114 protein-coding genes, 1 tRNA gene and 1 pseudogene (1 of these 116 running past the window's edge) are annotated in these 110,513 nt (G+C 58.2%); 68 read left to right on the top strand and 48 right to left on the bottom strand.

The window, feature by feature from the left end:
- On the bottom strand, window positions 1-321 hold the 5' portion of the coding sequence (locus tag ACTG3X_RS06445) for a Fur family transcriptional regulator (RefSeq protein WP_439110419.1). The gene continues 93 nt to the left of window position 1, outside the view; 321 of the gene's 414 nt are visible here — the first part of the coding sequence; its start codon is at window positions 319-321; the stop codon falls past the left edge of the window.
- Window positions 322-400: 79 nt separating this feature from the next.
- Window positions 401-1,243, bottom strand: a complete 843-nt coding sequence (locus tag ACTG3X_RS06440) for a PhzF family phenazine biosynthesis protein (RefSeq protein WP_439110418.1) — start codon at window positions 1,241-1,243, stop codon at window positions 401-403.
- A 44-nt stretch (window positions 1,244-1,287) separates the two neighbouring features.
- Here ACTG3X_RS06440 and ACTG3X_RS06435 point away from each other — a divergent pair, with 44 nt between their 5' ends.
- Window positions 1,288-2,244: a DMT family transporter gene (locus tag ACTG3X_RS06435; protein ID WP_439110417.1), complete on the top strand. Its 957-nt coding sequence runs from the start codon at window positions 1,288-1,290 to the stop codon at window positions 2,242-2,244.
- On the opposite strand, the gene ACTG3X_RS06430 is transcribed toward ACTG3X_RS06435, so the two are convergent.
- The 4 genes from ACTG3X_RS06430 to mazG form a co-directional block, all read right to left on the bottom strand.
- Window positions 2,241-2,687 carry a GNAT family N-acetyltransferase gene (locus ACTG3X_RS06430; RefSeq protein WP_439110416.1) on the bottom strand — a complete coding sequence of 149 codons (447 nt, stop codon included), beginning with the start codon at window positions 2,685-2,687 and terminating at the stop codon, window positions 2,241-2,243. The genes ACTG3X_RS06435 and ACTG3X_RS06430 overlap by 4 nt on opposite strands.
- Window positions 2,684-3,625 carry a nucleoside hydrolase gene (locus ACTG3X_RS06425; RefSeq protein WP_439110415.1) on the bottom strand — a complete coding sequence of 314 codons (942 nt, stop codon included), beginning with the start codon at window positions 3,623-3,625 and terminating at the stop codon, window positions 2,684-2,686. Before ACTG3X_RS06425 ends, ACTG3X_RS06430 begins: the two co-directional genes overlap by 4 nt.
- 169 nt (window positions 3,626-3,794) lie before the next feature.
- Entirely contained in the window at window positions 3,795-4,805 is a 1,011-nt protein-coding gene (locus ACTG3X_RS06420) for a Fe(3+) ABC transporter substrate-binding protein (protein ID WP_439110414.1), read from the bottom strand.
- Between the two features lie 77 nt (window positions 4,806-4,882).
- Entirely contained in the window at window positions 4,883-5,704 is an 822-nt protein-coding gene (mazG, locus tag ACTG3X_RS06415) for a nucleoside triphosphate pyrophosphohydrolase (protein WP_439110413.1), read from the bottom strand.
- A 62-nt stretch (window positions 5,705-5,766) separates the two neighbouring features.
- Between mazG and ACTG3X_RS06410 the strand changes: the two genes are divergently transcribed.
- From ACTG3X_RS06410 to ACTG3X_RS06395, 4 genes are all read left to right on the top strand, one after another.
- Window positions 5,767-6,945, top strand: coding sequence for a M20 aminoacylase family protein (locus ACTG3X_RS06410; RefSeq protein WP_439110412.1), 1,179 nt, complete (start codon window positions 5,767-5,769; stop codon window positions 6,943-6,945).
- A complete protein-coding gene (locus ACTG3X_RS06405; protein WP_439110411.1) occupies window positions 6,936-8,099 on the top strand; it encodes a M20 aminoacylase family protein in 1,164 nt (387 codons plus the stop codon). The genes ACTG3X_RS06410 and ACTG3X_RS06405 overlap by 10 nt, the downstream gene beginning before the upstream one ends.
- 86 nt (window positions 8,100-8,185) lie before the next feature.
- Complete coding sequence (speB, locus tag ACTG3X_RS06400; RefSeq protein WP_439110410.1) at window positions 8,186-9,154, top strand: agmatinase; 969 nt, start codon at window positions 8,186-8,188, stop codon at window positions 9,152-9,154.
- Between the two features lie 49 nt (window positions 9,155-9,203).
- Window positions 9,204-9,605 (top strand): DUF1499 domain-containing protein, encoded by a 402-nt coding sequence (locus ACTG3X_RS06395; protein WP_439110409.1) that lies wholly within the window; start codon window positions 9,204-9,206, stop codon window positions 9,603-9,605.
- Here ACTG3X_RS06395 and ACTG3X_RS06390 read toward each other — a convergent pair.
- Window positions 9,552-9,830, bottom strand: a complete 279-nt coding sequence (locus tag ACTG3X_RS06390; RefSeq protein WP_439110408.1) for a hypothetical protein — start codon at window positions 9,828-9,830, stop codon at window positions 9,552-9,554. The two genes, ACTG3X_RS06395 and ACTG3X_RS06390, sit on opposite strands and share 54 nt — an antisense overlap.
- Before the next feature lie 62 nt (window positions 9,831-9,892).
- On the opposite strand from ACTG3X_RS06390, the gene prfA reads away from it, so the two are divergent.
- The 3 genes from prfA (at window position 9,893) to ACTG3X_RS06375 (ending at window position 12,622) form a co-directional block, all read left to right on the top strand.
- The gene (gene prfA, locus ACTG3X_RS06385) at window positions 9,893-10,945 is read left to right on the top strand and encodes a peptide chain release factor 1 (protein ID WP_439110487.1); all 1,053 of its coding nucleotides are present in this window, start codon (window positions 9,893-9,895) and stop codon (window positions 10,943-10,945) included.
- The gene (gene prmC / locus ACTG3X_RS06380) at window positions 10,942-11,790 is read left to right on the top strand and encodes a peptide chain release factor N(5)-glutamine methyltransferase (protein ID WP_439110407.1); all 849 of its coding nucleotides are present in this window, start codon (window positions 10,942-10,944) and stop codon (window positions 11,788-11,790) included. The genes prfA and prmC overlap by 4 nt, the downstream gene beginning before the upstream one ends.
- Before the next feature lie 190 nt (window positions 11,791-11,980).
- On the top strand, window positions 11,981-12,622 hold the full coding sequence (locus ACTG3X_RS06375; RefSeq protein WP_439110406.1) for a DUF4167 domain-containing protein: 642 nt from the start codon (window positions 11,981-11,983) through the stop codon (window positions 12,620-12,622).
- Window positions 12,623-12,656: 34 nt separating this feature from the next.
- Here the strand turns inward: ACTG3X_RS06375 and rsmA are convergent, their stop codons facing one another.
- From rsmA to lptF, 6 genes are read right to left on the bottom strand one after another with little or no spacing between them, the layout of a single operon-like run.
- Complete coding sequence (gene rsmA / locus ACTG3X_RS06370; protein WP_439110405.1) at window positions 12,657-13,499, bottom strand: 16S rRNA (adenine(1518)-N(6)/adenine(1519)-N(6))-dimethyltransferase RsmA; 843 nt, start codon at window positions 13,497-13,499, stop codon at window positions 12,657-12,659.
- A complete protein-coding gene (gene pdxA / locus ACTG3X_RS06365; RefSeq protein ID WP_439110404.1) occupies window positions 13,496-14,464 on the bottom strand; it encodes a 4-hydroxythreonine-4-phosphate dehydrogenase PdxA in 969 nt (322 codons plus the stop codon). The genes rsmA and pdxA overlap by 4 nt, the downstream gene beginning before the upstream one ends.
- On the bottom strand, window positions 14,454-15,686 hold the full coding sequence (locus tag ACTG3X_RS06360) for a peptidylprolyl isomerase (protein ID WP_439110403.1): 1,233 nt from the start codon (window positions 15,684-15,686) through the stop codon (window positions 14,454-14,456). The genes pdxA and ACTG3X_RS06360 overlap by 11 nt, the downstream gene beginning before the upstream one ends.
- Window positions 15,687-15,691: 5 nt before the next feature.
- Window positions 15,692-17,842, bottom strand: coding sequence for an LPS-assembly protein LptD (locus tag ACTG3X_RS06355; RefSeq protein WP_439110402.1), 2,151 nt, complete (start codon window positions 17,840-17,842; stop codon window positions 15,692-15,694).
- On the bottom strand, window positions 17,839-18,936 hold the full coding sequence (lptG, locus tag ACTG3X_RS06350; protein WP_439110401.1) for an LPS export ABC transporter permease LptG: 1,098 nt from the start codon (window positions 18,934-18,936) through the stop codon (window positions 17,839-17,841). Before lptG ends, ACTG3X_RS06355 begins: the two co-directional genes overlap by 4 nt.
- Window positions 18,933-20,069: an LPS export ABC transporter permease LptF gene (gene lptF, locus ACTG3X_RS06345; RefSeq protein WP_439110400.1), complete on the bottom strand. Its 1,137-nt coding sequence runs from the start codon at window positions 20,067-20,069 to the stop codon at window positions 18,933-18,935. The genes lptG and lptF overlap by 4 nt, the downstream gene beginning before the upstream one ends.
- A gap of 181 nt (window positions 20,070-20,250) precedes the next feature.
- On the opposite strand from lptF, the gene ACTG3X_RS06340 reads away from it, so the two are divergent.
- Window positions 20,251-21,720 (top strand): leucyl aminopeptidase, encoded by a 1,470-nt coding sequence (locus ACTG3X_RS06340; protein ID WP_439110399.1) that lies wholly within the window; start codon window positions 20,251-20,253, stop codon window positions 21,718-21,720.
- 3 nt (window positions 21,721-21,723) lie between these two features.
- Window positions 21,724-22,203, top strand: a complete 480-nt coding sequence (locus tag ACTG3X_RS06335; RefSeq protein ID WP_439110398.1) for a DNA polymerase III subunit chi — start codon at window positions 21,724-21,726, stop codon at window positions 22,201-22,203.
- Here ACTG3X_RS06335 and ACTG3X_RS06330 read toward each other — a convergent pair.
- On the bottom strand, window positions 22,200-23,063 hold the full coding sequence (locus ACTG3X_RS06330) for a LysR family transcriptional regulator (protein ID WP_439110397.1): 864 nt from the start codon (window positions 23,061-23,063) through the stop codon (window positions 22,200-22,202). The genes ACTG3X_RS06335 and ACTG3X_RS06330 overlap by 4 nt on opposite strands.
- 114 nt (window positions 23,064-23,177) lie before the next feature.
- Here ACTG3X_RS06330 and glyA point away from each other — a divergent pair, with 114 nt between their 5' ends.
- A complete protein-coding gene (glyA, locus tag ACTG3X_RS06325) occupies window positions 23,178-24,497 on the top strand; it encodes a serine hydroxymethyltransferase (RefSeq protein ID WP_439110396.1) in 1,320 nt (439 codons plus the stop codon).
- Between the two features lie 85 nt (window positions 24,498-24,582).
- Here glyA and ACTG3X_RS06320 read toward each other — a convergent pair whose 3' ends face one another.
- The 11 genes from ACTG3X_RS06320 to ACTG3X_RS06270 all read right to left on the bottom strand — a co-directional run bounded on the left by ACTG3X_RS06320 (window position 24,583) and on the right by ACTG3X_RS06270 (window position 34,185).
- Window positions 24,583-25,884, bottom strand: a complete 1,302-nt coding sequence (locus tag ACTG3X_RS06320) for an NAD(P)/FAD-dependent oxidoreductase (protein WP_439110395.1) — start codon at window positions 25,882-25,884, stop codon at window positions 24,583-24,585.
- On the bottom strand, window positions 25,881-27,242 hold the full coding sequence (locus ACTG3X_RS06315; protein ID WP_439110394.1) for a glutamine synthetase family protein: 1,362 nt from the start codon (window positions 27,240-27,242) through the stop codon (window positions 25,881-25,883). Before ACTG3X_RS06315 ends, ACTG3X_RS06320 begins: the two co-directional genes overlap by 4 nt.
- Entirely contained in the window at window positions 27,239-27,928 is a 690-nt protein-coding gene (locus tag ACTG3X_RS06310; RefSeq protein WP_439110393.1) for a type 1 glutamine amidotransferase, read from the bottom strand. The genes ACTG3X_RS06315 and ACTG3X_RS06310 overlap by 4 nt, the downstream gene beginning before the upstream one ends.
- 60 nt (window positions 27,929-27,988) lie before the next feature.
- Complete coding sequence (locus tag ACTG3X_RS06305; RefSeq protein ID WP_439110392.1) at window positions 27,989-29,302, bottom strand: glutamine synthetase family protein; 1,314 nt, start codon at window positions 29,300-29,302, stop codon at window positions 27,989-27,991.
- A gap of 78 nt (window positions 29,303-29,380) precedes the next feature.
- Window positions 29,381-30,121, bottom strand: a complete 741-nt coding sequence (locus ACTG3X_RS06300; protein WP_439110391.1) for a phosphate/phosphite/phosphonate ABC transporter substrate-binding protein — start codon at window positions 30,119-30,121, stop codon at window positions 29,381-29,383.
- On the bottom strand, window positions 30,118-30,555 hold the full coding sequence (locus ACTG3X_RS06295; RefSeq protein WP_439110390.1) for a TerB family tellurite resistance protein: 438 nt from the start codon (window positions 30,553-30,555) through the stop codon (window positions 30,118-30,120). The genes ACTG3X_RS06300 and ACTG3X_RS06295 overlap by 4 nt, the downstream gene beginning before the upstream one ends.
- Window positions 30,552-30,998 (bottom strand): TerB family tellurite resistance protein, encoded by a 447-nt coding sequence (locus ACTG3X_RS06290; RefSeq protein ID WP_439110389.1) that lies wholly within the window; start codon window positions 30,996-30,998, stop codon window positions 30,552-30,554. The genes ACTG3X_RS06295 and ACTG3X_RS06290 overlap by 4 nt, the downstream gene beginning before the upstream one ends.
- Complete coding sequence (locus ACTG3X_RS06285) at window positions 30,999-31,292, bottom strand: DUF1330 domain-containing protein (protein WP_439110388.1); 294 nt, start codon at window positions 31,290-31,292, stop codon at window positions 30,999-31,001.
- 68 nt (window positions 31,293-31,360) lie between these two features.
- Window positions 31,361-33,004: a CTP synthase gene (locus ACTG3X_RS06280; RefSeq protein WP_439110387.1), complete on the bottom strand. Its 1,644-nt coding sequence runs from the start codon at window positions 33,002-33,004 to the stop codon at window positions 31,361-31,363.
- Window positions 33,005-33,173: 169 nt separating this feature from the next.
- Window positions 33,174-33,524, bottom strand: coding sequence for a preprotein translocase subunit SecG (secG, locus tag ACTG3X_RS06275; RefSeq protein WP_439110386.1), 351 nt, complete (start codon window positions 33,522-33,524; stop codon window positions 33,174-33,176).
- A gap of 265 nt (window positions 33,525-33,789) precedes the next feature.
- On the bottom strand, window positions 33,790-34,185 hold the full coding sequence (locus tag ACTG3X_RS06270) for a DUF6524 family protein (RefSeq protein ID WP_439110385.1): 396 nt from the start codon (window positions 34,183-34,185) through the stop codon (window positions 33,790-33,792).
- A gap of 131 nt (window positions 34,186-34,316) precedes the next feature.
- Between ACTG3X_RS06270 and ACTG3X_RS06265 the strand changes: the two genes are divergently transcribed.
- The 25 genes from ACTG3X_RS06265 to cysE all read left to right on the top strand — a co-directional run bounded on the left by ACTG3X_RS06265 (window position 34,317) and on the right by cysE (window position 54,833).
- Window positions 34,317-34,667 (top strand): DUF6614 family protein, encoded by a 351-nt coding sequence (locus ACTG3X_RS06265; RefSeq protein ID WP_439110384.1) that lies wholly within the window; start codon window positions 34,317-34,319, stop codon window positions 34,665-34,667.
- 97 nt (window positions 34,668-34,764) lie between these two features.
- Window positions 34,765-36,060, top strand: coding sequence for an adenylosuccinate synthase (locus ACTG3X_RS06260; protein ID WP_439110383.1), 1,296 nt, complete (start codon window positions 34,765-34,767; stop codon window positions 36,058-36,060).
- A 4-nt stretch (window positions 36,061-36,064) separates the two neighbouring features.
- Complete coding sequence (locus tag ACTG3X_RS06255) at window positions 36,065-36,325, top strand: DUF2842 domain-containing protein (protein WP_439110486.1); 261 nt, start codon at window positions 36,065-36,067, stop codon at window positions 36,323-36,325.
- A gap of 257 nt (window positions 36,326-36,582) precedes the next feature.
- Window positions 36,583-37,668, top strand: coding sequence for an ABC transporter ATP-binding protein (locus ACTG3X_RS06250; RefSeq protein ID WP_439110382.1), 1,086 nt, complete (start codon window positions 36,583-36,585; stop codon window positions 37,666-37,668).
- Window positions 37,665-38,417 carry a precorrin-6A/cobalt-precorrin-6A reductase gene (locus ACTG3X_RS06245; RefSeq protein WP_439110381.1) on the top strand — a complete coding sequence of 251 codons (753 nt, stop codon included), beginning with the start codon at window positions 37,665-37,667 and terminating at the stop codon, window positions 38,415-38,417. The genes ACTG3X_RS06250 and ACTG3X_RS06245 overlap by 4 nt, the downstream gene beginning before the upstream one ends.
- The gene (locus ACTG3X_RS06240; protein WP_439110380.1) at window positions 38,410-39,039 is read left to right on the top strand and encodes a DNA-3-methyladenine glycosylase family protein; all 630 of its coding nucleotides are present in this window, start codon (window positions 38,410-38,412) and stop codon (window positions 39,037-39,039) included. Before ACTG3X_RS06245 ends, ACTG3X_RS06240 begins: the two co-directional genes overlap by 8 nt.
- Entirely contained in the window at window positions 39,036-39,701 is a 666-nt protein-coding gene (locus ACTG3X_RS06235) for an alpha/beta hydrolase (protein ID WP_439110379.1), read from the top strand. Before ACTG3X_RS06240 ends, ACTG3X_RS06235 begins: the two co-directional genes overlap by 4 nt.
- A gap of 171 nt (window positions 39,702-39,872) precedes the next feature.
- A complete protein-coding gene (locus tag ACTG3X_RS06230; RefSeq protein ID WP_439110378.1) occupies window positions 39,873-40,238 on the top strand; it encodes a hypothetical protein in 366 nt (121 codons plus the stop codon).
- Window positions 40,239-40,248: 10 nt separating this feature from the next.
- Window positions 40,249-41,508, top strand: coding sequence for a DNA-packaging protein (locus ACTG3X_RS06225; protein WP_439110485.1), 1,260 nt, complete (start codon window positions 40,249-40,251; stop codon window positions 41,506-41,508).
- A gap of 111 nt (window positions 41,509-41,619) precedes the next feature.
- Window positions 41,620-42,804: a phage portal protein gene (locus ACTG3X_RS06220; protein WP_439110377.1), complete on the top strand. Its 1,185-nt coding sequence runs from the start codon at window positions 41,620-41,622 to the stop codon at window positions 42,802-42,804.
- Window positions 42,797-43,099, top strand: coding sequence for a hypothetical protein (locus ACTG3X_RS06215; protein WP_439110376.1), 303 nt, complete (start codon window positions 42,797-42,799; stop codon window positions 43,097-43,099). Before ACTG3X_RS06220 ends, ACTG3X_RS06215 begins: the two co-directional genes overlap by 8 nt.
- A gap of 19 nt (window positions 43,100-43,118) precedes the next feature.
- The gene (locus tag ACTG3X_RS06210; RefSeq protein ID WP_439110375.1) at window positions 43,119-43,673 is read left to right on the top strand and encodes an HK97 family phage prohead protease; all 555 of its coding nucleotides are present in this window, start codon (window positions 43,119-43,121) and stop codon (window positions 43,671-43,673) included.
- Between the two features lie 36 nt (window positions 43,674-43,709).
- Complete coding sequence (locus ACTG3X_RS06205) at window positions 43,710-44,891, top strand: phage major capsid protein (RefSeq protein ID WP_439110374.1); 1,182 nt, start codon at window positions 43,710-43,712, stop codon at window positions 44,889-44,891.
- Window positions 44,892-45,023: 132 nt separating this feature from the next.
- A complete protein-coding gene (locus tag ACTG3X_RS06200) occupies window positions 45,024-45,623 on the top strand; it encodes a head-tail connector protein (protein WP_439110373.1) in 600 nt (199 codons plus the stop codon).
- Complete coding sequence (locus tag ACTG3X_RS06195; RefSeq protein ID WP_439110372.1) at window positions 45,620-45,958, top strand: head-tail adaptor protein; 339 nt, start codon at window positions 45,620-45,622, stop codon at window positions 45,956-45,958. The genes ACTG3X_RS06200 and ACTG3X_RS06195 overlap by 4 nt, the downstream gene beginning before the upstream one ends.
- Complete coding sequence (locus ACTG3X_RS06190) at window positions 45,955-46,368, top strand: DUF3168 domain-containing protein (protein WP_439110371.1); 414 nt, start codon at window positions 45,955-45,957, stop codon at window positions 46,366-46,368. Before ACTG3X_RS06195 ends, ACTG3X_RS06190 begins: the two co-directional genes overlap by 4 nt.
- Before the next feature lie 26 nt (window positions 46,369-46,394).
- Window positions 46,395-46,814 (top strand): phage major tail protein, TP901-1 family, encoded by a 420-nt coding sequence (locus ACTG3X_RS06185; RefSeq protein WP_439110370.1) that lies wholly within the window; start codon window positions 46,395-46,397, stop codon window positions 46,812-46,814.
- Window positions 46,814-47,146, top strand: a complete 333-nt coding sequence (locus ACTG3X_RS06180) for a gene transfer agent family protein (RefSeq protein ID WP_439110369.1) — start codon at window positions 46,814-46,816, stop codon at window positions 47,144-47,146. The genes ACTG3X_RS06185 and ACTG3X_RS06180 overlap by 1 nt, the downstream gene beginning before the upstream one ends.
- Window positions 47,136-47,333: a rcc01693 family protein gene (locus ACTG3X_RS06175; protein WP_439110368.1), complete on the top strand. Its 198-nt coding sequence runs from the start codon at window positions 47,136-47,138 to the stop codon at window positions 47,331-47,333. The genes ACTG3X_RS06180 and ACTG3X_RS06175 overlap by 11 nt, the downstream gene beginning before the upstream one ends.
- Window positions 47,330-47,989 carry a phage tail tape measure protein gene (locus ACTG3X_RS06170; protein ID WP_439110367.1) on the top strand — a complete coding sequence of 220 codons (660 nt, stop codon included), beginning with the start codon at window positions 47,330-47,332 and terminating at the stop codon, window positions 47,987-47,989. The genes ACTG3X_RS06175 and ACTG3X_RS06170 overlap by 4 nt, the downstream gene beginning before the upstream one ends.
- Window positions 47,990-47,999: 10 nt before the next feature.
- Window positions 48,000-48,632 (top strand): phage distal tail protein, Rcc01695 family, encoded by a 633-nt coding sequence (locus ACTG3X_RS06165; protein ID WP_439110366.1) that lies wholly within the window; start codon window positions 48,000-48,002, stop codon window positions 48,630-48,632.
- Entirely contained in the window at window positions 48,632-49,522 is an 891-nt protein-coding gene (locus ACTG3X_RS06160) for a DUF2163 domain-containing protein (RefSeq protein ID WP_439110365.1), read from the top strand. The genes ACTG3X_RS06165 and ACTG3X_RS06160 overlap by 1 nt, the downstream gene beginning before the upstream one ends.
- Window positions 49,519-49,965: an NlpC/P60 family protein gene (locus tag ACTG3X_RS06155; RefSeq protein WP_439110364.1), complete on the top strand. Its 447-nt coding sequence runs from the start codon at window positions 49,519-49,521 to the stop codon at window positions 49,963-49,965. Before ACTG3X_RS06160 ends, ACTG3X_RS06155 begins: the two co-directional genes overlap by 4 nt.
- Window positions 49,965-53,879 carry a baseplate multidomain protein megatron gene (locus ACTG3X_RS06150; protein ID WP_439110363.1) on the top strand — a complete coding sequence of 1,305 codons (3,915 nt, stop codon included), beginning with the start codon at window positions 49,965-49,967 and terminating at the stop codon, window positions 53,877-53,879. The genes ACTG3X_RS06155 and ACTG3X_RS06150 overlap by 1 nt, the downstream gene beginning before the upstream one ends.
- 138 nt (window positions 53,880-54,017) lie before the next feature.
- The gene (gene cysE / locus ACTG3X_RS06145; protein ID WP_439110362.1) at window positions 54,018-54,833 is read left to right on the top strand and encodes a serine O-acetyltransferase; all 816 of its coding nucleotides are present in this window, start codon (window positions 54,018-54,020) and stop codon (window positions 54,831-54,833) included.
- A gap of 103 nt (window positions 54,834-54,936) precedes the next feature.
- Here the strand turns inward: cysE and ACTG3X_RS06140 are convergent, their stop codons facing one another.
- The 3 genes from ACTG3X_RS06140 to ACTG3X_RS06130 form a co-directional block, all read right to left on the bottom strand.
- Window positions 54,937-55,785, bottom strand: a complete 849-nt coding sequence (locus tag ACTG3X_RS06140) for an alpha/beta fold hydrolase (RefSeq protein ID WP_439110361.1) — start codon at window positions 55,783-55,785, stop codon at window positions 54,937-54,939.
- 70 nt (window positions 55,786-55,855) lie between these two features.
- The gene (locus ACTG3X_RS06135; protein ID WP_439110360.1) at window positions 55,856-56,269 is read right to left on the bottom strand and encodes a hypothetical protein; all 414 of its coding nucleotides are present in this window, start codon (window positions 56,267-56,269) and stop codon (window positions 55,856-55,858) included.
- A gap of 24 nt (window positions 56,270-56,293) precedes the next feature.
- Window positions 56,294-57,673: a M20/M25/M40 family metallo-hydrolase gene (locus tag ACTG3X_RS06130; protein ID WP_439110359.1), complete on the bottom strand. Its 1,380-nt coding sequence runs from the start codon at window positions 57,671-57,673 to the stop codon at window positions 56,294-56,296.
- Between the two features lie 242 nt (window positions 57,674-57,915).
- Here ACTG3X_RS06130 and hemA point away from each other — a divergent pair, with 242 nt between their 5' ends.
- The 3 genes from hemA to ispG all read left to right on the top strand — a co-directional run bounded on the left by hemA (window position 57,916) and on the right by ispG (window position 62,008).
- Window positions 57,916-59,139: a 5-aminolevulinate synthase gene (hemA, locus tag ACTG3X_RS06125; protein ID WP_439110358.1), complete on the top strand. Its 1,224-nt coding sequence runs from the start codon at window positions 57,916-57,918 to the stop codon at window positions 59,137-59,139.
- A 110-nt stretch (window positions 59,140-59,249) separates the two neighbouring features.
- Window positions 59,250-60,812, top strand: a complete 1,563-nt coding sequence (locus ACTG3X_RS06120) for a helix-turn-helix domain-containing protein (protein ID WP_439110357.1) — start codon at window positions 59,250-59,252, stop codon at window positions 60,810-60,812.
- Window positions 60,813-60,883: 71 nt separating this feature from the next.
- Window positions 60,884-62,008, top strand: a complete 1,125-nt coding sequence (ispG, locus tag ACTG3X_RS06115) for a flavodoxin-dependent (E)-4-hydroxy-3-methylbut-2-enyl-diphosphate synthase (RefSeq protein ID WP_439110356.1) — start codon at window positions 60,884-60,886, stop codon at window positions 62,006-62,008.
- Here the strand turns inward: ispG and ACTG3X_RS06110 are convergent.
- From ACTG3X_RS06110 to ACTG3X_RS06100, 3 genes are read right to left on the bottom strand one after another with little or no spacing between them, the layout of a single operon-like run.
- Window positions 62,005-62,475 (bottom strand): disulfide bond formation protein DsbA, encoded by a 471-nt coding sequence (locus ACTG3X_RS06110; protein WP_439110355.1) that lies wholly within the window; start codon window positions 62,473-62,475, stop codon window positions 62,005-62,007. The two genes, ispG and ACTG3X_RS06110, sit on opposite strands and share 4 nt — an antisense overlap.
- Complete coding sequence (locus ACTG3X_RS06105; protein WP_439110354.1) at window positions 62,472-63,218, bottom strand: DsbA family protein; 747 nt, start codon at window positions 63,216-63,218, stop codon at window positions 62,472-62,474. The genes ACTG3X_RS06110 and ACTG3X_RS06105 overlap by 4 nt, the downstream gene beginning before the upstream one ends.
- A gap of 2 nt (window positions 63,219-63,220) precedes the next feature.
- Window positions 63,221-64,549, bottom strand: coding sequence for a M48 family metalloprotease (locus ACTG3X_RS06100; RefSeq protein ID WP_439110353.1), 1,329 nt, complete (start codon window positions 64,547-64,549; stop codon window positions 63,221-63,223).
- 54 nt (window positions 64,550-64,603) lie between these two features.
- On the opposite strand from ACTG3X_RS06100, the gene ACTG3X_RS06095 reads away from it, so the two are divergent.
- The 6 genes from ACTG3X_RS06095 to ACTG3X_RS06070 all read left to right on the top strand — a co-directional run bounded on the left by ACTG3X_RS06095 (window position 64,604) and on the right by ACTG3X_RS06070 (window position 73,333).
- The gene (locus ACTG3X_RS06095; RefSeq protein WP_439110352.1) at window positions 64,604-65,743 is read left to right on the top strand and encodes a pyridoxal phosphate-dependent aminotransferase; all 1,140 of its coding nucleotides are present in this window, start codon (window positions 64,604-64,606) and stop codon (window positions 65,741-65,743) included.
- A gap of 55 nt (window positions 65,744-65,798) precedes the next feature.
- Entirely contained in the window at window positions 65,799-67,007 is a 1,209-nt protein-coding gene (locus ACTG3X_RS06090; protein ID WP_439110351.1) for an N-acetylmuramoyl-L-alanine amidase, read from the top strand.
- Between the two features lie 118 nt (window positions 67,008-67,125).
- Window positions 67,126-69,642 (top strand): penicillin-binding protein 1A, encoded by a 2,517-nt coding sequence (locus tag ACTG3X_RS06085; RefSeq protein ID WP_439110350.1) that lies wholly within the window; start codon window positions 67,126-67,128, stop codon window positions 69,640-69,642.
- A gap of 62 nt (window positions 69,643-69,704) precedes the next feature.
- Window positions 69,705-70,832 carry a peptide chain release factor 2 gene (prfB, locus tag ACTG3X_RS06080; protein WP_439110349.1) on the top strand — a complete coding sequence of 376 codons (1,128 nt, stop codon included), beginning with the start codon at window positions 69,705-69,707 and terminating at the stop codon, window positions 70,830-70,832.
- A gap of 169 nt (window positions 70,833-71,001) precedes the next feature.
- A complete protein-coding gene (locus ACTG3X_RS06075; protein WP_439110348.1) occupies window positions 71,002-72,414 on the top strand; it encodes an amidase in 1,413 nt (470 codons plus the stop codon).
- A 145-nt stretch (window positions 72,415-72,559) separates the two neighbouring features.
- Entirely contained in the window at window positions 72,560-73,333 is a 774-nt protein-coding gene (locus ACTG3X_RS06070) for a DUF2189 domain-containing protein (RefSeq protein WP_439110347.1), read from the top strand.
- Here ACTG3X_RS06070 and ACTG3X_RS06065 read toward each other — a convergent pair.
- Window positions 73,330-74,151, bottom strand: a complete 822-nt coding sequence (locus ACTG3X_RS06065) for a helix-turn-helix domain-containing protein (protein ID WP_439110346.1) — start codon at window positions 74,149-74,151, stop codon at window positions 73,330-73,332. The genes ACTG3X_RS06070 and ACTG3X_RS06065 overlap by 4 nt on opposite strands.
- A gap of 240 nt (window positions 74,152-74,391) precedes the next feature.
- Between ACTG3X_RS06065 and ACTG3X_RS06060 the strand changes: the two genes are divergently transcribed.
- Window positions 74,392-74,724, top strand: a complete 333-nt coding sequence (locus tag ACTG3X_RS06060; RefSeq protein ID WP_439110345.1) for a hypothetical protein — start codon at window positions 74,392-74,394, stop codon at window positions 74,722-74,724.
- A 22-nt stretch (window positions 74,725-74,746) separates the two neighbouring features.
- Here the strand turns inward: ACTG3X_RS06060 and ilvN are convergent, their stop codons facing one another.
- The 3 genes from ilvN to ACTG3X_RS06045 form a co-directional block, all read right to left on the bottom strand.
- On the bottom strand, window positions 74,747-75,316 hold the full coding sequence (gene ilvN / locus ACTG3X_RS06055) for an acetolactate synthase small subunit (RefSeq protein ID WP_439110344.1): 570 nt from the start codon (window positions 75,314-75,316) through the stop codon (window positions 74,747-74,749).
- Between the two features lie 33 nt (window positions 75,317-75,349).
- Entirely contained in the window at window positions 75,350-77,104 is a 1,755-nt protein-coding gene (locus ACTG3X_RS06050; RefSeq protein ID WP_439110343.1) for an acetolactate synthase 3 large subunit, read from the bottom strand.
- 380 nt (window positions 77,105-77,484) lie between these two features.
- A complete protein-coding gene (locus ACTG3X_RS06045; RefSeq protein ID WP_439110342.1) occupies window positions 77,485-78,312 on the bottom strand; it encodes an arginyltransferase in 828 nt (275 codons plus the stop codon).
- Window positions 78,313-78,417: 105 nt separating this feature from the next.
- Between ACTG3X_RS06045 and rarD the strand changes: the two genes are divergently transcribed.
- Complete coding sequence (rarD, locus tag ACTG3X_RS06040; RefSeq protein ID WP_439110341.1) at window positions 78,418-79,326, top strand: EamA family transporter RarD; 909 nt, start codon at window positions 78,418-78,420, stop codon at window positions 79,324-79,326.
- On the opposite strand, the gene ACTG3X_RS06035 is transcribed toward rarD, so the two are convergent.
- A complete protein-coding gene (locus ACTG3X_RS06035; RefSeq protein ID WP_439110340.1) occupies window positions 79,287-79,838 on the bottom strand; it encodes a TIGR00730 family Rossman fold protein in 552 nt (183 codons plus the stop codon). The two genes, rarD and ACTG3X_RS06035, sit on opposite strands and share 40 nt — an antisense overlap.
- A gap of 98 nt (window positions 79,839-79,936) precedes the next feature.
- On the opposite strand from ACTG3X_RS06035, the gene ACTG3X_RS06030 reads away from it, so the two are divergent.
- The 5 genes from ACTG3X_RS06030 to der all read left to right on the top strand — a co-directional run bounded on the left by ACTG3X_RS06030 (window position 79,937) and on the right by der (window position 86,690).
- On the top strand, window positions 79,937-80,965 hold the full coding sequence (locus tag ACTG3X_RS06030; RefSeq protein WP_439110339.1) for a LysM peptidoglycan-binding domain-containing protein: 1,029 nt from the start codon (window positions 79,937-79,939) through the stop codon (window positions 80,963-80,965).
- 79 nt (window positions 80,966-81,044) lie between these two features.
- Window positions 81,045-82,844, top strand: coding sequence for an ABCB family ABC transporter ATP-binding protein/permease (locus tag ACTG3X_RS06025; RefSeq protein ID WP_439110338.1), 1,800 nt, complete (start codon window positions 81,045-81,047; stop codon window positions 82,842-82,844).
- Window positions 82,845-83,115: 271 nt separating this feature from the next.
- Window positions 83,116-83,787: a tetratricopeptide repeat protein gene (locus ACTG3X_RS06020; protein ID WP_439110337.1), complete on the top strand. Its 672-nt coding sequence runs from the start codon at window positions 83,116-83,118 to the stop codon at window positions 83,785-83,787.
- 81 nt (window positions 83,788-83,868) lie between these two features.
- A complete protein-coding gene (locus ACTG3X_RS06015) occupies window positions 83,869-85,188 on the top strand; it encodes an outer membrane protein assembly factor BamB family protein (RefSeq protein WP_439110336.1) in 1,320 nt (439 codons plus the stop codon).
- 47 nt (window positions 85,189-85,235) lie between these two features.
- Entirely contained in the window at window positions 85,236-86,690 is a 1,455-nt protein-coding gene (der, locus tag ACTG3X_RS06010; protein ID WP_439110335.1) for a ribosome biogenesis GTPase Der, read from the top strand.
- Here der and ACTG3X_RS06005 read toward each other — a convergent pair.
- Both ACTG3X_RS06005 and serS read right to left on the bottom strand, forming a co-directional pair.
- Window positions 86,687-87,391 carry a hypothetical protein gene (locus ACTG3X_RS06005; protein ID WP_439110334.1) on the bottom strand — a complete coding sequence of 235 codons (705 nt, stop codon included), beginning with the start codon at window positions 87,389-87,391 and terminating at the stop codon, window positions 86,687-86,689. The two genes, der and ACTG3X_RS06005, sit on opposite strands and share 4 nt — an antisense overlap.
- A gap of 10 nt (window positions 87,392-87,401) precedes the next feature.
- Entirely contained in the window at window positions 87,402-88,694 is a 1,293-nt protein-coding gene (gene serS / locus ACTG3X_RS06000) for a serine--tRNA ligase (RefSeq protein WP_439110333.1), read from the bottom strand.
- Between the two features lie 185 nt (window positions 88,695-88,879).
- Between serS and yajC the strand changes: the two genes are divergently transcribed.
- The 10 genes from yajC to ACTG3X_RS05950 all read left to right on the top strand — a co-directional run bounded on the left by yajC (window position 88,880) and on the right by ACTG3X_RS05950 (window position 95,707).
- On the top strand, window positions 88,880-89,158 hold the full coding sequence (gene yajC / locus ACTG3X_RS05995) for a preprotein translocase subunit YajC (RefSeq protein WP_439110332.1): 279 nt from the start codon (window positions 88,880-88,882) through the stop codon (window positions 89,156-89,158).
- A gap of 37 nt (window positions 89,159-89,195) precedes the next feature.
- A complete protein-coding gene (secD, locus tag ACTG3X_RS05990; protein WP_439110331.1) occupies window positions 89,196-90,857 on the top strand; it encodes a protein translocase subunit SecD in 1,662 nt (553 codons plus the stop codon).
- A gap of 3 nt (window positions 90,858-90,860) precedes the next feature.
- On the top strand, window positions 90,861-91,829 hold the full coding sequence (gene secF / locus ACTG3X_RS05985; RefSeq protein ID WP_439110330.1) for a protein translocase subunit SecF: 969 nt from the start codon (window positions 90,861-90,863) through the stop codon (window positions 91,827-91,829).
- Window positions 91,810-92,577, top strand: a complete 768-nt coding sequence (locus ACTG3X_RS05980; protein ID WP_439110329.1) for a sulfite exporter TauE/SafE family protein — start codon at window positions 91,810-91,812, stop codon at window positions 92,575-92,577. Before secF ends, ACTG3X_RS05980 begins: the two co-directional genes overlap by 20 nt.
- Window positions 92,578-92,931, top strand: a complete 354-nt coding sequence (locus ACTG3X_RS05975; protein WP_439110328.1) for an Mth938-like domain-containing protein — start codon at window positions 92,578-92,580, stop codon at window positions 92,929-92,931. It abuts the gene before it with no gap.
- 10 nt (window positions 92,932-92,941) lie between these two features.
- Window positions 92,942-93,559 carry a heme ABC exporter ATP-binding protein CcmA gene (gene ccmA, locus ACTG3X_RS05970; protein WP_439110327.1) on the top strand — a complete coding sequence of 206 codons (618 nt, stop codon included), beginning with the start codon at window positions 92,942-92,944 and terminating at the stop codon, window positions 93,557-93,559.
- A complete protein-coding gene (gene ccmB / locus ACTG3X_RS05965) occupies window positions 93,556-94,212 on the top strand; it encodes a heme exporter protein CcmB (protein ID WP_439110326.1) in 657 nt (218 codons plus the stop codon). Before ccmA ends, ccmB begins: the two co-directional genes overlap by 4 nt.
- Window positions 94,213-94,282: 70 nt before the next feature.
- Entirely contained in the window at window positions 94,283-95,014 is a 732-nt protein-coding gene (locus ACTG3X_RS05960; RefSeq protein ID WP_439110325.1) for a heme ABC transporter permease, read from the top strand.
- Entirely contained in the window at window positions 95,014-95,169 is a 156-nt protein-coding gene (ccmD, locus tag ACTG3X_RS05955; protein WP_439110324.1) for a heme exporter protein CcmD, read from the top strand. The genes ACTG3X_RS05960 and ccmD overlap by 1 nt, the downstream gene beginning before the upstream one ends.
- A complete protein-coding gene (locus ACTG3X_RS05950; RefSeq protein ID WP_439110323.1) occupies window positions 95,162-95,707 on the top strand; it encodes a DsbE family thiol:disulfide interchange protein in 546 nt (181 codons plus the stop codon). The genes ccmD and ACTG3X_RS05950 overlap by 8 nt, the downstream gene beginning before the upstream one ends.
- On the opposite strand, the gene ACTG3X_RS05945 is transcribed toward ACTG3X_RS05950, so the two are convergent.
- Complete coding sequence (locus ACTG3X_RS05945) at window positions 95,708-96,922, bottom strand: bifunctional alpha/beta hydrolase/OsmC family protein (RefSeq protein WP_439110322.1); 1,215 nt, start codon at window positions 96,920-96,922, stop codon at window positions 95,708-95,710. It lies immediately after the preceding gene.
- A 224-nt stretch (window positions 96,923-97,146) separates the two neighbouring features.
- Here ACTG3X_RS05945 and ACTG3X_RS05940 point away from each other — a divergent pair, with 224 nt between their 5' ends.
- Window positions 97,147-97,977, top strand: a complete 831-nt coding sequence (locus ACTG3X_RS05940) for a bifunctional allantoicase/(S)-ureidoglycine aminohydrolase (protein ID WP_439110321.1) — start codon at window positions 97,147-97,149, stop codon at window positions 97,975-97,977.
- Window positions 97,978-98,053: 76 nt separating this feature from the next.
- On the opposite strand, the gene ACTG3X_RS05935 is transcribed toward ACTG3X_RS05940, so the two are convergent.
- The 3 genes from ACTG3X_RS05935 to puuE are packed head-to-tail and all read right to left on the bottom strand — an operon-like array spanning window position 98,054 to window position 101,439.
- The gene (locus tag ACTG3X_RS05935) at window positions 98,054-99,484 is read right to left on the bottom strand and encodes a uracil-xanthine permease family protein (RefSeq protein ID WP_439110320.1); all 1,431 of its coding nucleotides are present in this window, start codon (window positions 99,482-99,484) and stop codon (window positions 98,054-98,056) included.
- A gap of 51 nt (window positions 99,485-99,535) precedes the next feature.
- Window positions 99,536-100,027 carry an ureidoglycolate lyase gene (locus ACTG3X_RS05930; RefSeq protein WP_439110319.1) on the bottom strand — a complete coding sequence of 164 codons (492 nt, stop codon included), beginning with the start codon at window positions 100,025-100,027 and terminating at the stop codon, window positions 99,536-99,538.
- Window positions 100,024-101,439, bottom strand: a complete 1,416-nt coding sequence (puuE, locus tag ACTG3X_RS05925) for an allantoinase PuuE (RefSeq protein ID WP_439110318.1) — start codon at window positions 101,437-101,439, stop codon at window positions 100,024-100,026. Before puuE ends, ACTG3X_RS05930 begins: the two co-directional genes overlap by 4 nt.
- Window positions 101,440-101,583: 144 nt before the next feature.
- Here puuE and uraH point away from each other — a divergent pair, with 144 nt between their 5' ends.
- Entirely contained in the window at window positions 101,584-101,937 is a 354-nt protein-coding gene (uraH, locus tag ACTG3X_RS05920; protein ID WP_439110317.1) for a hydroxyisourate hydrolase, read from the top strand.
- On the opposite strand, the gene ACTG3X_RS05915 is transcribed toward uraH, so the two are convergent.
- The gene (locus ACTG3X_RS05915) at window positions 101,934-102,839 is read right to left on the bottom strand and encodes a LysR family transcriptional regulator (protein ID WP_439110316.1); all 906 of its coding nucleotides are present in this window, start codon (window positions 102,837-102,839) and stop codon (window positions 101,934-101,936) included. The two genes, uraH and ACTG3X_RS05915, sit on opposite strands and share 4 nt — an antisense overlap.
- A 99-nt stretch (window positions 102,840-102,938) precedes the next feature.
- Here ACTG3X_RS05915 and ACTG3X_RS05910 point away from each other — a divergent pair, with 99 nt between their 5' ends.
- Both ACTG3X_RS05910 and ACTG3X_RS05905 read left to right on the top strand, forming a co-directional pair.
- Window positions 102,939-104,198: a urate hydroxylase PuuD gene (locus ACTG3X_RS05910; RefSeq protein ID WP_439110315.1), complete on the top strand. Its 1,260-nt coding sequence runs from the start codon at window positions 102,939-102,941 to the stop codon at window positions 104,196-104,198.
- A 138-nt stretch (window positions 104,199-104,336) separates the two neighbouring features.
- Window positions 104,337-105,032: a heme-dependent oxidative N-demethylase family protein gene (locus ACTG3X_RS05905; protein ID WP_439110484.1), complete on the top strand. Its 696-nt coding sequence runs from the start codon at window positions 104,337-104,339 to the stop codon at window positions 105,030-105,032.
- Here ACTG3X_RS05905 and ACTG3X_RS05900 read toward each other — a convergent pair.
- The 3 genes from ACTG3X_RS05900 to ACTG3X_RS05890 all read right to left on the bottom strand — a co-directional run bounded on the left by ACTG3X_RS05900 (window position 105,007) and on the right by ACTG3X_RS05890 (window position 107,687).
- Window positions 105,007-105,801 (bottom strand): lytic murein transglycosylase, encoded by a 795-nt coding sequence (locus ACTG3X_RS05900; RefSeq protein WP_439110314.1) that lies wholly within the window; start codon window positions 105,799-105,801, stop codon window positions 105,007-105,009. The two genes, ACTG3X_RS05905 and ACTG3X_RS05900, sit on opposite strands and share 26 nt — an antisense overlap.
- 107 nt (window positions 105,802-105,908) lie before the next feature.
- Window positions 105,909-107,315: a type I glutamate--ammonia ligase gene (gene glnA, locus ACTG3X_RS05895; protein WP_439110313.1), complete on the bottom strand. Its 1,407-nt coding sequence runs from the start codon at window positions 107,313-107,315 to the stop codon at window positions 105,909-105,911.
- A 33-nt stretch (window positions 107,316-107,348) separates the two neighbouring features.
- A complete protein-coding gene (locus ACTG3X_RS05890; RefSeq protein ID WP_439110312.1) occupies window positions 107,349-107,687 on the bottom strand; it encodes a P-II family nitrogen regulator in 339 nt (112 codons plus the stop codon).
- Window positions 107,688-107,868: 181 nt separating this feature from the next.
- On the opposite strand from ACTG3X_RS05890, the gene ACTG3X_RS05885 reads away from it, so the two are divergent.
- The gene (locus ACTG3X_RS05885) at window positions 107,869-108,789 is read left to right on the top strand and encodes an NAD(P)H-hydrate dehydratase (RefSeq protein WP_439110311.1); all 921 of its coding nucleotides are present in this window, start codon (window positions 107,869-107,871) and stop codon (window positions 108,787-108,789) included.
- Here the strand turns inward: ACTG3X_RS05885 and ACTG3X_RS05880 are convergent.
- The gene (locus ACTG3X_RS05880; protein WP_439110310.1) at window positions 108,786-109,274 is read right to left on the bottom strand and encodes a Hint domain-containing protein; all 489 of its coding nucleotides are present in this window, start codon (window positions 109,272-109,274) and stop codon (window positions 108,786-108,788) included. The genes ACTG3X_RS05885 and ACTG3X_RS05880 overlap by 4 nt on opposite strands.
- Before the next feature lie 139 nt (window positions 109,275-109,413).
- On the opposite strand from ACTG3X_RS05880, the gene ACTG3X_RS05875 reads away from it, so the two are divergent.
- A tRNA-Leu gene (locus ACTG3X_RS05875) sits at window positions 109,414-109,497 on the top strand.
- Window positions 109,498-109,652: 155 nt separating this feature from the next.
- Here ACTG3X_RS05875 and ACTG3X_RS05870 read toward each other — a convergent pair.
- Window positions 109,653-110,449, bottom strand: a pseudogene (locus tag ACTG3X_RS05870) (IS5 family transposase).
- Window positions 110,450-110,513 lie beyond the last annotated feature (64 nt).

Below are 110,513 nucleotides of genomic sequence, written 5' to 3'. Positions count from 1 at the left end.
GATCTCTTCATCGACAAATTCGATCACCTCGCCCGAGTTCATATCAATCAGGTGGTCGTGGTGCTCGCGCTCGGCATCTTCATAGCGGGCGCGGCCATCGCCAAACTCGAGCTTGTCCAGAATGCCGGCTTCATCAAAGAGCTTCACGGTGCGGTAGACCGTGGCGATGGAGATCCCTGCATCAAGGGCGGCAGCGCGGGCGTAGAGCTCTTCCACATCGGGGTGGTCGTCAGAATCTTGCAGCACCGTTGCGATGATCCGGCGCTGGCCTGTCATGCGCAGGCCCTTGGCCTCGCAGCGGGAGATGATTGTATCGGTCATATTCTGGCTCATAGAACTCGCTTGGCGGGGGTGTAACGATATGGCGCTTGTTTGGCTAGGGTTTACGCTGGGCCAGCGCCTAAATCGTCAGATCACCTTGCATGGTTTGCACCGCCGCGCCCGAGATTGTCACGGTGCCGTCTTGGGCGCTGAGGCCGATCTGGGAGGGGCGGCCCATATCGTAGCCTTGGTGCACCGTCAGGTTTTGCGCTGTGCCGTGAAGGCTTGCCAGAAAGGCCCCGAGGGCGGCGCAGGCCGAGCCTGTGGCGGGGTCTTCGGGGATGTTATCAAGCGGGGCAAACATACGCGCGTGTATGGTGCTGCCCTCGCGCACATAGGCGAACTGGGCAAAATCAAGCGCGCCCTCATGGCGGGCAGCCCCCTCGCGGAAGGCGGCACTGTCAGGGGCGCAGGCGGCGAGAGCGTCACGGCTTGTCAGCTCTGTGAGGGTGAAGGGCAGCCCGACCGAGGCCAGAGCGGGCGCATGGGTGCTGAGCTTGAGCGCGCTTTCGGGCAGGCCGAGAGCGCGGGCCACAAGGGCGGGCTGCGGCGCGGCCAGAACGTCAAGCGGGACGCTGGTGTCAAAACTGGCGCGGGTGCGGGTTGCGCGGGCCGCGAGCGGGCCGATGCCAAGCTCAAGCACCATGTCAGGGCCATGGCCGCTGTGCGCCAGCGCCACGGCTGCGCCAATGGTGGGGTGACCCGCAAAGGGGATCTCCAGTGTGGGGGTGAAGATGCGCATTCTGGCGGTATGGGCCAGATCTTGGGGCGGGTAGAGAAACACGGTTTCTGAAAAGTTGAACTCGCGCGCGATCTTTTGCAGGCTGGCCTCTGGCAGCGCGCCGGCCTCGGGGATGACGGCCAAAGGGTTGCCGCCAAAGGGGGTGTCCGTGAAGACATCAAGCACGAGGTAGCGGGTCATCGGCGGGCCTTTCAGGTGGGGGCGTGGCTGCCTTTGAGGCTAGCATGACGCCCGATGTGACGCCAGCGCTTGACCTTCGCGTGCGCTGGTGGGCAGATGGCGCGATGCAGAGAAAACCACATATCGACCTCGCGGGCGCAGTTGCGCTGACCACCTTTGCGATTGTTCTGGGGTTCAACCAGGTTGTGATCAAGGTGAGCAACGGCGGCTTCAGCCCTGTTTTTATGGCGGGTTTGCGCTCGGCACTTGCCTTTCTGGTGATGCTGGCGTGGATGCGCTATCGCGGGGTGCCTCATGGCATTCGCCGCGACTTGCTTGGGCCGGGTCTGCTACTGGGGGTGCTCTTCACGTTTGAGTTTGTCTGCCTCTATCTGGCGCTTGATCTGACCACTGTCTCGCGCGCCTCGATTGTCTTTTACTCCATGCCTGTCTGGCTGACGCTGGTGGCGCATTTTGTGCTGCCCGGAGAGCGGATGGGGCCTCTGCGCGCGCTTGGCCTGCTGCTGGCGATGGCGGGGGTTGTCTGGGTTCTGGCCAAGCCACACGCGGGTGAGGACACGAGCCTTTTGGGCGACTTTCTTGCGCTGGGCGCGGCGCTGGGCTGGGGCGGTATTGCGCTTGTGCTCAGGCTCAACCGTGTCTCAAGCGAGCCGCCCGAGGTCCAGCTTTTGTGGCAGCTCGGTGTGTCGATGCTGTTGCTCTTTGCGTTTGCGCCGCTGTTTGGCCCGCTCACACGCGAGCTTGCGCCCATCCACTGGGCGGGGCTGGTGTTTCAGGTCTTTGCGGTGGCGAGCTTTGGCTATCTGATCTGGTTTATGCTGCTCAAGGTCTACCCTGCCTCAGGCGTGGCCTCGTTTAGCTTTCTGTCACCTGTCTGTGGCGTCGGGCTTGGCTGGTTGCTCTTGGGCGAGCAGATCGGTGTCGAGATCATCGGTGGCTTGTGCCTTGTTGCGGTGGGGCTGTTTTTGATCAACCGCAAGCCCACCGCCGCCAAGCATTAGCGCGTGCGCGTCATCAACATATAGCCTTCGCGGGGCTCAAAGCCTGCGCGTTTGTAAAGCCGCTGGGCGCGCTCGTTGCTGCGCTCGACCTCAAGGTGCAGCGCTTTTATGCCGTTGTCTTTGAGCGCGGGCAGAAGCGTCATGAGCACTTCACTGCCCATGCCACGGCCACGGACTTTTTCACGGATGAAGAACTCGTCGACAAAGCCTTCGATGCCGCCCAATTCGACAGAATAGCCGAGCGATATGATGATGTAGCCCACAGGCGCTTTGCGCGGGCCGATGAGGTAGATCATCCCGTGAGGGATCCCTTCAAGCAGGGGCATGAGGGCTTCAAAGCGCTTCTCGTCGGTTTGGACGATGTCGTGATGCTCGTGAAAGCGCGCAACCAGCGGCAGGAGCTTTTCCATATCGTCAGGGCGTGCGAGGTGCAGCAGGTTCATAGGCGGGCGAGCCTTTCTGTGAGCAGGGTAAAGAAGCCGTTGGCGTCGATCTCCCCCATAAAGGTGGCGTTGGGCGCGCGGTCGGTGACGCGCCACCAGTCGGCCACGGTCATGCCGAGGGTCAGCGCGGAGGCGGTTTCGATCTCGACGTTGATGTGGCGGCCTTTGAAAAGGGCGGGCTGCAAGAGATAGGCTGTCACGCAAGGGTCGTGCAGCGGCGCGCCGGGGGAGCCGTATTTCTCCCTGTCATACCGCTCGAAAAACTCGGTCATCTCGGCGGTTGCGATGCCCACGGGGGTGCCAAGGGCGCGGAACGCATCGTTGCGCTCTTGGGTGACGAGGGCTTTGTGGGTGACATCAAGTGGCATCACTGTGATGGGCGCGCCGGATTTAAACACGATGTCAGCGGCTTCCGGATCAACGTAGATGTTGAACTCGGCGGCGGGTGTGATGTTGCCGACCTCAAAGTATGCCCCGCCCATGAGAACAATCTCGCCAACGCGCGCGGCAATATCGGGCGCGCGCTGAAAGGCTGTCGCGATGTTGGTGAGCGGGCCAAGGGGGCAGAGCGTCACGCTGCCCGCAGGCGCGGTGCGCAGGGTCTGGATGATGAAATCAACTGCATGTTCGGGCTGCAAGGGCATGGTTGGCTCGGGCAGGACAGGGCCATCAAGGCCTGTTTTGCCGTGGACATGCTCGGCTGTGACGAGCTTGCGCTGAAGCGGAGCATCACAGCCTGCAAAGACACGGGTCTCTGGCTGGCCCGCCAGCTCGCAGATGATACGCGCGTTGCGGGTTGTGAGGGGCAGGGGCACGTTGCCTGCAACACAGGTGATGCCCAGAACCTCAAGCTCTTCGGGGCTGGCAAGAGCCAGCAGGATTGCGACCGCGTCGTCTTGCCCGGGGTCTGTATCTATGATGATTTTACGTCTGCTCATGAAGGCCTCTTAAGAGTTTGGCGGACTGTCGCAACTGTTGGCGGTGGTGTCCAGCGCAGGCTTGGGGCTGGGCGCAAAACGGCTTGCGGGGCACGGCACACAAAAAAGGCGCTCCCGAAGGAGCGCCTGAAGTCTTGCAGGCCCAAGGGAGGCGCCCTGCAAAGCCTGCTTAGCCGTCGAAATCAACAATTTCTGTGAGCTTCAGCGCATCGTCGCGCAGGCGGGCGAGATCCATGAGGTTGACCGTGTCTGCCTCGAAGCTGCCCCAGCTTTGCACCAGCGGGGCCGATTCTGTGCCTGGTGCGATGGGGTATTCAAAGTTGGCGTTGGCATAGATTTCCTGTGCCTCGGGTGAGGTGAGAAACTCCATCATTTTCAGCGCGTTGTCTTTGTTGGGCGCGGCCTTGGTCATGGCAACCCCCGAGATGTTGACGTGCGTGCCGCCGTTTTCAAAGGTGGGGAAGACGATGTTGACGCTTTCGGCCCATTCTTTCTGCTCTTCATCGGCGAGCATCTGGCCCATGTAGTAGGTGTTGCCGATGGCAATGTCACATTCGCCAGCCCAGATCGCTTTGACTTGGGCGCGGTCGTTGCCTTGGGGCTTGCGGGCGAGGTTGGCTTTCATGCCTTCCAGCCAGGCCGTGGCCCCTTCAACACCGTGGTGGTGGATCGCGGCAGAGGTGAGCGCGACATTGTAGGCATTGGTGCCTGAGCGCGTGCAGATGCGGTCTTTCCACTTGGGGTCGGCGAGGTCTTCATAGGTGGTGACTTCGCCGTCTGCCACGCGGTCTTTGCTGGCATAGACGATGCGTGCGCGGGTTGTGAGGCCCCACCAGTGCCCCTCGGGGTCATGGTAGATATCGGGGACGTTGGCTTTGAGCGTGTCGCTTGTGACGGGCTGTGTGAGGCCTGCGTTTACGGCGGCATAGAGGCGCGAGATATCGACTGTGAAGATCAGATCGGCAGGGGAGCGCGCGCCCTCGGCTTGCAGGCGCTCGACCATGCCTTTTTCAAGGTAGGCCACATTGACGGCGATGCCTGTTTCGGCGGTGAAGGCATCTGTCAGCGGCTTGAGCAGCTCTGGCTGGCGGTAGGAGTAAAGGTTGACCTCCTCAGACAGCGCAGGCGTGGCCACCGCGAGGGCTGTGAGGGCAAGGGTGAATTTGGCAGTCGTGAACATTGCGGTCTCCGTTATTGATGAGATCGTTTAACCTGAGTATTTTTGTCGGGTCAATACCTGATTTAAAAAATCAGGTACTACTTTGTCGCACGTTCTGCCCGCTTTGCGGCATCCCAGAGCGCGTCCATTTCGGCCAGATCGCTGTCTTCGGGGCGCTTGCCTTGCGCGGCGAGTGCAGCCTCGACCGCCTCAAAACGGCGGGTGAACTTGGTGTTGGCTGCGCGCAGGGCGGCCTCGGGCTCTACGCCCATGTGGCGGGCGAGGTTGGCCATCACAAACATAAGGTCGCCAAACTCTTCTTCGACTTCGGCTTGGGTGAGCTCGGTGCGGGCCTCGGCCAGCTCGCCTGCTTCTTCAACGATCTTGTCGAGCACCTCGTCGGTGGAGGGCCAGTCAAAGCCCACGCGGGCGGCGCGCTTTTGCAGCTTGTGGGCGCGCAACAGGGCGGGCAGCCCCACGGCGACGCCATCCAGCGTGCCTTTTTCGGCTTTGGCTGCGCGCTCGGCGGCTTTGATGGCCTCCCAGTCGCGGGTTTGTTGCTCGGCTGACTTGTCGCGGCTCTCGGAGCCGAAGACATGGGGGTGGCGCGCCACCATCTTGTCCGACATCGTGTCGGCCACGGCATCAAGATCAAACAGGCCTGCCTCTTCGGCCATCTGCGCGTGAAAGACCGATTGGAACAAAAGGTCGCCCAGCTCGCCCTTGAGCTCGTCCCAGGCTTGGCGCTCGATGGCATCGGCAACTTCATAAGCCTCTTCAATCGTGTAGGGCGCGATGCTGGCGAAGGTCTGCTCGATATCCCACGGGCAGCCATGCTCGGGGTCGCGCAGCGCGCGCATGATCGCGCGCAGACGGGGGATGCCGCCATCGGGGGCGTGGATTAGGGTTTCGTCAGCCATTGCGCCTGCCTTCTCTTCGGTGTTGAGTGGCAAGGTAACTCAGACAGCACGGGGCGCAAGGTATGGCAGTGATAAATCGGATTGCAGGCTTTGCCGAAGAGATGGCGGGCTGGCGCCGCCACATCCATATGCACCCCGAGCTGGAGCTTGACTGTCACGAGACGGCGGCTTTTGTTGTGGAGCGGCTGCGCGAATTTGGTGTGGACGAAATTCACGAGGGGATTGCGCGCACAGGTGTTGTGGCGATCATCAACGGCACGGGGGATGGCCCGTGCACAGGGCTGCGCGCAGATATGGACGCGCTGCCGATGCAGGAAGAGACGGGCGCGGCCTGGGCCAGCACGGTGGCGGGCAAGATGCACGCCTGTGGCCATGACGGGCATACGGCGATGCTGCTTGGTGCGGCGAAATACCTGAGCGAGACGCGCGCCTTCAAAGGCCGTGTCGCGCTGATCTTTCAGCCTGCTGAAGAGGCCGTCGGTGGCGGGCGCATCATGGTTGAAGAGGGCATGATGGATCGCTTCCAGATAGACGAGGTCTATGCGCTGCACACCGACCCTTTTGCCAAGGCTGGCGAGCTGCGCACCGTGGCGGGGCCGATCATGGCGGCCGTCGATGAATGGGAGATCGCGGTCAAGGGCGTGGGCGGCCACGCGGCTTACCCGCACACGTGCCGCGACCCGATGGTCACGGCGATGCACATAGGGCTGGCGCTGCAAACCATTGCGGCGCGCAACGTAGACCCGCTTGACCCTATTGTGGTGTCGGTGACCAAGTTTCATGGCGGCACCGCGAGCAATATCATAGCTGACGAGATCAGGCTGAGCGGGACGGTGCGCAGCTTTAGCGAGCAGAACCGCGACCTGGCCGAGCGGCGCATTCACGAGATTGCCGCTGCACAAGCTGCAAGTTTTGAGATGACGGCAGAGGTGGTTTATGAGCGCTCATACCCCGCCACGGTGAACCACGCGCTTCAGGTGGAAAAATCGGCCCGTGTGGCGCGGGAGGTTGTGGGCGATGACTTGGTGATCACCGATCTTGCCCCTGAAATGGGGGCAGAGGACTTTTCCTACATGCTCAACGAGCGCCCCGGTGCGTTTTACTTTATCGGGCAGGGGATAGGGCCATCGGTACACCACCCTGCGTTTGATTTTAACGATGACATTGCGCCCATTGGCGCTTCATTCTTTGCGCGGCTGATCGAGCGGCTGCACCACTCAGGAGAGACACCATGCCAGTGATCAACCGTATCGCAGGGTTAGCTGACGAGATGAAAACGTGGCGTCGCCACATCCATATGCACCCCGAACTTGGGCGCGACTGCCACAAAACGGCAGCTTTTGTTGTGGACCGCCTCAAGGAGTTTGGCATCACCGACATCAGCACAGGTTGGGCTGAAAGCGGGGTTGTGGCGGTGATCGAGGGGCAGGGCGAGGGCCCGACGATTGGCTTGCGCGCGGATATGGATGCGTTGCCGATGGATGAGATCACGGGGTTGGACTATGCCAGCAAAGTGCCCGGCAAGATGCACGCCTGTGGCCACGACGGCCATACAGCGATGTTGCTGGGGGCGGCCAAATACCTCAGCGAGACGCGCAACTTTGCGGGCAAGGCCGTGCTGATCTTCCAGCCTGATGAAGAAGGCGGCGGCGGGGGCGAGGCCATGGTGCAAGAGGGGATGATGGACCAGTTCGGCATCGACGAGGTCTACGGGATCCACAACGGCCCCGGCATTGAGGCGGGGCGGATCGAGCTGCGCGCAGGGCCGATCATGGCGTCGGTGGACAGCTTTTACATCGACATTCAGGGCAAGGGAGGCCACGGAGCGATGCCGCACACGACGGTTGACCCTGTGGTGGCTGCCGTTGGCATGGTGCAGGCGATCCAGACCATTGTGAGCCGCAACAACAATGCCCAAGAGCGGCTGGTTGTCTCGGTGACGCAGATCAACACTGGCTCGGCAACGAACATCATCCCCGATACGGCGCGGGTCTGTGGCACGGTGCGCAGCTTTGATCCGCATGTGCGCGATATGGTTGAGCAGCGTATGGGCGAGATCATCGCGGGGCAGGCTGCAAGCTATGGGGTCGAGGCCAAGCTGGAGTATGACCGTGGATACCCCGCGACTGTGAATGACGCCGGCAAAGCGGCGTTTGCGGCCGAGGTGGCCCGCGAGCTTGTGGGCGCAGATATGAGCACCGATGAGACTGTGCCGATGATGGCGGCGGAGGATTTTTCCTATATGCTGGAGGCCCGCCCCGGCGCCTATGCTTTTGTGGGCAATGGCGAGGGGCCGATGGTCCACCATCCGGCCTATGACTTTAACGACGAGATCGCCCCAGTGGGGGCCTCGTTTCTGGCGCGCCTGGTTGAGAAGGCCGCGCCGCTCGGCTAAAGCTTTTTCGGGGGCTGCGGCCCCACGCACCCACCCGCCACAGCCCCCGAAAAAGGCGCCTGTGGCCAAACACGAGACAAGACAAGATGGCTCTGGAAGACAGCAAGAATTTCGTAGATGAAGCCTTTACGCGCACAAACGACCGTGGCGTGAGCTTTGAAAACAGCTTTGGCGGGGCGCTCTCGTTTCTGCGCCGCCGCTACACCAAGGATCTGACGGGTGTGGACATTGCTGTCACGGGCATCCCTTTTGACCAAGCGGTGACAAACCGCCCCGGCACACGGCTGGGGCCACGCGCCATCCGCGAGGCGAGCACGCTGCAAAGCCCTGATGCGCCCTATGGCTGGGGCTATAACCCGCTGGATGAGCTCAACATCATCGACTACGGCGACCTTGCGTTTGATTATGCCAATATACCTGCCTTTCCTGATGCGCTGACAGCGCATATTCGCACCATTCTGGCCAGTGGAGCTGCGAGCGTGGCTTTGGGGGGCGATCACTATGTGAGCTTTCCGATCTTGAAAGCCTATGCGGAAAAATACGGCCCCCTTTCGCTCATCCAGTTTGATGCGCACACCGACACCTGGGCAGATGATGACATGAGCCGCGTTGACCATGGCACGATGTTTTACAAAGCCGTAAAGTCGGGGATTGTCGATCCGAAGACCTCTGTGCAGATCGGCATTCGCACCACCAATGAGGACACGCTGGGCGTGAATATCATCGATGCGCGCGAGGTTCATGCGATTGGCCCCGCGGCTGTGGCGGCGAAGGCGCGCGAGATTGTGGGGGCGCGGCCTGCCTATCTGAGCTTTGACATTGACGGGCTAGACCCCGCGTTTGCGCCGGGCACAGGCACGCCTGTTTGGGGCGGGCTGAGCTCGGCACAGGCGAGCCATATTCTACGCGACCTGGCGGGGCTGAATATTGTGGGGGGCGATATTGTGGAAGTTTCTCCCCCCTTTGACACCACGGGCGCCACGGCGATTGCGGGGGCACATGTGGCGATGGAGATTGTCTGCCTTCTGGGCTGGAACAAGCTTGGCAAAGGCTGATTTCGCCTTCGGCGAGGATATTTGAGGCAAAAAGAAAGTGGGATTTCGGATGATCTGGGCCGTTTTGGGCATTGTGCTGATGGGGATCGGCTTTGCGGGCTATGTGCGCCTTGCTCCTGAGGATGCGGCGCGTTGGCAGCTTGAGGGGCCCATGGCTGCGCCGGGGGATCACCCCGGTGAGGGCGGCTTTGGGGCTGTGCGCGCCTATGCGGGGGGGCTGGATGCGGTGGAGGCTGTGATCCTTGCCAGCCCGCGCACGCGGCTTTTGGCAGCGCAGGGTGATCAGCGCATTTATGTGACCCGCTCGGCGCTTTGGGGGTTTCCGGATTATGCGACGGTGCGGATCGAGGGCGGGCAGCTTGAGATCTTGAGCCGCTTGCGCTTCGGGCGCTCGGACCTAGGGGTCAATCAGGCGCGTGTTCGGGGCTGGCTGGCTGAGTTGCAGCTTTGAGCTGAGGCATCCATCGGCTGTTTCGCGCCACATGGGGACGTTGAGCGACATTTGGCACTGGGCTGTGAACATACGCCCGCCGACTTGCAGGCAGATCGACTCGCCAAGCTCTACGCGGCTGCCTGAGGTGTCGGTGCAGTAGCAGTCAATGACCTTGCCGCCGATGTTTTGATCGGCGAGAGCAGAGGCGGCGGCGAGCGCCAAAAGGCAGGCTATACGCAACATATGTTGAGTATATCAGAAACAGAGCGCTTGACCAAGTGGCATGAATGGCCCACATCAGCGCCATGGTACCTTCAGAACGTCTTGAGCAGATCATCCAGCGTTTCCAGTTCCTTGAAGCCAAAATGGCGGAAGGGGGCACGGGCGATATTGCGGCGTTGGCCAAGGAATATTCCGATCTGCGCCCCGTGGTGGAGCAGATTGACGCCTACCGTGGCTTGCTGCGCGACATGGACGACGCCAAGGCGATGCTGGCGGACCCCGAGATGAAGGCTTTGGCCGAAGACGAGCTGCCCGCGTTGCGCGCGCAGCTGCCACAGGCAGAGGCGGCTTTGCAGCTGGCGCTTTTGCCCAAGGATGCCGCCGACGGGCGGCCTGCGCTGATCGAGATCCGCCCTGGAACGGGCGGCGACGAGGCGGCGCTTTTTGCGGGCGATTTGTTGCGGATGTATCAGCGCTATTCCGAGGCGCGCGGATGGAAATTCGAGATCCTCGAAGAGAGCGTGAGCGAGCTTGGCGGGATCAAGGAGGCGGTTGTGCGCGTGGCGGGGCAGAATGTCTTTGCGCGGCTCAAGTTCGAGAGCGGTGTGCACCGCGTTCAGCGTGTGCCCGAAACCGAGAGCGGCGGGCGTATCCACACCTCGGCGGCCACTGTGGCTGTGCTGCCCGAGGCGGAAGATGTTGATATTGTCATCAATGCCAATGACATCCGCATCGATACCATGCGCTCCAGCGGGGCAGGTGGACAGCATGTGAACACCACCGATTCTGCTGTGCGCATCACCCATATTCCAAGCGGGCTGGTTGTGACCTCGTCAGAAAAGTCCCAGCACCGCAACCGCGAGATCGCCATGCAGGTGCTAAAGACGCGGCTGTTTGATATGGAGCGCCAAAAGGTCCATGACGCGCGCAGCGCCAGCCGGGCCGCGCAGGTGGGCTCCGGGGACCGCTCCGAACGCATACGCACCTACAACTTCCCCCAAGGTCGGTTGACCGATCACCGCATTGGCCTCACGCTTTACAAGCTTGAGGCTGTGATGGCGGGCGATTTGGACGAGATCCTCGATGCGCTGACAGCCGACCATCAGGCCACGCTTCTGGCGGAGATGAACGGGTGAGCCAGCTGACTGTGGCGGGTGCGCTGCGCGCTGGCACGCAGCTTTTGGCGCAAAGCGGGATCGAGGGCGCTGCACGCGATGCGCGGCTGCTTATGGCGCATGTTTTACAGATAGAGGCAGGTCGCATGACCTTGCATGTGCAAGATGCGCTGGCCGATGAGGCCAACACAGACTTTTTGGCGCTTGTCGCGGAGCGTGCAAAGCGGCGGCCCTTGGCGCATCTGACGGGGCTGCGGCAGTTTTACGGGCGGGGCTTTGAGGTGAGCGCAGATGTGCTTGACCCGCGCGGAGACACGGAAACGCTTGTCGCGGCGGCTCTTGCCGAGCCTTTTGCGCGTGTGCTTGACCTTGGCACAGGCTCGGGCTGCATTGTCTTGAGCTTGCTGGCCGAGCGGGCCGGTGCGCAGGGGGTGGGCGCAGACCTGTCGCCAGCCGCTCTCGCGGTGGCCAAGCGCAACGCGGACAGGCTGGGCCTTGGGGCGCGTGTGGGCTTTGTGCTTTCCAGCTGGTTTGAAGCGGTTGAGGGGGGCTATGACCTGATCGTGTCAAATCCTCCCTATATTGCGGCGGACGAGATGGCGGGCTTGCAAGCCGAGCTTGGCTATGAGCCGCGTATGGCCCTGACCGATGAGGCCGACGGGCTGAGCGCGTATCGCGAGATCGCGGCCAATGCGGCCGGATTTTTGAGCGCAGGCGGGCGTTTGATGCTGGAAATCGGCGCGACACAGGCTGTGGCAGTTGCGGCCATGCTGGAGGCCAACGGCTTTGAAGCGGTTGAGGTTGTGCAAGACCTTGACGGGCGAGACCGTGTCGTTTGGGGGCGAAAAGCGCACCAAATGGCGTGAATCTGCCCAGCTGGTGGCATTTGGGCCTTGTTAATTATGCTGTGACATGATTATTGGGCGTGTAAGCGGTGGATGTCTGCAAGACGGTCCCGCCTACACCCAAGCCAGAAATCTTTGGATTTGCCCCAAGCGCGTTTTTGACGCCGCAAATCAAACAAAGGCCATTTAACAAGCTCAGGCTCTTAAAAACATGAGATCATCAAAATCGCGCTCGCGATCAAAGAACAACCGGAACAACAACCGGCCTTCGGGAAATATTGTAAACCGCGTATTTGACAGCTCGGGGCCTGAGGGCAAGGTGCGCGGCACGCCGCAGCAGATTATCGAGAAATACAACCAGTTGGCACGCGATGCGCAGCTTGCGGGCGACCGTGTGGCCACGGAAGCGTTTCAGCAGCATGCTGAGCACTACCAGCGCATGTTGAGCGAAGCCATGGTTGAAGAAAACGCCAAGCGCGAGCAGCAAGAGCAGCAAAACCGCGAGCGCCAAGCCGAGCGTGACCGCGAAGCCGCCGAACGCCGCGAGCGCCAGGAACGTGAAAGCAACGGGGCCAACGCCGAAGCGCGTGAACCACGTGAGCCGCGCGAACCTCGCAAGCCACGCAAAGAGGCCGCAGCGAGCGACGCGGCTGAGACAGCCTCTTCAGAGGCACCGCACCCCGAAATCTCACAGCTTGAGATGATGCGTGGCGCAGAGGCTGAGAGCGGGCTTGTTGAAACGCCCGAAGGCGCAGCCGAGAAGCCCAAACGCACCCGCAAGCCACGGCGCAAGAAAGAGGCACCTCAAGATGAGGCTGGCCCGTCAGACGCCGGTTCGGAAGCAGCAGAATAAAGAAAGCCCCGCCACTCTGGCGGGGTTTTTGCTTTTAGGACGCTTTGACCGCGCGCGCAAAAGCGCAGAACTGCTCCAGCCCGATGACTTCGGCACGGTCTGTCGGCTTGATGCCTGAGGCAATGAGCTTGTCTTCCAGATCGGGTGTGACGCCTTTGAGCGAGGCGCGCAGCATTTTGCGGCGCTGGTTGAAGGCTTTGGCAACGACGCGCTCCAGCGTTTTGGCATCGGCTTCAAAGCGGGGTTTTTCCAGCGCTTTGACATGGACAACGGCGCTGCTCACTTTGGGCGGTGGTGTGAAAGCCTCGGGCGGCAAGTTGAGCACAATCGCGGCATCAGAGCGCCACTGGGCCAGAAGCGCGAGGCGTCCGTAGGCTTTGGAGCCGGGCTTGGCGACGATGCGCTCGGCCACTTCGCGCTGGAACATGAGTGTGAGGCTGTCCCAGAAGGGGGGCCACTCGGGCGGGGTCAGCCAGCGCACGAGAAGCTCTGTGCCGATGTTATAGGGCAGGTTGGCCGCGATCTGGATCGGCTTTTGCAGGTGCGTGAGCGGGTCCACTTCAAGCGCGTCGCCCTCGATGACCGTGAGGCGGCCGTCGTAGGCGGCGGCGATCTCCTGAAGGGCGGGGATGCAGCGGCTGTCTTTCTCGATGGCAAGAACACGGCGCGCCCCTTCCGAGAGCAGACCGCGTGTCAGGCCTCCGGGGCCGGGGCCGATTTCGAGCACATCACTGCCAGTGAGATCGCCGACATGGCGGGCGATTTTGGCTGTCAGGTTGAGATCGAGCAGAAAGTTCTGCCCCAGAGATTTGCGCGCGGACAGCCCGTGTGTGGAGATGACGCTGCGCAGGGGCGGGAGGGTATCAATTTGGCTCATGAGGGGTGTGCCATTTTCCATGCGAGGCGCAGGGCCTCTAGGCTAGAACTGGGGTTGGCGAGGCCTTTGCCAGCGATGTCAAAGGCGGTGCCGTGATCGGGTGATGTGCGCACAAAGGGCAGGCCCAGCGTGACATTGACGCCGCGGTCAAAGTCGAGCGTCTTGATGGGGATCAGGGCTTGGTCGTGATACATGCAGATGGCTGCATCATAGCGGCTGCGCGCGGCGGCGTGAAACATGGTGTCGGCAGGCAGGGGGCCGCGGATGTCGAGCCCTTCGGCGCGCAGCCTGTCCATGAGTGGCGCGATCCAGTCAAGCTCTTCGCGCCCCATGCTGCCGCCTTCGCCTGCGTGGGGGTTGAGGCCTGCCACGGCGAGGCGCGGGGACGCTATGTCAAACTGGTCTTGCAGCGCTTGGTGGGTGATCTCGATGGTGCGGCGCAGGCTCTCAGGCGTGAGGGCTTGGGGCACATCTGACAGCGCAATGTGGATTGTGGCGGGCACCACGCGCAGCGCGGGGCTGGCCAGCATCATCACCACATCCTCGACGCCTGCGAGGTGCGCCAGAAACTCGGTATGCCCCGGAAAGGCGAATGCAGCGCCGTCTTTGAGCGCTTTTTTGTGAATGGGCAGCGTGCAGAGGGCTGAGGCCTCGCCTGACTGCACATGCGCAACCGCGCGTTTGATGCTCTCGATCACGCCTTTTGCATGGCGCGGATCTGGCTGGCCGGCGACGCGGGGGCTGCCCATGTGAAGCGGCAGCACAGGCAGGCCTTGAGCCATGGCTTCGGGGGCCTCTGCGGGGGCGGCGATGGTCACATATCGGCTGTCATCCGGCAGATGTGCCGGGTCGCCTATGAGGAAAAAGCTCAGCTCGCCGCGCAAGGCCTCCCAAAGCCGGGGGGCAAGCTCGGGGCCAATGCCTGCAGGCTCACCGCAGGTGAGCGCAATGGGCTTAGTATTCAATGATCCGCGCCTCATCGCGCAGCTGGGCGAGGTAGCCGTCGGCAAAGCTGGCGAGGCGGCGGTTTTGCAGGCTGCGGCCAACATTGTTGCGGTCAACATCTTCGGCTTGTTTTGTGGTGCGGCCACACAGCATGAGGAAGACCAGCGTTTCGCCGTTGGACCGGGTGAGCGCTGTGGAGACCTCGTGCTTGTCAAGCTTGGCAAGCTCCAGAGCGATGTCTGTGGGGATGTCGGCAGGGGCCTTTGAGCCGCGCTCAAGCACCTCTTCGGGCTGGCCTTTGGCAATGCCATAGAGGTCATCGCAGGTGTCGGCGCTGTCTTTGACTTTTTGGGCTGCGGCCAGTCCTTGGGGGGTGCGCCCGCCAGCGATGTAATAGGCGGCGTATTCGATGGCTGCAAATTCGGGGGCAATGACTTCACCCTCTTCGAGACCGCGCAGCTGGAACAGGGCGATGCCGCCGTCGATCGGGATCGGATCGGTCACCTGGCCTTGTCTCAGCCCGAGGATCACAGAGTGCAAGGCCGGTGGCAGGTTTGTCAGGGGCATCCAGTCAAGCTTGCCGCCGCGCTCGCGGGTGGCGGAGGCTGAAGACTGGCGCGCGGCATTGGCGAAGGCGGCAATGCTGGTCAACTGTGAGATTTGCTCGGCGCGGGCCTGCGCCGCGGCGGCCTGTTCGGGGGGCGCGGGCAGGATGACCTCGGAGAGCAGAACACGCACATTGCCTACGCCTGTGGTGCTGAGTGCGAGGTCGATATCATTTTCGCCGATCTCGACACGCGCCCCAAACTTCGCGCGCACGAGGGTGCGCCACGAAATACCGCTGACGATAAAGTCGCGGAACGTGGATTCTTCGATGCCTGCGCCTTTGAGCGAGCCGACAAACTCGTCTGTTGTCATGCTGGCGCGGGCGGCAAACTCGGCCATGCCTTGGGTGACTTCTTCGGCTGTCGGCACCACACCGAGGGCTTCGGCGGCGTCAAGCTTGAGACGCTCCTCAACAAGTTGCTTGCGGGATTCTGTTGTGGGGTCCCCCGGAGAGCGGAAGACCTGCAACATGAGCGCACGTTGCTTCAGTTCGAACTCTGTGATGATCTTGTCGTTTACCTTGAACGCAGGGGCGAAGAGGTTCTGTGCCTGCACAGGGGCGGCGCCTGAAAAGCCCAAGGCCACTTGGGCGGTCAGTGCAAACACGAGCGTTTTGAGGGGCGAAAGCGTCATCATCAGTTTTAGTCCTTGCATTGGCGGGCGTAGCTTTTGTCCCGCGAACTCGCATTAAACCCGAGCAAACCCACGGTGAGGCTTACATCGGTGGATGGGGAAAGAATAGTGGAAGAGGTGAACCTGCGCGAGAGCGAAAGGTCAACTTTCATACATTCATTGCGATATTGCAGGCCAAGGCCTGCTTCGGCTGCGCGCTCGGCGGTGATGTCAAAGCGCATATTGGTGCTGGCGCTCCAGTGGCGCGAGACACGGTAGAGCCCGTCAAAGGAGAGTTCGGCCACAACATCGTCGCGGTCTTCATCTGCGTCGGCGTCAAGCCAGACATAGCTCGCGCCAAGGCCAAAGCGGTTTCTTTGGTAGGTGCCGCGGGCCTCGGCTTTGGTCAGGGCAAAGTTGGTGTCAAAGAGCGCGCGGCCTGTAAGTGCGAGGCCCGTGGGGCCGCTGATCTGGCCGGCGACGAGCAGATCTGAGTTGCGCCCCGACAGGCCTGAGGAGGCAGAAAAATCATCTTGCGTGTCAGAGCGCAGGATATGGCCCAGTGTGAGCGTGCTTTCCCAGCCCTCAGAGCCGATACGGCTCCAGTTGACCCCGTATGTGAGGCTTTCGCCCCGCTCGCGACGGTCCGGGGCCGGAAAGTGGGAGAGGCTGAGAAGATTGCCTTCATCAAACTCGACCCGCGTGCTTTCGTCATTTTCAACATCGGCATCTGTGCCCCCGACCCAGCCGAGCTGCACAAACGGCTCCACAACGTGTTGGGTGCCATTGGCGGTGAATTTTTGCAAAGGCCAGCGCAGGGCGAGAGCGGCCATCGGTGTGATGGAGGACGCCTGACTTGGCAGGGAGGCGTCTTGGCTTGTGTAGAACTGATCGGCTGTCACCCCTGTGAAAACCTGCGCTTGCAGGCCGCCTTGCAGCGTGTAGCTGCGCCGCCAGTTGGCCTCAAAGCCAAGGCGCTTTACATCGCGGCCATCAACCACATCGTCATCATCACCGCTGTCGGTTGACAGATCCGAAGTGCGGTAGTGGCTGTGAATGGACCCGTTCAGGCGCAGCTCTCCGCCCAGTTTGCTTGGGAAATAGCGCCGCTCATGCTCGAAATCGGCAATGAGGGAGGGGATGGTGGCGTTGTCTTCATCCACGCGCAGGGTGTGGTAGTGCACGAGCGAAGCGTTGGTATAGCTGTCGCGCTTGGCGCGGGTCACAGCAACCGCGCTGTCGAGGCGGTCTTTGTCAGAGAAGTTATAATCCACCAGATAGGTGTCGTCGCGGGTGGCCTCAAGGTCAAAGCTGAGCTTGAAGTCGTGTCTGAGGTCAAACGACCCTTCGGCAAACAGGTAGGCGCGGGTTTCTCCGGGGAGTTGGTCATCGCGCGAGATGGCACCCTCAAAGGAAATGTCGCCGTTGAAAAACGCTTGGCGGTATTCGAACTCGAGCGAGCGGCTCTTTGTTCTGAGGCTGGGTGTCAGCGTCAGGTCGCGGTGATCGCCCATCTTGATGAAGTATGGCAGGTTGATCCCTGCGCCAAGTGTGCTGCTGCTGGACAGAGACGGGATCATGAAGCCCGAAGCGCGCTTGAGTGTTGGATCGGGCAGGCGCAGGTAGGGCAGATAAAACACCGGTATGTCGCGCACACGCAGCTGGGCGCCTTCAAAGTAGAGCTGCTTTTCGGCTTGGTCATGAATGACGCGGCGCGCGCGAATCTGCCAGAGGGGTGGCTGCTCGGAGGTGCAGACATGGCAGGAGGTCACCGAGGCTTTGTAAAGCTGTGAGTAGCGCCCGTTGACGCGGTTCATCTGGTAGGCGGCGAGCTGCACCTGCTGGTCCAGCACAAGCCGCGCGCCTTTTAGAATGGCGTTTTGAAAGCCTGCGTCCATCTCGGCACTGGAGGCCAGAACACGCACGCCGCCGTCTTGCTCAATGCGAATGGGGCCATCTATGGCCAGCGTCTCTGTGGCGCGGTCATAGGTGATTTTCTGGGCGATGATACGTGTGTCGCCTGCCAAGGCCTCAACGCGCCCTTCGGCCACAAGCCGCGTGTCACCCTCCAGAAAGACCGCATCGGCCACGAGCATGGCAGGGGCCTCTTGCGCAGAAAGAGGCGCGCCGAGCCCGAGGGCAAGCACAAGGCTGGCGAGTGTGCGGTTAAAGGGCGTCATCCGTCCTCCATATGCAAGAGCAGGCCCAAGGCCAAGAGGATGGATGCAGCAGGTGGGGCCCAAGCGGCCAAAAGAACAGGAATTTGCCCGTTTTCGCCAAGAACCTGAGCGAAATTGCGGATGTAGTAAAGCCCGAACCCCAAGAGTACAGAGGCCAGAACCGCCACGCCTGTGCCACCGCTGCGGGCGTGGCGCATGGTGAAGGCCGCGCCGACAAGCACCATCGCCAGCAAGAAGAAGGGCTGGGCCAGCTCCATCTGGAGCCAGACAGCATGCCGCCGCGTGGAGAAGCCTGCTTGCTCGAGCTGGTTGATATAGGCGGGCAGATCCCAAATCGAGATGGCATTGGGCGCCCCGAAGCTTTCAAGGATGCGCTCTTGCGTCAGCGTGGAGGAGACCCGCAAGGTCAGGTGGCGGGCCACGTTGCCTTCAGGGTTGAGACCCGAGGCAAGGGGCCAGACGATGGCCTGTGTCAGCTCCCATGCGCCCGGCACGAGGCGCGCTTCTGCGGCTTCGATGCGCTTGAGCGGGCCACCGCTGGGGGCATAGGAGAGAAAGGTTACGTCATAGAGCACGGTGGCGTCGGGGTTGGCGGAGGCTGCGCGAATAACGGTTTGGCCCTCGGCACCGCCTTGGCGCAGCCACAGGCCTTCGGCCGAGAGCGAGAGCACATCGGCAGAGCCGTCGCGCAGCTCTTGGGTCATATCGCTGTAGCGCTTGCTGGTGGCGGCAACGATCGGGTTGAAGACCGCGACAAGCATGGCACCGATGAGGAACGCCACGACAGCCGGGGCGATGAGCGCACGCAGCCCTGAACGCCCCGTGGCGCGCACGACAACCAGCTCGGAGCTGCGCGCAAGGCCCAGAAACAGGCTGATGGCCGAGAGGATCATCACCAGTGGCAAGATCTGGTAGAGCCCTTGGGGCACATTGAGCAGGGTCAACCCGACCAGCGCCCAGAAGCTTGCGTCGATCCCTTGAAAGCGGCGCACCGTTTCGATGAGATCAATCAGGGCCTGAAACAAAAAGAACAGCGCAAGCAGCCCGAAAAACAGCACCACAAACTTGCGTATGAAATAAAGGTGCAGCTTCATGACAGCGCCGCCTTTTTACGCTGCATGGCGCGGCGCGATGGCAGCTGGCCTGCGGTGCGCGCGAGCAAAAGGGCCGCGATCAGCAAGCCCAAGCCTGACGGCACGTAGAGCAGGGGCCAGAGCGAGGGGCTGGCCAGCACAGGGTCTGTGACCACGCCTTCAAGCGCCTTGATGAGCACGAGAAGCAACAGGGCCAGAACGATCTGCCGCCAGACACCAAAGCGCGAGAACCCGCCTGACAGGAGCGTGGCAAAGCCCAGAAGAACCGCGGCGAGCGCAAAGAGCGGCTGCACGAAGCGGGTGTGAAGCTCTTCGGCAAAGACACCTGCGGTGACGCCTGTGCGCACCTGAATGTGCACAGGGGTTGTCAGCATCTCGTAGGTTGTGAAGTGGCGTAGCTGGGGCTTGCGCGCTTCATCGGCTGAGAGAAAGCCGCCAATATTGTAGGACAAATCAGCAAAATGTGTGGTGGTGAGCTGGTTCTCTGGCCGCGACAGGCGCTGTGTCAGCCCGTCAATCATGACGAGTGACGGGCCGCTCTCCTGGCGCACGAGATAGGCGGAGGCGGCTGTGTAGGTGATGCTTTCAGACGGGTCGCGCCTATCTGACAGAAAGACATCGTTCATGCGCCCCTCCGGGGTGATCTCGCGAATGTAGAATGTGACGCGATCACTCGGGTGCAGAAAGGTGCCCTCGGTGAGCAGGCGCGCGGTGATGTTTTGGGAGATCTCGGTTTCGCGCAGCTGCAGCTGCTTGAGCGAGCCGGGCACAAGAAAGTGGGTGAGCATACTCAGCATCAGCGCGACGATCAGCCCGAAATAAAGCACAGGCCGCGCCAGCCGCCACGGCGAGAAGCCTGTGGATTGCATAACCGTCAGCTCGCTTTCGGTGCTCAGGCGGTTGGTGACATAGAGCGTGGCCGCAAACCCTGCGATGGGCATGACAACGCGAATAACCGAGGGCAGCGTGAGCGCTGTGAATTCGGCAAAGACCATAGCGGTCTGCCCGTCACCTATCAGCCTATCGAACAGTTTGACGGCGCGGTTGATCCAGTAGACAGCCACCAGAACCAGCGAAAAAAAGCCAAACAGGACCATAAGCTGCGACAGCATATAGCGGTCGAATCTGGCCACGGTATCCCCCTCGGATGGTGCTACAATGGGGCGACACTACTAGATGTCGCGGGGGAGGGTAAACTGTTAAAGCAGTGCGTGGGGCACGGCGGGCCAAAGCCTGCTCAAAAACCTATGTGCCAAGCTCTGGCCAAGGGCCGCGAGGCGCGCTACCACTTGGGCAAACCTCAGGGAGAAAACCATGGCCGAGCTTGTTGCATTTGACTTTAAAGACCTTGATCTGGACGCATTGGGCGCAGTCACGGGGCGGGTTGCGCTTGTGGCGGGGCCAGATGCCACGCTCGACAAGGCCGGCCGCCGTGTGGCGCGGCTCACCAAAGGGGCGCTCAAGCGGCTGGTCGAGAGCGAGCGCTTTGAAAAGGCCAAAGAGGGTGACGTGATCACGCTGGGGTACCCCTCGGGTATGGCGGCAGAGGCTGTTGATGTGGTGAAGCTTGCACGCACGGCCAAGGCCGATATGGCGCGCAAAGCGGGTGTCTCTTTGGCCAAGGTCAAAGGCAAGGCGGCGCTCACGCTCTGCCTTGGGGCGATGCCGCGCGCGCAAGAGCTTGTTATGGGGCTGGCGCTGCGGATCTATGAGTTTACCCCCCACAAGACCGCCGAGCAGACGGCAGATGGCGCAATCACCGTGATGTGCCCCAAGCCGGGCGAGCTGAAAGACGCCTCGGCCGACCCGTTGGCCGTGGCGCGCGGTGTGCATTTTACCCGGGATCTTGTGAACGAACCTGCAAACCATCTGACCACAACAGAATTTGCCAACCGTCTGGTTGCGTTGGAAAAACTGGGTCTCAAGGTCAAGGTGATGGAAGAAGACGAGCTGGCCAAGCTCGGGATGCATTCGCTTTTGAGCGTCGGGCACGGCAGTGCCAGCCCCTCTAAAGTGGTGGTCATGGAGTGGCTTGGCGGGGAAGCAGGTGCGGCGCCGCTCGCACTGGTGGGCAAAGGTGTTGTCTTTGACACAGGCGGTATCAGCCTCAAGCCTGCGGCTGGTATGGAAGATATGACCATGGATATGGGCGGCGCAGGCACGGTGGCAGGCGCGATGCAGGCGCTGGCCGAGCGCAAGGCCAAGGCCAATGTGATCGGCCTTGTCGGGCTGGTTGAGAATATGCCCTCCGACCGCGCCACACGGCCCGGCGATGTGGTGAAATCCATGAAGGGTGACACCATCGAGGTGATCAACACGGATGCCGAAGGCCGCCTCGTGCTGTGTGATGTGATGTGGTATGCGCAAGAAACCTACAAGCCTGCGGGTATGATCGACTTGGCCACGCTGACGGGCGCTGTGATCATTGCGCTGGGCCATGAGAATACGGGGGTTTTCTCCAATGATGATGCCTTCTGCCAAAGCTTCATGAAAGCTGCCGCAGCCGAAGGCGAGGGCGCTTGGCGTCTGCCGCTGGCGCAGGCTTATGACGATATGCTCAAGAGCCGCATTGCCGATATGCGCAACGTGGGCCAGCGCGCGGCAGGGTCTGTCACGGCGGCGCAGTTCCTGCAGCGGTTTGTGCAAGAGGGCCAGCCGTGGATCCACCTTGATATTGCGGGCACCGCGAGCGTGAAGGCCGAGACAGCCTATGCAGGTGCAGGCGCGACGGGCTGGGGTGTTATGGCGCTCAACCGCTTTGTTGCTGATCAGTACGAGGCCTGATCTATGGGCAAGGCGATGTTTTACCACCTGACGCGCCGCCCGCTTGAGCAGGCGTTGCCCCAGCTTTTGGAGGCATCGCTGAGCCGTGGCTGGAAGGTGGCTGTGCGCGGGGCCGAGCAGGGGCGGCTTGCGTGGCTGGATGAGCGGCTCTGGGCGGGCAAGCCCGACAGCTTTTTGCCCCATGGGCTTGCAGGGGGGGCGCATGATGCGCTCCAGCCTGTGCTGCTCACCGATGCCCGCGACATGCCCAACGGGGCCACGTGCCTGATGGCAATTGACGGGGCCAGCGTGAGCGCGGAAGACGTGACCGCACTTGAGCGGGTGTGCCTTGTCTTCAATGGCTATGAGGACGAGGCCGTGGCGCAAGCGCGCCAGCAGTGGAAAGCGCTGACGGCGGCTGGTGTTGCTGCCGAATACTGGAGCGAGGAAAGCGGGCGCTGGGAGAAAAAGGCCGAGAGCGCGGCAAGCCCCCCCGCCAGCTAGCGCCCGAGCAGCGCAACAAGGCTGGTCTCGGCGGTGCCGCCCAGCTCGAGCACAAGCGCTTTGCCATTGGCAACAGGCCTATCAAAGGGCGCAACAAGGTCCCCCTTTTCGAGCGCTTCGGCCACGAGCGGCCTGTGCCCCATCAAGACCCCGAACCCTGCCTTGGCATCGGCCACGGCCAGCGCATAAAGCGAATAGCGCGCATGGCTTTGATCGGCGCGCAGCGCGAGGCCTTGGGCCTTGGCCCAAAGCGGCCAGTCGTCCTGCCAGCTTTCGTCATAGAGCAGGGTTTCGCCTGCAAGGTCGCTCAACTCTGTGAGGCGCGTAGCCACAGCGGGCGCGCAGACAGGCAGGAGGCTATCGTCCATCAGCACGGTTTCAGAGGGGGCGCCGGTTGGTTTGCGGATGAACAGACTGCAATCAAACGGCGCGCGGCGCATGTCTGGTGGGGTTTCCAGCGCATAGACAGACAGGCTTGCCCCCGACAGATGCGCGCGGATGTCAGCCAGGCGGGGCTGGAGCCAAAGCTGGGCAATGCTGGGCAGGGTCGCGATGTTGAGCACAGGTTTGGGCGCGAGGCTGCGCAGAACGGTGGTGGCCTCGGAGAGGCTGTCAAAGGCGCGTGTGAGGGGCGCGAGAAGCTGCTGGCCTGAGGGTGTGAGCGCCACGCCTTGAGCACGGCGCAAGAACAGCGCGGTGCCTGCCCAAGCCTCGATCTGCTTGATCTGTTGAGAGATCGCGCCTGCGGTGACGGAGAGCTCGTCAGCGGCGCTGGCAAAGCTGCCAAGGCGTGCTGCGGCCTCAAAGGCGCGCAGGGCGTTGAGCGGTGGCCCTTTGGGGCGCGGCGGAGCAACGGGCATGGCGCACCTTTCCAAAACTACCCTTAGTTTTTCTAAACTCACGATAGCGCCGTTCTGGTTTGCGGCAAGGCTGTTTCTGGCCCAGTCTTTGGAAAAAGCGAAAGGATGTATGACATGACATTGCAAAAACGCAGCTGGGTGCCTGAGGCCTGTGAAAACCTCGTGATGGGCTATGCGGCCGAGACGCGCGCGCGCGCCTCTGAAGATGTGCTCTTGCGGCTTGAAGCGCTGGCAGCAGAGAACAAGAAAATCCATGAGCGCGAGTGCTTCAACCTGAACCCTGCGACCAATGTGATGAACCCGCGCGCCGAGGCGCTTTTGGCCAGCGGGATCGGCTCGCGGCCGTCACTTGGCTATCCGGGTGACAAATACGAGATGGGGCTTGAAGCGATTGAGGAGATCGAAGGGATCGCGGCTGCGCTGGCGGCTGAGGTGTTTGAGGCCAAATATGCCGAGATCCGCGTGCCCTCGGGGGCGATAGCCAACCTCTATGCCTTTATGACGGTCTGCAAGGCGGGTGATACGATTATTGCACCGCCTGCCAGCATAGGGGGGCATGTCACACACCACGCGGCGGGCTGTGCCGGGCTTTACGGGCTGCGGGTGCTCCATGCGCCTGTGACAGCTGATGGCTACACTGTGGATATTGAGGGCCTGCGGGCGCTGGCACTGGCGGAAAAGCCCAAGCTTATCTCGCTGGGGGGGAGCCTGAATTTGTATGAGCACCCTGTGGCCGAGGTGCGCGGCATTGCCGACGAGGTGGGCGCGGTGCTGCTGTTTGATGCGGCGCATCAATGCGGGATCATTGCGGGCAAGGCGTGGAAAAACCCTTTGAGTGAGGGCGCGCATTTGATGACGATGAGCACCTATAAGTCGCTGGGCGGGCCAGCGGGCGGGCTGATTTTGAGCAACGATGCCGCCCTTGCCGAGCGGCTAGATGCGATTGCTTTCCCGGGAATGACGGCGAACTTTGATGCGGCCAAGTCGGCGGCGCTGGCTGTGACGATGCTGGACTGGCGCGACTTTGGACAGGCTTACGCCGCAGAGATGGTTGCGCTGGCTCAAGCGCTGGCCGAGAGCCTGAAGGCCGAAGGGCTGCCTGTCTTTGAGGGCAGGAACGGTGCGACCCAGAGCCACCAGTTTGCCATCAAGGCAGCAGCCTATGGCGGCGGGCAGGCGGCGAGCAAACGGCTGAGGCAAGCGGGCTTTCTGGCCTGCGGCATCGGCCTGCCTGTGGAGGCTGTGGCGGGAGATATGAACGGCCTCAGGATTGGCACGCCCGAGCTTGTCCGCTGGGGGATGACTGTGGCGGATGCGCCTAGGCTGGCGCGGCTTATTGCGCGCGGGTTGACGGGCAATGACCTTGAGGCCGTGGCGCGCGAGGTTGCCGCCTGGCGGCCAGAGTTTGACCGCGTGCATTTCATACACGGCTAGCTTTGTGGCGCGCGCGCGCGCCCAGCAGGGGACCAGTCCCCCGCACCCCCTGGGATATTTGGGGCAAAAAGAAAGGAGCTGCGCGTTAGACGCCGAGGCGGTCGCGCAGCGCGTACCATGTCATGGCGAGCGTGAGCAGGGGTGTGCGCAGGGCGGGGCCGCCCGGGAACGGAATGTTGGGGATGCGCGCCATTGTGTCAAAGCCTTCGGAGTGACCCGCGATGGTGTCGGCCATGAGCTTGCCTGCATGGGTGGCTGTGCCCACGCCATGACCTGAGTAGCCAGAGGCGGAGAGAATGTTTGTGCCCACGCGGGCCAGATAGGGCAAGCGTCGCATGGTGATGGCGAGCGTGCCGCCCCACGTGTAGTCAAACTTGATATCTTTGAGGTGCGGATAGATCTCGGCCATGGGCTTGCGCACGGTTTTATCAATGTCGGGGAAGCGGTAGCCGTAGCTTTCGCCACCGCCAAAGAGCAGCCGGTTGTCTGCACTCAGGCGGAAGTAATTGACCACAAATTTACTATCGGCCACGGCGATGTCCCGGGTGAGGACGCCTGCGGCGTCAGCCCCGAGTGGCTCGGTGGCGGCGATAAAATTGTTGATGGGCATAACCCGACCTGCCACGCGGCGGTTGAGCCCGCCAAGGTAGCCGTTGGCTGCCAAGATCACATGATCCGCCGTCACGCGGCCTGTGTCGCAGCGCACCTCGACTTTGGGGCCCTCTTGGATGTGGTGGACATGGGTGTTTTCATAAAAGGTCACCCCCGCTTTTTCACAGGCCCGCGCGAGGCCGAGGGCGTAGTTGAGCGGGTGCAGGTGGGCCGCCCCCATATCAAGCGAGCCGCCCTTGTAGCGCGGGGAGGGGCATATTGCGTGAAGCTCTGTGTCTGTCAGAGCTGTAATGTCGCGGTAGCCATAGCGCGTGTGCAGATGCTCGACATAGGCGTGCTCATGGGCTGTCTCGGAGGCGTGCAAGGTGGCATGGGCGATGCCTGGCTTGAGATCACAGTCGATTTTGTGCTTTGCAATCAGATCTTTGACGAGGTCTTTGGCCTCTTCGGCAAGCTGCCAGAGCTTCATTGCATCGTCATCGCCGACGAGCTTTTCAAGCTCGGTCTGCTCCTGCCTCTGGCCTGTGCCAAGCTGGCCCCCATTGCGCCCTGAGGCGCCAAAGCCTGCGCGGTGGGCCTCTATAAGCGCAACGGAGTAGCCGCGCTCGGCGAGATGGAGCGCGGCCGAGAGACCCGTGAAGCCGCCGCCGACAACGCAGACATCGGCGCTCGACTCACCCCGCAGCTGGGGCGCAGGCGTGCGCGCGTGGGCGGTGGCCGCATACCAGCTGGGCGGGAAGGCACCCTGGCGGTCGTTTGAGTAGAGCAGGTTCATACGTTGAGCAGCAGATGTTCACGCTCCCAAGGGGAAATCACCCCGAGGAACTCTTCATATTCGGCGCGTTTCACGATGGAGTAGACGCGGGCAAACTCTGGCCCGAGAATTTCGTGCAGCGCTGTGCTTTCATCAAAGAGATCAAGGGCAGCCCCCATTTCACGCGGAATATCCTCTTCGCCTTCATAGGCGTCGCCTTTGAACTGGCGGTCGGGGCGCTTTTCTTCGTTGAGGCCCAGGAGGCCACAGGCGAGCGACACGGCGATGCCGAGATAGGGGTTGCAATCCATGCCTGCGAGGCGGTTTTCCACGCGGCGCGCCTTGGGGCCTGAGAGCGGCACGCGGATGCCTGTTGTGCGGTTGTCACGGCCCCACTCAAGGTTGATGGGCGCGGCGTGGTCTTTGACGTAGCGGCGATACGAGTTGACGTAGGGCGCGAGGACGGCAATGGCGCTTGGCAGGTGGTTTTGGAAGCCGGCGATATAGTGGAAAAACGCATCTGTCTCGCCCCCTTGGGGGCCTGAGAAGATGTTCTGGCCGGTTTCGATATCGAGCACAGAGTGGTGGATGTGCATGGCAGAACCCGGCTCGTCGGCGATGGGCTTGGCCATGAAGGTGGCGTAGCAGTCGTGGCGCATGGCTGCTTCGCGGATGAGCCGCTTGAAGTAAAACACCTCATCCGCCAGCTTGACAGGATCACCATGCACGAGGTTGATCTCGAGTTGGCCTGCGCCGCCTTCCTGGGTGATGCCGTCGATTTCAAAACCCTGCGCTTCGGCAAAGTCGTAGATGTCGTCAATCACGGGGCCGAACTCGTCTACCGCTGTCATCGAGTAAGCCTGACGCGCGGCGGCAGGGCGGCCCGAGCGCCCCATCATCGGCTCGATTTTCTTGGCAGGATCGATGTTGCGCGCAACAAGGAAGAACTCCATCTCTGGCGCGACAACCGGCTCGAGGCCTTGCTGGCGGTAGAGCTCGACCACGCGCTTGAGCACGTTGCGGGGGGCAAATTCGATGGGCTTTTCTTTGCGGTCATAGGCATCGTGGATGATCTGGAGTGTCCAGTCACCTGTCCACGGGGCCGCGGTGGCTGTGGAGAGGTCCGGCTTGAGGATCATATCACGCTCGATGAAGCCATCTTCGCCTGCGGCTTCGCCCCAGTCGCCTGTGATTGTCTGGTAAAAGATGCTGTCAGGCAGGTGAAAGTAATCCTGCCGCGCAAATTTGGTTGCAGGCACGGCCTTACCGCGGGCGATGCCGGGAAGATCTGAGATAATGCACTCTACCTCGTCAAGTCTGCGCCCGTCCAGATAGGCTTGCGCGGCTTCGGGGAGGCTGTCTGTCCAGTCGGTGCTCATGATGCGGCCTTTGCTGTTTGGCGTTTGAGATGCGCGACCATCATATCGCGGAAGGCTCCGCGTTGGGTTGTCTGTTCCAGATTGTCTTTGGCTGTTGCCACCAGCGGGGGCGGGACGGTGCCGCCACGGTGCTCGATCAGACCGCGTATGACGCCTGCGCCGAACTCCGGGTGAGGCTGGATTGTGAGAGTGGTGCCGCCGATCAGCAGCACCGCATTTTCGCAAAACGCGTTGCCGCCCAGAACTTTGGTGTTGTCGGGCAGCGCCACGACTTGGTCCTGGTGCCATGCGTTGATGGACAGCTCTTTGCCCTCGACATCATAGGTCTGTCGCCCGACAGCCCAGCCGCCTGCAAACTTCTCGACCTTGCCGCCTAGCGCTTGGGCGATGATCTGGTGGCCAAAGCAAACGCCGATGAGCGGCTTGCCTGCGGCGGTGATCTCGCGGATCAGCGCTTCGAGTGGCGGGATCCACGGGTGGTCTTCGTATGCGCCGTGTTTGGAGCCCGTGATGAGCCAAGCGTCGGCGGCTTCAACCCCTGCGGGGAAAGCGCCATCGACGACATTGAATGTCTCGAAGGAAAACCCCTCGCCCGCCAGAAGGGCGCGGAACATAGCGTCATAATCGCCTTCTGTTGCCAGAAGCTCGTCGGGTGCATGCCCCGTTTGCAGGATACCGATTTTCATGTGTCACCTATTTGATCAAACATAGCCTATTGCGGGCCGTGAGGCCGCGCAAGAGGGGGCTTAGACTGTTTCGAGATATGTCATCCAATGATCTTCGGGGGCGATGTCGGCCAGCAGGCGCAGCTCTTGGCGCTTGGTCATGACAAGGTTCTCGATCAGACGGGGGTGGAAGATATCGGCGATGAGCGGATCTGCCTCAAACAGATCAATCGCATCTCCCCAGTTGGTCACAAGCTCGGGGTGTTCGCCCTCATAGGCGTTGCCTGTGATGGGCGCTGGCGGCTCGGCCTTGCGCTCGATCCCGTCGATGGCGGCGCCAAGCACGGCGGCGAGGTGGAGGTAGATGTTGGTGTCTCCCCCTGCGATGCGGTGCTCGATGCGGCGCGCGGCGGGCGGGCCTGCAGGAATGCGGATGGCTGCTGTGCGGTTTTCATAGCCCCAGCAGACAGATATGGGCGCATGCTCACCCGGCACGATACGGTCATAGCTGGGCCCGTGGGGCGCAAACACCAGAGTTGAGGCGCGCATGGCCTCAAGACAGCCTGCGACAGCGTGGCGCAATGTGTCGTTGCCCTCTTCAGAGCCGTCATCAAACACGTTGTTGCCCTCGGCATCGACCACCGAGAAATGCACATGTAGCCCCGTTCCAGCGTCGCCTGCGAAGGGCTTGGGCATGAAGGTGGCAGCCATATTGTGCTGGCGCGCAATGCCTTTGACCATGGTCTTGAAAAGCCATGCGTTATCAGCAGCTTCAAGAGCGTCCTTGTGATTGATATCAATCTCGAACTGGCCTGTGCCCACCTCGGAAATCGCGGTTTGCGCGGGGATATCCATCATGTCACAGGCGCGGTAGAGCGAGTTGAAGAAAGGTTCAAAGGCGTCAAGCTCGGCCAGCGAGAGAATGTTGGCCCCGACAAGGGGGCGGCCAGTGCGCGGGTTTTTGACGGGGACAGGAAACTCGCCAGAATCATCCACCAGATAGAACTCCATCTCGGCGGCGGCGCGCACTTCCCAGCCGCGGGCGGCGTAGCGCTCAAGCACCCGCTCAAGTGCGCGGCGCGGATCACCTTCAAAGGGGTCGCCATCTTCTTTCAGCATGGTCGCGGGCATGAGAAACGCATCATCGGAGAGCCAGGGCATCGGCACGGCCCCGCGCCCTGTGGGCTGCATATAGCCGTCTCGGTCGCCTGTTTCAAAGACCAGCGGATTGTTGTCGATGTCGGCCCCCCAGATATCAACATTGAGGACAGAGAGGGGCATACGCACGGCTCCGTTTTCGACTTTGCGCATGAAGTCAGCGGGCAGACGCTTGCCGCGCATCCTTCCATTCAGGTCGGATGCGGCAATACGGAGTGAGCTTAGGTGCGGTTGCATGGGGTCGCCATAATTTGATCAAATCTTTGATCAAGATGCCAGAAGCCCCCCGTCAAGCGCAAGAGCTTTGATGCAAATTCAGAGTTGAGGCGCTTCGGGGCTTTCAACCGCACGGTAAGTCTGGCTTGAAATGCTTACCAAACTCTTGATGCCGAGGGCGTCGCGGTCTTGGGTGCTGAGCTGGGTGAGGGCTTCGGCGAGGGCCGCGCGAATCACTGTGGGGTCTTGGGCCTGACTGGTGATGTAGGGCAGAGCAGGGGTGGGCTCTGTGCGCGCAACCACCATGAGCTTTTTGCCAAGGGCTGTGGTGCGCTTGAGCAGGTGCCATGTGTGCGCATCCAGTGCGGCAAAGTCGGCGCGCCCTTCGGCCACGGCCTCGGCAGAGCGCTGGTGTGCGCCTGTCTCAAGCAGGGGGCCAAGCGCCACACCGCGTTTATCAAGGTGCACTTTGGGCGCGGCCCAGCCGGATTGGGACAGCGCTTCGTTGAAGGCAAAGCGCTTGCCGGCCAGCTCGCTCAGACGCGTGATCTTGTCGGTGCGGCGGGCGAGAAAGACAGAGTTGTAGGTGCCATAGGGGCAGCCCTTGAGGGCAAAGTTGGGCGTGGCCACGAGCTGCACCTTGTCATGCAGCTTGGCGCGGTAGGGGTAACCACAGGTTTGGGAGAGCACCAGATCAGGTGATTCCCATTGCGCCCAAAGGTCGGGTGCACGGGTGAGCGCATCGGGGCCAAAGCCCAGAATGGCGCGCGTGGCCTGCCACAACCTGTCATTTGCGCCGTGAAGCGCAGGCATATCATACATCGGCAGAGAGGCGATCATGCGCCTGCCGCCCGTTGGCGCGCCAGATTGCTGTCGCGGTCGGTGATGCCGAGCAGGTTTGCCACAACACGCAAGAGCGCATCTTCGTGCTCGTCGCGCGCAGCATCGGCCAGCACCACAGACCAGAGTGCCTCAATCACGCCGATGCGCTCTTCATAGGGCACAGCATCTTTGATGGCGCGGGTGAAGCGGACGGTGTCGGGGGCGTCGGCCTCCAGCACTTCGGCCTCTTGGCGCAGCGCCAGTGCCTCTGCCGGCGCAAGGGCGTAGCGGCGGGTGATGATGCGATCAATCTGGGCTTGCTCGACGGTGTCATAGACAAAGTCGGCCCGTGCCACGCGCACGAGCAAGGCTGTCAGCGCAAGGCGCGCATCGGCGTCTGTTGCCGGGGTCTCGCCTGCGTTGAGCAGGCGGTCAAACAGGCCTTTGATCATGGCTGATCTCCTTTGCGGGCAAGGTCGGCTGGCAGGCTCTTGAAGCCAAGGGCTGCGCTTGTTTCGATCAGCACGTTTTCTTCCTCGGGGCGCTCGACGCCATCGGCGCGCATGATGGAATGCAGGGCGCGCAGCGCGTTGAGGCGCTTGGACTTTGGCAGGCTGTCGTGGATGAGTTTGGCAAAATGCCCTTCGTGGGGGGCGGCGGCCTCGAGCTTTTCGCAGGTGGCGCGCATTTTGGCGGCCTCTACAGGGTTATGGCCAAAAAGCTCGGTGATGAGCTTGTCGATTTTGGCAATCTCCTGAACGGCATAGCTCTTGTCGGCCTTGGCCACGCGGATCATCAGCGCCACAAGCGCCATGTTGGCGTCAGGCTCGGGCAGGGGCGTTTGGACGGGGGCTGTTTTGTGAAAACGGGCCAAGATGCGGTCGATGATTTCCATTTAATCCTCATAGCCTTTGACGATGACCAGATCCCCGAGCGAGACCGCCTTGCGGATCGCGATGGCGGCTTGGTAGTCGGGGCTTTCATAGCAGGCCACGGCGGCCTCGTAGCTGGGAAACTCGATGACAACCGTGCGCGCGCGCACCGTGCCTTCGCGCACCTCCTGATCGCCGCCGCGCACAACAAAGCGCGCGCCAAACTGGGCAAAGGGCGCTGCATTGGCGGCTTTGTAGCTCTCGTAGACTTCGGGGTCTGACACATCAACATGTGCGACCCAATATGCTTTGGCCATTGGCTATCCCCTTGTTTTACCTATCGCTCAGGCTGCGGCGGCTTGCGGCCTGCGTCAAGGATTGATCGTTAAACGAGGCGTGATGTCTCCACGGCTGCGCGCACGAAATCGGCAAAAAGCGGGTGAGGCGCAAAGGGCTTTGACTTCAGCTCGGGGTGGAACTGCACGCCGATGAACCACGGGTGATCTGACCATTCCACGATCTCTGGCAAGCTGCCGTCAGGGGACATGCCCGAGAACTTGAGGCCGCAGGCTTCGAGCTGGTCGCGGTATTTCACATCGACTTCGTAGCGGTGGCGGTGGCGCTCTTCGATTTTTGTGGTGCCGTAGATGCTGGCCACTTTGGAGCCTTCGGCCAGTGTGGCGTCATAGGCGCCAAGGCGCATGGTGCCGCCTTTGTCGTCGGTTTCTTTGCGGGTCACTGTGTAGTTGCCCTGCACCCACTCTTTGAGGTGGTAAACCACGGGTTCAAAACGCTTTTTGCCTGCTTCATGGTCAAACTCCTCAGAGCCTGCATCCTTGATTTTGGCGACATTGCGCGCGGCTTCGATCACGGCCATTTGCATGCCGAGACAGATGCCGAGGTAGGGCACTTTGCGCTCGCGGGCGAACTGGGCGGCCTTGATCTTGCCCTCTGTGCCGCGCTCACCGAACCCGCCGGGAACGAGGATGGCGTGGTAGCCTTCAAGGTGGGGGGCGGCGTCGCCTTTGTCAAAGACTTCGGCATCGACCCAATCGACATTGACCTTCACGCGGTTGGCCATGCCACCGTGCATGAGCGCTTCCTTGATCGACTTATAGGCGTCTTCAAGCTGGGTGTATTTACCCACAATCGCCACGTTCACTTCGCCGTCGATCTTGCTGATGCGCTCTTTCACATCTTCCCAGACTTTCAGCTCGGGCTTGGGCGCGGGGCTGATCTGGAAGGCATCAAGCACCGCTTGGTCAAGGCCGACGTGGTGGTAGGCCAGAGGGGCCTCATAGATCGACTTCAGGTCGTAGGCAGGAATCACCGCCTCGGGGCGCACGTTGCAGAACAGCGCGATCTTGGCGCGCTCTTTCTCGGGGATGATCTGCTCGGAGCGGCAGACCAGCACATCCGGCTGAAGGCCGATCGAGCGCAGCTCTTTCACCGAGTGTTGGGTTGGTTTGGTCTTCAACTCACCCGAAGCCGCAAGATAGGGCAAAAGGGTTAAGTGCATGAAAACGCACTGGCCGCGCGGGCGCTCCTGAGCGAACTGGCGAATCGCCTCAAAGAAGGGGAGGCCTTCGATATCGCCCACGGTGCCGCCGATTTCGCAGAGCATGAAATCGACTTCATCATCGCCAACATCAAGGAAGTCTTTGATTTCGTTGGTGACGTGGGGGATGACCTGAATGGTTTTGCCGAGATAGTCGCCGCGGCGCTCTTTCTCGAGCACGTTGGAGTAGACGCGGCCCGAGCTGACCGAGTCTGTCTTGCGGGCGGCAACGCCTGTGAAGCGCTCGTAGTGGCCAAGGTCGAGGTCGGTTTCGGCGCCATCATCGGTGACGAAAACTTCGCCATGCTCAAAGGGGCTCATCGTTCCGGGATCGACGTTGAGATAAGGGTCAAGCTTGCGCAAACGCACAGAAAAGCCACGTGCCTGCAGCAACGCGCCAAGGGCCGCCGAGGCCAGCCCCTTGCCAAGCGAGGAGACAACACCGCCAGTGATAAAGATATAACGTGCCATGGTGTGAGACTCCCGTGTCAGCTCTGCGTTGTGCGCTCAAAAATGCTCAACGGAGGCTTCTGAAAGCCCCTGTATCACGGGATTTGAGACATAATGGATTCGCCGCGCCTTGGCAATGGAAGGCGCAACATAATGTTGCACCTTTCTGCAAGGGGGCAAGGTTTAGTGGTTAGTCGGCGGAAGGAACCAGCGGTGCGTTGTCGCCCTCGGCAGGGGGCAGAAGCGCGTCTGGGTTGCTCTCTTCTTCAGCTGACGCAGGCGCAGTGATGTCGCCCAAGCGGTCGATGACCGAACCACCAGCCGACTTTTGCGCCGCGATGATTGTCAGTGAAATGGAGGTACAGATAAAGGCAATGGCGAGGATCCATGTGAGCTTGCCCATGGCTGTTGCCGCCGAGCGCCCCGAGGTGCCGCCGCCGCCGCCCATGCCAAGACCGCCACCTTCAGAGCGCTGCATAAGCACAGCTCCGATAAGGGCCAAAGCCAAAATGAGATGGACGATAAGAACGACGTTTTCCATGAAATGCCCGATGCCTGAGACTGGTCTGGCGGGGTTTTAGGGGAAAGCCCCATGGCGCGCAACCCGTGATCGTGGCTTGGGCACAGCATGTTTGGGTTAAGCTCTGCTTAGGGCTGCGTTTCGCCCTGTTAACGCGTGGATGAGGCGGCAAAACAGGGGGGGTGAAACCTGTGCACCGGGCGTGCACCCCGCGTGCACCGCCTTGTGCACGGCGGCGTTAACACAAAAGTCATTAACGCGGCGCGCGTTGCCCTGTGGCTGTTTACTATTCGTCAACATCATCCATGTCGGCCTGCCCCGAGAGGGCGCGGCGCACGTGGCTCCAGCTGAGGCCGACCCCGAGCACAAGCGAGAGCGCCACAATGGCAAGCCATGTGTTGACTGTGGGGTCTTCAAAGCTGAGCCAGCCAAAATCGGCCAGCACCCAGAGCAGCGCACCGACAAGGGCCAGAACAAGGCTCATCCCGAAGATGCCAATCGAGCGCAGCGTGGCGCGCAAGTAGATGATGTAGCCCACAAAGAGCAGAAGCCCGAAGAGCACAACAAGTGCTGTTTGAGCGCTCCAGCTTGTCTGGGCCCAGCGGGTGAAGTTGTAAGACGTGGGGTTGTAGGTGGCCGTAAGCAGGCCGAAGGCCGCCAGAACGCGCAACATAAAACTCATAAAAAAGGCCCTTTTGGAGCGCAGACTGGCACTCTTGAGGTGGGGCTGTAAAGCCTTGTCGCGCTGTGAGGCTTAAGGCTTTGGTAGGGTATTGGCGCTAGCGTGAGGCCAAATAACCCCTGTGAGGCCGTATGAACCTGTATCACTGTTCGATTGATTTGCGCGACACGGCGAAAGCGCTGGCCTTTGCGGCAGCCGTTGAGGCCTGGATGACCCACCTGCAAGAGCAGGGGGCGATTGGGAGCTGGCGGCTCTGCCGCCGCAAGCTGGGCTTTGGTGCCCCCCAGTCGCGCGACTTCCTGCTCGAAATAGAGGTGCGCGACATGACCCAGCTGGATGAGGCGTTTCGCATGGCCGGCACGAGCGATGAAACGGTCGAGCGGCTCTATACCACGGTGCACCAGATGGTGGGGGTGGTGGATGTGGCGCTCTACCGGCCCTTCCCGGACCCCGAGCGCGCCGAGCGGATGGCGCTGATTTAGGCCAGCTCTTTTTGCTTTGAGGTGAATTTGCAGTTTCGCCTGCTGCGGCTCCCGTATATACGAGCGCGGGTTTGACCTGAAACTTGAGGGGGCCAATATGGCGAATGTAGTGGTTGTCGGCGCACAATGGGGCGACGAGGGCAAAGGCAAGATTGTGGACTGGCTGAGCGAGCGCGCAGATGTGATCGCACGGTTCCAGGGCGGTCATAATGCGGGCCATACGCTTGTCATTGATGGCAAGGTATACAAGCTGAATGCGCTGCCCTCGGGTGTTGTGCGTGGCGGCAAGCTGAGCGTGATCGGCAACGGCGTTGTGCTTGACCCTTGGCACCTTGTGAAAGAGATCGCATCAATCCGCGCGCAGGGGGTGACGATCAACCCCGAGTGCTTGATGATTGCGGAAAACACCCCCCTTATTCTGCCGATTCACGGCGAGCTTGACCGCGCCCGCGAAGAAGCGGCGAGCAAAGGCACGAAGATCGGCACCACCGGGCGCGGCATTGGCCCGTGCTATGAAGACAAAGTGGGCCGTCGCGCTGTGCGCGTGGCCGACTTGGCGGATGAGGCCACGCTGATTGCCCGTGTTGACCGCGCATTGCAGCACCATGACCCCTTGCGCAAAGGTCTGGGCATCGAGCCAGTTGACCGCGACGGGCTGATTGCGGCGCTCAAAGAGATTGCCGCCGAGATTCTGCCCTATGCGGCGCCTGTCTGGAAGGTGCTCAACGAGCAGCGCCGCGCGGGCAAGCGGATTTTGTTTGAAGGCGCACAAGGCGCGCTGCTGGATATCGACTTTGGCACCTATCCTTTTGTGACCTCTTCCAACGTGATTGCAGGGCAGGCGGCCACAGGTGTGGGCGTTGGCCCCACGGCGATTGATTATGTGCTCGGGATTGTGAAGGCCTATACCACCCGCGTGGGGGAAGGCCCGTTTCCGACCGAGCTTGACGATGCGGACGGGCAGCGCCTTGGCGAGCGCGGCCACGAGTTTGGCACAGTGACAGGGCGCAAGCGCCGCTGTGGCTGGTTTGATGCGGCTCTGGTGCGCCAGACCTGCGCGACAAGCGGTGTCACAGGGATTTCGCTGACCAAACTTGACGTTCTGGACGGGTTCGAGACCCTGAAAATCTGTGTGGGCTATGAGCTGGATGGCGAAACGCTGGATTATCTGCCCACTGCGGCCGAAGCGCAGGCGCGCTGCACGCCGATCTATGAGGAGATGCCCGGCTGGAGCGAGAGCACCGAGGGCGCGCGCTCCTGGGCGGAGCTGCCTGCGGAGGCCATCAAATATGTGCGCCGCGTGGAAGAGCTGATCGGCTGCCCCGTGGCCATGCTGAGCACAAGCCCCGAGCGCGAAGACACCATCCTTGTCACCGACCCGTTTGCGGATTGAGCGGATGTTTGACAACCTGAGCTTCAAGATGCGCCGTTGGCTTGTTCTGCTGGTTTTGCTGGTGGGGATGCCGCTTTACATCATCCTTGCGGTGAATGTGGTGACCTGGCTTGAGATGGCTGTCGGGCGTTTGCCCCTGCTGGCCGAGCTGGTTGTTTACATCGCTTTGGGCATGGCGTGGATTTTCCCGTTCAAGGGCCTCTTCAAGGGGATCGGCAAGCCTGACCCTGATGCCGAGCCCATCAAATGGGACGATGAAGTCTAAGGGATTGCGCTGCACTCTGTGCCGCGCGGTGGGGCGGGCCTTGCGGCCCGCCCTTTGCGTTTGGCGGGGCCTGTGCATCAGGCCGGCTTATGCGCTTGGGGCCGCTGTCGGGTTTGGATATTTAGAGCAAAAAGAAAGAGCCTGTGGGCACGCGGACCGCCTCACTGGCTTGCGAGGGGGCGGTGTGGCTGCTAAGCCTGCCTAATCTTGATGAAAAACATCGGATACCTTTGACGCAGATCCAATGAGGCACGCTTGTGACGCAGCTTACTCCGAGGCTAGAGATCAGAAACCTCAAGCGCAGCTTTGATGGCCGCGTTGTGGTGGATGATGTCTCTTTGACGATCCAGCCGGGGCAGGTGACCTGCCTTTTGGGCCCATCCGGCTGCGGCAAATCGACCACGCTGCGCATGATTGCGGGTGTGGATATGCAAGACAGCGGCCAGATCTATGTGGATGGTCACCTTGTCTGTGACACGGTGTTTCGCATTCCGCCCGAGCGGCGCCATACGGGGCTGATGTTTCAGGATTTTGCGCTGTTTCCGCATTTGAGCGTGGCCGAAAACGTGGCCTTTGGCCTCAAAGGCAGCCGCGAGGACAAAGCCAAGCGGGTGCGCGCGCTGCTTGCGCGTGTCGGGTTGGCGCGGTTTGAGGAGAGCTACCCGCACGAGCTGTCGGGCGGGGAGCAGCAGCGCGTGGCGCTGGCGCGCGCTCTGGCGCCGCGGCCACGGTTGATGCTGATGGATGAGCCGTTTTCAGGCCTTGATAACCGCCTGCGGGACGAGATCCGCGACGAGACCCTTGATGTGCTCAAGCAGGAAGACACGGGCGTTTTGCTTGTGACCCATGAGCCTGATGAGGCCATGCGCATGGCCGACGAGATTGCGCTCATGCGCCACGGGCGCATTGTGCAGCGCGGCGCGCCCTACAATATTTACAATGCGCCAGTGGACAAGCAGGCTGTTGGCTTTTTCAGCGATATCAATGTGATCGCCGGAACCGTGCGCGGCGCGCTGACCGATACGCCCTTTGGCCAGTTTCTGGCCCCCGGTGTGCCAGACGGGCAGGAGGTGGAGATTGTGATCCGCCCCCAGCACTTCAAGATTGATTTTGACCGTGACGGGCGCGGGCCGAACCCGACCCCCTCCGATGGCACGCCTGCGCGCGGTGTTGTGGAGCGCGCGCGCTTTATGGGCAACGAGAGCCTTGTGGAGTTCCGCATGGATCATGACGGCTCCAAGCTGCGGGTGACGGTGCCCAATGTCTTTTTGCCCAGCGTTGGCAAGGCGCTCTGGCTGGCGATCCGCCGCGACCGCTGCTTTGTCTTTCCCAAGGGCGCATGACGCGGCTTCTGCTTCTGGGCGGCGCGGGCGAGACCCGCGAGATCGCCGCAGGGCTTTCGGCCCGAAATATTGACGCGATTGTTTCTTTTGAAGGCTCGGCCCGCTTTGTGGGCCCTGTGGCGCTGCCGCGCCGTTTGGGCGGCTTTGGCGGGGCGGAGGGGTTTTTGCGCTATGTCGAGGCCGAAAAGATCACCGCGGTGCTCGATGTGACCCACCCGTTTGCCGAAAGCATCAGCGCGCGCACGGCCGCGCTTTGCCACGGGCGCGGGCTGCCTTATGCGCAACTGCTGCGCCCGGAATGGCACCCCGAGGCGGGGGACAACTGGGTCTCGCTGGCCTCTGAGGCCGAGGCGGCGGCGCATATCCCCGAGGGGTCTACTGTTTTTGTTGCCACGGGGCGCGCGGGGCTGCTCGGCTTTGCCAACTTGCGCAACTGCGAGATCATTGCGCGGCGCATTGGCGGGGCGGCAGATGAGGCCTTTCCCTTTGCGGGGGGGCGGTTTTTGCCCGCTGTGGGGCCTTTTCGCGTGGCTGAGGAGGTGGCGCTGTTGCGCGCGCTGGCCGTTGACTGGCTGGTTGTGAAAAACGCAGGCGGCGCGGGCGCGCGGCCCAAGCTCTTGGCGGCGCGCACCCTTGGCCTGCCTGTCGGGATGATCGCGCGGCCTGCGCCGCTGGCGGGTGTCACCTGCCTTGCGACGGTGGCCGAGGCCTTGCGCTGGGCCGAGACCGTGAGCTTGCGGCATGGATGAGCGGGTGATCACGGGGGCGGCCTGTGTGGCCGAGGGGGCTGCGTGGCTGGCCGCGCAAGATGCGCGCTTGGCTGAGGCCTATGCGCTGACAGGGCCGCTGCCGCTCAGGCTTAAGCCTGAGGGGTTTGCCGAGCTGTTGAGCGCGATTGTCAGCCAGCAGGTGAGTGTGGCCAGCGCCAACGCCATTTGGGCGCGCTTGCAGGCGGCGGGCTGTGAGGCGGCGGCGCAGGTTGCGCAGATGAGCGAGGACGAGCTGCGCGCCTTGGGCTTGAGCCGTCAGAAAGCGGTCTATGCCAAGGCGCTCGCGGTGGCGGCGATTGACTTTGATGCGCTGCGCGATGTGCCAAGCGCCGAGGTGATCCGCCGGCTTGTGGCTGTGAAGGGCATTGGCACGTGGACCGCCGAGATCTATGCGATGTTCAGCCTTGGGCGGGCCGATGTCTTTGCCCATGGTGATCTTGCGCTGCAGGAGGCGGCCAAAGTGCTTTATGGCCTTGATGAGCGGCCCAAGGAGCGCGCGATGCGCCAGATGGCGCAGGCCTGGGCCCCTTGGAGAGCGGTTGCGGCGCGGCTGCTCTGGGCCTATTACAAACAGATCAAACACCGTGAGGGAACCAGATGACACGTGCATTGCAAGCCAACCGAAAAGAGCCCGTATCGGGCGAAACCCGTTCTGTTGTGGTGTTTCTGCACGGCTACGGGGCCAATGGCGCTGATCTTCTCGGCCTTGCCGACCCGCTGGGGGAGCATTTGCCGGACACGCTGTTCATCGCGCCGGATGCGCCAGAGGCTTGCGCGGGCGCGCCGATGGGCTTCCAGTGGTTTCCGATCCCTTGGATTGATGGCTCGTCTGAAGAAGAATCAGAGCGCGGGATGATGGCTGCGGTGGATGATCTCAACGCCTTTTTGGACGGTGTTTTGGTGGATGAAGACCTGCTGCCCGAGCAGATGGTGCTGTTTGGCTTCAGTCAGGGCACGATGATGGCGCTGCATGTTGCGCCGCGCCGTGAAGACGAGCTGGCGGGTGTGGTCGCGTTTTCGGGCCGTTTGCTGGCGCCAGAAAGCCTTGAAGAGGCCACGCTGAGCAAGCCGCCGATCTTGCTGGTGCATGGCGATGAAGACGATGTTGTGCCGCCCCAGAGCCTGCCCCAAGCCGCCGAAGCGCTGCAAACGGCGGGCTTCAAAGAGGTGTTCGCACATATCATGAAAGGCACAGGCCACGGCATCGCGCCTGATGGTCTTTCGGTGTCTCTTGCGTTTATTCGCGATAAGGCCGGCTTCTAAGCCTCTGACTTAAAACAGAATTAAAGCTTTATTAACCCGAGCGTTCGCCGCTCGGGCAAGCCCGTTTACGCGCAAGATTTGTCTCGCTAGCCTTTTTGAGCAGACAGATTCTCCGCGTGGTGCGGGGGGATCATGTCGGGCGGAGGCAGACCCACATGAGGCAAAAATCATATGAGCACATACTCCGAGATGGCCGATGGCCTGACCAAGCCGCAGGCCTTGGGCCAATCTGTTGCGGCCCTTGTGGCCGAGATCACCCGATTGAAGCTGGATATCACCGCGCTCAGGGCGCGGGTCAATGCGACGGAACCAACGCTGAGCACACGCGAGGTGCAGTTTTGCCTCGAAGAGGTGGCGCAGTGGATGGGCATCGCGCTGGAAGTGGAGCAGACCTATGAAAAGCAATCCAAGCACACCCGGAGCGCCCGAGGCGAGCGCGGACTCGACCTTGAAGCGGCGCGCCTTAGCATCGGCGGCAAGCTGGATCGCCTCAGAGCCGCCGCAGGTGCAGAGCGCGTTTCTGAGCTCGCTGAGTGAAGACGAGCTTCTGGCGCTGCCGTTTCTCTTCGAGTTTTGGGCCATGCCCCACCAAGTTGCGCCCGAGGGCGACTGGGCCAACTGGATCATCATGGGGGGGCGCGGGGCGGGCAAGACGCGCGCAGGTGCCGAGTGGGTGCGCAGCCTTGTGGAAGGCGCGGGGCCAAAGGACGCGGGCCGTTGCAAGCGCATTGCGCTTGTGGGGGAAACCGTGGCGCAGGTGCGTGAGGTGATGGTGTTTGGCGAGAGCGGGCTTCTGGCCTGCTCTCCGCCTGACCGCCGCCCCGAATGGCAGGCAAGCCGCCGCCAGCTTCTCTGGCCCAACGGCGCTGTGGCGCAGGTTTTCTCGGCCCATGATCCGGAGGCTTTGCGCGGGCCGCAGTTTGATGCGGCTTGGGTTGACGAGCTGGCCAAGTGGAAAAAGGCCCGTGAAACTTGGGATATGTTGCAGTTTGGCCTGCGTCTGGGAGCGCATCCGCAGGTCTGTATCACCACCACACCGCGCAACATCGGGCTGCTCAAGGAGCTGCTGGAGGCCGAGGGCACCGTGAGCACCCATGCGCCGACCGAGGCCAACAAGGCCAACCTTGCCAAGGGCTTCTTGGCGGCGGTTCAGGCGCGTTATGCGGGCACGCGGCTTGGCCGCCAGGAGCTTGACGGGGTGCTGATCGAGGAGGCCGAGGGCGCGCTCTGGACGGCTGCGCGGCTTGAGGCGGCACGGGTGCGCGAGGTGCCCGAGATGAGCCGTATTGTTGTGGCGGTTGATCCGCCTGTGAGCGGCACGGCCAGCTCTGATGCCTGCGGGATCATTGTGGCGGGGGTGGTGGCCGAAGGCCCTGTGCAAGACTGGCGCGCCTATGTGCTGGAAGACGCGAGCGTTGAGGGTGCAAGCCCGATGGCTTGGGCCGAGGCGGCTGTGGCGGCGATGCACCGTTGGGGCGCTGAGCGCATGGTGGCCGAGGTGAACCAGGGGGGGGACTTGGTGGAGCAGGTGATACGGCAGGTTGATCCGCTGGTGTCTTTGCGCAAGGTGCATGCCTCAAAGGGCAAGTCGGCGCGCGCGGAGCCTGTTGCTGCGCTCTATGAGCAGGGGCGTGTGCATCACTTCACGGGGCTGGGCCAGCTTGAGGACGAGATGTGCCAGCTCACGTTGCACGGCTTTCACGGCAAGGGCAGCCCCGACCGCACCGATGCGCTTGTCTGGGCGTTGAACGAGCTGATCCTGCTGCCTGCCAAGTCTCATATGAGCCCGCAGGTGCGCACGCTGTAGTTAAGAGTTCTTAAACCTTTTGGGGCATCTTTCTCACAAGCGCCAGATCATGTTTTGCATGAGCTTTGGCTTTTAAGACATTGCAATGATTTTACAAATCAGGAGCGACATATGCCGGTATTTGACTTTCTTCGCAAACCAGAGGCCGCGGCCCCCCAGCACAAGGCCAGCGCCGCCGGGGCTGTTGTGGGCTGGCATGGTGCGGGCCGTGTGGCCTGGAGCCCGCGCGACACAAAGAGCCTGACACGCACGGGCTTTGCGGGCAACCCTGTGGGGTTTCGCGCGGTCAAGATGATTGCGGAGGCGGCGGCGGCCTTGCCTGTTGTTTTGCAAGACAGCGCGCGGCGTTATGAGGAACACCCTGCGCTGACGCTGTTGCAAAAGCCCAATCTGGCGCAGGGGCGTGCGGAGCTTCTGGAGGCGTTGTATGGCCAGCTGCTGCTGACGGGCAACGCCTATGTCGAGGCCGCAGGCGGCGCGGAGGAGCTGCCGCTTGAGCTGCATGTGCTGCGCTCTGACCGCATGAGCCTTGTGCCGGGGTCTGACGGCTGGCCAGTGGCCTATGATTACGCTGTGGGCGGCAAGACACACCGCTTTCACATGGGCGATGGCGCGCCTGTCATCTGCCATATCCGCAATTTTCACCCCCAAGACGACCATTACGGCTTTTCGCCCATGCAGGCAGCGGCGCAGGCGGTCGATGTGCACAACGCGGCCTCGCGCTGGACAAAGGCGCTTCTGGACAATGCCGCGCGCCCCTCGGGGGCGATCGTCTATCGCGGGGCGGACGGGCAGAGCGGCTTGAGTGCCGACCAATATGACCGCCTCGTGAGCGAGATGGAGGCCAACTACCAAGGCGCGCGCAATGCGGGGCGGCCCATGTTGCTGGAAGGCGGGCTGGACTGGAAGCCGATGGGCTTTTCGCCGTCGGATATGGAATTCCAGAAGACCAAGGACGCGGCGGCGCGCGAGATCGCGCTGGCCTTTGGGGTGCCGCCGATGCTGCTCGGCATTCAGGGAGATGCGACCTATGCCAACTATCAGGAGGCCAACCGCGCCTTTTACCGCCTGACGGTGCTGCCGCTGGCGGCGCGGGTCACGGCCAAGCTGGCCGATTGGCTGGGCCAGTTCGGGGGCGGGCGCTTCGAGCTGAAGCCTGACCTTGACCAGGTGCCAGCGCTGGCCGCAGAACGCGATGCGCAGTGGGCGCGGGTGAGTGGGGCCGATTTTCTCAGTGAGGCGGAAAAACGGCTTCTGCTTGGCCTGCCAGCGCTTGGGGGCGGGGCCGATGAGTGACCTTAGCCCGCCCGAGGAAGTGCTGGAAGCGATGCTGCCGTATGAGGGCTACCGCGCGATGCTGCGCCATATCGAGCGGCGGCTGACCTCGCTGGAGCTGAGTGTTGCCGCGATGGAGACAGAGCGCGCGGTGAGTGAAGAAAAGCGCAAGTTTATGGTGGCACGCTTCAACCAGATCGACACGCGGCTCGACAAGATCGACGGGCATATCGCGCGGCTGGTCTGGCTGATCATCGCAGCTATCATTGGCGGCTGCATGTCGTTTGTGATGCAGGGCAGCCTTGTGCACGGCTGAGGGTTTTAGGAGTAGAGTTATGAGTTACCAGACTGAGATTGAACGGAAATTCTGCCGCCTCGGAGAGGAGATCACCGTGACGGAGGGCTGCCGGATTGAGGGCTATGCCAGCCTGTTTGGCGCCTGTGACCAGGGCGGTGACGTGGTGGCCAAGGGCGCTTATGCGGCGAGCCTGAAGGCGCTGGCTGCTGAGGGGCGGCGCGTGAAGATGCTGTGGCAGCACGACCCCGCCCAACCCATCGGGATCTGGGATGAGGTGCGCGAGGACGGGCGCGGGCTCTATGTAAAGGGGCGCTTGCTGGACAGCACCCAGAGGGGCCGCGAGGCCGCTGCGCTCATTGAAGCGGGTGCGATTGATGGCCTCTCTATCGGATACCGCACCAGAAAGGCGGCAAAGAACGACAAGGGCCAGCGGCTCTTGACGGAACTGGAGCTTTGGGAAGTGTCGCTGGTGACCTTCCCGATGTTGCCCAGTGCGCGGGTGGGGGCGAAGGGCGAGAGCCTTGAGGCAGACGCCCTGCGCAATATGGCGGCGGCCATCAGGGATGCGCGCCAGGAGCTGGCGCAGACCTAGCGCGCCAAAACACCGAACCACGAAAGGACATCTCGGATGAGTGACACCCAAGCGACGGCTCGGGCCAGGGAAGCTGTGCCTTCCGCGCCTGAAACGAAATCGGCGGCTGATGATTTCATGAGCGAATTCAACGGCTTTCAGAGCGATATTGCCAAACGATTGAAACAACAAGAAGAGCGACTGACCATGCTTGACCGCAAAACACAGACCCACAACCGACCCCAGCTTGCCCGCGCGGCGGAGCTTGATGCGCCCCACCAGAAGGCCTTTAATGCGTACCTGCGCTCTGGCGATGACGACGGCTTGCGCGGCCTTGAGCTTGAGGGCAAGGCGATGTCTTCGGCGGTGGCCGCAGAAGGCGGCTACCTTGTTGACCCCGAAACGAGCGAGAGCATCCGCTCGGTGCTGGAAAGCACCTCCTCGATCCGCGCGATTGCCAATGTGGTGCAGGTTGAGGCGACATCGTTTGATGTGCTGGTGGATCACTCCGATGTGGGCGCGGGCTGGGCGACAGAGACCGACCCGTCAAGCGAGACAGGCACACCGCAGATTGACCGTATCACCATCCCGCTGCACGAGCTTTCGGCGCTGCCCAAGGCGAGCCAGCGCCTGCTTGATGACAGTGCTTTTGACATTGAAGGCTGGCTTGCGGGGCGGATTGCGGGCAAGTTTGCCCGCTCTGAAGCGGCGGCCTTTATCAACGGCAACGGTGTGGACAAGCCCACAGGGCTTCTGACGCACCCTACGGTGGACAACGACAGCTGGATCTGGGGCAACATCGGCTATGTGCCAACGGGTGTCACAGGCGGCTTTGATGGCGGCGATGCGGTGATTGACCTCGTCTATGCGCTCGGGGCGCAATACCGCGCCAATGCGAGCTTTGTCATGAACTCCAAGACCGCCGGCGCTGTGCGCAAGCTCAAGGATGCTGACGGGCGCTTCCTTTGGTCTGATGGGCTGGCGGCCGGGGAGCCTGCGCGCTTGCTGGGCTATCCTGTGCTGATTGCCGAGGACATGCCCGATGTGGCCGCGGATGCGATGGCGATTGCCTTTGGTGACTTTAACGCAGGCTACACCGTGGCCGAGCGCCCCGACCTGCGTGTGCTGCGTGATCCGTTCAGCGCCAAACCGCATGTGCTGTTTTACGCCACCAAGCGTGTGGGCGGCGATGTGAGCGATTTTGCAGCCATCAAGCTGCTCAAATTCGCCACCTCTTAACCGCTGCCTGAGGGGGCGCATTGCGGCTCCCTCACGCGCGCGGCGCTCAGATGCGTTTTGCTGGCTGTTCCCTCCGCCTAAGGCAAGACGTGCGCCGCGCGCACCCGGGGGCGTAAACTTTGGAGAGAGTCCATGATGTTAATTGAAGAAACCGCAGTTCCATCGGCGGCCTTGCCAGTGGAGGCCTTCAAAGCGCATTTGCGCCTTGGCACGGGCTTTGCCGAGGACAGCCTGCAAGAGCCTGTTCTGGCCAGCTTTTTGCGTGCGGCTATGGCCGCGATCGAGGCGCGCACAGGCAAGATCCTGATTGCGCGGGAGTTTTCCTGGACGCTGAACAGCTGGCGCGATGACACGGGCCAAGCCTTGCCTGTGGCCCCTGTGAGCGCTTTGGGCGAGGTGGTTTATACCAACCGCCTGGGTGTGGAGACGCCGCTTGCCCCGCATTTTTATGCGCTGGAGCCTGATATGCAGCGCCCCAAGCTCAAGCCGGTGGCGGGGGTTTTGCCTGCTGTGCCCACGGGGGGCGCGGTGCGGGTGCGCTTTCAGGCGGGCTTTGGCAGCGACTGGGAAGACCTGCCCGCCGACCTTGGCCAAGCCGTGCTGCTGCTGGCGGCCTATTATTACGAATACCGCAACGAAACCAACGTGGGCGAGGGCTACATGCCCTTTGGTGTCAGCTCGCTGATCGAGCGCTACCGCACGGTGCGGCTGTTTGCGGGGGCGGGGCAATGACTGTGCCGATGCTCAACCGCCAGCTTGTGCTGGAGAGCCCTGTGCGCCTGCCTGATGGCGCGGGGGGCTTCACGATCACGTGGCAGCCGCTTGGCACGCTTTGGGCCGAGGTGAGCGCGCGCACGGGCCGCGAGACGCAGGGCGAGGCCGTGCCACTGGCGCGGGTGGCCTACAAGATCCGCCTGCGCGCGGCCCCTGTGGGCCACGAGAAGCGCCCCAAGCCCGAGCAGCGCTTTGTGGACGGGGCACGGGTGTTTCGCATTGAGGCGGTGGTGGAAGACGACCTGACGGGGCGCTTTCTCACCTGTTTGGCAGAAGAGGAGACGGTGGCATGAGCTATGGAGTTTCGTCCGCTTTACAGGCGGCAGTTTATCAAGCGCTGATCGCTGACAGCGATCTGGCGGCCTTTGTTGGCACAGCGATTTATGATGCGATCCCGTCAGGCAGCTTGCCGGCCACCTATGTGGCGCTTGGGCCTGAGAATGTGCTCGACAGCTCTGACAAGAGCGGGGCGGGCGCGCTGCATCTGTTCACCGTCTCGGTGGTGACAGACAGCGCTGGCTTTCAGGCCGCCAAGGATGTGGCGGGGCGGGTGAGCGATGTGCTGGTGGATGCGCCTTTGGTGCTGACACGCGGCAGCCTGATCTACCTCGGATTTGACCGCGCCAGCGCCACCCGTGAGGGCACAGGCGCAACCCGACGCATTGACCTGCGCTTTCGCGCACGCGTGCAAGACGACAGCTAACATACAGATAACATTGGAGACTTCACATGACAGCACAAAACGGTAAAGAGCTTCTGATCAAGATCGACCTCACAGGCGATGGCCAGTTTGAAACCATCGCAGGCCTGCGCGCCACGCGGCTGAGCTTTAATGCGGAAAGCGTGGATGTGACCAGCCTTGAGAGCGCAGGTGGCTGGCGCGAAATTCTGGGGGGGGCTGGCGTAAAATCGGCCTCGCTGTCTGGCTCGGGCGTGTTCAAGGATGCGGCTTCGGACGAGCGCGCACGCCAGATTTTCTTTGATGGCGAGACGCCAGATTTTCAGGTGATCATTCCCGACTTTGGCACCATCGAGGGCGCGTTTCAGGTGGCCTCTATCGACTATGCGGGCAGCTACAACGGCGAGGCGACCTACGAGCTTTCGCTCAATTCTGCAGGCGCATTGACCTTCACGGCGGCAAGTGTGTGATGGGCAACCCCTTTGCCTCTGAAGTGGCGCTCGTCATGGACGGCGAGCGCCGCGTGCTCAAGCTCACGCTTGGGGCGCTGGCCGAGCTTGAGGCGGCTCTGGGCGAGGACACGCTTGTCGCCCTTGTGAGCCGCTTTGAGGCGGGCAACTTCTCCAGCCGCGATGTGCTCAAGCTCATCGTGGCGGGCTTGCGCGGCGGTGGCTGGCAAGGGCGCGCGGAGGATTTGCTGCAGGCCGAGATTGAAGGCGGCCCGATGGCGGCGGCGCGGGCGGCGGCTTTGCTTCTGGCGCGGGCGTTCATGCTGCCTGAAAGGGCGGATGATGCGCTTTGACTGGGCCGAACTTCTCAAGCTGGGGCTGACGCGCCTCAGGCTCAGCCCCGGCGAGTTCTGGGCGCTGACGCCTGTGGAACTGATGCTGATGCTCGGCCCTGAGGCCAGCTTGCGCCCGATGGACAAAACGGGGCTTCAGGCGCTGCTTGAGGCCTATCCCGACACCCAAGAACGAGGGACGATATGAGCGATTTTGATGCTTTGGATGATATGGAGCTGAAGGCCGACGCGCTGGAGCAGAGCCTTGGAGCGGCGGCCAGTATGGCGGCAAGCTTTGATGCCGAGCTGCGGCGGGTGCGCGCGAGCTTCTCGGAGACGGGGCAAGAGGTTGCCACGCTGGAAAAGGGGCTGTCGCGCGGCCTCAGGCGCGCAGTGGACGGGGTGGTGCTCGATGGGGCCAAGCTCTCGGATGTGCTGGGCACGGTGGCTCAGTCGATGGTCAACGCGTCCTATTCGGCGGCTGTGAAGCCTGTGACCGACCATTTTGGCGGCCTGATTGCCAACAGTATTGGCGGGCTGATGGGAGGAATATTCCCGTTTGAGACGGGTGGCAGTTTTGCGCAGGGGCGCGTGATGCCTTTTGCCAATGGCGGTGTGGTGAGCAGCCCCACAACTTTCCCGATGCGCGGTGGCACGGGCCTCATGGGCGAGGCGGGGCCAGAGGCGATTATGCCCTTGTCTCGCGGGGCCGATGGCAAGCTTGGGGTCAGGGCCGAGGCAGGCCGCGCCATCAATGTGGTGATGAATATTTCAACCCCTGATGCCGAGAGCTTCCGCCGCAGCCAGAGCCAGATTGCTGCGCAGATGGGCCGTGTGCTCGCCCGTGGCAACCGCAACCGATAGGAGACAGCCGATGCAGTTTCATGATGTGAGATTTCCCGCCAACTTGAGCTTTGGCGCGTCCGGGGGGCCTGAGCGGCGCACCGATGTGGTGAGCCTTGCCAACGGGTTTGAGGAGCGCAACACGCCCTGGGCGCATTCGCGCCGCCGCTATGACGCGGGTATGGGGCTGCGGTCGATGGATGACATCGACGCGGTGCTGGCCTTCTTTGAGGCCCGGCGCGGGCGGATGCACGGCTTTCGCTGGAAGGACTGGACGGATTTCCAGACAGGTCGCCCGTCGCGCGAGGTGGGCTTTGAAGACGAGGTGATCGCCATTGGCGATGAGGTCACGACCGTGTTCCAGCTTATGAAGGTCTATCGCTCGGGCGCGCAGACCTATGCGCGCCCTGTGCACAAGCCCGTGGAGGGGACATTGCGCATGGGCCTTTCGGGCGATGAGCAGAGCGAGAGCCTCGACTTTAACGTCGATTACACCACGGGGCTGGTGACATTCGTGCACCCCCCGAGCGTGGGCGTTGAGGTGACGGCGGGCTTTGAGTTTGATGTGCCTGTGCGCTTTGACACCGATCAGATCGTGGCTTCGGCGGCGACATTTGCCGCTGGCGAAGTGCCCAACGTGCCTGTTGTGGAGCTTCGGGTCTGATGGGGGGCGTTGCGGGCGCGCTGCTGACGCATTTGCAAACCGGCCTCACAACCGTGTGCCGCTGCTGGGCGCTGACGCGCAAAGATGGCACGGTGATGGGCTTTACCGATCATGACGGGCCACTCAGCTTTGGGGGCATAGACTTTCGCGCCGATACAGGCCTGAGCACTTCAACGCTTCAGCAAAGCACGGGGCTATCGGTGGACAACACCGAGACCATGGGGGCGCTGAGCGACACGAGTATCAGCGAGGCTGATATTGAAGCGGGGCGCTATGACGGCGCCGAGGTTGTCTCTTGGCTGGTGAACTGGGCCGATGTGGAGGAGCGCCATGTGGTCTTTCGCGGCACGATTGGCGAGCTGCGGCGTGGCAACGGGGCCTTTCACGCCGAACTGCGCGGGCTGACCGAAGCGCTTGGGCGCCCTGTGGGGCGGGTCTATCAGAAGCCGTGCACCGCTGTTTTGGGCGATAAAGGCTGCGGTTTTGATACAAGCAGTGAAGGCTACTTTGAAGAGCGCGCCGTTGAAGGCGTGGAAGAGGGCCGTGTCTTTCGCTTTGAGGGGATGACGGGCTTTGATGAGGCTTGGTTTGCCTTTGGCACGCTTGAGGGGCTGAGCGGGGCGTGCACCGGGCTTAAGGGCGTTGTGAAGCGCGACTACTTTGACGGCGAGAGCCGCGTGATCGAGCTGTGGCACCCCATGCGTGCGCGCATTGCCACGGGCGACATGATCCGCCTTGTGGCGGGATGCGACAAGCGCCTGCAGACCTGCCGCACAAAGTTTGTCAACCTGCTGAACTTTCAGGGTTTTCCAGATGTGCCTGGGGATAGCTGGCTCACGGTCCAGCCTGTAAACGCAGGCCAGGCAGGTGGCGGGAGCCGTCGCGCATGAGCGGGGTGGCAGAGGCGGCGCTGGCAGAGGCGCGCGCGTGGATCGGCACGCCCTATCACCATCAGGCGTCACGCCGTGGTGTGGGCACAGACTGCCTTGGCCTTTTGCGCGGGGTCTGGCGGGCCGTCTATGGCGAAGAGCCTGAGGCTGTGCCCGCCTACACGCCGGATTGGTCCGAGGCGCAGGGCGAAGAGCGGCTCTGGGCCGCAGCTGAGCGCCATTTGGTAGCCGTGCCTTTGGCGGCGGCGGAAGCGGGCGACATTCTGCTTTTCCGGATGCGCGGCGGGGCCGTGGCCAAGCACCTTGGCATCATGTCAGCCCATGGTGCCAAGCCAAAATTCATTCACGCCTATTCGGGTCACGCGGTGCTGGAAAGCCCGCTCACCGCCCCATGGCAGCGCCGCGTTGCGGCTTCATTTCGTTTTCCTGAGGAGATCTGCTGATGGCGACTATTCTTCTTTCAGCCGCGGGTGCGGCGATCGGCGGCTCTATGGGCGGCTCTGTTCTGGGCTTGTCGATGACTGCTGTGGGCCGATTTGCGGGCGCTGCTTTGGGCCGTGCGATTGACCAGAGCGTGATGGGCCAAGGCTCTGACGCGGTCGAGCATGGCCGTGTTGAGCGCTTTCGCCTCACCAGTGCGGGCGAGGGCGACCCTGTGGCGCAAGTCTACGGGCGGATGCGGGTTGCGGGCCATGTGATCTGGGCGACGCAATTTGCCGAGACGGTGACAACCACAGGCGGGGGCAAGGGTGCGCCCTCACAGCCAAAGACCCAAGAGTTCAGCTATAGCGTGAGCCTTGCGATTGCGCTTTGTGAGGGGGTTATTTCAGGTGTTGGCCGTGTCTGGGCCGATGGTGGCGAGGTAGACCCAGAGAGCCTTGGTCTGCGCGTTTATCGCGGTACATCTGATCAGATGCCCGACCCCAAGATGGAGGCTGTAGAAGGCACAGGGCAGGTGCCTGCCTATCGTGGCACGGCCTATGTGGTCTTGGAAGATCTTGATCTTGGGCGCTTTGGCAACCGTGTGCCGCAGCTGGAGTTCGAGGTGATGCGCCCCACGCAGGCGCATCTGGAAGATGCGGGGGAAGACATGGCCCATGCTGTACAGGCAGTCGCCATGATGCCCGGAAGCGGGGAATACACGCTCGCCACCACCCCTGTGCGCTATGATTATGGCGTGGGGCAGGCTGCGCTGGCCAATGTGAACACACCCGCAGGCAAGGCCGACTTTCGCGTGGCCACCGAGCGCATGGTGACAGAGCTGCCCAACCTCAAGGCCAGCTCGCTGGTTGTGAGCTGGTTTGGCAATGATCTGCGCTGCGGGGCGTGCGAGCTGCGCCCCAAGGTCGAGCAAAAGCTGCATGACGGCACCGAGATGCCTTGGCAGGTGTCTGGGCTGTCGCGGGGGGCTGCCGGGGAGGTGGCGCTTGATATCGCAGGGCGGCCTATCTACGGCGGCACGCCAGCTGACCAATCGGTGATTGAGGCGATCAGGCATTTGCAGGAACAGGGTGTTGAGGTGCTCTATTACCCGTTTGTCCTGATGGATCAGTTGGAGGGGAATAGCCTGCCTGACCCATACACAGGTGAGCTCGGCCAGCCTGCCTTGCCGTGGCGCGGGCGTATCACGCTCTCGGGCGCGCCGGGGCAGAGCAGCAGCCCCGACGGCACCGCTCAGGCGGATGCCGAGGTGGCCAGTTTCTTTGGCACGGTCACGGCAGCTGACTTTGCCGTGGCCAACGGTGCGGTGACATACACGGGGCCAGAGGAGTGGAGCTACGCGCGCTTTATCCTGCACAACGCGGCCTTGTGTGCGGCGGCGGGGGGCGTTGACAGCTTCTCTATCGGCTCCGAGATGCGCGAGCTCACCAAAATTCGCGGGGCGGCAGGCTTTGCTGCTGTGGCGGCTCTCAAAGCCCTCGCCGCAGAGGCGCGCGCTTTGCTCGGCGCTGACGTAAAGATCGGCTATTGCGCGGATTGGTCAGAGTATTTTGGCTTCAACGGCGCTGGGGGCGACCGTTACTTCCACCTTGATCCGCTTTGGGCCGATGCCAACATCGATTTCATCGGGATCGACAATTACATGCCGCTCAGCGACTGGCGAGATGAGGTGGGCGAGGCCGATGCGGCTTATGGCTCGATTTACAACCTCGACTATCTGGAAGCCAATATCCTCGGCGGGGAGGGCTATGACTGGTTCTATCACTCGTCCGAAGCGCGCGAGGCCCAGATACGAACGCCCATCACCGATGCAGAGCACAGCGAGCCTTGGGTGTGGCGCTATAAGGATATCGTGAGCTGGTGGGCCTCTGACCACCACGAGCGCGTGGGGGGCGTGCGCTCGGAAACGCCGACAGAGTGGGTTGCGCAGTCAAAGCCCATCTGGTTCACCGAGCTGGGCTGTGCGGCGATTGATAAGGGAACAAACCAGCCCAACAAGTTCCTTGATCCGAAATCGAGCGAAAGCAGCTTGCCGCATGACTCAAACGGGCGACGCGATGACTATTTGCAGGCGCAATATCTGCGCGCGATGCACCGCTTTTGGGCGCGGCCTGAGAACAACCCTGTGTCAGTGGAATATAACGGGCCGATGCTCGATATGAGCCGTGCCTTTGTCTGGGCGTGGGATGCGCGGCCTTATCCGCATTTTCCGGCACTTGAGAGCGTCTGGAGTGACGCAAGCAACTATGGGCGTGGTCACTGGATCACGGGGCGGGCCTCTGCGCGGGCGCTGTCATCGGTTGTTGCCGAGCTGTGCGAGCGCGCAGGCTTGGCACGCTATGATGTGAGTGAGCTGAAGGGCATGGTGGAAGGCTATGTTGTCGGGCAGGTCGAGGAGGTGCGCGCCTCGCTTCAACCTCTGATGCTGGCCTATGGCTTTGATGCTGTGGAGCGCGACGGGACACTCGTGTTTCTGATGCGAGACGGGCGCGAAGACGCGGCGCTCGCGGCGAGCGCTGTCGCCTTGAGTGAAGAGCTGGACGTTGATGTGGAGCGCTTGCGCGCCTCAGAGGCCGAGCTGATGGGCCGTGTGCGTCTGCGCTTTATCCAGAGTGGTGCAAGCTTTGAGACCATTGCCGAAGAGTCTGTCTTGGCCGACGAGGGCACGCAGGCCGTGGCTGTCTCCGATCTGCCCCTTGTCATGCGCCGTGGCGCTGGGCGCCAGATTGTCGAGCGTTGGCTTTCGGAGGCCCGCGTGGCGCGCGACACCCTGCGCTTTGCGCTTCCGCCCTCGCGGCTTGATGTGGCGGCAGGCGATGTGCTGCGCCTCACACAGTATGGCCAGGATCAGCTTCTGCGCGTTGACCGTGTTGAGGTGGGCCGCGAGCAGATTGTGGAAGCGGTGCGGATCGAACCTGAGACGTATAACCCTGTCGATGTGGCCGAGGATGCCCCGCTTATGTCAGGCTTTACACCGCCTGTGCCCGTGTTTCCCTTGTTTCTGGATCTGCCTCTTATGCGTGGTGACGAAGTGCCCCACGCGCCGCATTTGGCCGTGACAGCTGAGCCTTGGCCCGGCTCGGCGGCGCTCTACACCTCAAACGACGGGGAGGGCTACAGCTTTGACAAGCTGATCACCGCCCGCAGCACCGTGGGCGTGCTACAAACCCCGCTGCATGCGGCTTGCGCCGGGCTTTATGATCGCAAAAGCGCTGTCAGCGTGCGGCTGACCTCTGGCAGCCTTGCTTCGGTAAGCGCGCTTGCCATGCTCAACGGGGCCAACCTTGCGGCAATCGGCGATGGACACCCGGCAAACTGGGAGTTGGTGCAGTTTCAAAATGCGGAGCTTGTGGGCGAGAAGACCTATGATCTCTCACTCTTTCTGCGTGGCCAGCTTGGCAGTGATGCGTGGCAGCCGCAAGACTGGCCTGAGGGCAGCTATTTTGTGCTGCTGGACGGGCGGCCAGAGCAGATCGGGCTGCAAGCCTCAGAGCGCAACCTCGAGCGCTTCTACCGCATTGGCCCCGCCGCGCGCGCCTATGACGATGCTTCCTATACAGGTGTCTCGGAGGCGTTTGACGGTGTCGGCCTCAAGCCCCTCAGCCCTTGCCATCTGCGTAGCACCCTGACGGAGAGTGGTGACCACAGTATCAGCTGGATCAGGCGCACACGTCAGGGCGGCGACAGTTGGGAGGCTGTTGATGTGCCGTTGGGAGAGGAGAGTGAAGCCTATCTGGTGCAAATTTATGTCGCCGGACGTGCTGTGCGGGAAGAAATCGTTTCAAGCCCGATGTGGCGCTACACCGCTGCGCAGAGGGCCGCGGACGGGGCGCTTGCCGGGTTTGATCTGCAGGTTGCGCAGATATCGGCTGTCTATGGCGCCGGGGCTTTTGCGGCGCTTTCAGTCAGCCTGTAGGGCAGATACTGTCTCAGACAGGGCGGCTTGGGCTGCCCTGTTCTGTGCGTTTGCGCACAGGAGGGCTGGCGGATTTGCATTTGTCTTCAGAGCAGTATTTCGGATAAGCTCGGGGGGCACGCGCAAAAGGACACCGTCATGGCCCAGCTGAAAACCAACCTCGCAAAACTTGACCCTGTTTGGGCGCAAATTCGCGATGAAGCGGAAGATGCGGTGACTGCCGAGCCGCTTTTGGGCGGCTTGGTTCACGCCTGCATCCTGCACCATAGCTCGATTGAAAAGGCGCTGGCTTACCGGATCTCGATGAAGCTGGCGTCTGCGGAAATGTCCGAGCAGATCCTGCGAGAGATCTGTGATGAGGCCTATGGTGCTGACAAAGAGCTGGCCGTGAGCGCGCGGGCCGACATCGTTGCGGTGTATGACCGCGACCCTGCCTGCCACCGCTTTTTGCAGCCACTTTTGTTTTTTAAGGGCTTTCAAGCTGTACAGGCCTATCGCATTTCAAACTGGCTTTGGCGCGAGGGGCACAAGGACCTCGCGTATTTCTTCCAGATGCGCTGCTCGGAAGTCTTCGGGATTGATATTCACCCGGGCGCAACCATCGGCAAGGGAATTATGATTGATCACGCGCATTCTATCGTGATCGGTGAGACGGCTGTTGTGGGCGACAACGTGTCGATGCTTCACTCTGTTACGCTGGGTGGCACGGGCAAGGAAGAAGAAGACCGTCACCCCAAAATTGGCGATGGTGTCTTGATCGGGGCTGGCGCGAAAGTGTTGGGTAACATCAAGATCGGAAATTGCTGCCGTATCGCGGCGGGGTCGGTCGTGCTGGAAGATATCCCCGCGAAGAAGACCGTTGCCGGCGTGCCTGCGCGTATTGTGGGGGAAGCGGGCTGCGCAACACCGTCACAGACGATGAACCAAGTGATTGAACGCGGGTTTAACGACTGAGCGCTGATCCGAAAGCGTGCCTGCGGCACACAGGATTTTTGAGCAGGGGGCTTTGCCCCCTGACCGCAAAACCAGGAGGTTTTGCAGTCTACCCCCAGGATATTTAAGGCAAAAAGAAAGACAAGAGCGCTTGCGCTGTGTCGGCGGGGGCTGTGTCGGGGAAAAAGTGCCCGCCGGCCATGGGCTGGCTTGTGATGTTGGCAAAATGGGGCTGCCATGTTGCAGGGATGTCGTAGGCTTTGGCCATAGGCCCGTCGGCACCATAAAGGATGAGCGCAGGGATCGGTAGCTGGCGGCCAAGGTCGGCTTCATCGAGTATAAAGTCATACTCAAGGGCGGCGCGGTAATCGTTGCACATGGCGCTGATTGTCTCGGGCCTGCGCCAGCTTTCGCGGTAGGCGGCAAGCTGTTCTGGTGCAAAATCTGCGAGCACGTTTGACCCCCAGCCTGTCAGGCAGCTTTCAAAATAGTGATCAGGGTCATGGCCGATGAGTGTTTCGGGGAAAGGCGCGGGCTGGGCGAGGAAGAACCAGTGATAGTAGGCTTTTGCCACCTGTGTGGTGAGTTTGTTCAGCAAAAGATGGGTCGGGATGATATCGAGCAGCGCGATCTGCGTGAGGCTTTCGGGCGCATCCAGCGCCATCCGGTGTGCCGTACGCGCGCCACGGTCGTGGCCTGCCAGGGCGAAGCGCTCATGGCCAAGATGCGCCATAAGCTCCAGCATATCGCGGCCCATTTCGCGGAAAGAATAGGCCGCGACGCCTTCAGGCTTGGACGAGTCGCCGTAGCCGCGCAGATCGGCTGTTATAACGGTGAAGCTCTCAGCCAGCACAGGTGCAACCCGTGCCCACATCGCGCGGGTTTGGGGAAACCCATGCAGTAAGAGCAGCGGTGGCCCGCTTCCCTGCACATCATAAGAGATTGTCTGTCCGTTTACCTGCGCTTTGGCCATTCAGGCTCCTGTTTTGAAGGGTGGGGTGCGGTCAGCCGTGCTAAAATTGGCGCGGATTTGCTACAGAGGTTTACTGCATTGAATGCAAGTCGCCGTAGGTATGGGCGCCGAAAAAACCAATCCAGAGATAGCGTTCGGAATGTGAAAGCTGCGCAAGTGTCATAGGCAAATACGCCTGGTCGACCCAGATATTGATTTGGGTGCGTTCCGCCGAATACGTCGGTGTGCGCACAGCGTCGGGCGTGACGAACCTGATATATCCGTTGGTTACCTCGGAAGATGGCGAGGGCGAGCCGAGGAAGCGTATGTAGCCCTGACTGCCTGCTTTGCCGTTTGAAAGATGCCCTGCAGTGAAAAGCTGTGCGGTGCGCACAATCAGGATCTGGCGGCCCGTTGCGAGGGGAGCTGAGGCATCAAACACGAGATCAAGGTTGGAGATGATCTCGTCAACGCTTTCTTCGATGGGCAAAGGCAAAATGGACATAAGAGTTCCCTTTCTGGTTGGTGTTCAGGCTTTTCGGGTCATTTCGTCCAAGATACGCGCCCAAGAGCGGATGCCTTTGGTGAAGCTCTCCACGTCATACTTCTCGTTGGGGGAGTGGATCTGGTCGTCATCCTTGCCAAAGCCGATGAGCATGGCATCTGTGCCGAGGATGTCCTTGAAGAAGCCGGCAATCGGGATCGACCCGCCACAGCCCACATAGGCGGCGGCATCGGGCCATTCGTCTGACAGAGCTTTGCGCGCCTGCTCGAATGCGGGGTGGGAGACAGACATCTGCGCAGCGGGCGCGCCTTTGTCGCCTTTGTAGCTGACCTTGTAGTCGGCCGGCACGTTGGCCTCGACATAGGCCTTGAGCGCCGCGACGATCTTGGCGGGGTCTTGCTGGCCCACAAGGCGGAAGGTGAATTTGGCATGCGCCTTGCTGGGCAAAACAGTTTTTGAACCATCGCCCGTGTAGCCCCCCCAGAGGCCGTTGACCTCGCAGGTGGGGCGCGACCAGAGCTTTTCCAGCGGTGTGCGATCCACTTCGCCGCCTTGCTCTGTCAGGCCGATGTCTGAGAGGAATGTGGCATGGTCAAAGCTCAGGGATTGCCATTGGGCGCGAATGTCATCGGAGAGTTCGGGGACATCATCATAAAACCCCTCAAGCGTCACGCGACCTGTTTCGTCGTGCAAGCCTGCAATAAGGGCTGACATGACATGCAGGGGGTTGCGCACAAGGCCGCCATACATGCCGGAGTGCAGGTCACGGTCTGGGCCCGTGATCTCGACCTCAAGCCCCGCAAGGCCGCGCAGCATGGTGATGATCGCGGGCACGCGGCTCTCGAAGAGGCCCGTGTCACAAATGAGGGCGATGTCGGATGTCAGCTCGTCTGCGTTCTCTTTCATGAAGGGGATGAGCGAGGGCGAGCCGCTTTCTTCTTCGCCCTCAAAGAAGAAGGTGATGCGGCAGGGCAGGCTGCCGTGGACCTCTTTCCACGCGCGGCAGGCTTCAACAAATGTCATCAACTGGCCCTTGTCATCAGACGAGCCGCGCCCGCGGATGACAGGGCCTTTGGCGGTGTCTTCAATGGCGGGGTCAAACGGGTCGCGCTCCCAGAGTTCGATGGGGTCAACGGGCTGAACATCGTAATGGCCGTAAAACAAGATATGTGGCCCGTCGCCCTCCACATGGCCCACCACCATGGGGTGGCCCGGCGTTGGCCGCTTGCTCACGGTCACACCGATGCTTTCAAGATCGGCCACCAGCCAGTCGGCGGCCGTGTCGCAATGGGCCGCATAGGCCGGGTCTGTCGAGACAGACGGGATGCGCAACAGCTTTAGCAAGCGGTCGGTTGCAGCAGGCATATTGGTTTCGATCTGGTCGAGAACAGCTTGCAATGTCATGGGGGCGGTCCTTGGTCTGTTTGAAGTTAAGTCGAGGGTAACTGCGGGCGCAGTAATGTCCAGACGAGAAAAGATGTAACAGAAACGCTGGTTTTATTGATCTGGGTCAAATAAGCAGCACGCGGCAAAATGTAGCCTGTCGCTTGAGGGTAGCGCCGAGTAAAGATATTCAGTATTGTGAATTCGGGTGTTTGCTCAAAGCCGCTGAACGTAAAAGTCTAAAGACCAAGAGGGGATCGCGCGTGGATTATTCTGCCAAGCTCGACGAAGCGCTAACAAAACTGCACGATGAAGGCCGCTACAGAACCTTCATCGACATCGAGCGCAAGAACGGGCAATTCCCGCATGCCACATGGCGCAAGCCTGATGGCACAGAAGCACCTATCACTGTGTGGTGCGGCAACGACTACCTCGGCATGGGCCAGCACCCTGCTGTGCTTGAGGCGATGCATGAGGCGATTGAAGCAACAGGCGCAGGCTCTGGCGGCACGCGCAACATCTCTGGCACCACAGTTTATCACAAGCGCCTTGAGGCGGAGCTGGCTGATTTGCACGGCAAAGAATCAGCGTTGCTCTTCACCTCGGCCTATATCGCAAATGACGCAACGCTCAGCACGCTGCCCAAGCTTTTCCCCGGTCTCATCATCTATTCGGATGCGCTCAACCACGCGTCGATGATCGAAGGTGTGCGCCGCAATGGCGGGGCCAAGCGCATCTTCCGCCACAATGATCTGGCGCATCTGCGCGAGCTTCTTGAGGCCGATGACCCCGCTGCCCCGAAGCTGATTGCCTTCGAATCAATCTACTCGATGGATGGCGACTTTGGCCCGATCAAAGAGCTCTGCGACCTTGCCGACGAATTCGGCGCGCTCACCTATATCGACGAAGTACATGCCGTGGGCATGTACGGCCCGCGCGGGGCAGGTGTGGCCGAACAGGAGCGCTTGATGCACCGCATCGACATCATCAACGGAACGTTGGCCAAGGCTTACGGGGTTATGGGCGGCTACATCGCAGCCAGCCACAAGATGTGCGACGCGATCCGCTCTTACGCCCCGGGCTTCATTTTTACGACATCCTTGCCACCCGCCGTTGCTGCGGGCGCGGCGGCTTCTGTGGCGCATCTGAAGCGCGACAAAGGCTTGCGCGCCAAGCATCAAGAGCAGGCCGCGAAGCTCAAGCTGCGCCTCAAAGGTATGGGCTTGCCGATCATTGATCATGGTAGCCATATTGTGCCTGTCATGGTGGGCGACCCTGTGCATACAAAAGCGCTGTCTGATATGCTTCTTGAGCACTATGGAATCTATGCGCAGCCCATCAACTTTCCGACTGTTCCGCGCGGCACAGAGCGGTTGCGCTTTACGCCATCGCCCGTGCATGGGCCTGAGGAAATGGACAAGCTGATCAACGCGATGGATGAACTTTGGTCGCATTGTGCGCTGAATCGTGCCGAGTTGGCGGGGTAAACGCACTGTTTCTCGTAAACTGACTTGTTATGTGGTAAAGTTTTAACAATTAAATGGGCAGAGTGCTGCATTCGCAGTACGATTCGCTACGAGCGACAGGGGCAGCACGCATGATCAGGCGCAAAAACAAGCGCAGCGATGCAAACGAAAACGCCGAACCGCGTTGGTTTGACGATTTTGAATTGCGGTTGGGCGACTTGATGCGCGGTGAGCGGGCGACCATGGGCAAATCTTTGCTCGATGTGCAGCGCGAATTGCGGATCAAGGCGAACTACATCGCTGCGATCGAAAATGCCGATCCTCATGCTTTTGACACTCCAGGATTTATTGCAGGCTATGTGCGCTCTTATGCGCGCTATCTTGGTATGGACCCTGACCGCGCTTTTGCGGCCTTTTGTGCCGAGAGCGGCTTCACAACAGCGCATGGTATGTCCGAGGCAGCCTCATCAGTGCGTAAGGATGCCTTGCAGGGCAAACAAAAGAAGCGTGAGCAGGGCGACCCCATGTTTGATGGCGCAACGCCTTTTGCACCCGGTGCCGAAACGGTGTTTTCTCGGATCGAGCCGGGCGCTGTCGGGTCGCTTCTTGTGCTTGTGGCGCTCGTCGCAGCGCTCGGCTTTGGCGGCTGGACTGTGTTGAACGAAGTGCAGCGCGTGCAGCTAGCGCCCGTTGAGAATACGCCAGATGTGCTGGCCGATCTTGACCCGCTTGAGCAGGCACAACAAAACATTGGCCCTGCGCTTGCGCAGGAGAGCCCTGAAATGACAGCCGCGTCTGACGGCTTTGACAGGCTCTATCGTCCGCAGGCGCTTGATGTGCCTGTCTTGGTGGCGCGTGATGCGCCCATCTCGACATTGCGTCCCGAAGAGCTCGGCACGTTTGCACGTTTGCCCGAAGCCGGGACTGCGCCGTCTTTTGGGGCAGGTGATGCCCTTGCGGCCAATCTGTCTGAGGGTGTTCAGGTTGTGGCCGCGCGCCCGGCTTGGATCAGGATCAGCAGCGCAGACGGTGAAACGCTCTTCAGCGGTATCCTTGATGCGGGTGCGACCTTTGATGTGCCACAGTCGCCAGAGGGCGCTGCGCCATCTATCCGCGTGGGTGAGAGCGGCTCGATCTACTACCTCGTAAACGGCAAAGCGCTTGGCCCAACAGGCCCGCGCGGCGCAATAACAGAAGACTTTTCTCTGGCAGCCACAGACTTGGCGGCGGCACTGCCCGAAGCCAACACAGCGCGCGACACAGACCTGACGAGCGTCTTGGCAGATTTGGGTGCAACGGTGCCGATACAGACAGCTGCTGTGCCTCAAGTGTTTGAACAACAACAAGATGTTGTGACCGTCATCGCAACGCGCGAAGTCTGGCTGCGTGTACGCGCCGCAAGCGGGACGATCCTCCACGAAGCGGTCATGCAGCCCGGTGACTTTTACACAGTGCCCCAAACAACAGAGCCTGCGACCATCCGGGCAGGGGATGCAGGGGCGGTCTATTTTGCCGCCAATGGCAAGACCTATGGCCCTTACGGCGCGCGTGGCGCTGTGGCCGACAACCTCAAGCTCACAGCCGAGACCGTCACAGCAGAGCTTGGCATTGCCGACTGGGAAGTAAACGAGCCTTTGGCCCGTGCCGTTGCCCAGCTGGATGCCGAAGGTGCTTTTGGTGTGCTCACCGACTAAGCGCCGCATTGCAGAGCGCTGTCTTTCTCCTTATGTGACACATAACCGAGCTTTCAAATTGTGAGGCAGACATGTCGCTGAATCCTATTCGCCCGTGGCGGAACATTTACCGCCGCAAAAGCCGCCAGATTATGGTTGGCAATGTGCCGGTTGGGGGCGATGCGCCAATCTCTGTCCAGACAATGACAAACACGCTCACAACCGACGCCCGCGCCACCATCGCGCAGGTGCAGGCGGTGGCAGAAGCAGGCGCGGATATTGTGCGTGTTTCTGTGCCTGACGAGGACAGTGCCAAAGCGCTGAAAGAGATCGTGCGTGAAAGCCCTGTGCCCATCGTCGCCGACATCCATTTTCACTACAAACGCGGGATCGAGGCCGCCGAGGCGGGCGCGGCTTGCCTGCGGATCAACCCGGGCAATATCGGCGATGAAAAGCGCGTCGCCGAAGTGATCCGCGCGGCGCGCGATCACAACTGCTCAATCCGCATCGGCGTCAATGCTGGCAGTCTTGAGCGCCACTTGCTCGACAAATACGGCGAGCCTTGCCCCGACGCTATGGTGGAGTCGGGTCTCGATCATATCAAAATCCTGCAAGACCATGATTTTCACGAATTCAAGATATCGGTCAAAGCCTCCGATGTCTTCATGGCGGCCGCGGCCTATCAGCAGCTTGCCGAGGCCACAGACGCGCCCATCCACCTCGGGATCACCGAGGCAGGGGGGCTGACATCAGGCACCATCAAATCGTCCATCGGCATGGGCAACCTGCTCTGGATGGGGATCGGCGACACGATCCGCGTGTCTTTGTCCGCTGACCCTGTCGAAGAGGTGAAGGTGGGCTATGAGATCCTCAAGTCGCTTGGCCTGCGGCACCGTGGTGTCAATATCATCTCGTGTCCGTCCTGTGCGCGGCAGGGGTTTGACGTGATTAAAACAGTCGAAGCGCTCGAGAAGCGCCTTGAGCATATCAAAACGCCCATGAGCCTCTCGATCATCGGATGTGTTGTGAACGGCCCAGGCGAAGCGCTTATGACAGATGTGGGCTTCACAGGTGGCGGATCAGGCGCGGGAACAGGCATGGTCTATGTCGCAGGCAAGCAAGATCACAAACTGGGTGACTATGATATGGTTGATCATATCGTTGAGTTGGTGGAAAAGCGCGCCGCTGAAATCGACGCAGCCGAGAGCGACGCCTAGAGCTTGTCCAGAAAACGGCCCAAGACATGCGCTGGCATTGCCCCGCGCAGCATGACCTCAGGCAGGACATAAAAGGGCAGGGTGTCGATCTGTAAGTCTTCTGCAATGTCTGGTGCCGCATCAGGCGAAACGATGTTTACGCTCAGTCCGCGTGCGCGCGCGAGGTCCTGAAGCTCTTTGGCGGCGCGGTCACAGTCGGCGCAGCTGTCCTCCACAAACAAAGCCACGTCATGGCCTGCAAAGAGCCTGTCTGCATGGCGCGCAATCAGCGCTAGGTCAGAGGCGATATCGTCTTCATAAAGCGAGGGCGTGAGCGCACGCTCGACAATCTCGGGGTGGGCGCGCAGCACAGCGCGCAGCTCGGCCCCAAGCAAAAGGCGCTCTCCCTCGGAAAGCGCCCTAAAGTCTGTTTCGGCCAAAGCAGGCGCTGCCAGCAGCAGAGCCGTTGCGACAGCCAGCCGCCTCATTGGGCGCGGATGGCTTCAGCGAAGTCTTGCATTTGCGCCAGTGGCATGTAGCCGCGCAACACCTGATCCCCCATCACAAAGGTCGGTGTGCCAGAGATCGCGAGGCGCTGCCCAAGCGCGCGGTTTTCCGCGATAACATTGGTCACTTCGTCACTGGCCATTTTGAGCAGAAGCGCATCGCCATCAAGGCCAAGCGAGTCTGCCAGAGCCCGCAGCACGGGCTCTTCAACGCCTGATTTCAGGGCGATCAGCGTGTCTGACGCCTGTTTATAAGCCTCGTCGCCCGCCATCATCTTGGTGGCAATCGCAAAGCGCGAAGAGATTTCAGAGGCTTCACCCAAAATCGGGAATTCCTTGACGATGAAGCGGATGTTGCCATCGGCTTCAATCAGCTGGGCAACTTCGTCATGGGCTTTGCGGCAATAGCCGCACCGGTAGTCGACAAATTCAACCAGCGTCACGTCGCCTTCGGGGTTGCCGCCAACATATGAGTTGGGGTCAGCAAAAAGTGCTTCGCTGTTGACCTGCACAAGGCTTGAGTCATTTTGGGCTTGCGCGTTGGCTTGGCGCTCTTCGAGCACGGCCACGGCCTCCATGATAACCTCAGGATTTTCAAGCAGATAGGCGCGGATTTCCTGCTGAAAAGCGGCGCGTTCGTCTGTGCTCATATCGTTGAGGTCAAATGCGGCGAGCGGGCTTGCCATCAGGCTGGCCGCAAGGGCGAGGGCTGTCGTGGATTTCATACTTATTTACTCCGTGAATTCAGTGCGGCTTCACTGGCTAAGAGCACATCTTGCGCCCGTTGCCAACCGGGTGAGCCTTGGTTGAGGAGGCCAAGCGCGCGCTTGGCGTGAATGAGAGCATCCTTGGGCCGCCCCTGCAGGGCGTAGCGTTCGGATGTGAGAAGCGAGGCCATTCCGGTGTTGCCCAGTTGGGCATAAGCTCCGCCAAGGTCGCGCAAGACCCGCGCGTCGCGCCGCTCAAGGTTTGCTGAGCGTTCCAGATGTGGCAACGCAGCCTTCGGGTTGCCCGAAACGAGCAGGGCATGGCCATACTGGCCAACAATCAGCGCATTGCGCGGGGCCAGTTTGACAGCCCGTCCATAAGCGCCAAGTGCCGCCTGTATCTGACGGCGCTCCAGCAAAATCTGGCCGTGAAGCTCGTGTAAAAACGGGTCATTCGGGGCCGCTTTTATGAGGCTGTTCATAGCCTTGAGTGCCTCATCTCCTTTGCCCGAGCGGTGCCACGCCACGGCTTTGCGCATCAGTTCTATGTCTTTGTGGCCGCTGTCTCCTGCGCGGCGCAGGGTCCATTTTGGGGCGCGGTAAAATGCGCCAAGCTTGCCACGCGCGCGCTCAAACCAGTAGTTTGCCGTCGGATCGGCGGTAAAGCGGCCCTCATAGGCGCCAGCTGCGGCCTGCATGGCGCGCAGGCGGTCCCGTGACAGCGGGTGTGAGCGTGCATACGGGTCTTGGCGCCCTGCGCTCAGCAGCTCCTGGCCCGAGAAAATCTCCATCACGTCGACAGAGCCTCGTGGGTCAACGCCTGCGCGGGTCAGGTAGCGGATCGCGGATTGATCTGCCGAGGCTTCTTCGGCGCGGGTATGGCCAAAAAACGAGCGCTGCGCAGAGCTTTGCATACCGATGCCGATGGCGACACCTGCATTCGGGTTGCCCGTGGCCGCTGCGGCGGCTGCCAGGGCCAGCCCGAAGGCGGCGAGGTTCTGTGATGCGCGGGCATTGGCGGTTCTGCGCGCAATATGGCCATTTGCAATATGGGCCGCCTCATGAGCGATCACCGATTGCAGCTGCTCTGCCGTCGTGAGTTTGAGCAGCAGCCCCGCGTGGATAAAGATATGGTCGCGGTCAATCACAAAGGCATTGAGCGTGCTGTCATCGACCACCAACACTTGCATCCGCCCCGCAGGCAGGCCCGCAGCGTTGAGCACGGGGGTGGCGAGCTGTTTGAGGCTGTGCTCAATATCAGGATCTCGCAAAAGCGAGGCCGCAAACGCGGGCGCTGCGAGCACCCACATCAGCGCTGCAAGGAGCGTGGCTTTAAAACCGCTTTGCATTGACCTCACCGTTTGACCCCGTAGAAAGCACTGCAAGAGAGTAGGAGCAAAATCATGCGAGTTTCAAGGCGCGGCGCGGTCGATCCCTTTATTGTGATGGATGTCATGGAAGAAGCACGGGCCGCCGAAGCTGCGGGCCGCTCGATCATTCATATGGAAGTGGGCCAGCCGGGCACAGCCGCCCCCAAAGGTGCGCGTGACCACCTTGCTGAGGAGATGGAAAACTCAGCCCTTGGCTATTCTGTTGCGCTTGGTTTGCCTGCGCTGCGCGCGCGCATTGCCCAGCATTACAAGGACAAACACGGCGTCTCGCTCAGCCCCGAGCGGGTGATTGTCACCTCCGGCTCCTCGGGCGCGTTTATCCTTGCGTTCACAGCTCTCTTTGATGCGGGCGCGCGTGTCGGTCTTGGCGAGCCGGGGTATCCGAGCTACCGCCAGATCCTCAAGGCGCTGGATGTGGCGCCCATCGGTCTGCCCACCTCGGCAGAAAACCGCTTCCAGCCCGTGCCAAGCGACTTTGCGGGGCAGGGGCTTGACGGGTTGCTTGTTGCCTCACCTGCCAATCCCTCAGGGACAATGCTTAGCAGTACAGCGATGCAAGAGTTGATTGAGGCCTGCCAAGCTGCGGGCACGAGCTTCATTTCAGACGAAATCTATCAAGGCATCGAATATGAAGGCGAGGCGGTTTCGGCGCTCGAGCTGACCGATGACTGCTATGTCATCAATTCGTTCTCCAAGTATTTCTCCATGACAGGCTGGCGCATTGGCTGGATGGTTGTGCCTCAAGACCACGTCCGCCTGATCGAGCGGCTGGCACAAAACATGTTTATCTGCGCGCCACATGCCAGTCAGGTTGCCGCTTTGGCCGCATTTGAGTGCACAGACGAGCTGGACGCCAACATGGAGGTTTACACCGCCAACCGCGCCATGATGATTGATGAGTTGCCCAAAATCGGCCTGAGCAATTTTGCACCGCCCGATGGCGCCTTCTATATCTATGTCGATGTCAGCCATATCACTCAGGACAGCCGCGCATTGGCGTCAGATATTCTGGCCAAAGCGGGCGTCGCCGTCACACCGGGGATGGATTTTGACCCCGTGCGTGGCCATACCACGCTGCGCCTGTCTTATGCACGGTCCACAGATGAGATCCGCGAAGGCCTTCTGCGCCTCAAAGCCTATTTCGCGCAATAGCGTCTTTCCTGAGGCAGGCTTTGCCGCTAGTATTGGCAAAAATAAATAGGCGGTCATGAGTAGGTTTTTCGCAGCCCTAACCCTTTGCATAGCGCTCTTTTCGGGCGCAGTGCTACATGCGCAGACGCTGAGCGGCCTTGCGCGCTACGAGGCTGCGGGCAGTGGGTTTTCTGCACGCGGCGCAGCTCTGACCCTTACGCTCAACCTGAGCCAAGCGGTGCCTTACCGCGTCTATACGCTCGACACCCCAACGCGCCTTGTGCTGGATTTTCGCGAGGTGGATTGGGCCGGTGTTGATAGCGCGGCCGTGACGAGCGCAAGAGGCGTAACAGATATGCGCTTTGGCGGGTTTCGCCCCGGCTGGTCGCGTATGGTGGCCGATCTTGACGCGCCCTTCGCCATCACCACCGCCGAAATGAGCCGCAACCCGGATACAGGGCAGGCCACCCTCACTGTCGCAATGACCAGAACCACAGCCGCCGACTTTGCCGCGCGCTCAGGCCCGCCCAAGGGCGATGCATGGCCCGAGGCGCTGGCGGCGCTCCCCAAAAAGCTGGATGACCGTGTGCTTGTGGTGCTTGATCCGGGGCATGGCGGGATCGATCCGGGGGCGTCACGCGACGGGCAGACCGAGAAAGAGCTGATGCTGACCTTCGCACGCGAAATCGCCGAAGAGCTGGGCCGCCTTGGCACGGTTGATGTGTTGTTGACGCGCACAGATGACAGCTTTGTTTCGCTTGAGCGGCGCGTGGCGATGGCCCATCAGGCGGGGGCTGATCTCTTTATCTCGCTTCATGCCGATGCTCTGGCCGAGGGGCGCGCCCACGGCGCGACCGTGCACACGCTGGCAGATGATGCGACCGATGAGGCCTCGCAGCTTTTGGCCGAGCGTCATGATCGCGCCGATCTGCTGTCAGGCACCGATCTGAGCGGGCAAGATGATGTGGTGGCCGATGTGCTGCTTGACTTGGCGCGCCAAGAGACAGAGCCGCGCACAAAGCGGCTGGCCCGCGCCCTCATGGGCGGGCTTGAAAGCAAAGGCGCGCCACTCAACCGCCGCCCGTATCGCGCCGCTGCCTTTTCGGTGCTCAAGGCCGCAGATATTCCATCCGTTCTGTTGGAAATCGGCTTTCTCTCAAGCGAACGTGACTTTGCCAATATCACCAATGACGCGTGGCGCCGCAGCATGGCCGAAGGCCTGCGCGACGGTATTCAAGCCTGGATCATTGCGGATGAGGCGGTCAGAGGCGTTGTGCGCCAATGATCAGCTACGGCACCGCTTTTCAAAAACGGGCGAAAACCAGCCTAATCTCACCACCAGTTGATTTTGACCTCGGCGCGCCTTGGGCGTATAGGCTTGTGGTGCGCTTCAGGGGAAAAACGTGTTAAGATTCTTGTTCTCAGTACTTGGTGGGCTCTTCAGCCTGATAACCCTCGGTCTTATGGCTGTGGCGCTGTCTATCGGGGCGATCTTTTATATCTATGGCCGTGACCTGCCGAGCCACGAGAGCCTGTCGCAATATCAGCCGCCCACGATCAGCCGTATCTACTCGGGTGAGGGGCGTATGCTTGACGAGTTTGCGCGCGAACGCCGCCTGTTTACCCCTGCCGAAGAGATCCCTGATCTGATCAAACACGCCTTTATCAGCGCAGAAGACAAGAATTTTTATGTGCACCAAGGCTATGACACCCGCGGTATCGCCTCTGCGGCGGTTGATGCCATACAGGGGGGCGGCGTGCGCGGTGCCTCGACCATCACCCAGCAAGTGGTGAAAAACTTTCTCTTGTCTGCCGACCGCCGCGCAGAGCGCAAAATCAAGGAAATCATCCTCGCCACACGGCTTGAGGAAACCTTGGACAAGGAACGCATTCTCGAGCTCTATCTCAACGAGATTTTTCTGGGTCAGAACTCCTTTGGCGTGACGGCTGCGTCGCAGGCTTACTTCAACAAAACTCTGGGCGAGCTTGCTCCGCATGAGGCGGCCACTCTGGCGTCCATGCCCAAAGCGCCGGGGCGCTTTCACCCTGTGCGCAACAAAGAGCGCGTTCTGCAACGCCGCAACTTTGTTCTGAAAGAGATGTTCGAAAACGGCTATATCACCGAGGCCATGTACCAATCCGAGCGCGCGCTGCCGCTGCGCTCTGTCCAGAACGGTGATTTTGAGCCCTTCAAAGACAGCCTGCCGCCACGGGACTATTTTACCGACGAAATTCGCCGCCAGCTTTCAAAAGACTTTGGTGAGGAAGAGTTTTTCAGCGGTGGTATGACTGTGCGCGCCACCATCGACCCCGAGATGCAAGCGATTGCCGCGACAGCGCTTCAGCTCCAGCTTGAGCAATATGACCGCAACCGTGGCCGCTGGCGCGGCACAGATGTGACCATTGCTGCAGATCAGCTCGGATCGGAGGAGGCGTGGCGCGCGGCTTTGGCAAATGCGAATGTCCCCCGTGACATCAACCTTGAGAGCCACTGGTTCCCTGCGGTTGTTCTGGAGATCGGCGATCAGGCGATGCGCATCGGAATTGACGGGGTAGAAGAGACAGAGGCCGAGCCATTTGTTGTGCCCCGCAAAGATATTTCGTGGCTCAAAGGCAGCTTTACCGACAATTTCAAGCTTGGCGATGTCGTCCATGTGCGTCGCATGACAACGGGGGATGCAGGCGCAGGCGACTTTATCCGCTGGACGCTGCGTCAGGTGCCGCAAGTGCAAGGCGGCTTTATGGCGATGGATGTGAACACAGGCCGTGTGATCGCGATGCAGGGGGGCTTTTCCTACCAGCATTCGGTTTTCAACCGCGCCACACAGGCACAGCGCCAGCCAGGCTCGTCTTTCAAGCCGTTCGTCTATGCTTCAGCGCTTGATAGCGGCTATTCGCCCGCAACAATCGTTGTCGACGCGCCCATCGAGATCAACACCCCCCAAGGTCTCTGGCGGCCCAAGAACGCCTCAAACCGCTACTACGGCCCCACGCCACTGCGCACAGGGATCGAACAGTCGCGCAACCTGATGACCATCCGTCTGGCCGAAGAAGTGGGCATGGATGTTGTGGGGGACTATGCCGAGCGCTTCGGTGTCTATGATCATATGGGGCGCTTTCTGGCCAACTCTTTGGGCTCACAAGAATCCACGCTCTACAAAATGGTCTCCGCCTATGCGATGTTTGCCAACGGCGGCCAGCGTGTTGAGCCGACACTGATTGACCGTGTGCAAGACCGCTACGGCAAGACTGTCTACCGCCACGACGAACGCATCTGCGTTGACTGTGACAGCCCCACCATTGCGCGCGACCAAAGCCCAAGCATCGTGAACAACCGCGAGCGCGTCATGAATGCGGTCACCGCCTACCAGCTCACCTCCATGATGACAGGCGTGGTCAGCCGGGGCACAGCCAGCAAACACGTGAACCTCGGTGTGCCCGTGGCTGGCAAGACAGGCACAACCAATGACTCCAAAGATGTCTGGTTCATCGGCTTCACCAACAATATCGTGGCAGGCTGCTACATCGGTTATGACAACCCGCGCTCGCTCGGCTCGGGCGCGTCAGGGGGCGGCATGTGCGGCCCTGTGTTCCAGCGCTTTATGTCCAAAGCCATCCAGAAATATGGCGCAGGCAAGTTCCGCGCGCCCAAAGAATGCGAGTTCATCAAGATTGACCGCTTCACAGGGGCGCGCCTCTCCGACAGCGCCGAGGGCGATCACGTGGTGATCGAATGTTTCCGCGAAGGCGAGCAAATCGAATTTGGCATCATGTTTGATGGTGGCTTTGCCATGGGCGAAAATCTTCCGCTTGTGCGCGAAAGCGGCGCTGCCAAGCAAGTCACAACATCGACAGGCAAAAAGGCGGTTGTCGGCCCCAAAGCCGGCTTTGGCACGCTGAGCACGGGCGGCCTCTACTAAGCTTGCCGCCGCGCGGGAGCTGCGCTATCAGTCGGCCCTGAAACACCACCTAAGGAAGACCCATGCGCGCAGAAATCCAGAGCGTTGTTGCCGAGATCGAAAAGTCACTGGAGCTTCTGGCCCAGCGGATGGATCGTGAGACCGCGACCCACAGGCTCGAAGAGTTCAACGCCCGCGTGGAAGATCCTACGCTCTGGGACGATCCTGAAAAAGCCCAGAAGCTCATGCGCGAGCGTCAGGCGCTCGTTGACGCGATGGAAAGCTATGACACCATCGCAGGCGATTTGGCAGACAATGTCGAGCTGATCGAGCTGGGCGAAATGGAAGATGATGCCGAAGTCATCGCAGAGGCTGAAACCGCGCTGAAAAGCTTGAAGACAACAGCCGCTGCCAAAGAGCTCGAAGCGCTCTTGAGTGGCGAGGCCGATAGCAACGACACCTTCCTTGAGATAAATTCCGGGGCTGGTGGCACCGAAAGCTGCGATTGGGCCAGCATGCTGGCGCGGATGTATGTCCGCTGGGCCGAGAAAAAGGGCTACAAAGTCGAGCTTCAGTCCGAGTCTCAGGGCGAAGAAGCAGGCATCAAATCCGCCACCTACAAAATCTCGGGTCACAATGCTTACGGCTGGCTCAAGTCTGAAAGCGGTGTGCACCGCCTCGTGCGCATCAGCCCGTTTGATAGCGCCGCCAAGCGCCACACTTCCTTTACCTCTGTCGGCGTCTACCCCGTGGTTGATGACAACATCGAGATCGAGGTGAACCCCGCAGATATCCGCATCGACACCTACCGCTCCTCAGGGGCGGGTGGCCAGCACGTCAACACGACCGATTCTGCCGTGCGTATCACCCACGCGCCCACAGGTATCGTTGTGACAAGCTCGGAGAAATCCCAGCACCAGAACCGAGACATCGCCATGAAAGCGCTGAAATCACGCCTCTACCAAATGGAGCTTGACCGTCGCAACGCCGCCGTCAACGAAATGCACGAGAACAAAGGCGATGCAGGCTGGGGCAACCAGATCCGCTCTTATGTTTTGCAGCCCTATCAAATGGTCAAAGACCTGCGCACAAACTTCGAGACCTCCGACACCAAAGGTGTTCTGGATGGTGATCTTGACGGGCTTATGGCTGCGACCTTGGCAATGAATGTGTCTGGCAAGTCCCGCTCCGAGGCGCAGGGCGACAGCTAAGCAGCTCTTTACGCGGGCGCCCAGAGGTGGCGTCTGCTCAAGAAGACCTCGGGGGCGGTGCCCCCGACAGCTCGGGTCTGGCGACGCCAGCGGCGAAACCTGATATGCGCCCTTGCGCCGCCCTCAAAGGCGCGCCAGCATATGCAAAACACATTGCAGGGACGCCACCATGAGCAACATCACCAATATGACAGCGCTGGATCAGTCACAGGCGATAGCCGAGGGCCAGCTCAGCGCCGCCGAGCTGATGCAAGCCACCTTGGCCCAGATCGAGACGGTGAACCCGCAGGTGAACGCGATTGTGTCACTGCGCGATGCTGATGTGCTGATGGCCGAAGCCCGTGCCGCCGATGCTGCCCCCCGCAAAGGCTGGATGCATGGCATTCCGCTTGCGGTGAAGGATCTTGCCAATGCCAAAGGGCTGCCAACCTCTATGGGCAACCCGATGTTTGCAGAGACAATTGCGCCCAAAGATGATCTTGTCGTCGCGCGGATGCGCGCAGCAGGGGCCATTATTATTGGCAAGACCAATACACCCGAATGGGGCCTTGGCTCGCACACCTTCAACCCTGTGCATGGCGCAACGCGCAACCCCTATGACCTCGCGCGCAGCGCGGGCGGTTCTTCTGGCGGGGCCGCTGTCGCATTGGCGACGCGGATGCTCTCTGTTGCAGATGGCTCTGATATGATGGGCAGCCTGCGCAATCCGGGCGCTTGGAACAACGTCTACGGGTTTCGCCCCACCTATGGCCGTGTGCCCTCCGAACCGATGGGGGATAATTTCCTTCACCAGCTCTCCACGCTTGGCCCCATGGCGCGTACGCCCCGTGATCTGGCCGCCTTGCTTGATGTTCAGTCGGGTGCTGATCCGCGTCAGCCTCACGGCGCGCGCTATGACCTCACACTGGGACCCATTGATGCCCCTGTCGCGGGGCGGCGCATCGGCTGGCTTGGAGATTGGGGGGGCGCATTTGCCATGGAGGCAGGGCTTCTGGCACAGTCAGAGGCAGCGCTTCCCGAGCTTGAGGCGCTTGGCCTCACTGTGGAGCATGTTGCACCGCCCTTTGCGGCGGAGGCCATTTGGGACAGCTGGATCACCCTGCGTTCCTGGGCCATCGCAGGGGGGCTGTCGGTCTTTTACAACGACCCCGCCAAGCGCGACCAGCTCAAGCCCGAGGCCATTTGGGAGATCGAGCGGGGGCTGGCCCTTTCGGCCATGGATGTGCACCGCGCCTCTGTGATCAGGTCGGACTGGTTCAAAGCCTGTGCCCGGCTCTTTGAGCGCTATGATGCCCTCATGCTACCGACCACGCAGCTCTACCCGTTTCCTGTGGAGTGGACCTATCCGCAAGAGATCGCAGGGCAGGGGATGGACACCTACCACAGGTGGATGCAGAGCGTGACACCTGTGGGCTTGCTTGGGGTGCCATGTATCAACATTCCCATGGAGCTGAGCGCAGCGGGTCTGCCTGCAGGTCTCTCGCTCTTTGGCCCGCGCGACAGTGACGCGGCCCTCATGCAGCTTGGGCAGGCGTGGCATCAGGCCTACCGCTATGCTGAGCGGTGCCCGCCTGTGGCGTGAGCGGGCCACACCCGCTGTCCATACAGCTTGCCCTACAGGCTGCCACACTGCCTGCCACACCGCTAAAAGCTGACTTAAACAAACATCTTTGTAGCTGTCATCTTTAGGCCTTACACTGGGCGCAAGCAGGCGGGGAGGCCTCACCATGACAAAAAAACTGGGCGCACCAGACTTGGGCGCAGTGACTATTTCTGACATGAAATCAGCGCTTTACAAGGGGTGGGGTGATATGCGCCGCGCGCCTGTTTACGGGCTTGTCGTTGCAACACTCTGCGTGCTCTTCGGTGCGCTTCTGGCTTGGATCACACTTGCGACGGGAAAAAGCTACTGGCTCGTCTTCGCCGCCGTCGGCTTCCCCCTTTTCGGCCCCTTCACAGCGGTCGCTCTTTACGAGGTGAGCCATCGCTTGGAAGTAGGCCAGCCGCTTGTTTTTTCAGAGATATTCGGGATCGTACTTTATCAGGCAAGGCGGCAGTTGCCCTCACTTTGCGTGATTATTCTGATGGTTTTCTTGTTCTGGTTTTTCATCGCGCACATGATTTTTGCGTTGTTTCTGGGCCTCTCAACCATGACCAATGTGTCCAGTTCCTTGGAGGTCTATCTAAGCTCTGATGGCCTAACGATGTTGGCTGTCGGAACGGTGGTCGGCGCGCTTTTTGCCCTGCTGCTTTTCATGATCACAGTGTTCGCCATGCCAATGCTACTGGATCGGGAAATCGACTTTGTCACAGCCATGATTACGAGCTTCACAGCGGTGCAGAACAATTTGATTTTGATGGTTTTTTGGGGCGCAATGATCGCCGTGTGCACCTTTGCCGCCATGGCCCCTGTGTTCCTGGGGCTCTACATTGTCCTGCCATTGTTTGGCCACGCAAGTTGGCATTTGTACCGCGCCTCAGAGGCGCGGGCCGAGCTTTAACGAAAGGGTTCATCGGGCCGCATCAGGCGTGCGTGGTAGCCTGGAAGGTCTTCTACTGTGTGGTATCCACTGTCACGTGCCATGGCCCGGGCCGCACGCCATCCGCCTTGGATATGTTCAATCACAAAGCGAACGACCCGCTGGCCAACGATACTTTCGGAAACAGTTCTGGTTGCATAGCCTTCCCAGAAATTGTTCTGAAAAGAGGGAACACGCGATAAAAAGCTGTATGAACAGGTAAGCGCACCGCGACGTGCCGCGAGGATCGTGATCCCTCTTTCCTGTTTCATGACGACCCCTCGAAACTCACGGTCACACGCGGCGCCAGAAAGGCCCTGATCGCTCATGGCTTGAGGCAGTTCGTAGCCACGCACGAATGTGCCGCCATCCTTTCGAAATACATACAATAGCCCAACAACGAAGCGTTGGTTGTCTGTGAAACTAGGGCGACTGAAGCGGTAGAATCCGCTTGGTAGCTCGTCTTCCAGCACAGGCTCAACTGTTTTGCCCAAGTAAGGCAAAACCACCGGGTGTGTGAGAATATCGCGGCTCTTTTCAGGGCGCGTGATTTCGTCAACGGGCTCCAGAAGAATACGGGCATCAACATCAAAAAACAGGCAGATCCTGTGCAACACATCAGGGCGTGGAAAGCTTTCGCCTGCAAGGTAGCGATTGAATTGGGTCCGGTTTATCCCAAGCTCACGACACAGGCCCGCAACGGAGGCGTAACGGTTTGCTAATACTCTGAGATTAGCACCAAACACACTTCGCAGTGCCATGGGATCTGGGGGTGGTGCAGTTTCTGATGATCTCGGCACGGTGCAGTCTCTTTGGCTACCTTTGGATATAGAATATAATCTTATGTTGTAATTTTCAAAAAGGTAACATCTAGAAATGGAATTTTGATGCTTTTTAGCGCCTTAGTTGACGCGATATAGCGTCACTTTTGCTTTGTGGCGTCACATATTCGCATAGTGAGACACTCATTCAGGGGTGGCATCTCTTCCCGAGTTTTCTAAAATTTTAGGTAATGGGGATTAGAGCGAATAGGACCGGCGATGTTTGGAGTTGTTCTCTGGAGTGATAGCCAAGAAAAGAAGGCAGTCATTTGGTGCGAAGATCATGGCGATCTGGCATTTTACGGTGGTGAATCGTCTGTTTTTGACGGCGCTATGCTGGATGCGGGGGATCTCGTAGAGTTTCAGTTGAAGGCAGGGTCTTCTATGCGCCTGGTGCAAAATCCAGCGCTGATCTCGGCAGAGTTCGCGCCGGCTTTGGCTCAACGTTTGAAGGCTACTATTGTGCCCAAGGCACCTGCACCGAGCACTGCAGTCAAAAGTAAGAGAGCAGGGGCTCAGATCTTACCATTTGCGTCCTTTTGCCCCGCTTAGCAGGGCAAAAGGCGTTTTTTCTTCACTGGGCAATCTTGCCGCGTGCGAGTGCGGCAACACCCGTGCGCGCAACCTCGCTTAGCCCGAGTGGGCGCATAAGGTCACTGAACGCATCAATCTTTTCTGGTGTTCCTGTGATCTCGAAAACAAAGCTCTCCAATGTGCTATCAACCACATTCGCGCGGAAAATGTCGGCCAGTCGCATGGCTTCGACCCGTTTGTCGCCACTCCCCTCGACCTTGAGCAAAGCCAGCTCCCGCTCAACAGACGGGCCCTCGACTGTGAGGTCATGCACTTCGTAAACCGGGACGATCCGCCCAAGCTGAGCCTTGATTTGCTCGATGACTTGCGGCGTGCCTGTCGTTACGATTGTGATGCGTGAGCGGTGCCCCTCGCGGTCGATCTCTGCAACAGTCAGGCTTTCTATATTGTAGCCACGGCCTGAAAACAGGCCAATGACGCGTGCCAAAACACCAGCTTCGTTTTCGACAATCAAAGAGAGAGTATGCTTTTCGATCACGTCAGAGAACGTCGGGCGCAAATTGTAGGCCGAGTGTTTGTTCGAACCTTTTTTAATCTTGAGAGCGGACATCTTTGTTCCTTTCTTCGTTACAAACAGGGCGGCTCAAACGAGCACTGCACCGCTGCTGCCGATTGCGTCTTTTACGTTGGCTTCGCCGAGCAGCATTTTGTTGTGCGGCTCTCCTGACGGGATCATCGGGAAACAGTTTTCATGCTTTGTAACAAGGCAGTCAAAGATAACAGGGCCATCATAGGCCAGCATCTCTTTGATCGCTTCATCCAGATCATCAGGGTCATCCACTCGGATACCTTTTGCGCCAAATGCCTCTGCCAGCTTTACAAAGTCGGGCAGGGCTTCGCTCCAGGAGTGAGAGTAGCGCTCACCATGCAAGAGTTCCTGCCACTGGCGCACCATGCCGAGGCGCTCATTGTTCAGGATAAACTGTTTCACTGGCAGGCGATATTGAATCGCTGTGCCCATTTCCTGCATGTTCATCAGCCAGCTCGCTTCACCGGCGACGTTGATAACAAGGCTGTCAGGGTGCGCCATTTGCACGCCAATGGAGGCAGGGAAGCCATAGCCCATTGTGCCAAGGCCACCCGATGTCATCCAGCGATTAGGGTCTTCAAAGCCAAGGTATTGCGCGGCCCACATTTGGTGTTGGCCCACTTCGGTGCAAATATAGCGGTCATGGTCTTTTGTAAGCGCTTCAAGGCGTGCGAGGGCGTGCTGGGGTTTGATAACCTTGCCCTGTTGTTCGAAACTCAGGCAATCAACCTTGCGCCAATCTTCGATTTTTGCCCACCACTTTTGCAGCCCTTGCTTGTTGGTTTTGCGTCCGCGCGCTTTCCAGACTTTTAAGACATCTTCGAGAACATGCCCAACGTCGCCAACAATCGGAATGTCGACACGGATAACCTTGTTGATCGAAGAGGGGTCGATATCGATATGGGCTTTTTGAGAGTTCGGGCTGAAAGCATCAAGGCGGCCTGTGATGCGGTCATCAAAGCGCGCGCCAATGTTGATCATCAGGTCACAGCCGTGCATCGACATGTTGGCCTCATAGAGACCGTGCATCCCGAGCATACCAAGCCAGTTTTTGCCCGATGCTGGGTAGGCGCCAAGCCCCATCAATGTGGATGTGATCGGAAAATCCGTTCCATCAACCAACTCGCGCAGGAGCTGGCTGGCTGCCGGGCCAGAGTTGATAACGCCGCCACCTGTGTAAAAAACGGGGCGCTCAGCGTTTTCGATTGCCTCTACAAGCTCCTCGATCGAGGCCATGTCGCCTTTAACTGGGGGCTGATAGCGGCTTGTCTTGGCTTTTTGTTTTGGCGTGTATTCGCCTGTCGCAAACTGCACATCCTTTGGGATGTCAATCAGCACAGGCCCTGGCCGGCCCGTGGTGGCCACATGGAAGGCCTCATGAATCGTGCCCGACAAGGACGCAGTATCCTGTACCAGCCAATTGTGTTTGGTGCAGGGGCGTGTGATGCCGACTGTGTCCGCTTCCTGAAACGCGTCAGTGCCGATCATGAACGTGGGAACCTGACCCGTCAGAACGATAATCGGGATAGAGTCGAGCAAGGCGTCTGTAAGGCCTGTCACAGCATTGGTTGCGCCGGGGCCAGATGTCACCAGAACGACACCCGGTTTTCCCGTGGAGCGTGCATAGCCCTCTGCGGCATGTACCGCGCCTTGCTCGTGCCGGACCAAAACGTGGCGAATGCCATTCTGTTGAAAGACTTCGTCATAGATCGGGAGGACAGCTCCGCCAGGGTAGCCGAAGACGACTTCAACACCTTGATCAATAAGGCATTCTACAATCATTTTTGCGCCGGTCATTTGACGTGACATTTCAAAGCTCCATTCCAACTTTCGTTTCACACATAAAAAAGCCCCCGATTTTCGGGGGCGCATGGGGTTACCTTAGGGTGTCCGTTACCGGCCCATGCGCCTTTTTCTCACGATGACCACTAGGTCTAACATGCCGAGAGCCTTTTGCTGCGTTCGCGGGACATTAGAAGCGTCAAACGGGGGCGTCAACCGCCAAAGGCTAAATAATAGAACTCTAGCGGTGCATTTTCTTTCTGAAAGTTGCGCTAGAGGGCCTTTTTGAGACAGAAAATCCGCAGTTTGGCGGTGTTCATAGGGCTGTGCCGCTCGTTTTTGACACGCCACGGCGCTCTAACCCTGCCGTCAGCCTTGAGTGCGGGATGTGTTTCTCAAGAGATCGTTTAGCGTTTGAGCCTATGGGCAGGGAGGTCCGGAAGCGAAATATTTGCGACTTGTTCGGCAATCGGCGCAGTCGAAAGCGGGTGTGTCTCCGCCTCATGAGATGCTGGCTCTCCAAGTGGGGCCCACTCGTTCTGTTTGTATATTTCCAGCGCCGAGAAGTTGGCTTTATATCCCATCTTGGGACTTCCCGGAACCCAGTAGCCCAAGTAGACATGAGGTAGGTCACCTGCACGTGCGATGTCGATATGATCAAGGATGATGTAGGTTCCCAGAGACGTATGCGCGAGATCTGGGTCAAAGAAAGAGTAGACCAGTGACAAGCCGTCTTTCAGAACGTCAGTCAGGCATACGGCAACAAGCGCTTTCGTGTTGCGGTCAATATACTCTATCACCCGTGACCTGATGGGCGTTTCCTCAATCATGGCGGCGAACTCGAACACGTCCATATCTGCCATGCCGCCATCAGCATGGCGGCTATCAAGGTAACGCCGAAACAACTCATATTGCTCCTCGGTTGCCCAAGGCGAAGTGACGCGGCGCTCAAGGTGGGCGTTTTTCTTCAAAACACGTTTTTGGCTTTTTGAGGGTTTGAAGTGCTCTGTTACAATGCGTGCAGACATACAGGCAGCGCAATCAGCACAAGACGGTCGATACAAAACATTCTGTGAGCGGCGAAACCCCTGCTTTGACAGCTCATCGTTGAGCTGCGATGCGGTCTCGCCTTGCAGGGCCGTAAATAGCTTTCTTTCCATGCGACCTTCAAGGTAGGGGCAGGGTTGTGGCGCCGTCACATAGAATTGGGGCGCAAGCGGCAGGGTGTGTCGCATTTACCAGTGTCCTGTTTGTTCTTCATAAACGATAACAACGAGTTGAAAATTCTCCAAGAATTGAATCTGTTTAAGCTTAATCTATGACGTAAAGAGATACTCTCAATGCCAAATTCGAACAAGGAAGCCACCAAAGGTGTGGTTGCCATGACAATCGCCTGCCTGATTTGGGGATTTTCGCCGCTGTATTACAAGGTTCTATCTCATATCCCGCCCCTGGAAATATTGGCCCACAGGACGATATGGTCTTTTGTCATCTTTGCCTTCGTTCTGTTTGTTCAGAACCGGTTGCCGACCTTGTTGAAGCTCTTTTCGAGCCTAAAAAGTGTTGCTGTCGTTGCGGTGGCCGCGCTGATGATTTCAGGAAACTGGTTTGCCTTCATCTTTTCAATTCAAAATGGCCATGCCGTTGAGGCCGCTCTGGGGTATTATATTTTCCCGTTGGTCGCCGTGTTGCTGGGCAAGCTTCTCTTTGGTGAAACACTCAGCAAAGTACAGTGGTCTGCGGTGGCTATGGCCAGTGTTGCGGTCTCGCTTTTGACATATGGTCTGGGCGTGGCGCCTTGGATATCGCTTTTTGTGGCGGCTTCCTTTGGCTTTTACGGAGTTGTGAAAAAGCGCATTGACGCGGGGCCTGTGGTGTCGGTGACGGGGGAGGTTGCCTTGCTTGTGCCAATTGCGTTGGGTGTCTTATTCATGGTGCATTCGCGCGGCGATGGCCACTTTGGGACAGCGGCATGGGAAAACAGTATGTTGATTTTCTCGGGCATTCTGACAGCACTGCCTCTGATGTTGTTTTCCTACGCAACACAGCGCAACCGGCTGTCTACCGTCGGATTGCTCCAGTACATTAATCCTACGGCTCAGTTTTTTTGCGCGGTTGCCATATTTGGCGAACCGTTCGGCTTTTGGCATGCCTTGGCATTTGGTTTGATCTGGCTGGGGCTTGCTTTGTATTCGGGCTCAAGTCTGGCTCAGGACAGAGCGTCTCGCAAAAACGCGGTTGCGCTCTGAACGTCAGCTTTCACGACGAACAGATCTTTCAAGCTCGCGTCTGCAAAACCGTTGTCAACGATATGATCTATCAGCGCGACAAGGGGAGACCAGTATTCATTGACGTTGAGAAGGACAATTGGCTTGGCGTGCAAAGCGAGTTGCGCCCACGTCAGGACTTCAAAAAACTCATCCAGTGATCCTGCGCCTCCTGGCAAAACCACAATCGCATCTGCATTCATGAACATTACTTTCTTACGCTCATGCATGTTTTCAGTCACAACAAAGCGGGTCAGATCTGTTTTGCCGACCTCTTTGGACATTAAGTGGGTTGGAATGACTCCGAAGGTTTCACCGCCCGCGCTTTGGCAGCTTCGGGCCACACGCCCCATCAGGCCGATGTCACCAGCGCCATAGACCAAACGCCAGTTTTGCGATGCCATCTCCGCGCCAAGGGCCTCGGCGGTTTGTGCAAAGGCGGGGTCTTTGCCATCTCTAGAGCCACAATAGACACAGACTGAACGTTTTTGCACGGGGGACATCCTATTTCATCGCTTGTTTTGACCCGTCATAGCCAAGTTGCTATGCTCGCTCAAGCCAAGCATTTCGCGGGCAGATTTGGGGAGCATTTATGAGCAAGATATCCAACTTTGGAGCAGGCACGATTGCAGGGATTTCTGCTGTTGGTGCTGGGCTGGTTTTGCTGGCTGGTATTGGCATCTATTTCACCAGTGGGGGTGAGAAGGCTGCAACGGTCGCAGAGCAAGCCGAGAAAGATGCTGCCTTGAGCCACGTCGAGAGGGATGTTGCTAAGGCACCAAGTGCGGCTCTTGCTGTGACACTACCCAGCTTTGATGTGACACGCGTAGATGCAAGTGGCCAAGCCTTGATCGCAGGGTCGGCGCGCCCCGGGGACACTGTGGAAGTGCTTTTGGATGGGGTTGTAATTGCCTCCGTTCAAGCGGGGACAACGGGTGAGTTTGCCGCGTTTGCAGACCTTCCCCGGAGTGATGCCGCGAGGAGCCTCAGCCTGCGTAGTGGGAGCGATGGCCACGAGAGCCTGAATACGGTCATTGTTGCCCCTATTTTCGGAGGGCAGGCCGTTGTCGCAGGCGAGGCAGGTGTTGAACCATCCGAGGTGGCGCGCACTCAGGCCGTATTATTGGCCAGTGAGGCAGGCGTGGAGCTGGTGCAGCCAGCATCGCCCTTTATCCCAGACCAAGTGGCGCTGGACGCGATTACGTATTCGCAGACCGGTGCTGTCGAGCTGGCAGGGCGAGCGCAAAGCGACGGCTTCGTGAGAGTATACCTAGACAACAGACCAATCAAGACAGAGCCTATCGCGGCAAATGGCAATTGGCGCACGGAGCTCCCCGATGTCGATACGGGCGTGTACACGTTAAGAGTGGATGAGGTGGATGGTAGCGGGCAGGTTCAAAGCCGCGTGGAGACCCCCTTCAAACGGGAGATACCAAAGCAGCAGGTCTCAGGAAGCAACGTAAAGCTGGTGACCGTGCAGCCAGGCGCGACGCTTTGGGCTATTGCGCGTGAGCGATATGGCCAAGGTGAACTTTACCTACAGCTATATGAGGCAAATAGAGACCAGATCCGAGACCCTGATCTTATCTACCCTGGACAGATTTTTGATATCCCGGGCTGACTTCGCTTTAGTGCGTCTCTGGCAATTTCTCTGAAATAGGATTAACCGTTGACCCCGAGGTTTTGAAGGCGGTTTCACCATGAGCACGGATATTGAAAAAGAAGAACGCGCGTCAGGGTGGCGGACGATAAAACGTGTGCTCCCCGCGCTCTGGCCTGAGGATGAAGCCTGGGTGAAGCGCCGTGTTGTTATTGCAATGATAGCACTGTTGTTGTCCAAGTTTGTCGCGGTCTATACGCCGATCATCTACCGTGATGCCGTAAACGCGCTCTCTGGCGAGGGTGTGTCTGATCTGATGTTGGGGGCAATTGGCCTGACCGTTGCGTACGGGATGGCACGTATCTTTTCCAACGGGTTTCAACAACTTCGCGATGCCGTGTTTGCCGCGGTTGCCCAGCGGGCTCTACGCAAGCTGGCGCTCGAAACGTTTACCCATATTCACCGGCTTTCGATGCGCTATCACATCACGCGTAAGACAGGTGGTCTCAGCCGTATTATCGAACGGGGTGTAAAAGGGGTCGAGTTTCTTTTGCGCTTTTTGCTCTTCTCTGTTGGGCCGCTGATACTGGAGCTTGCGCTGGTCGCTGGTATTTTCTTTTTTCTATTTGATGTTTGGTATCTTGCGGCGGTGGTGTTCACGATCGTTCTCTATGTCTGGTTTACGTTCACAGTCACGGAGTGGCGTGTGAAGCTGCGACGCGAGATGAACGACAGGGACACAGATGCCAATCAAAAGGCCATCGACAGTTTGCTCAATTTTGAGACGGTCAAGTATTTTGGCGCGGAGCGTCGGGAAGCCATGCGGTATGACGAGGCTATGGAAGGCTATGAGAGCGCCGCTATCAAAACAGCTTCATCGCTTGCATTTTTGAACTTTGGTCAGGCGTTTCTCATCACCTGCGGGCTTATCACGGTAATGGTTATGGCGGCGAAAGGCGTTCAGACAGGCGCTCTGACTGTGGGCGACTTTGTGATGGTCAATGCTTACATGATCCAGATCACCATGCCGCTCAACTTTCTTGGGACGGTGTATCGTGAGATCCGCCAGAGCCTGGTTGATATGGGGGAAATGTTTGATCTTCTGGGGCAACCTGCTGAAATAGAAGACAAGACGGGTGCTCCAGATATCAAAGTGAGTGACGGTCGCGTTACGCTGAACAACGTATTCTTCGGATATGACCCATCACGCCCCATTCTTAAAGGTGTTAGCCTTCAAGTAGATGCGGGCCAAACAATCGCGATTGTTGGGCCGTCTGGGTCAGGTAAGTCTACGATCGGTCGGTTGCTGTTTCGGTTTTATGATGTGTCCAGCGGCAGTGTCATGATTGATGGACAAGATGTGCGTGACGTAACTCAAGAGAGTTTGCACCAGATGATTGGTGTGGTGCCGCAGGACACCGTCCTGTTCAATGATACAATCCGTTACAATATTGCCTATGGTCGTGATGGAGCGTCTGAAGCCGAGATCATCGCAGCTGCAAAAGCCGCTCAGATCCATGACTTTATATCAGCTTTGCCTGACGGCTATGAGACGACTGTCGGTGAGCGGGGTCTCAAACTCTCTGGTGGCGAGAAGCAGCGCGTTGGTATTGCCCGAACGCTTCTAAAAGACCCCCCTGTATTGCTGCTTGATGAGGCAACATCAGCCCTCGATACTGAAACAGAACGAGAAATTCAGGACGCGCTACGGGTTGCAGGAGAGGGCCGGACAGTTTTGACAATTGCACATCGTCTCTCAACAATTGCGGACGCTGATAAAATTGTTGTGTTGGAAGACGGGCTAATCGCAGAGCAGGGCACACATGAGGCTCTGCTCAAACTCAAGGGCCGTTATGCCAGCCTTTGGGCGCGACAAGTTACAGAGGAAGACGCTGCTTAAGTCATGTTGGTGCTTTCCTAGCCTGAGTGCGCTTTGGCATAGGACTGGTGATGTCAGGCGCGCAAGCCAAGTTTGCGACTATTTTCTGGACGGATCAGGCTCTCTTTGGGTGAAGTCGCGACCCTGAACCCTTGGAATGAGTGCGCCATGCGGCGCTTAGTGCTAAGGTATGGCATAAGCATGGCTTGCCGGATTATTGCCACTCTAAATAGCGGGCCTTGGCAGCTGGTTGTCGAGGATGTATGAGGGGCAAAACAAAGGGGCAAGACGCGTGAGCGATACAGATAGTTTTATCGAAGAAGTAACTGAAGAAGTTCGGCGGGACCGGATGTTTGCTTGGGTGAAGCGCTATGGCTGGATGGCTATTGCGGCTGTCCTGCTGATCGTGGGGGCCGCGGCTTTCAATGAGTATAGCAAGGCTCAAGCCACAGCCAAAGCTCAGGCGTTTGGAGACAGTGTTCTTCAAGCCCTTGACCTAGACGCGCCGTCCGAACGCGCTGAAGCTTTAATGGCAATAAACGCAGAAGGCACGCCAGAGTCAGCTCAGTCACTCTTGGCGCTCTTGAGTGCAAAAGAGTGGGTTGAAGCAGATCGTGAAGACGATGCAATTACACTGCTTCAAGCTGTGTCAGATGATGCCGAGGTGCCTCTCGTGTACCGTCAGGTAGCGAGCTTTAAGCTGCTCGCTTTGCAGGCAAGTGACCTGAGCATTCAAGAACGCAGCCTCGGGTATCAAGCCTTGATCGGAGGGAACCCACAGTTGAGAGTGTTGGCTGAGGAACAGTTGGCCCTGTTGGACGTCGAGCAAGGCAACACAAAAGAAGCGATTGCAGCGTTTAATGCCATCGTCCAAGATACTGAGGCGACTGCGGGCCAAAAACGACGCGCATCGCAGCTGATAGTAGCTCTCGGTGGAGACCTCGTGAGCACAAACGGCGAATAACGACTAGATTGTGCCATCGCTCAAACACTGGACGTGGCTGAAGGGAAGTTCAAAATGAAAACTGTTTCGCGGACGTCGAGCATGTTTACTCTCTTACTTGGAGGGATAGCACTTTTGGCTCTCAGCGGCTGTGAGGAGCCAGAAGAGATTCTGTCAGGTAAGCGAGAGCCGCTGCGCGTTGAGAGCGACCTGGACACTTCCACCGTTGTTACAAGTGTCGCTGAGAACCAATCGCGCGCGATTTCGCTGGCGCCGACCCAGTCTAATTCCGGATGGCTTCAGCGCCATAACAGCCCTGACACGCGAATTGAGCACGCCGCTTTTGGCGGCGCTCTTGACGCTATTTGGAGCGTCAATATCGGAGCCGGCAACGGGCGCCATGGCCGCATCACCTCCGAGCCGGTTGTCGCCGACGGTAAGGTTTTCACACTTGATTCCGAAGCGCGTGTCGCGGCAACGAGCACTTCTGGCGCTGCGGTCTGGTCTGTTAGCTTGGTACCGGCGCGGGACTCTGCGCGCGACGCTTCTGGCGGAGGACTTGCCTATTCTAATGGTGTCGTTTTCGTTACGTCGGGTTTTGGCCTCGTGACGGCTCTTGAAGCCGACTCTGGGCAAGAGCTTTGGCAACAAAAGCTGCAAGCGCCCGGAACAGGCATGCCAACGGTTAAAGATGGTATCGTCTATCTTGTTTCCGGGGACGCAACTGCTTGGGCACTGGATGCAGGCTCGGGCCGCATTCTATGGCAGCTTGGCTCGGCATCAGACAAGAGTAACGTTTTGGGTGGCCCTGCACCAGCGGTTGACGACCGGATCGCTGTGTTCTCATTTGGATCGAACGAGCTGCAGGCAGCCTTTAAAGAGGGCGGTCTGCGTATTTGGGACGCAGCTCTCTCTGGCCAAAGGGTCGGATTTTCCCGCAGCCGTATAACCGATGTGACAGGAGACCCTGTGATCGTTGGTGACAAGATTTTTGCAGGCACATTCTCAGGCCGCACCGTTGCTTTGGAGGCGGCCACCGGAACACGGATTTGGACAGCTGAGGAAGGGCCGATGAGTGCTATCTGGGCTGCCGGTGATTCAGTGTTCATGGTGACGGACAACAACGAGCTGGCGCGCCTCGACGCTGCGACGGGCGAACGGATCTGGGGCACAAAACTTCCATTTTTTACTAAAGATCGCCCAAAAAGACAGAAAGCTATTTTTGCGCACTATGGTCCTGTTCTTGCTGGAGGGCGGCTTTATGTTGCCTCCAATGACGGTCTGATCCGTGCATTTGACCCCGAAGATGGACAGCTCTTACAAACTGGTGATCTGGCTGGCGGTGCGGCGACAAGTCCGGTTTTTGCAGGTGGGGTGATGTATGTTGTCTCGGGCAAAGGCCAACTTTTCGCTTTCCGTTAAGGCCAATCTAAGTTAGGTGCGGATCTTCGCGACTGGAGCGCCGAAACATGAGTTTTACCTTAGCTATCGTTGGTCGACCGAATGTCGGCAAATCGACTCTTTTCAACCGTTTGGTTGGAAAACGTCTTGCGTTGGTTGATGACCAGCCTGGCGTGACGCGTGACTTGCGCGAAGGTGAGGCGAAACTTGGTGACCTCAGGTTTACTGTGATCGACACTGCCGGCCTCGAAGATGCGACAGATGACTCCCTGCAAGGGCGTATGCGGCGTTTGACAGAGCGCGCGGTCGAAATGGCTGACGCCTGTTTGTTTATGATTGATGCAAGAGCCGGCGTAACGCCAACGGATGAAGTCTTTGCCGATATTTTGCGCCGCAAGGGCAGGCCCGTTTTCGTTGCGGCCAATAAAGCCGAAGGTATGGCTGCGGACGCAGGTGTTATGGAGGCCTACGGGCTTGGGCTTGGCGAACCGATCCGGTTGTCGGCTGAGCACGGTGAAGGCCTGAACGAGCTCTACAGTGCACTAATGCCCATGGCTGATGCATTTGAGGAGCGTGCGAAAGAGATTGCGCCTGAAGTGGATGTGACGGTGGATGAGGACGATGATGTTCCTGATCATACACCCACGATAAAGCGTCCGCTCCAGATTGCTGTTGTGGGGCGGCCTAACGCGGGCAAATCGACTCTCATCAATAAAATTCTTGGTGAGGACCGGCTTCTGACGGGCCCTGAAGCAGGTATTACGCGTGATGCTATTTCTCTGACGCTTGAATGGTCGGGAACGCCAGTTCGCATTTTTGACACTGCGGGCATGCGCAAAAAGGCAAAAGTACAAGACAAGCTTGAAAAGCTCTCCGTTTCTGATGGTCTGCGTGCGGTGAAGTTCGCTGAAGTTGTTGTTGTTTTGTTGGATGCCGCCATTCCCTTTGAGCAACAAGATTTGCGCATTGCCGACCTGGCTGAGCGGGAAGGGCGCGCCGTTGTTGTGGCTGTCAACAAGTGGGATATCGAAGACGAGAAGCAAGATAAGCTGCGCGACTTGAAGGAATCTTTCACACGGTTGCTGCCTCAATTGCGGGGGGCACCGTTGATCACTGTGTCCGCGAAGACAGGGAGAGGGCTTGAGCGCCTTCATGATGCGATTATCAAAGCCCACGATGTTTGGAATATGCGTATTTCCACTTCACATCTAAACCGTTGGTTGGATGGTATGGTACAGGCCCACCCACCGCCCGCACCTCAAGGAAAGCGGATCAAGCTGCGCTATATGACGCAAGCTAAGACGCGCCCGCCAGGGTTTGTTGTGATGTGCTCGCACCCAGACAAGATGCCAACGGCCTATTCGCGTTATCTTGTGAATGGCTTGCGGGAAGACTTTGACATGCCTGGCACTCCGATCCGCCTGTATTTGCGCGGTCAGGGGGATGCCAATCCCTACAAAGGCAAAAAGAAACCCGGGCCGTCAAAGCTGCGCAAACATACTTTGGGCAAGAAGCGAGATTAACGTAGCTTTGGTGCGACGACTGCGCGGGCAAGATACGCAATCCCAACGCCACAGAGCACTATAACGCCTGTGTTCAGCGGCTCGAGATTGCTGAAAATCACACCTGTAAGCGCCCAAATGACCACGAGAGGGTAGGAGACTGTGTCAGGGCGGGCTTTTTGAATAGCCGCGGCGATGATCAACGCCAGACCAAGGCCAATAAACGCGGCTGTCGTTTGGCTGGTGTAACCATAGCCCGCAATAACCAAGCCTAAGGCAACACAGGATGCTGCAGTCAACCAGCCAGCATATGCGCCGATAGATTCGCGGAGCAACCACCTGTCGTCCGAGCCGCTTTTCAAAAGGGCGGCGAGTGCGAATACCAGCATAACCCAGATCAAAACAGTGGCCCAGACGACCGAAACCTGTGCAATGGCTATCCATGATGCGCCGACGGCCAGACTCACAAAAAGAGCAGGGCGCGCATTGATCCAGCTCGCTGAGTTAGACTTTTTCAGCAAGCCATAGGCCGTGCTGATGATCAACCAAATGTAGAGAACACCCCAGATAGAGAAGGCGTACCCAGCGGGCTGAACCGGCGGGTTCGTCTGTGGGAATGGAAACTGATTGGCTGTAAAACCCCTAAACCCATCGGTCAGAAACGGAGATATAGCAAATATCACCGCCGCTACAAATGTAAGTACAGAGAAGACTTTGGTCATTTCGCAAGCCTCAAGACAATGTCCCATCTGCATTCAGGGACGTCTTGCCGCCCATATAAGGGACCAGCACTGATGGAATCTGCACAGACCCGTCTGCTTGCTGGCCATTTTCGAGAACGGCAATCAATGCGCGGCCAACGGCCAGCCCAGACCCATTCAGCGTGTGAACATATTGTGGCTTGCCGCCATCTGCCGGTTTGAAGCGCGCCTGCATACGGCGCGCTTGGAAGTCGCCGCACACGGAAATAGAACTGATTTCGCGATATTTACCCTGACCTGGCAGCCAAACTTCGATGTCGTGCGTTTTTATGGCGCCAAAGCCGATGTCGCCTGTGCACAGCACAACCGTGCGATAGGGCAGTTCTAACTTCTCCAGAATGCCTTCGGCGCAGCGAGTCATGCGGTCGTGTTCTGCAAGACTTTCCTCGGGGTGACATATCGAGACCATTTCGACTTTTTCAAACTGGTGCTGACGAAGCATCCCCGAAGTATCGCGGCCTGCGCTTCCTGCTTCGGAACGGAAGCACTGTGTGTGCGCAACATAGCGACGGGGCAGGGAGGCTTGCTCAACGGTAAGCCCGTTTACAATATTTGTAAGCGTGACTTCAGCTGTTGGAACGAGCCACCAGCCATCGGTGGTCTGATAGCTGTCTTCACCAAACTTTGGTAACTGGCCTGTGCCATACATCATTTCTTCTTTAACGAGCACGGGGGTCCAGGTTTCTGTCAGTCCGTTTTCTTCGATGTGTGTGTTGAGCATGAACTGCGCAAGCGCTCGGTGAAGTCTTGCGACCGACCCTGAGAGGACGACAAAACGGCTGCCTGACAGCTTTGCAGCGGTTTCAAAATCCATGCCTGTCTTTACGGCGTCGATTTCATAGTGTTCACGTGCTTCAAATGTGATCTCGCGAGGGGTGCCCCATGTGCGTAGTTCGGCGTTGTCGTTTTCATCGGCACCGTCTGGAACTTCGCTATGTAAAAGATTGGGCAGGCTTGCGAGAAGCTCTGTCAGCTGCGCGTCGAGAGCTTTGGCAGCGTTCTGCAGTTCGGTCACTTCGGATTTTTTTGCGGAAACCTCTTCGCGCAATCTTTCAAAAGCGGTCGTGTCCCCAGAGGCTTTTGCTGCGCCGATGTCTTTTGCTGCCTTGTTTTGGGCGGCTTGTGCTGTTTCAGCAGCCAAGATCATTGAGCGGCGTTCTTCGTCCAGCTTAAGGACGCTTTCTGACATTGGCGTGAGGCCGCGGCGTTTCATCGCCACGTCAAAAGCATTCGGGTTTTCTCTGATCGCGCGAATGTCGTGCATCTATTTTGTCCTTGCGAGAATTAAAACTTGTTGCCAGTCTTATGGCCCATTTTGCAACCCGAGGTAAACGGGCGTTTCTGCCCGATACTCAAAACCCTTTGGCCATTGCAAACAGTGTTATTCGGGCATAGGTAGAGCTGGATTTAAAGGGCTATGCCCACAACCAGACCACGACGGGGGCGCAAATGAGACCTGGTGACTTGCTGATGTTGGCCGCGATTTTCGCGATCATGTATTTTTTATTGATCCGGCCGCAGCAAAAGAAGATGAAAGAACATCAACAAATGATCGAAAATATCCGCCGGGGTGATCAAGTGATCACGCAGGGTGGTATTATTGGTAAGGTTGTTAAGGTCCGTGATGACGGTGAACTCGAAGTTGAGATTGCCGATAACGTTAAAGTCCGGGTGATCAAAGGGACTGTTGCGCAAGTGCTCAACAAGACCGAACCAGCCAAAGCTTAATCTTTTCAAAATACTATAAGACGAGGCGGAGCCGCCAATGCTTCAGATTGATACATGGAAACGAGTTTTAATCTGGCTCGTTGTAGCGGTTGGCATTGTGCTGGCTCTGCCCAACGGATTTTACACACGCGTCGAAACGCATAATGATGCCGTCAAGGCAGTCGACGCGGGCGGATCGGCTGCGGGACTGGAAGAGCAGGTTGCTCTTTGGCCCAGTTTTTTGCCATCAGGGCTTGTAAATCTTGGCCTTGATTTGCGCGGGGGCGCCCATCTTCTGGCGGAAGTCAAAGTACAGGATGTTTACGCGGCGCGCATAAAGAGTATGTGGCCAGAAATACGGGACCTGCTGCGCGAAGAGCGTGAGAGAGTTGGCACTGTCCGCCTGCAAAACAGCGCTGATAACGAGCTTCGCATCCGTATTTCAAAGCCCGACCAATTGCAAAACGCCGCGAGTCTTATTCGTGGCCTTGCGCGGCCTGTGACAAGTATAAGTGGTGCGGGGGCCAGTGACATTGAGGTGTCTGTGTCTGGCGAGAGCATAGTCGTTCGATTGTCAGAAGCTGAGATGCTCGCCACGGACGAGCGCACTGTGCGTCAGTCTCTTGAAATCATTCGTCGCAGGATCGATGAGGTCGGCACACGAGAGCCGACAATTCAACGTCAAGGCGGTGACCGTATTTTGATCCAAGTACCGGGGCTGGGAAGCGCTGCCGAGCTGAAAGAGATTATAGGTACGACCGCTCAACTGACATTTCATTCCGTTGTTAGCCGTGCAGACCGCGCTGACGCACCCGCAGGTGCAGGGAACTACGTGTTGCCATCGATTGATGAAAGCGGCGTCTATTATATCCTTGAAGAAGCATCCGTTGTGACTGGTGAAGACCTCGTCGATGCGCAGCCCGACTTTGACCAGAACGGTCGCCCAGCTGTGTCATTCAGGTTTAACACATCCGGAGCACGACGCTTTGGCGACTATACGGCTGAGAATATAGGCTCCCCATTTGCGATTGTTCTCGACCAAGAAGTGATCTCGGCTCCTGTGATCCAGAGCCATATCGCTGGCGGTTCGGGTATCATCACTGGTAACTTTTCGCTTGAGGAAAGTACCAACCTTGCTGTCTTGTTGCGCGCTGGCGCTTTGCCGGCTGGGCTTGAATTTCTGGAAGAACGAACAATCGGACCCGAACTCGGTGCAGATAGTATTGAGGCCGGCAAGATCGCGTGCATCGTTGCATTCATAGGCGTGCTCGTTTTTATGGTTTTGAGCTACGGCAGGTTTGGTATTTTCGCCAATATCGCACTCGTGGTGAACGTGGTGCTCATATTTGCTCTTCTCTCAATGCTGGGCGCTACATTGACGCTGCCTGGTATTGCGGGGATTGTATTGACAATTGGGATGGCTGTTGATGCCAACGTACTGGTGTTCGAGCGTATTCGTGAAGAGCTTAAGTCTGCCAAAGGGCCAGCGCGCGCCATCGAACTTGGCTACGAAAAGGCGCTTTCTGCGATCGTTGATGCCAACATCACAACCTTTATCACAGCAGTTATCCTTTATGCCGTCGGGTCTGGGCCTGTGCGCGGTTTTGCGATTACTTTGGGACTTGGTATCATAACTTCTGTCTTCACTGCGATTTTCGTGACACGCCTTATCGTTGTGATGTGGTTTGAGCGCCGAAAACCCAAAACCCTGGAGGTTTAACCCATGCGACTGAGACTCGTTCCGCAAGAAACCAACTGGGACTTCTTTGCACGCTATAAGCTGTGGCTTGGTATTTCAGGGCTTATGATGGTTGTAGCGTTTTTGAGCTTCATTCTACAGGGGCTAAACTACGGCATTGATTTTAGGGGTGGCACGACTCTTAGAACGGATAGCACTCAACCTGTCGTGATTTCGGAATATCGCGCAGCAATTGAGCCGCTTCAGTTGGGTGATATCACAATCACCGAAGTGTTTGACCCGACATTCGGTGAAGATAAAAATGTAGCGATGATCCGTATACAGGCGCAAGACGGGGAGGAAGCTGTCGCAAGCGAAGTGGTTGCTTCTGTCCTTCAGAGTCTGCAGGTTGTTGCCCCCGATATTACCTTTAGTTCGGTTGAAAGTGTCGGGCCTAAAGTCTCGGGTGAGCTAATTCAAACTGCGGCTATTGCCGTAGTACTCGCGATTGGTGCTGTATTGATCTACATCTGGCTGAGGTTTGAGTGGCAATTTGCAGTTGGTGCGGTCGTCGCGCTTGTGCATGATGTTTTGCTAACCATCGGTATTTTCTCGGAACTTCAAATACGCTTCGATTTGGCAATTATTGCCGCATTGCTAACGATCGTAGGATATTCGCTCAATGACACTGTTGTTGTCTTCGACCGGGTTCGCGAAAACCTTCGCAAATATAAGCAAAAACCCCTCAAAGAGATCATGAATATCTCAATCAACGAGACCTTGAGCCGCACGATGATGACATCCGTAACAACCTTGCTCGCGCTCACCGCTTTGTTTGTGTTGGGTGGTGATGTGATCCGTGGGTTTGTTTTTGCGATGATTTGGGGTGTAATCGTTGGAACGTATAGCTCTGTGTTTGTAGCCTCAACGATCCTCTTGTGGCTTGGAGTTAAGCGGGACTGGTCAAAGCCTGATGGCAACTTGGGAAACCAGTTTGCCAACGTTGATGCCTGAAGCCCTTGGACTAGCTTTGGGCCAAGAGGGCCTTCTTTTTCTGATAGCGACTGTTTTTATAGCAGGCATTATACGAGGGTTTTCTGGTTTTGGGACTGCACTTATATTTGTTCCCGTAGCGAGCCGATTTCTTGAACCGGTGTGGGTTTTGATTGCTTTAACCGTTATGGATGCATTCGGGCCTCTCCCCAATTTGCCTCGAGCGTGGCGCGACGGAGACCCTAACGACGTGTCAGTGCTCGGCATTGCCACTGTTCTTGCTCTACCAATAGGACTTGCGCTGTTGTTCGCCGTACCGGCTGAGGTCTTTCGATATATGGTTGCCTCACTGGCGATAATTGTTCCTGTGTCGCTACTGGCTGGGGTCCGTTATCGGGGCGCAATCACAAAGCCTGTGCTGTTTGCCGGGGGAGCTTTGGCGGGTGTCACTGGTGGGGCAGTTGGTCTGCCGGGGCCCCCAGTGATTATGCTTTATGCTGCAAGTACAAAGCCGATAAGTAGCATCCGCGCCAATACCATGATGTATCTTTTCTTTTTTGATTGTGTGCTGCTCATTTGGCTTGCGTTTAAAGGTCAGCTTGCGGCTGTTCCAATTTGGCTTGGAGTCCTATTTTTCGTCCCTGCAATCCTTGGCAATATTCTTGGTGCCGCGCTCTTTGATCCTTCACGAGAAAAGGTGTATCGAGGGATTGCTTACAGCGTGATTGTTCTCGCAGCTTTAACTTCTTTGCCAATATGGGACAAATGAATGAAACTTACTGAAATGCAGTTTGCCGAAGCTCAACCTGTTGACAGTTACGGCGAAGGATTTTTCCGTATCAATGGGCAGCGTGTCGAAGGCGGTATGCTCGTAACGGCAACGGGGGCGTCGGGTTGGAGCGGCTACGAAGAGGCTGATGTACTGCTTGCGTTGGCTGGTGACGTCGATGTGATTTTTATTGGAACAGGTAAGGAGATTTCGCACCTACCCGCAGGGCTCAGAAGTCAAATTGAAGCAGCTGGAATGGGTGTAGAAGTCATGAATTCTCCTGCGGCCTGTCGCACCTACAATGTTCTGGCCGCCGAGGGCCGCCGTGTCGCGCTTGCGGCCCTGCCTGTGTAAGAGACTGGGTATGGATCTCATTGTTGATAATCTTGGTGTCGCTCGTGGGGGTGTCCCTGTTCTAGAGGGGGTCAGCTTTGCTCTTGAAGCAGGGCAGGCGCTTGTGCTGCGTGGGCCAAACGGAATCGGCAAAACGACCTTGCTAAGAACGCTAGCGGGGCTGCAGATGCCTCTGAGTGGAGCCATCAGCCTTGACCGAGAGGCTATGGCCTATGCGGCACATGTGGATGGGATCAAAACCACACTCACGGTTCAAGAGAACTTAGCCTTCTGGGCTAAAGTGTTTGAAGCGGATTGCATCGAGCGCGCAATTTTGTCTTTTGACCTTGATACTCTGAGAGATAGGCCCGCTGGCTTGCTGTCTGCTGGGCAAAAGCGACGCCTGGGTTTGGCCCGTCTTATGGTGACTGGGCGCTCGGTGTGGATCCTCGATGAGCCGACGGTTTCACTCGACATATCTGCTGTTGAGATGTTCGGTCGTGTGGTCGAGGCGCACTTGGATGCTGGCGGTATGGCGATCATGGCCACACATATCGACCTTGGGCTTAATGACGCAATCTCGCTAGATCTTGGGCCGTTCAAAGCGTCCTCCTCATTGATAGAGAATTTTGACGAGGCCTTTTTATGATTGCGCTTTTGATACGTGATTTACGTCTCGCCGTGCGCGCGGGGGGAGGCTTTGGGCTTGGACTGGCATTCTTCTTGATTGTTGTCGTTCTTATTCCCTTCGGCGTTGGTCCGGAAACCGGCCTGCTTGGTGAAATTGCCCCCGGTGTCTTATGGGTTGCTGCATTGCTGGCTTGCTTGTTGTCGCTTGATCGTGTGTTTTCACTTGATTTTGAAGATGGGTCTCTGGATTTGCTTGCAACATCTCCCTTGCCTTTGGAGGGTGTCGTTGCAGCAAAAGCTGTTGCCCATTGGCTTACTACAGGCCTGCCGTTGGTTCTGGCCGCTCCCGTATTTGCTTTGCTTATGAGTCTCCCCCTTCAAGGCTATGTTGCTCTGGTTGTGTCACTTTTGCTCGGCACGCCTGCACTTTCAATCATCGGCGCGTTTGGGGCGGCTTTGACCGTCGGCATCAAACGTGGTGGATTGCTGTTGAGCCTTTTGGTTTTGCCACTTTACGTGCCAACCCTTATATTCGGCGCAGATGTTGCGCGGCGCGGTGCGGAGGGCCAGGGGTATATTTCCCCTCTGCTTATGCTTGCCGGGATTAGTTTTGCCGCATTAGCGCTTCTGCCATTTGCAAGCGCCGCAGTGCTCAGAGTTAACTTGCGATAATGTGACATCTCGGCACTGGAAATTATGAAAGAATTCAGGCAGAGGACTGTGTGAAAAGGGAATGAATTTGATGGCATCTATCTGGCAGTATGCAAATCCACTGAAGTTCATGCGGACAACTGAAGCTGTTTTGCCGTATGTGTCTGCTGCGGCAGCTATATGTCTTGCGACGGGGCTGATCTGGGGGTTCTTTTTTACGCCTGACGATTTTCGTCAAGGATCTACGGTGAAGATTTTCTACATCCACGTCCCAAGTGCTATGATGGCTATCAATATCTGGGTCATGATGCTCGTTACCTCATTGGTGTGGATCATTCGACGACATCATGTGAGTGCACTGGCGGCTCGTGCTGCAGCACCCATTGGAGCGGTTATGACATTGATTGCTCTCTTCACGGGCGCGGTTTGGGGGCAGCCTATGTGGGGAACATGGTGGGCCTGGGATCCACGTCTAACATCTTTTCTTATTCTGTTCCTATTCTATCTCGGATACATGGCGCTTTGGGCTGCAATCGAAGATGATGATACGGCGGCAGACCTGACGAGTGTATTGTGCCTCGTTGGTTCGGTCTTTGCTCTCTTGTCACGCTACGCCGTAAACTTCTGGAACCAAGGCTTGCATCAAGGAGCCTCGCTTTCCCTTGATAAAGAAGAAAACGTTGCCGATGTCTTCTGGTATCCCGCACTTGTTGCAATCGCTGGCTTTGTCTTACTTTTCATTGCCTTGGTTATTGTGAGAACAAATACAGAAATTAGAGCTCGCCGCGCGCGCGCGCTCTTGGCACGGGAGCGTATGAATTGATGCCCGATCTAGGAAAATATGCTGCAGAAGTGCTTTCGGCCTACGGGGTTTCCCTCGTGCTGATCGCTTTGATTGTTTGGGCGAGCCTTGCGCGAGCCCGCAAAGTCAAGGCTGAGTTGGCCGCAATAGAAAAACGGAAAGAGCCTCATGGCTAAAATTTCTCCTATGATGCTCGCCCCACCGCTTATTTTTTTGGCTTTGGCGGGGCTATTGAGCTTTGGGCTTTTCCGCAATGACCCCGACGCGCTGCCCTCTACGTTTGTTGGGCAAATGGCTCCGCCAGTCGTGTCTGCCCCCTTGGGAAGCAAAGCGACTTTTGACAACAGCGATTTGCTCAAAGACGAGGTAAAGCTGGTGAATTTTTGGGCCAGCTGGTGTGCACCATGCCGTGTTGAGCATCCACACCTGAATGCCCTGGCGAAAGAAAGTGTGCCAATTTACGGGGTTAACTACAAAGACAAAGCGACAAATGCGTTAAAGTTCTTGGACGACCTAGGAGACCCGTATGCCGCAGTTATCGCGGACGAGAAGGGGCGACCTATGTCATTGAACTGGGGCGTAGCCGGTGTTCCAGAAACTTTCGTGATAGATTCTGACGGCAAAGTGCTGTTGCGTTGGGCTGGCCCTATTACAGAGCGGGTTATGGAAAATACTATTCGCCCTGCTATCGCAAAGGCGCAAAACGGTTTCTGATCAATCGCCAAGGCGAGTTTCGATTTGATTTGACCGCTCGAGCGTTCGGTGAACAGGACACTTGTCGGCAATTTCGAGCAGCGTTTGCCTTTGTTCGTCACTAAGGGGGCCGCGTAACTTTATGATCCGTTGAAAACGGTCAATTTTTTCTGAGGCACCAGCGCGAGCATCCTGTGCATGAACCTTATCGTGGCTTACATCGACACTGATGTGCTCCAGTGGCCAGCCTTTACGGCGTGCATACATGCGCAAGGTCATAGATGTGCACGCGCCTAGTCCGGCAGACACGAAGCCATATGGGCTCATTCCTTTGTTGGTTCCGCCATATGCCTCAGGTTCGTCTGCCAGTGAGTGATGATCGGGACCCGACATGATATCTTGGAGGAAGCCGCCAGGATCTGTCTCACTGATGCGAGTGATTCCTTCAGGAGCACCCGGTGGTGGGGCGGGGGTGTGAAAATCAAGGTAACGCGTCACCCAAGAGGCAATAACCTCGGCAGTATACTCAGCATCTTTCGGGTTGGTAATAAGATGATTGGCATCATCTAGGGTGACAAAGCTCTTGGGGTGCTTTGCTGCAGTGAACAGCGCCGCTGCATTGTCTACGCTGACGATGGCATCCCTTGGAGCGTGTAGCACCAACAGTGCTTTTCCAAGAGATTTAAGTGCAGCATCGAGTTTGTACTGGGCTATGTCAGTCAAGAAGCTCTGCTTGATCGTAAAGGGTCTCCCACCCAAGCAAACCTCTGCTTGGCCAATTTCAGCTATCTCTGTTTTTTTATGACCAAAGTTTTCGGTAACGTGACCGGGTGCAAAAGGAGCCCCAATTGTGACGACGGCTTTCGCCTCTGGTATATCTCCAGCCACCGCTATGACAGCTGCCCCCCCAAGACTGTGTCCAATCAGAATATCAGGGCTATAGCCTTGGTGCCGCAGCGCTTGTGCTGCTGCTTTCAGATCCTCAAGGTTGGTTGAAAAGCCTGTATTGGCAAACTCACCGTCAGAGTGACCCAAACCCGTGAAGTCAAAGCGGAGCACCGCGATGCCTTGAGATGCAAGGCGTTGAGAAATGCGCCGAGCAGCGGGAATGTCTTTTGAGCAGGTAAAGCAATGAGCAAAGAGAGCGCTGGCGACGTGCGGCCCGTCTGGAATGTCTAGCCGCGCTGAGAGGGTGTGCCCCTGAGAGCTTTTGAATGTGAACTTCTCTGTTGGCATAATTTTCCCTCGTTGCGACTATTGATTAGGGTAGGGGCGCAGCTGTCCAACTTCCAGCCATGTGACAGGAGGGTCACGCTGATGTGACGTCATGGGGGGATTCCGCGTGCGGGCTTCAATAAAAAGCTGATAATGTTTCAAGTAAATCAACCCACGAAATGAGTTGGATTGCGCCAGCAAAGGCGCTTGAATGTGGGTATAACAACTTATTTAGGGGCCAGATCTTGAGCAAACAAAATTACTATGCGCCGCAGGGTGGACTCGCGCCTCAAACACAGCTCCTGACAGACAGGGCCATGTTTACCGAGGCCTATGCTGTCATTCCCAAAGGCACGTTCAGTGACATTGTTACAAGCCTTTTGCCATTCTGGGCGAAAGCGCGTTTTTGGGTCATTGCGCGTCCCTTGTCAGGTTTCTCTGAAACCTTCTCGCAGTATATCGCAGAGGTCCAGCCGGGCGGGGGAAGTGAGCGACCTGAAACAGAAGCAGGCGTTCAATCGGTTATTTTTGTTGTCGAAGGTTGTCTGACACTTACAATTTCGGGGGCCGATCACGAGCTCGCGTGCGGAGGATACGCCTATATCCCAGCAAGTGTGGACTGGACGCTACACAACAACTCTCAAGCTCCAGTACGATTTCACTGGGTTCGAAAGAGATATGAAGCAGTGGACGGACTTGGAGAACCCGAGGCATTTGTGACCAATGAAACGGCGATATCACCAACAGCCATGCCTGGTACTGAGGGGAAATGGGCGACAACCCGTTTTGTCGATCCTGACGATCTACGTCACGACATGCATGTGAACATTGTGACTTTTCAGCCCGGTGCTGTCATTCCTTTTGCTGAGACACATGTGATGGAGCATGGGCTTTACGTGTTGGAAGGGAAGGCTGTTTACAGGCTGAATCAAGACTGGGTTGAAGTCGAAGCTGGTGATTTCATGTGGTTGCGCGCGTTTTGCCCACAAGCTTGTTATGCAGGTGGCCCCGGGCCTTTTCGATATTTGCTCTACAAAGATGTAAACAGGCATATGAAGTTTCCAACAAACCTTTAACAATCTCAGGTGCTAAAGAAAAAGCCGGTGCTTGCAAGAGCGCCGGCTTTTCATTTGGCTTAAGGCTTATTCAGACTTAGTCGCTTTTGGGTAGTGATCCGCGCCCATGTCCAGAATGGCCGCCTGCAACTTCTTCTGTGGCCTCATCCGCGAGCTCTTCTGGCAAAATCAGATTGAGCACGATCGCTATCCCTGCGGCGGGAAGAAGCCCCGATGTTAGCAAGACGCGTGCCGTTGAACCTAAGTGTTGAAGCGCATCAGGTTCAAGCTGAAGGCCTAAGCCTATCGAAAGGGAGATTGCAAAGATAACCATATTGCGACGGTTCCACTCGACATCAGAGAGCATCGAGATGCCCGCTGCAACAACCATTCCAAACATGACAATTACGCCACCACCGAGAACTTCAATGGGGACCGTGCGGATAACACCTCCAACCTTTGGAACAAGACCACAGATGATGAGGAAAATCGCACCGCAGGTTACGACATGACGGCTCATAACACCTGTCATCGCTATGAGGCCAACGTTTTGGCTAAACGAGGTGTTTGGAAAACCGCCGAAAATTCCGGCAACGGCAGTTCCGAAGCCGTCCGCATAGGTTGCACCCTCGATTTCCTTGTTTGTCGCTTCGCGGTTTGCACCGCCTTTGCAGATACCGGAAACGTCGCCGACTGTTTCGATCGCCGAGATGAAGGCCATCAGACAAAATCCAACAACAGCAGCGATGGAAAACTCAAACCCGTACTTGAATGGCTGGGGCAAGGCAAAAGCGGCTGAACGCTCCCAAGACAATGCAATAGACTCAAAGGTCAGCATGCCAACGGCCAAGGCATAGATGTAGCCGGCGATGAGCCCCACCAATACGGCAGAGATAGAGAGCATACCGCGCGTGAAAAATTTCAAACCGAGCGTTACGAAGATTACGACAAGGGCAGCTGACCAATTCAACAGAGAACCATATTCGGGAGTGCCGATTGCGGGTACCCCACCAGCGGCATATTGAATCCCGACTTTGACCAAGGCCAGACCGATCATTGTGACAACCAAACCTGTCACGAGAGGTGGCAGCGCGAAACGGATCTTTCCGATAACGGTGCCCAGTAGGGCGTGGAAGATACCGCCAATGATGACGCCTCCAAAGAGCGCGGCGAGGCCATCAACACCTTTACCAGCTACAAGGGGAATCATGATCGGCAAAAATGCAAAAGAGGTTCCTTGCACGATTGGCAAGCCCGCACCGACCGGGCCCAGAGTTATGGTCTGCAGCAGCGTGGCTACCCCTGCAAAGAGCATCGACATCTGAATAAGATACAGAAGCTCTGGAAAGTCAGGTGAGTTTGATCCGAAGCCAAAACCCGCAGCACCCGCGACGATGATAGCTGGTGTGACGTTAGAAACAAACATTGCCAAAACATGTTGAATACCCAGCGGGATCGCTTTTGCTAGGGGCGGTGTATAGTTTGGATCACGTAATTGCTGTGGTGTCCCGATTGAATTGTCAGTCATGGAATCCTCCTGTTTGACTGTTTTGAATGCCTGCTTCTGTGTCAGGTCAAATTAGTTTGGAGCATCGACGAGAAACGGCGTCGTAAACCAGTGTTCTTCAAGATTAGGCGTGTCGCCAATACGGTCGACTACAATATATTGGCCTGCTCGTCCCAGAGGTGCGAGCACGCCGTGCCATATATTTCGGTGAATGTTGATGCTTTGATGTGGTGCAGATAAAAACACCTGCGGTTTTCCTGGCTTTCCATTTTCATCAGCGGCCACGCTAATGATCATCGGAACGGCTGACAGCGGCACAAAAGCTTGGCTGCCTTCGGGGTGGCGCTCCATCATGTCTAGCTCATGAGGGAAGTGGCGTGCCTTGGCATCAAACAAGCTAATGCCTGCGCGGCCTGATCCGAAGTCTAGCTGGGCCAAATCGTGGTGCCGGCCACACATCCCTTGATTGATGATTTTGTCAGCATCTCCGCGAAGTTCAATAACATCACCAAATGGCGCGAATTTCTCCGCTGTTAAGGGCTCAGGGTACAGAGTCGGGCTCATGGCAGGAGATCCTGTAGTCTAAACTGTGCGATCCGCTCTACCTGAGCGCAAGCCGTCTGAAACTCTGTCGCTTGGTCGTTGTCGATCCGTGTTTGGAATGCGGATAGAATTGAGGCTTTGTCATGGTCTCGGACTGCGATAATAAAGGGAAAGCCATGTTTGCCCACATATTGTGTGTTGAGCTGCGTAAACATGGCGCGCTCTGCATCCGTGAGGTAGTTCAATCCTGCCGAAGCTTGTTCGCTGGTGCTTTCGTCAGTCAGCTTTCCTGCAGCTGCGAGCTTGCCTGCTAAATCAGGGTGCGCAGTGAGCACTCCAAGCTTTTCCGTTTCGCTTGCTGTTCTGAAGATGCGACATAGAACATTATGCACACCGGCTGCGCAGTCATGGGCCGGGCCGAGCTCTAACGCCCAAGCGCGCTCGGCAATCCAAGGAGAATGTTCAAAGATGGAGCCGTAGGCCGCCACAAACCGATCTTTTGTCATCTCGCTAGGGCGCTCGTAGCGCTTATGAGGGTTTGTCTTCGCCCAATGATCGGCAATGTCCAACCTGCGGGGAAGCCATATGTCTTCATGACGCTGCAGGTGCTCAATGAAGCGCTTCAACCCAGCTACTTTTCCAGGCCTTCCTACAAGACGGCAGTGTAAGCCCACAGACATCATAGCTGGCCGTCCTGCTTGCCCTTCGGCGTAAAGCGTATCGAATGCGTCTATAAGGTACGTCCCGAAATCATCGCCGGTGACCCAACCAGGAGCTGTTGCAAAGCGCATGTCATTGGTTTCAAGCGTGTAGGGGACAATTAATTGATCCCGATCTGCGACTTCAATCCAATAGGGAAGGTCGTCATCGTAGGTATCTGAAATGTAGTCGAACTGACCTGTTTCTGCGACCAATTTGACCGTATTTTCAGAGCAGCGGCCCGTGTACCAGCCTTTCGGGGGAGAGCCGACGACCTCCGTATGCAACCGGATGGCTTCGGCGATTGCCTCTCGCTCTTGAGCTTCGGGCATGTCTTTGTGCTCAACCCATTTTAATCCGTGACTGGCAATTTCCCAATTGGCGTCTTTCATGGCCTGTACCTGCTCAGGGCTTCGAGCCAGTGCCGTGGCAACACCGTAAATTGTCAATGGGATATCGTGATTTGTGAACAGGCGATGCAAGCGCCAAAAGCCAGCGCGTGCACCGTATTCATATATAGATTCCATGTTCCAGTGACGCTTGCCTTCCCACTGGGCGGCACCGGGTATGTCTGATAAAAACGCTTCAGACGCGGTGTCTCCGTGAAGTACGCAGTTCTCGCCACCTTCTTCGTAGTTCAGAACAAATTGTACAGCGACTTTGGCTGAATTAGGCCATTTGGCATCTGGTGCTTGTGGCCCATGGCCGCGCATATCGCGAAGGTAGCGTGTCAAAGAATTCTCCTCAGTTACGGTCTTCTATCTGGAAACAAATTTTGTAACTTGCTCTATTTTTTTGAAAGAGCTTTTTGTCTGTTCAGAATGTATTAACTAGCCCGAAGAAGCCATTAGCTTGATAAGAAGGCAAAGGAGATAAACATGTCTGGTTACTTAACAACACATGTGCTTGATACAGCAGCGGGCTGCCCAGCGGCCGGCTTGAAAATTGAGCTTTTTCGGATTGAAGGCAATGACCGCAAACACTTACGTAGTCTTGTCACAAACTCTGATGGCCGAACTGATGAGCAGATATTGCCTGCTGCGGAGTTCGAATTAGGGGTTTATGAGCTGGTTTTCCACGCTGGTGACTATCTTGACGCCGTGGGTGTAGCGCCAGAAGAGCCACGATTTTTGAATGTTATCCCGCTGCGCTTTGGCATGTCAGAGGCTGCGCATTTTCATGTTCCGTTGCTCCTGTCACCATTTGGATATTCAACATATAGAGGCAGCTAAGCTGGCATAGATGCTGTAATATGATCGACCATAAAGTCGATGAAGAGCCGTGCTTTCGGATCTTGCTTGCGGCGATGCATATAAAGGCATGCAAGCTGAATAGGGAGGGGGGGCTCCTGCTCCAGAATGGGAACAAGCAATCCTTTCTGTAGGTGCTCAGAGACCTCAAAAACAGGCTTGAGGATAATTCCGTTGCCCTCGAGCGCCCAAGTCGTCAGAATTTCACCGTGGTCGCTTTCAAATGGGCCTGAGACGGTTACACGGCGTGTTCCGTCTTTTGTCTGCAGGGGCCATTGAAATTCTGGAGCGCCAGGGTAGCGCAGGTTTAGGCAATCATGTGCATCGGTTTTCAGCTCATCACTGCTGCGTGGCATGCCGCGTTCTTTTAGGTATGCAGGCGAGGCGCAAAGAATACGTGGGCAATCAGCAATTTTGCGAATGCGTAGGTTGCTGTCTTCAGGCAAGCCCAGAAAAAAGGCCGCATCAAGCCCCTCCGCTGCAAGATCGAGCTTTCGATCTGACAGGCGCAATCTGATGTTAATGAGTGGGAACTTTTTGTGAAACTTGGGTACAGCAGGTGCAACAAACTTTTGCCCGACGCCAAGAGGGGCCGCAACATATAGCGTGCCGCGTGGCGTCAACGTAATATCGTTGATGTCGGCTTCAGCCTCTTCAACGGCTTCCACTATTTTCAGAGCGCCTCTATAAAAAGTGTTACCTTGTTCTGTCGGGTTCAAAAGACGTGTCGTACGCTGAAAGAGCCGCACACCGAGATGATCCTCCAGCTGTGATATCCGGGAAGATGCGACTGCTGCAGATATGCGTAGATCCCGCGCCGCCGCTGACATATTGCCAAGTTCGTAGACGCGTACGAAGGTCTGAATGTTGTCCAGATAGGCCATTTATTATTCGACTTTTTTTGAAGCTGCTAGGATGTTTTCTGGAATACACGATAGGTGGCTTGTAAGCTAGCTTCCACACCAAACGCGATAGGAGACACAATGCACGAATTTGCCATCATGTGGGATTGGATGGCGTTCGCGGTTCGGTGGCTGCACGTCATCACTGCGATCGCTTGGATCGGATCATCATTTTACTTCATCGCTCTGGACCTCGGTCTCAAGAAAGCGCCTCATTTGCCTGTTGGGGCTCATGGTGAGGAGTGGCAGGTTCATGGAGGAGGGTTCTACCACATCCAGAAATATCTGGTCGCGCCGGCAAATATGCCTGAGCATCTGACTTGGTTTAAATGGGAGAGCTACGCCACGTGGCTTTCGGGCGCTGCACTTTTGATGATTGTTTACTGGGTTGGTGGTGAGCTCTATCTAATCGATGCTGCAAAAGCTGATATTTCGTTGATGCAAGGTATTCTGATTTCTGCCGCATCTCTGACAGTTGGGTGGATTGTCTATGACTTCCTCTGCAAATCGCGCCTTGGTGAGAAGCCTACTGTTCTCATGATACTGCTCTTTGCGCTCTTGGTCGCCATGGGTTGGGGATACGATCAGATATTTACTGGCCGAGCGACCCTTCTTCATCTCGGGGCCTTCACGGCCACAATTATGACGGCGAATGTGTTCGTCATCATCATGCCAAACCAGCGTATCGTGGTTAAAGACTTGCAAGAGGGCAGGACCCCTGATGCAAAATATGGGAAGATCGCGAAGCTACGTTCTACACATAACAATTATCTAACATTGCCTGTTGTTTTTCTGATGTTGTCCAACCACTATCCGCTTGCATTTGCGTCTGAGTATAACTGGATCATCGCATCGCTTGTGTTCCTGATGGGGGTGACAATTCGCCACTACTTCAACACCATACATGCGGGCACCGGCAAGCCAAACTGGACATGGTTGGTTACTGCATTGCTTTTCCTGGCGATCATTTGGCTTTCGACGGCACCTCTAAAGTATACTAGTGTCGAAGACGCTGAGGCGCGAAGCCTTACAAAAACAGAACAGATATTTGCAAGCGCGAGCGGCTTTGAGGAGGTGCAAAACATTGTCTTGGGGCGCTGCTCTATGTGTCACGCGCGGGAGACGTTTTACGATGGTATTCGCATGGCTCCAAAGGGCGTTCATCTTGAGACCACATCTGATATTGTTGCACATGCTCGCGATATCTACCTCCAAGCAGGCGTGACGCGTGCCATGCCTCCCGCAAATGTCACTTACATTGAACCTGCTGAGCGCGAGGCAATTGTAAACTGGTACCGCAATGCGGCCAGTAACATACCGCTCTTCATTGCGGCCAATTGAGCGCGAAAATTTCAGAAGCAGTTGTTGATGCATTTATGTACAGGGCTTGCAAAGGCTCTGTTTGAGAGTTTTGTTACGTAGATGATATTAAACCAGACTATTCCTTACGACCCTCTTTCCCCAAAGCCTTTGCCTGGCGTGTCGCCATTGAGCGCAGTTGACTGGTTGAGGATTGATGAAACCTATGCAGCGCAGTTGTCTGAAAAGCAGCGCGTGGTCTTAGAGCATAGGGAGAAGGTTTTGGCACTTTCTGCTGAGGCACTGCCTGCCGCACAAGAACTGCTTGAAGTGGTTCTTGAAGACCTCTGCACTAAAACGGGATTTAATGTGGGACGTGGCTCTGTATCATGTCCCGATGGGCGGCGAGTGGAGATAATGCGAGCTGATCCAATGTTGACACTCTCCCAGCTGACACAGGAAGACTTCTGTATCCTTGAAAAGCGGGAAGAGGAACACGTGCTTACCGCAGCTGCACTTTGCTTTCCTGCAAGCTGGCTGCTCGCCGAAAAATTTATGCAGCCACTCGTTGAAATTCATGTTCCCGTGGCGTCTTATGACGAAAATATTGCTCGCCGTGTGCAGAGGTTGTTTGATGCTGTGCGGGTTGAGCAACCTCTGTGGAGGTTTAATGCGCTTTGGTATGCGGACCCCGCCTTGCACCAGCCGCGCAGTGCACATGCGCACCGTGATGAGAAATTTTCCCAGTCGGCCAAATATCTGCGCTCTGAGCTGCAAACGATCCGCCGGCTTCCCAAGACGAAGGCGGTCATCTTCGGCATTCATACCTATGTTCTGGCTGAGGCGGTTGTCAGCGGTCTATCTGCGCACCCATGATAGCCAGTGCTTGCTGGTAGACTGTGGCGGCATTCCACGCTTTGAGGACAGGGTGGTTTGGTTCGCCTTGTTGGTAGCCTTGTCCTGGTTTCCAGCCTTTTTGGCGAAGGAAGTTGGCCGTTGATGCTAAAGCATCGGCCTGATTGTAGAAATCAACTGTTCCGTCACCATTCCCGTCGACACCATAAGTAAGTGCGTTGCCTGGTAAAAACTGTGTATGGCCAACCTCACCGTGTTTTGCACCTTTTGTCTTTGACGAAATCGACCCTTGATCAACAAGACGAAGGGCACCAATTGCGTGGGGCTCAAAAAATTTAGAGCGGCGGCAGTCATATGTGAGCGTGACAATGGCCGAGACAACTTCGCTATCGCCCATGAAGCCACCAAAGGCCGTCTCCATACCATGAATAGCAATGATTATTCCCGCTGGCACGCCGTAGCGAGCTTCAAGGTTGGTATAAAAAGATGCGTTTTGTCCTTTGCGCTTTCGACCTTGAGCCACAATCGTGGTTGATCCGCGCACCTGCATGAACTTCTCTAAACTGTACTTGAAACTTTTCTGGTTCCTGTCGGCGCTGATTGTACGCGTCGCATAAGTTGCTGTTGCGAGGGCGTCCAGCCCAGCGGCTTTTACGCCAGCAGCCTTGGCCGTTTTAGCGAAGTCTGCCTTCCAGGACTGAAAACCTGAGGATGTGTTGCCACAAGGAGCGGCTGCTGCCGACCTGGCGAAAATAAGTGCCGCAATTATGGCAAGAGAGAATAAACGCATAAAAATTACTCCAATTCACACGCGTCCATCTTTATGCGTTAGCTTTGGAAGCACAAAGAAAAAAGGCCCATCTAATATGATGGGCCTTTCTCATAATCTTGTTAAGCTTAGCAGCTATAGTACATGCCAAACTCTACCGGGTGAGGTGTGTGCTCATAGTGCAGCACTTCTTCCATTTTCAGTTCGATATAGCCTTCGATCTGATCTTTGGTGAAAACGTCACCTGCAAGCAGGAAATCATGATCTGCTTTAAGGCAGTCAAGGGCTTCACGGAGCGAACCACAGACTGTTGGGATGCCCGCGAGCTCTTCTGCTGGAAGATCATAGAGGTTCTTGTCCATCGCTTCGCCTGGATCGATCTTGTTCTTGATGCCATCAAGGCCAGCCATAAGGAGCGCAGAGAAACACAAGTAGGGGTTTGCTGAAGGATCAGGGAAACGGGCTTCAACACGCTTAGCTTTGGGGCTTTCTGTCCACGGGATACGAACGCAGCCAGAGCGGTTGCGAGCAGAGTAGGCACGCAAAACAGGCGCTTCAAAGCCTGGAATCAAGCGCTTGTAGCTGTTTGTCGACGGGTTGGTGAAGGCGTTAAGCGTTTTCGCGTGCTTCAGGATGCCACCGATGAAATACAGAGCTTCTTGGCTCAGATCCGCATATTTATCACCAGCAAAGAGTGGCTTGCCGTCTTTCCAGATAGACATGTTGACGTGCATACCTGTGCCGTTGTCGCCGTAGATTGGCTTTGGCATGAATGTGGCCGACTTGCCGTAAGCATGTGCCACGTTGTGGATCACGTACTTATATTTCTGGATTTCATCAGCTTGCTTTGTCAGCGTACCGAAGATGAGGCCAAGCTCGTGCTGACAGCTCGCAACCTCATGGTGATGTTTGTCAACTTTCATGCCGAGGCTCTTCATCGTAGAGAGCATCTCAGAGCGTAGGTCTTGTGCGTCATCGATCGGGTTTACCGGAAAATAACCCCCCTTAAGGCCAGGACGGTGACCGGAGTTGCCCATCTCATATTGGGTGTCCGTGTTCCAAGATCCGTCAACAGCATCAACTTCATAAGATACTTTGTTGATTTTGTTTTCGAAACGAACATCATCAAAGATGAAGAACTCTGCTTCTGGGCCCATGAAAGCTGAGTCGCCAATACCTGACTCGATCAGGTAGGCTTCAGCTTTTTGGGCTGTGCCGCGTGGGTCGCGCTCATATGACTCGCCCGTGTCCGGCTCAACGATAGAGCAGTGCAGGCAGAGTGTTTTTTCAGCGTAGAAAGGGTCGATGTAGGCACTGTCTGTGTCTGCGATCAATTTCATATCTGAATTTTCGATCGACTTCCAACCAGCAATGGAGGAACCGTCAAACATAAAGCCTTCTTCAAGGAAGTCTTCGTCGACCAGGTCAACATCAACAGTTACATGCTGAAGCTTGCCGCGAATATCCGTGAAGCGGATGTCTACGTAGGCAACTTCTTCGTCTTTCAGCGTCTTGAGAACGTCTTTGACACTCATTCTCTTGGTCCTTCTTGCTAGAAAATATATTGATTAGAGAGCTTCTGGGCCAGTCTCGCCTGTCCTGATCCGTACCGCTTGTTCAACGGGTGACACAAAAATTTTGCCGTCACCGATTTTGTCGGTTTTGGCCGCGTCGACGATAGCCTCGAGGGCCTGATCCACCAGATCATCGTCGATGACGATTTCCAGTTTAACTTTTGGAAGAAAATCCACCACATATTCGGCGCCACGGTAGAGCTCAGTATGGCCTTTCTGACGACCGAAGCCTTTGACCTCGATAACGGAAAGTCCCTGAACGCCAACGTCTTGAAGCGCTTCTTTTACTTCATCAAGCTTGAACGGCTTGATAATGGCTTCGATCTTTTTCATCGCACTGGCCCCTTGGATATTTCTCGGACCTTTGAGACCACTTTTTAGGCAGTGCCTCAATCTAATAGGTTGCCGGTCATCCCGCTGGGGCCCTCATCATGCGGACATGCACACTTTTTGATCTGAGTGATTAATTTTTGGGCTAAATATAAATGTCGCTAATCTGGTCAGCTTGGGCGCTATGCTGCAGAGTGAGAGTGGCTTGAGCACAAGGGTATCGGGGGTAGAGTTGTCTGGGGAAAATCAAAATCACACGGGCGCGCGCGCGGCTACCCTTTGTAAGAGAAATCCTGCTCACAAATTTTGCTATGGCCACGCGCTGGTTGTCTCGGGTGGCGCAGGGTGTACAGGTGCCGCGCGGCTCGCAGCACGTGGCGCACTTCGGGTTGGTGCCGGATTGGTTACCCTTGGGGTGCCTGCTTCCGCTCAATTGGAGGTCGCCAGTCAGATCACCGCACTAATGCTGGCGGAGGTGGACGGTGCGAGACAGCTTGAGTTTGTGTTGAATGACGCTCGCATTAATGCGCTGTGTCTCGGGCCTGCGTTAGGCTTGTCTCGAGCGCTCGCGCTTGTGCCTGTGGCTCTTGCTTCAGGCAGGCCTTGTGTGTTGGATGCTGATGCCCTGACAGCTTATGTAAATGCGCCCCAGCAGCTCTTTGAGCAGGTGCATTCTGCGTGCGTGCTCACGCCACATGGGGGTGAGTTTAGTAAGCTGTTCCCCGATTTAGCCAGCGATTATGCGGGCGGCTCAGCGGGAGGGCGGCTATATGTCAAGGCGGATGCTGCCCGCGATGCCGCGGCGCGTTCGGGCTGTGTTGTGCTGCTTAAAGGGGCCGAAACAGTCATTGCCGCACCAGATGGGCGTATTCTAACGCAAGAGGCTTTTGGTGAGGAAGCTGCGCCTTGGTTGGCTACAGCTGGGTCGGGCGATGTTTTGGCAGGGTTCATCACGGGGTTAATGGCGCGTGGATTGCCCGCCTTTGAGGCTGCGGAGATGGGCGCTTGGCTTCATGCGGCTTGCGCGCGCAGCTTTGGGCCTGGCTTGATCGCGGAAGACTTGCCTGAGGAGCTTCCCAAGGTACTCAGGGATTTGGGCTGCTAAGCGGCAGCTCTCAAGGTTGCTTTTTGGCAGCTACACTCCATTTCCAGGCCGTCTACATAGAGAATATGGGGCTTTGCAAATGTGAGGCTGAAGAGCCTCACTCGCTGTAGCCCTACAGGGCGAATAAACTCATTGTTGGTCAAGGATCCTACGGCAGACAAGACCTGCTTTTTGCCAGTGAGAGCAACCGCGCGCCAGCCACGCAGCAGAATTTGCTGATCTACAGGTACAGATATGTCTGCCAGGGGGCTGTTCTGTCCTAACGCACCTTTGGCAATGGCAACCAAGTTGCACTCTGTTTGTGTTACATGGATTGCCTGCAACACGGCCATACCTGTGTCGCGGGTTATCACTCGATCGCCCACACAGAGGTGTTCGACAGGCAATTCGCCGTCTAACGTAAGTATTTTGCTTCCGACCAAAAAGCCGGAGGTTCTGGGCAGAGTCTGAGTCTGCGCAGAGTCTTCTGCTGAAAAGGGCTTCATTTTGCACCCGTATGTTTTTTACTGCCTCAGTTTTTTAACCAAGATAGTAGAACAAAGAATAAATGTCGCTCTCTTTTTAAGGCTGTGAATGCAGTTTTCTCTCGCATGCGCTGTTTTGCTTTGCTAAAGGGGCCGCAATGCGGGTGTGGCGGAACTGGTAGACGCACCAGATTTAGGTTCTGGCGCCTTTGGCGTGGGGGTTCGAGTCCCTTCACCCGCACCATCGATTTCCCTAAAATAATTCGGAGCCTTCGCGAGCATGCTGTTTGGTTATGTTCGGTCTGAACTCCGACATATCGATACGAGCAAGCTTAGCGGTTCAAAAGATTGAACTTGAGTTTTCAGCGTTCAGTTTGCTTAGGCTCCAGACTTATTGATTTATAACCAGAACAAGATGGTTGCTGCGAGGGCGATTGCAGACAGGAATACTTTTGGGCATCGGTCATATCTGGTTGCGATCCTTCGCCAGCCTTTCAGGCGGCCAAGCATTATCTCGATGCGGTTGCGTCGTTTATAGCGACGCTTGTCATATTTGACGAGCTTGGCGCGCAACGTTCTTCCCGGGATGCAGGGCTTTATTCCCTTATCTACAAGGGCCTCCCGGACCCAATCTACGTCATATCCCCGGTCTCCTGATAACCAGTCGGCGGCGGGTAGGCTTGCCATTAGCGCTCTGGCTCTAGTGTAATCGCTAGCCTGGCCTGCGGTCATGAAGAGCCGGATCGGCTGTCCAATCGTGTCGATGACGGCTTGCAACTTTGTGTTCATACCAGCTTTTGGCTGCCCCCTCTCGGGACATTGCTGCGCAATACTCTGCCGGGCAGTGGATCAGGCGTCCACGCCCCCCTTTTTTAACCGCAGGCTTGAGGAAGTGCGCTGCGCTTTGAGGTAGGTGGCGTCGATAGAGATTGTTTGATTATCAGGTGCCTCCGCAGCCGGCCTGGTCATAATCCTTACGAACACCCCCATGTCGCTCCACCGTTTCCAGCGGTTATAAAGCGTCTTGGGAGGCCTATACTCTAGGGTGCATCACACCACCGCAACCCATTGCGATTGATGAGGATAATACCACTGAGCACGGGTCGATCATCAACGCGTGGAACACCATGGCACTTCAGAAAATACGGCTGGAGCCGCGCCATCTGGGCTTCGCTCATCCAGCAAAGATTGCCCATTATACTCCCAAAGCTTTGGGAACTTGAGTCACGCTACCCTGATGGTCTCAAGCGGATTAATGGG

Source organism: Lentibacter sp. (genome assembly GCF_965658795.1).
GTDB lineage: Bacteria > Pseudomonadota > Alphaproteobacteria > Rhodobacterales > Rhodobacteraceae > Lentibacter.
This window is presented reverse-complemented; position numbering and strand designations above follow the sequence as displayed.

Bases quoted from the DNA above. Each gene is read 5' to 3' on its own strand.
- ACTG3X_RS06130 (WP_439110359.1), bottom strand. From the start codon at position 57,673: ATGACATTGCAAGCTGTTCTCGACCAGATCGAAACCAATATGCCTGCT.
- ACTG3X_RS06335 (WP_439110398.1), top strand. From the start codon at position 21,724: ATGGGCAAGGCGATGTTTTACCACCTGACGCGCCGCCCGCTTGAGCAG.
- ACTG3X_RS06090 (WP_439110351.1), top strand. From the start codon at position 65,799: ATGAGTAGGTTTTTCGCAGCCCTAACCCTTTGCATAGCGCTCTTTTCG.
- ACTG3X_RS06120 (WP_439110357.1), top strand. From the start codon at position 59,250: ATGATCAGGCGCAAAAACAAGCGCAGCGATGCAAACGAAAACGCCGAA.
- yajC (WP_439110332.1), top strand. From the start codon at position 88,880: ATGAGACCTGGTGACTTGCTGATGTTGGCCGCGATTTTCGCGATCATG.
- ACTG3X_RS06265 (WP_439110384.1), top strand. From the start codon at position 34,317: ATGAACCTGTATCACTGTTCGATTGATTTGCGCGACACGGCGAAAGCG.
- ACTG3X_RS06285 (WP_439110388.1), bottom strand. From the start codon at position 31,292: ATGGCCAAAGCATATTGGGTCGCACATGTTGATGTGTCAGACCCCGAA.
- ACTG3X_RS06105 (WP_439110354.1), bottom strand. From the start codon at position 63,218: ATGAAATCCACGACAGCCCTCGCCCTTGCGGCCAGCCTGATGGCAAGC.
- ACTG3X_RS05960 (WP_439110325.1), top strand. From the start codon at position 94,283: ATGGCATCTATCTGGCAGTATGCAAATCCACTGAAGTTCATGCGGACA.
- ccmD (WP_439110324.1), top strand. From the start codon at position 95,014: ATGCCCGATCTAGGAAAATATGCTGCAGAAGTGCTTTCGGCCTACGGG.
- rarD (WP_439110341.1), top strand. From the start codon at position 78,418: ATGCCAAATTCGAACAAGGAAGCCACCAAAGGTGTGGTTGCCATGACA.
- ACTG3X_RS05885 (WP_439110311.1), top strand. From the start codon at position 107,869: ATGCTGCAGAGTGAGAGTGGCTTGAGCACAAGGGTATCGGGGGTAGAG.
- ACTG3X_RS05910 (WP_439110315.1), top strand. From the start codon at position 102,939: ATGCACGAATTTGCCATCATGTGGGATTGGATGGCGTTCGCGGTTCGG.
- glyA (WP_439110396.1), top strand. From the start codon at position 23,178: ATGACATTGCAAAAACGCAGCTGGGTGCCTGAGGCCTGTGAAAACCTC.
- ACTG3X_RS06215 (WP_439110376.1), top strand. From the start codon at position 42,797: ATGAGTGACCTTAGCCCGCCCGAGGAAGTGCTGGAAGCGATGCTGCCG.
- ACTG3X_RS06405 (WP_439110411.1), top strand. From the start codon at position 6,936: ATGCCAGTGATCAACCGTATCGCAGGGTTAGCTGACGAGATGAAAACG.
- ACTG3X_RS06070 (WP_439110347.1), top strand. From the start codon at position 72,560: ATGACAAAAAAACTGGGCGCACCAGACTTGGGCGCAGTGACTATTTCT.
- ACTG3X_RS06075 (WP_439110348.1), top strand. From the start codon at position 71,002: ATGAGCAACATCACCAATATGACAGCGCTGGATCAGTCACAGGCGATA.
- ACTG3X_RS06165 (WP_439110366.1), top strand. From the start codon at position 48,000: ATGCAGTTTCATGATGTGAGATTTCCCGCCAACTTGAGCTTTGGCGCG.
- ccmA (WP_439110327.1), top strand. From the start codon at position 92,942: ATGGATCTCATTGTTGATAATCTTGGTGTCGCTCGTGGGGGTGTCCCT.
- ACTG3X_RS06240 (WP_439110380.1), top strand. From the start codon at position 38,410: ATGGATGAGCGGGTGATCACGGGGGCGGCCTGTGTGGCCGAGGGGGCT.
- ACTG3X_RS05975 (WP_439110328.1), top strand. From the start codon at position 92,578: ATGAAACTTACTGAAATGCAGTTTGCCGAAGCTCAACCTGTTGACAGT.
- ACTG3X_RS05935 (WP_439110320.1), bottom strand. From the start codon at position 99,484: ATGACTGACAATTCAATCGGGACACCACAGCAATTACGTGATCCAAAC.
- ACTG3X_RS06295 (WP_439110390.1), bottom strand. From the start codon at position 30,555: ATGATCAAAGGCCTGTTTGACCGCCTGCTCAACGCAGGCGAGACCCCG.
- ACTG3X_RS06030 (WP_439110339.1), top strand. From the start codon at position 79,937: ATGAGCAAGATATCCAACTTTGGAGCAGGCACGATTGCAGGGATTTCT.
- ACTG3X_RS06025 (WP_439110338.1), top strand. From the start codon at position 81,045: ATGAGCACGGATATTGAAAAAGAAGAACGCGCGTCAGGGTGGCGGACG.
- ACTG3X_RS05930 (WP_439110319.1), bottom strand. From the start codon at position 100,027: ATGAGCCCGACTCTGTACCCTGAGCCCTTAACAGCGGAGAAATTCGCG.
- ACTG3X_RS06135 (WP_439110360.1), bottom strand. From the start codon at position 56,269: ATGTCCATTTTGCCTTTGCCCATCGAAGAAAGCGTTGACGAGATCATC.
- ACTG3X_RS06435 (WP_439110417.1), top strand. From the start codon at position 1,288: ATGACGCCCGATGTGACGCCAGCGCTTGACCTTCGCGTGCGCTGGTGG.
- ACTG3X_RS06300 (WP_439110391.1), bottom strand. From the start codon at position 30,121: ATGATCGCCTCTCTGCCGATGTATGATATGCCTGCGCTTCACGGCGCA.
- ACTG3X_RS06390 (WP_439110408.1), bottom strand. From the start codon at position 9,830: ATGTTGCGTATAGCCTGCCTTTTGGCGCTCGCCGCCGCCTCTGCTCTC.
- secG (WP_439110386.1), bottom strand. From the start codon at position 33,524: ATGGAAAACGTCGTTCTTATCGTCCATCTCATTTTGGCTTTGGCCCTT.
- ACTG3X_RS06360 (WP_439110403.1), bottom strand. From the start codon at position 15,686: ATGATGACGCTTTCGCCCCTCAAAACGCTCGTGTTTGCACTGACCGCC.
- ACTG3X_RS06175 (WP_439110368.1), top strand. From the start codon at position 47,136: ATGCGCTTTGACTGGGCCGAACTTCTCAAGCTGGGGCTGACGCGCCTC.
- ACTG3X_RS06260 (WP_439110383.1), top strand. From the start codon at position 34,765: ATGGCGAATGTAGTGGTTGTCGGCGCACAATGGGGCGACGAGGGCAAA.
- ACTG3X_RS06050 (WP_439110343.1), bottom strand. From the start codon at position 77,104: ATGTCACGTCAAATGACCGGCGCAAAAATGATTGTAGAATGCCTTATT.
- ACTG3X_RS06315 (WP_439110394.1), bottom strand. From the start codon at position 27,242: ATGAGCACCGACTGGACAGACAGCCTCCCCGAAGCCGCGCAAGCCTAT.
- ACTG3X_RS06245 (WP_439110381.1), top strand. From the start codon at position 37,665: ATGACGCGGCTTCTGCTTCTGGGCGGCGCGGGCGAGACCCGCGAGATC.
- ACTG3X_RS06310 (WP_439110393.1), bottom strand. From the start codon at position 27,928: ATGAAAATCGGTATCCTGCAAACGGGGCATGCACCCGACGAGCTTCTG.
- ACTG3X_RS05880 (WP_439110310.1), bottom strand. From the start codon at position 109,274: ATGAAGCCCTTTTCAGCAGAAGACTCTGCGCAGACTCAGACTCTGCCC.
- ACTG3X_RS06110 (WP_439110355.1), bottom strand. From the start codon at position 62,475: ATGAGGCGGCTGGCTGTCGCAACGGCTCTGCTGCTGGCAGCGCCTGCT.
- ACTG3X_RS06200 (WP_439110373.1), top strand. From the start codon at position 45,024: ATGATGTTAATTGAAGAAACCGCAGTTCCATCGGCGGCCTTGCCAGTG.
- ACTG3X_RS06170 (WP_439110367.1), top strand. From the start codon at position 47,330: ATGAGCGATTTTGATGCTTTGGATGATATGGAGCTGAAGGCCGACGCG.
- glnA (WP_439110313.1), bottom strand. From the start codon at position 107,315: ATGAGTGTCAAAGACGTTCTCAAGACGCTGAAAGACGAAGAAGTTGCC.
- ACTG3X_RS06185 (WP_439110370.1), top strand. From the start codon at position 46,395: ATGACAGCACAAAACGGTAAAGAGCTTCTGATCAAGATCGACCTCACA.
- ACTG3X_RS06235 (WP_439110379.1), top strand. From the start codon at position 39,036: ATGACACGTGCATTGCAAGCCAACCGAAAAGAGCCCGTATCGGGCGAA.
- ACTG3X_RS06340 (WP_439110399.1), top strand. From the start codon at position 20,251: ATGGCCGAGCTTGTTGCATTTGACTTTAAAGACCTTGATCTGGACGCA.
- prfA (WP_439110487.1), top strand. From the start codon at position 9,893: ATGGTACCTTCAGAACGTCTTGAGCAGATCATCCAGCGTTTCCAGTTC.
- ACTG3X_RS05950 (WP_439110323.1), top strand. From the start codon at position 95,162: ATGGCTAAAATTTCTCCTATGATGCTCGCCCCACCGCTTATTTTTTTG.
- ACTG3X_RS06210 (WP_439110375.1), top strand. From the start codon at position 43,119: ATGAGTTACCAGACTGAGATTGAACGGAAATTCTGCCGCCTCGGAGAG.
- ilvN (WP_439110344.1), bottom strand. From the start codon at position 75,316: ATGTCCGCTCTCAAGATTAAAAAAGGTTCGAACAAACACTCGGCCTAC.
- ACTG3X_RS06290 (WP_439110389.1), bottom strand. From the start codon at position 30,998: ATGGAAATCATCGACCGCATCTTGGCCCGTTTTCACAAAACAGCCCCC.
- ACTG3X_RS06270 (WP_439110385.1), bottom strand. From the start codon at position 34,185: ATGAGTTTTATGTTGCGCGTTCTGGCGGCCTTCGGCCTGCTTACGGCC.
- rsmA (WP_439110405.1), bottom strand. From the start codon at position 13,499: ATGAGCCAAATTGATACCCTCCCGCCCCTGCGCAGCGTCATCTCCACA.
- mazG (WP_439110413.1), bottom strand. From the start codon at position 5,704: ATGGCTGACGAAACCCTAATCCACGCCCCCGATGGCGGCATCCCCCGT.
- secF (WP_439110330.1), top strand. From the start codon at position 90,861: ATGCGACTGAGACTCGTTCCGCAAGAAACCAACTGGGACTTCTTTGCA.
- ACTG3X_RS06100 (WP_439110353.1), bottom strand. From the start codon at position 64,549: ATGCAAAGCGGTTTTAAAGCCACGCTCCTTGCAGCGCTGATGTGGGTG.
- ACTG3X_RS06045 (WP_439110342.1), bottom strand. From the start codon at position 78,312: ATGCGACACACCCTGCCGCTTGCGCCCCAATTCTATGTGACGGCGCCA.
- ACTG3X_RS06280 (WP_439110387.1), bottom strand. From the start codon at position 33,004: ATGGCACGTTATATCTTTATCACTGGCGGTGTTGTCTCCTCGCTTGGC.
- ACTG3X_RS05900 (WP_439110314.1), bottom strand. From the start codon at position 105,801: ATGCGTTTATTCTCTCTTGCCATAATTGCGGCACTTATTTTCGCCAGG.
- ACTG3X_RS06060 (WP_439110345.1), top strand. From the start codon at position 74,392: ATGTTTGGAGTTGTTCTCTGGAGTGATAGCCAAGAAAAGAAGGCAGTC.
- ACTG3X_RS06190 (WP_439110371.1), top strand. From the start codon at position 45,955: ATGAGCTATGGAGTTTCGTCCGCTTTACAGGCGGCAGTTTATCAAGCG.
- ACTG3X_RS06195 (WP_439110372.1), top strand. From the start codon at position 45,620: ATGACTGTGCCGATGCTCAACCGCCAGCTTGTGCTGGAGAGCCCTGTG.
- ACTG3X_RS06160 (WP_439110365.1), top strand. From the start codon at position 48,632: ATGGGGGGCGTTGCGGGCGCGCTGCTGACGCATTTGCAAACCGGCCTC.
- ACTG3X_RS06410 (WP_439110412.1), top strand. From the start codon at position 5,767: ATGGCAGTGATAAATCGGATTGCAGGCTTTGCCGAAGAGATGGCGGGC.
- ACTG3X_RS06005 (WP_439110334.1), bottom strand. From the start codon at position 87,391: ATGACCAAAGTCTTCTCTGTACTTACATTTGTAGCGGCGGTGATATTT.
- ACTG3X_RS05915 (WP_439110316.1), bottom strand. From the start codon at position 102,839: ATGGCCTATCTGGACAACATTCAGACCTTCGTACGCGTCTACGAACTT.
- ACTG3X_RS06205 (WP_439110374.1), top strand. From the start codon at position 43,710: ATGAGTGACACCCAAGCGACGGCTCGGGCCAGGGAAGCTGTGCCTTCC.
- ACTG3X_RS06155 (WP_439110364.1), top strand. From the start codon at position 49,519: ATGAGCGGGGTGGCAGAGGCGGCGCTGGCAGAGGCGCGCGCGTGGATC.
- ACTG3X_RS06395 (WP_439110409.1), top strand. From the start codon at position 9,204: ATGATCTGGGCCGTTTTGGGCATTGTGCTGATGGGGATCGGCTTTGCG.
- cysE (WP_439110362.1), top strand. From the start codon at position 54,018: ATGGCCCAGCTGAAAACCAACCTCGCAAAACTTGACCCTGTTTGGGCG.
- ACTG3X_RS06180 (WP_439110369.1), top strand. From the start codon at position 46,814: ATGGGCAACCCCTTTGCCTCTGAAGTGGCGCTCGTCATGGACGGCGAG.
- ACTG3X_RS05890 (WP_439110312.1), bottom strand. From the start codon at position 107,687: ATGAAAAAGATCGAAGCCATTATCAAGCCGTTCAAGCTTGATGAAGTA.
- ACTG3X_RS06095 (WP_439110352.1), top strand. From the start codon at position 64,604: ATGCGAGTTTCAAGGCGCGGCGCGGTCGATCCCTTTATTGTGATGGAT.
- ACTG3X_RS06150 (WP_439110363.1), top strand. From the start codon at position 49,965: ATGGCGACTATTCTTCTTTCAGCCGCGGGTGCGGCGATCGGCGGCTCT.
- ispG (WP_439110356.1), top strand. From the start codon at position 60,884: ATGTCGCTGAATCCTATTCGCCCGTGGCGGAACATTTACCGCCGCAAA.
- ACTG3X_RS06355 (WP_439110402.1), bottom strand. From the start codon at position 17,842: ATGACGCCCTTTAACCGCACACTCGCCAGCCTTGTGCTTGCCCTCGGG.
- ACTG3X_RS06420 (WP_439110414.1), bottom strand. From the start codon at position 4,805: ATGTTCACGACTGCCAAATTCACCCTTGCCCTCACAGCCCTCGCGGTG.
- ACTG3X_RS06440 (WP_439110418.1), bottom strand. From the start codon at position 1,243: ATGACCCGCTACCTCGTGCTTGATGTCTTCACGGACACCCCCTTTGGC.
- ccmB (WP_439110326.1), top strand. From the start codon at position 93,556: ATGATTGCGCTTTTGATACGTGATTTACGTCTCGCCGTGCGCGCGGGG.
- ACTG3X_RS06330 (WP_439110397.1), bottom strand. From the start codon at position 23,063: ATGCCCGTTGCTCCGCCGCGCCCCAAAGGGCCACCGCTCAACGCCCTG.
- ACTG3X_RS06230 (WP_439110378.1), top strand. From the start codon at position 39,873: ATGAGCACATACTCCGAGATGGCCGATGGCCTGACCAAGCCGCAGGCC.
- der (WP_439110335.1), top strand. From the start codon at position 85,236: ATGAGTTTTACCTTAGCTATCGTTGGTCGACCGAATGTCGGCAAATCG.
- ACTG3X_RS06430 (WP_439110416.1), bottom strand. From the start codon at position 2,687: ATGAACCTGCTGCACCTCGCACGCCCTGACGATATGGAAAAGCTCCTG.
- speB (WP_439110410.1), top strand. From the start codon at position 8,186: ATGGCTCTGGAAGACAGCAAGAATTTCGTAGATGAAGCCTTTACGCGC.
- ACTG3X_RS06320 (WP_439110395.1), bottom strand. From the start codon at position 25,884: ATGAACCTGCTCTACTCAAACGACCGCCAGGGTGCCTTCCCGCCCAGC.
- ACTG3X_RS06255 (WP_439110486.1), top strand. From the start codon at position 36,065: ATGTTTGACAACCTGAGCTTCAAGATGCGCCGTTGGCTTGTTCTGCTG.
- ACTG3X_RS06140 (WP_439110361.1), bottom strand. From the start codon at position 55,785: ATGGCCAAAGCGCAGGTAAACGGACAGACAATCTCTTATGATGTGCAG.
- ACTG3X_RS06425 (WP_439110415.1), bottom strand. From the start codon at position 3,625: ATGAGCAGACGTAAAATCATCATAGATACAGACCCCGGGCAAGACGAC.
- ACTG3X_RS06220 (WP_439110377.1), top strand. From the start codon at position 41,620: ATGCCGGTATTTGACTTTCTTCGCAAACCAGAGGCCGCGGCCCCCCAG.
- uraH (WP_439110317.1), top strand. From the start codon at position 101,584: ATGTCTGGTTACTTAACAACACATGTGCTTGATACAGCAGCGGGCTGC.
- ACTG3X_RS06015 (WP_439110336.1), top strand. From the start codon at position 83,869: ATGTTTACTCTCTTACTTGGAGGGATAGCACTTTTGGCTCTCAGCGGC.
- prfB (WP_439110349.1), top strand. From the start codon at position 69,705: ATGCGCGCAGAAATCCAGAGCGTTGTTGCCGAGATCGAAAAGTCACTG.
- ACTG3X_RS06305 (WP_439110392.1), bottom strand. From the start codon at position 29,302: ATGCAACCGCACCTAAGCTCACTCCGTATTGCCGCATCCGACCTGAAT.
- lptG (WP_439110401.1), bottom strand. From the start codon at position 18,936: ATGAAGCTGCACCTTTATTTCATACGCAAGTTTGTGGTGCTGTTTTTC.
- ACTG3X_RS05945 (WP_439110322.1), bottom strand. From the start codon at position 96,922: ATGCCAACAGAGAAGTTCACATTCAAAAGCTCTCAGGGGCACACCCTC.
- ACTG3X_RS06375 (WP_439110406.1), top strand. From the start codon at position 11,981: ATGAGATCATCAAAATCGCGCTCGCGATCAAAGAACAACCGGAACAAC.
- secD (WP_439110331.1), top strand. From the start codon at position 89,196: ATGCTTCAGATTGATACATGGAAACGAGTTTTAATCTGGCTCGTTGTA.
- serS (WP_439110333.1), bottom strand. From the start codon at position 88,694: ATGCACGACATTCGCGCGATCAGAGAAAACCCGAATGCTTTTGACGTG.